Below are 114,909 nucleotides of genomic sequence, written 5' to 3'. Positions count from 1 at the left end.
TCTGCTCATCGGCGGCAACCACGACGGTCGTGAGCGGCTGGCCATGAACGGCGGTATCCTTGAAAAGCAGGGGCTTCATATCGCGGGCAATTATCTGCCCGGGCAGGAGCCTGTGACACTAAGCGATGAGTGGGGCGAGGTCTGTTTTTGGACAGTGCCTTTTATCAAGCCGGTGGAATACCGGAGCCTGATGAAGCTTGAAAAAACCATGGGCTATGATGAGATGTACCGGGAGATTACCGCTGAAATTACAGGGCGTATGGATACATCCAAACGTAACGTCATGGTCTCTCACGGATTGATTTTAGGCAATATGGCGGATATTCAGACCATTGACGATTCGGTCAGGCCCATTGAGATCGGCGGCATTGAGTACGCTTGCGCCGAGACCTTTGAAGCCTTTGATTACGTGGCTCTGGGGCATCTGCACAGGCCGCAGAAGGTACTGTGGGATAAGGTGCGCTACTCAGGGTCTCTGCTGAAATATTCCTTTTCGGAATGGAACCAGAAAAAATCCGTGACACTGGTGGAGCTTGGTGAAAAGGGTACGCTGAACCTGGAGCCGGCAAGCTTTAAGCCGCTGCGTGACCTGCGTGTCATCCACGGAAGGCTTGAAGAACTGACCGCCCTTGAAGCCTACGAGACCGAAGGCCGGGAAGATTACCTGAAGGTGATTCTGGAGGATCAGGAGCGGTTGGTAAACCCGATGGACAAGCTCCGCAGGGTTTACCCGAATGTGCTGGAAATGGCCTATGAAAAGCGGGAGAAAACCGAGGCTCAGAAAAGCAGCCGGCGTATCAAGGAGCGGATACAGGACCCGCTGAAGCTGTTCGAGGATTTTTACACTTTTGTCAACGGCGAGGCCATGCAGGCGGACGAGCAGGCAGTGATCACGGAGCTGCTTGAGACCACCATGGAGGAAGAAAGATGAAACCCATTGCCCTTTACATGCACCATTTTGGCCCTTTTATGGAAGAGCAGATTGATTTTACAAGGCTGGACAAGGAGCTTTTTTTGATTACCGGCCCCACCGGCAGTGGGAAAACCACCATTTTTGACGGGCTGTGTTATGCGCTGTACGGCGAGGGCAGCAACACTTTCCGGCAGTCAAGAGAAATGAAAAGCCAGTTTGGCGACCCGCTGGAAATGATGTGGGTGGACTTCACCTTTGAGCTGCGGGAAAAGACCTACCGGATCAGGCGAATCCCTGAGCAGGATCGGAAAAAAGAGCGCGGACAGGGCATTGCCCGGCAAAAGCACGAGGCGGCGCTGTACGAGATAACGGGCGGTGAGGAAAAACTAATTTCCGCCTCAGTGGCTGAGGTGGGAGAAAAGATCCAGGAAATCCTCGGCATCAATGCCAACCAGTTCCGTCAGATTGTCATGCTGCCCCAGGGCGAGTTCAGCCGTCTTCTGAAAGCGAAGGAAGAGGAGCGGGTTGAGCTCTTGAAAAGTATTTTTCGGATGGATTTGTACAATAACCTTAAGGATAAGGTGGCCTCAGGCCTGCGGGAAATCCGGGGGCGCCACAATGACTTAAGTGTTGAGATGGAGACAGAGCGCCAGCATATTAAATGCAGCGGAAACTCAGTTCTGGCGGACACTCTGGCACAGAATGATAAAACCATGGATTACGTGCTGGATTTAACCCGGAAAGAAATCGAGGCTGACACGGCTAAAATCAGGGCTCTGGCAGAACAGGAGAAAGAGGCTGTCCAGTCACTGGAGCAGCTGCGCATCACTCTGGTTGCCGGCGAGCAGATTAACAGCCGGTTTGAACAGCTGGAGAATCAGAAGAAACGCCTGAAGGCGCTGGAGGATGAGCAGGCTGTTATCCGGGAAAGAGAAAAGGCCCTGGCCCTTTCAAAGAAGGCACTGTCGGTCAAACCCTATGAGGAAGCCTGGAACCGGGCCTACCGCAAGAAGGAAGGGGCTGCGGCAGAGCTTGAAATGATTAAAGAGCGGCTGGAGGATTGCCAGAAAGACCTTGAAAAATCAAAAGCAGAATATGAGGCAGTCAGTGCACCCGAATACAGCGCGGTTGTTGAGCAGCTTCAGGAAAAGCTCGACATTGAAAAGAGGCTGTCCGAAAGCCTGCGTGCCTTTGAGGAAAAGCATACCGGATTACAAGAACGAAGCGGGGAGCTGGCACAGCTCGAGGAAAAAGGGAAACGCCAGCAGGAAGACAGTGAGTCCTTAAAAAAGCTGGAGCATGAGAGCTACACGCTGGATAAGGAAATATTCGAGCTGGAAAAAGCTTTTCAGCGAAGCGGCCACGAGCTTGAAAATCTGACAAGCCGGCAGAAGCGGGTGGAGGAGGCGCTGGAAATTTACAGTGTCATCGAAAACCGTGAGCGCCGGATTACAGTCCTGAGAAAGGAATGGAAGGAAAACCAGAACCGCATCAAGGCACAGGAGGCCGTTTATCAGGCTTTAATTGAGAAGCAGCGGCAGCAAACCGCCGCGGGACTGGCCGCAGGGCTTGAGGAGGGACAGCCCTGTCCGGTGTGCGGCAGCGTCCATCATCCCCAGAAGGCCGAGTCCCGGGAGTCTGTCGATGCGTCGGCCCTCGCAGAGACGACAGAGGCTTTGAATACACTCAAAATTAAAAGCGGCTCCCTGAAGAATGAAGGTACCCTGCAGCGAAAAGAAATCGAGACACGCCAGAAAGAGCTCTCAGGCCGCCTTGCGGAAATGATGGATACCGTGGATAATGTGCTTCCAGATAAAGCGGAAGTGACCATGCTGCAAAAGCATCTGGAGGAGAGCTTTGAGGTTCTGCACGCCAGGTGTCAGAATGCTGAGAAGGAGCTCAAGGCCAGGCAGAAGGAAAAAGGCGGTCTGGAATCTGTGGCAAAGAAACTGAAAACGCAGCTGGAAAGCTACGGGGCATTGGAGGGACAGCTGAGGGAAGCCCGGGAAGAAACTGGGCTGCTGCGCGGGCAGCTCTCCCAGATGGAGGAACAGATAACCAATCTGGCGGAGGCTTTAAGATTTCCGCCCGAAATAGAAAACCCAAAGGCGTTTTTAAAAAAAGTTGAAAGCTTTGAGCGCAATACCAGCGCGTTAATCGCTGAAAAGAAGGGGTATAAAGATAACATTCAGGAGAATCACCAGAAGCTGCTGCAGGAGGAAGCCGTACAGACAGCTAACTTCAAAAATGGCAGTCAGGCTTTGGAAAAGGCAGCCGAGGAAGAAATCAAGCTGAATGAAGACTACAGGGGAGCCCTCAGAGATGCGGGGCTTACACCGGAAATCTATGCGGGCTGCCATAACATGAGTGATGAAGCGATCCAGGCAATGGAAGCCGGGCTGGAGCAGTACCGGTTTAACCTCAAAAGCACTGCCGAAAGGGTGCAGGAGCTTGAGGACGGGCTCAGGGATAAGAAACCCGTTGAGCTTACGCGTTACCGTGAAGACCAGCAGGCACTGGAAGCGCAGATCGAAGGCTGCCGCCGGGATATAACGATTCTGAATGAAAAGATCGCCCAGAACCGTCAGCAGATCGGGAAAATAGAGGGTTTGGTACAGGAACTGAAAGAGGTCGAGCGCCTTCAGGGAGTTTATACCCATCTGGACCAGACCATCAAAGGCACTCTGGCCGGAAAACCAAAGATCAGCTTTGAGCGGTATATCCTGTCTGCATATTTGCAGGATATTCTGGAAAGCGCCAATGTTTTTCTCGAAAGAATGTCCTCAGGACGTTACCGTCTGGAGGTCATGGGTGACTTCAGGCAATCCGGCAACCGCGGCCTTGAAATCGAGGTGGTTGACGCCTATACCGGGCTGCGCCGCAGCGCGAACACCCTGTCGGGCGGGGAAACCTTTATGGCGGCACTGTCCATGGCCCTCGGACTTTCAGATATTGTCCAGTCCTACGCAGGCGGCATCTCACTGGATACTATTTTTATTGATGAAGGTTTTGCCACCCTGGACCCAGAGGCCCTTGATAATGCCATCAGCTGTCTGCTGGCCATCAAAAATGACGGCCGTACAGTGGGCATTATCTCTCATGTCGAAGAGCTCAAGGACCGGATTGATACCAAAATTATTGTGGAAAAAACCGAAACGGGAAGTCATATTGACATTTCCTGTTAAAGGGTTTAGGATAGAGTTACCAACAGGACGAGGAGAAAAGAATGAAGATTACCGCGATTATGGGAAGCCATCGGAATAATGGCCACACCAATAAAATACTGAATTATTTTCTGGAACAGATCCGGGAGAATAACGAGCTTCGCCTCATCAATGTAAACAAGGTGCACGTGGAGCACTGCAAGGGCTGTGATTACTGCATTCCCCATCAGGGAGAGTGCGTGATCAAAGACGATGATATGACATGGATCTATGACGATTTTATGGACTGTGATCTGCTGGTCATTGCGAGCCCTGTGTACTTTACCGCCTTTCCTTCCAAGCTGAAAACCGTTATTGACAGGACCCAGATGATCTATAATCTGGAAGATCATTCCCATATTCCGAATAAGAAAATCATTTTTATCGGAGTGGGCGGCGCCCCGGCCTACGGACACCAGTTCAAGGGCATGGAGTACACGCTGGAATGGTATTTGAAAAATCTGAACGCCGTACCCATGGGCTTTGTGGAGATTTCCCACACCGATGAGACGCCGGCACTTGAAAATAAAAAAGCTGTCGCAGAGCTGGATGCGCTGGCACAGCAGATTAAAAATTTATAGGAGGCATTAAAATGGCAAAGAAAGTAAATTCAAGCGAGTTTAAGAGCGAAGTTTTAGAGCATAAAGGCGTTGTCCTGGTCGACTTTTTCGCGACCTGGTGCGGCCCCTGTAAGGCTTTAACACCCATTGTAGATAAGCTGTCTGAGGAAATGAGCGGCAAAGTGAAGATCGTCAAGGTTGATATTGACGAAAACAGCGCCCTGGCCACAGAATACCGCGTCATGAGTGTCCCGACCATGAAGCTGTTCAAGGACGGTGAGGTTGTGGAAACCCTGGTTGGTCTGAGACCAGAGTCCGAGCTCAGAGATAAACTGAATTACTATTCAGCGGAATAAAGTAAAAAAACAGAGGCCCCGGTCAAGGCTGCCAAGGACAGTCTTGACCGGGGCTTTTTCATACCATGGATTTTCCCTTAACAAAAACCTTCACAACATTCAGGCTTTTATCAAGCAACACCACATTGGCGAGCTTGCCAGGCTCCAGGCTGCCCAGACGGTCGGACTCACCGATGACGTGCGCCGGATTGACAGCCGCCGCCTGGACCGCTTCTGCCAGAGGAATACCAAAGGCCACGGCGTTTCTCAGACAGTCCATGAGATTGATGACTGAGCCCGCCAAAGTGCCGTCCGCAAGGGTTGCCCGGTTTCCGCGGACATGTACAGCCTGTCCGCCGAGAGTATAGTCGCCGTCGCCTAGTCCTGTGGCCCGCATGCTGTCGCTGATGAGAACAATGCGTTCGGCGGAGAAAAGCCTGAAAGCTGCCCGGACCATAGCCGGAGCGACGTGAACACCATCGCAGATGAGTTCAACCGTAACGCCGGGATGGTCAAAGGCCGCGCCGACGAGGCCTGGCTCCCGGTGGTTAAAGAGCTGCATGGCGTTAAACAGATGTGTTACATGGGAAGCGCCCAGCTCAAAGGCTTTGGAGGCTGTCTCGAAACCGGCCTCGGTGTGGCCGAGTGAGATGATGGTTTCATCTTTCAGGGCAGTGATAAACTCAGAAGCGCCGGGAAGTTCAGGCGCCAGGGTGACCAGCTTGATACGGCCGCCTGAAATGGCGTTCAGCCGGCGGAACATCGGGATATCTGGCGGCATAAGATAACAGGCGTTTTGTGCGCCTTTCTTTTTTTCGGCGAGAAAAGGCCCTTCCAGATTGACGCCCAAAAGCATGGCGCCAGTTTCCTGCGTCCGGCGGGCGGCGTTTTCGAAAATGCCGGACAGCCTTTTCTCAGAAAAGGTCATGGAGGCAGGGACAAAGCCTGTCACGCCGCTGTGGGCCTGATAAGCCACTATGGACTTAAGGGTATCCGCCGCGGCGTCACAGAAATCATGCCCCATACAGCCGTGGAGGTGGATATCGGTGAGCCCGGGAATGGCGTAGAGGCCGGAGGCGTCCATTTCAGCCGGATCAGCAGTCCGGCTGCCGATACAGAGTCCGTCAAAAATAAGGTCTTTTTTTAAAAAGCGGTGGTCTGGCGTGTAGACCCATGCATTTCGAATAATCATTTTAACTTCTGCCTTTCTGTTTTTATTATAGAGGCAAGTGAAGTGAAGCGCAAGCCTTTGAGCTGGGATGTTTATTATTGTTCCGGGAGGGTAAAAAATTTAAAGCTTGACAAAAGACGCAGGCAAGCTTATAATACGAAACATAATAAAAAATAAACCTGTGATTAAGAGTAAGTAAACAGGCATGTCATCTGGATAGAGAGCCGCGGACGGTGGAAAAGCGGTGAGGTGCGGTCCGTTGAATGGGCTTATGAGGGCAGAGCAAAAGGACAGTGGTCCGAGTATCTCTGACGGGATCTCCACCCGTTATAAAGGGAGCGTGTATGTTAGTATACGGACTTAAGTGGGCGATTTATCGTCAATTTGGGTGGTACCGCAGGCTTATGGAGCTTGTCCCTTGTGTAAGGGGCAGGCTTTTTTTGATGTTTTGTCCAAATTCCATGGGAATTTGGCAGTGAGTAAGGAGTTGATGCCATATGGTTGGCTGGTGGAAAATCAATATAAAATACGGTAAAGATAAAAAACGGAAAAAAGAGAATTAAAACAGAAAGAGGAAAATGAAATGAATAAATTATTTAAAAAAGTAATGGTTGGTGTGGTAAGTATTGCGATGGTAGCAGGCTTTACAGCAGGATGCAGCAGTAACGGCGGCAGCGCGTCAGACGACGGCAAGGTCACCGTTGGGGTCATCCAGTACGCCACACACCCGTCCCTTGATAATTGCTATGAGGGCTTTAAGCAGGGCCTGGAAGCAGGCGGCTTTAAGGAAGGCGAGAACCTCACCATCGAGTTCCAGAATGCTCAGGGTGACGTCGCCAATGCCGACATGGCCGCGAAGAATATGGTGTCTAAAAAGTATAACCTGATCGCCGGTATCGCCACACCAGCAGCAATGTCTGCCTATGCTGCAACAAAGGGCGGCGATATTCCAGTGGTCTTTACCGCAGTATCGGATCCGGTATCTGCCAAGATCGTCCAGTCCATGGAAAAACCAGGCGACAACTGCACTGGTACAGCCGATGTACTGCCTCTGGAAGCCCAGATTAAAATGATCCGCTCTTTCCTGCCAGACGCCAAGAAAATCGGTATCCTGTACACCACCAGCGAGCCGAACTCCGTATCGCATTTGGAAAAATTCAAACAGATTGCCCCGAACTACGGTTTTGAGGTAGAGGCTGTGGGCGTGACCAACGCTTCAGAGGTTGCTGCGGCTGCACAGACACTGGTATCAAAGGGTGTCAACTGTATTAACAACTTTACCGATAACAATGTTGTCGATAATCTGAGCACTGTGTTAAAAGCGGCTAACGACGCGAAAATCCCGGTTTTTGGCTCAGAGGAAGAACAGGTTAAAAACGGCTGTCTGGCTTCTCAGAGCATCGACTATGTCGCTCTTGGAAAACAGACCGGGGAAATGGCCGCTAAAATCTTAAAGGGTGAAGAAAAAGCTTCTGATATGGCAGTTCAGGAAGTGACTGAAAGCTCACCGGTTTATAACAAAGAAGTGCTGGAAACCCTCGGCTTAACACTGCCACAGGATTTAAGCACAGCGACCGCTGTTTCCAAATAAGGAAGAATAAAATCAGGTTTACAGATAAAATCAGGCAGAGGCGCCCTGGCGGCAGCCTCTGTTTTGTACGTTTTATTTAATCAACGAAAGGACTATATTAAATGGATATTATAGGTGGCTTGGTAATCAATGTCCTCGAGGAAGGCTTTATCTACGGGATTATGGCCGTCGGGGTGTACATTACCTATTCAGTTCTGGATTTTCCCGACCTTTCAGTCGACGGAACCTTCCCGATGGGGATGTGTCTCACCGCCATGCTGATTACCGCCGGGGTCAATCCGTGGCTCGCGTGTGTCGCGGCCTTTGTTGTGGGAGCGGCGGCTGGCTGTATTACGGGTTTTCTTCATGTGAAGCTCGGCATCACTGACCTGCTCTCCGGGATTCTTGTGATGACGGGGCTTTACAGTATCAACCTGGCCCTGACCGGCGGCAGCGCAGTGCTGCCCTTTTACAATATGCCGACCATTTTCAACACCGGGCTGGCAGCCGTTCTGCCCTCAGGCTACGGTCTTGTCATCATGGTGGCAGTGATCTGTATTGTGGTCAAGCTGCTCATTGATCTGTATTTAAAAACCCAGTCCGGAATGCTGCTCCGGGCGTCCGGGGATAACCCTCAGTATGTTGTCTCACAGGGACGCGATCCCGGAAAGATGAAAATCATCGGTCTGGCCATCGGTAACGGCTGCACTGCCCTGTCCGGCTGTATTCTGGCACAGCAGACCGAATCCGCCAATGTGGCTGTGGGGACAGGGATGGTCGTTATGGCGCTGGCATCAGTCATCATTGGGATGAACCTGTTCAAGCGGATATCCTTTGTAAAACCGACCCTTGCAGTGATCTTCGGAGCCATCATCTACAAGGCTTGCCTGGCCATTGCCATGCAGATCGGTCTGCCGACCAACTACCTCAAGCTGCTCATGGCCATCATCTTTACCATCGCTCTGGTAGGCGGCAAGCTTTTCCCGGAAAGGAGAAAGAAAAACCATGCAGAATAATGAACCTCTTGTCCGTATGGAACATATTTACAAAACCTTCAATCCGGATTCTGTCAACGAAGTGGTATTGTTTGAGGATTTTAATCTGAACATTAAAAAAGGCCGCTTTGTCTCCGTCATCGGGAGCAACGGCTCTGGAAAAACGACCATTTTAAACCTGCTCTGCGGCAGCCTGCCTGTGGATCAGGGAAAGATTTATGTCGGCGGCAAGGATATTACCGGGCTTAAGGAATACCAGCACTCCGCCTTTATCGGCCGTGTGTTTCAGGACCCGTCCCTTGGTACCTGCCCCAGCATGACTATCCTTGAAAATATGGCGCTGGCAGACCGGAAGGGCAAGCCCTATGGACTGGGCATTGGCGTTAATAAAAAGCGCATTGATTTTTATAAAAGCCAGCTGGAGCTTTTAAAGCTGGGGCTGGAGGATAAAATTGATCTGCAGGTCGGCAGCCTGTCCGGCGGTCAGCGTCAGGCGCTGGCGCTGCTCATCTCCACCATGACGCCCATTGACCTGCTGATTCTGGACGAGCACACTGCCGCCCTTGATCCAAAGTCCAGCGAGAACGTCATGGAGCTCACCGAAAAGCTGGTGCGCGAAAAACATCTGACCACCCTTATGGTGACGCATAACCTCAAGTTTGCCATCAACTACGGCGACCGGCTGGTCATGATGCACCGCGGTAACATCGTGATTGATAAATCCGACGATATGAAGGACGCCCTGATAGTCAGAGACCTGACCGATAAATTTAATGAAATCAGTATTGAGGATGGCAATTCGTTATAAAAAGAAAGGGATCTGCGAAAGCAGGTCTTTTTTTAATCGGTCTGATTTTTCTTTAAGCGAAGAGGGGTATAATCATTGTATTAACACCGGGAGGAAATTATGAAGAAGGATTATAAAATTACTAAACTCAACACACTGGAGTCCGGCTTCCGGCAGCAGGCTGTCCGTCTGTTCGTCGAGGGCTTTTACGATATGATCAAGTCCATTTCAGCCGATAAGGATGTGCTGTTTCAGCTTTTTGAGCCAGCGCTGCGAAATGATATGGCCTATGTCTGTCTTGAAGGCGAAAAGGTTGTGGGCCTGCTGGCTTACTCCGACAATAAACGCCGTGCCTTTGATATGGAAAGAAGCGGGGTGTCCCGGGTGTTTGGGTCTGTAAAAAGCCGAGTCATCAAGACACAGCTTATGTTTATCATTGGAAAGCCCGCTGTGAAAAGGGACGACGAGGGCTACATTGATTTTCTGGCCACCGACCCGGCCTGCAGAGGACAGGGCATTGCCACAAAAATGATCAATTATGTGGCTGAAAATGCCGGAATTGCCAGCCTGAGCCTGGATGTGATCGGCGACAATGGAAATGCCATACGCCTGTACCACCATCTGGGCTTTAAGACCACAGAAATACAGGACAACCTGCTGCTGCGCATAGCCGGCATCCGTAAGCTGCTGATTATGAAAAAAGAGTTATACGAATAAAAAACCCGGAGGATACATTGGTATTCTCCGTTTTTTTTATCTTAACACCATATCCTCTGTTTTGTCTGTCTTAATACAGCCGCGGCGTTTCTTTTTTTACCCAAAGATGATACAATAAATTATCAATATATTTAAACACGAGAAAGAGGAACCAATGAAAAAAGGCGATATTATCGATATTAGAATAGAAGGCATTGAATTTCCGGGGAAATCCTGGGGAATGGTGGAGGAAGAGAGCGGCGCAAAAAAGGTTGTGATTAAAAACGGTATTCCTGGACAGCTCATCAAAACCCGAATTACCAAAAAACGCAGTAAAAAAATCGTAGGGCAGCCCCTGGAAATTCTGGAGGTCTCCCCCTTGGAAATTCCAGCAGAATGCCCGGCCTTTGGCAAATGCGGCGGCTGTACCTACCAGAGCCTGCCCTACGAAAAACAGCTTGAGCTAAAGGCCGATTACGTTTTAAACCTGCTGGGTAAAGCTGGAACCGACGGCTTCGAGTTTGGAGGGATTATCCCCAGCCCGGAGGTGTTTGAGTACCGTAATAAAATGGAATACTCCTTTGGCGACGACGTGAAGGACGGCCCCTTGCTTTTGGGCATGCACGAGCGCGGCAGCTTTTACAACATTGTCAAAACCGACTGCTGCCGCCTGACCGATGAGGATTTTAACATTATCCAGAGAGCTGTCCTCCGTTATTTTGAAGGAAAGAGCGTGACCTATTTTCACAAACGCAGCCACGAGGGTTTCCTGCGCCATCTGGTTATCCGGAAAGGCAAGCAGACCGGAGAAATCCTCGTCAATCTGGTCACCACCTCCCAGGCAGAACTGGACAGCGAGGATTTTACCGAACTGTTCCTGAAGCTTGAGTTGTCCGGCGAAATTAAGGGTATCCTCCACACCATCAACGATGGAGTGGCCGATGTGGTGAAAAAAGATGACCTGCATATCCTGTACGGCGAGGACTGTATCCACGATAAAATCCTCGGCCTGGAATTTGAAATCTCGACCTTCTCTTTTTTCCAGACCAATACACTGGGCGCAGAAAAGCTGTACTCCGTTGTCCGCGATTACGTTGGAGACCGCCAGGATAAGACCATCTTTGACCTGTACTGCGGCACCGGCACCATCGCCCAGATCCTGGCCCCGGTGGCGAAAAAAGTCATCGGTATCGAGCTCATCGAGGAAGCCGTCGAAGCCGCCAGGATCAACGCCGAAGCCAACGGCCTGCACAACTGCGCGTTTATCGCCGGCGACGTCATGGAAAAGGTAGCCGAGCTGCCCGACAATCCTGATATCATCATCCTCGACCCCCCGAGAGACGGTATCCACCCAAAAGCGATTTTTAAAATTATCGACTTCAAACCCGATACCTTTATCTATGTGTCCTGCAAAGCCACCTCCCTGGCGAGGGACCTGCCTTTTTTTAAGGAAGCGGGGTATGCGGTGGAGAAGGTCTGTTGTGTGGATATGTTTCCGCATGGGGGGCATGTAGAGACAGTGGTTAAACTTTCCAGGTAAATAGTGTTTTTAGCTGTATATATTAATAAAAAATGGGCCTGAGCCCACTGTTTATCCACCCAAATTTAACGGGTGGACAAAAGGGAGGACTCAGGCCCGCAGCTTAGTAAATCCTTTTTTCTCCAAATTTATTAAACATAGGCGCTTTTAATATTAATTCCCAAGCACTGCGCATAAACACGCCTTACCCTAATAGGAAAAGGTTTTTATTCACCGATAACCAGCCGCAGATTCATTCAAATGGATAGTCCATGTAAATCACGCCTGTCCCAATTCGAGAAAGCCAGATAGGCTGAAACGCGATCAGCTTGACGTCCGTATATTGATGAACTGAAAAAGATTGTATCCATGAAAACAGAGTTCATGCTTCTGAACGCTTTTTGTGTTTTTTATAAGCCCCTCGACAGCTTCTTTTTGGCGGCACATTACCACTACCTATATTTTTTAGGGATGTAATTTTTATTTAAAGCCTTTATAATTCTTTCCTGCTGTTCTATTTCCTGGAGCAGCAGTTCTATTGTCGCTGGATTCATAGCTTCGCCATCAAACAGCAAGTCTGTTTCGTTCATGAGTTGCTTTTTCATTTTATCCATTATTTTTGCGATGTCTTTTTCGTTTGATGAATGATCTCTGCCTAACAAATAATCAATAGAAACGTTAAAATAATCGGCAACTTTAACCAAATTTTCTGTGTTGGGTGCGCTTTTGTTCCATTTATAAATGGTTCCGCGTCCAATCCCCAAATTTTCTTCTAAAAAGCCAACGCTTATACCATTTTCTTTACTGAGTTTTTGGATTCTTTCTAATACATTCACAATTTCAATCTCCTTTTTGAATTAAATCTAAAAATATGAAAAAAATCAAAAAGAATATATTGACAATTAGAGTTAAATCGAATATAATGAAAATAAAGCTGAAGTAAATCAAATAATCTTTTTGATTAAGAGCTATTTTTAGATAATACTCTAATTATTTGTGTGGTTTAGTTGAATCTATAATAGATTATTTTCAGCAATCTGTCAAGGGAATGTTTAGATTTATTTCGAAAATATTAAATTGAGAGGAAAAATGTTCTGTTGATTTATAAAAAAATAAACGAGCTGTCTGTTCAAAAAGGGATTTCGGTAAAAGCGTTGGAGAAAAAGCTGCATTTTGGCAATGGTACGATTTCCCGGTGGAAAACCGCAGAGCCCGGGGCAGATAAGCTAAGAAAAGTGGCAAATTACCTGGGTGTGAGCGTGGACTACTTATTATCGAATAACCCAACAGAGTTATCACCAACAGCTTATCTCGTTGCAAAATACTATGACCAATTGGATGAAAAACAGAAAGAAATCGTCAATGTTGTTTTGAATGGATTTGAAGATCACTCCGAATAAAATGAAGACCGATGTGGAGATGGAAAAGAGAAAATAAAAGAGATAGCATTTTAAATTTTGCTGATTTTATATAAAATTCAACATCTTTTTAATATTATTTGGAGTAAATATAAGTATTTATCGTTATCGTTTTAGTTCTCTGGTTGCCGCTATTGTTGGATTTATGCCAGAAGCCTTCTTTTAGTTATTGTATTAATTACGGCATACTCCGAAGGAAGAAGGGAGATTCTTTAGAGAGGAAGATGAGAATATTGCAAAATAAGCGAAAAAACAATAAAATGATTTCTTTGTGTGTCGTGTTTGTAATGATGTCTCTTGCAGTATTTACAGTAATTTCACCAACATCGATTATAGCGGCGGGTACACAGAGCAGCGGATACGAATTTAATGTAGAGAAGAGCGAAGACGGTATGGAGGCGGACATCGTAGGCCGGTTGTCGAAGGACACTTCCGCAGGGGAGGTAAAAGAAATTATCGGCCCGAATGGGGAGTCGTTCAATCCAGATAAGGTTTCCTATCATGTAACGCAAAACGGTATATATGATTTCAAAGTGAATTATGCATCCGAAACCGGAAAAAAGCAAGAGAAAATTTCAGTAAGCGTAGAGAATTTGCTGCCGCCGAAAAAGCAGAGAATGATCATGGATCTGAAGGCAATGCAGGGGAGGGCCGCAGCCTCAATTGATATTCCCATGTATATTAAAGGGGAAACAAATCCAAGGGGAATGTATTCTTTTGCTGGAGGGGATATTAAGGGAATCCCGAATCAGACATGGGAGCAGCGTCCCTATAAGTTTGACCACGCGGAAATTCAGATTAAAGAGGGAGCAACGGTGAAAACCTATCCCATCAGCTACTACGATGAAATTGATGGAGTATTTTATTACGCGATAGCAAAAGACGGGGCGCCGGCCCAGGATTTTGATGTGGCTTACGAGGCGCCGTCAGGTTCCCAGGTGGCCTTTGTGTATAGCCTAAACACCAACGAATACGCTGTGACCCTTGTGAACGATAAAAAAACCGAAGGCTTTAGTGTGGAAGTTCTCAGCGGTATAAAAACGGACAAGGATGGAAGTTTTTACGCTAACTCAACGGCACCGGTAAAAGTACAGCTAACCTATCCTGTGGGGTACTACATAAAGAATGCGCCGGAAGGCCAAGACGCGGTTGGCATCAGCTTTAATTTTGACGATCCGGCGCTGAAACCAGAGGTGAGCAGTGACCCCAAAAAGCGGACCATCACCTACGCTTTCAACTATCCGGACCAGCCAGTGACCATGACCGTTGTGGGAGATAAGGACACCGGCAGCCTGACTTATGGCCTCTATGATGGAAGCTCCAGCTTACAGAGATATGACGATGTAGGCAAAACCACATGGGCAGCAACGGATGCAGCCGGAGATTATACAGCAGGAGACGCCCGCTATGGGGCATACAATAACAACACCGATGGATTTGAGTTGGATATGAAGGTTCTTGGAGGTGATTCAACGCCAGTCGCCGTAAAAGCAGGTGTCACGAAAAATATAGCCACTGGTACGTTTAACAGTGACCAGGCATTAGATTTTGAATACGTGAGCGGCCGTTATAAGACAGGGCAGGGGGTTTACTTTATGTGGCCTGCGCCGACGTTGAATCTCTGCTATTTTCCAAATGGCGAAGATTATTCTACTGGCGCTCCGATTACCGAAACGATTCAGCTTTGGGATCCGGGCTGGAAGGTGGATCCAGATGATCCGAGTGGCTTTCCACCCATAACACCAGAACCATATACGGCGGCCAATGGGGCGAAAATCACAATAACCGTTAAGGAATCTGTAGTTACCACTAAGCCTCTTAAGACGGGATTTAATCCAACAACTTCATATCCCAGTTATAAAGTACATGTGAAGATCGAAAATATGAAAAACAGCTTTTACCTGAAAACCCAATCATCGAGCAGTGTACAGGGGCCACATTACTTCCGTCATCTCGAAAATATTTCGCTTGATTCAGTAAATGGAGTGTATGATTCTTACTATGTGGACTCTGATACAACGGCAAACAATGGCGATGGTGGGGAAGACGGTAAAATCAGCAAAAAAAACATTTCTCCTGGGAGTGTGTTTTTAGACAAGCTGGCGGTGTTTAACAAAAATATGCCGGATGGCAGCAGGGTGCCGTGGGCAGGTGATACGGACGCGTTTTTAAAATTTGGAATTACGCCAAAATGGGGGTATACAAACCCAAGAATAGAAAGCTATGGAGTAGATCCAACGCCGATTATGACAAATGTACCGATTGAAATTGAAAATAAGAGAGACAATCATAATGCAAGTCTTCCATTGGGAAGTTACTCGTGGTTTAATCCCAATCAGAATCGAAAAGATGTCAGTTCATTCCAATATACAATGTTTATGCCGGTTAGCAGTTTGACAGACCGCCATGATCTGCGGGCCATTGATGTGAAGACAGATAAGATTACCGTAGATATAACAAATAACGGAACAGTAACCAACAATATTGTGGAGCCAGGAAGTAACGGAACAACCTTTGACTTGCTGGAAAATGATAAAATCATATTCAACCCGGATTACAAGGCTTCAAAAGAGGAGGGCAAAACCTTTGTCGGGTTTATTGGAGAGATCACAGCGCCGGATAATGAATTATTACCTTCGGACTATAAACTGCTTTTGGCTAAGTCGCTTGATAATACGGTATATTTCAGGCCGGGCGATGTCGTCAGCCTCTCGGATTATTTCCGCCGGGATGCGGCCGTTTTACTGGACTCCTGGAATAACAACAAGACGTTAAGCCCAGAAGAACAGGAACGCTTAAATTTGCTGATGTATTCCGGAAACCTTAAGGTAAAATTCAACCTGATTTATAAGGATGGAACAAGCAGCGAGGGAGAAATGTTAACCGGCAAAGTGAACAAATATCTTCAGGATGTGAACGCCACCGATACACAGTATAATACAACAGCCTTTGACACGAAAGACGTGGATATTATTGCCGGTTCCAAGATCACCTTTACTAACTTCGCGGAAACCCTTGAAAATACAGCGGATCATTATACATACTACCATAATACACAGACATCGACCGCTAAGCATGAAATCACTACTCAGGGTGAGGAACTGGCATCAGTAAAGCATGACCGGGGACTGACAGTCAGTTACCTAAACGACAATAAAGCGCCGTTTGAAGGTATCAGTGATACAAATGTCTACCGGACCTATGACGGAAGCAATAAGGCAGCCATAAAATTCCCAACCGTGGCCCAGTATCCGCCGGGAAAGGCCTTTGACCACTGGACGGTTGAGGAGCTTGAGGACAACGGTCAATGGACCCAGAAGCAGGATTTGAAGCTTTCAGAAGGAGAATCCCCAACGGTGTATGACTTTTCCTCTGGTACGGGCGCCAATAATAAAAGTATCCGCTTAACCGCAGTATGGAAGGATATTACGCCGGAATATTTTGTTTCCATCCCGATGAATATTGTCCTGACAGAAAATAATACAAATCTCAACGATCCGGCTCAGAAACATGCCGGTTCAGGCGTGACGATTTCATATCAGCAGGTTTATGGAAATGATAAAACCGTAAATGTGGATGTGTTAAAATCCTTTAACCTGACGTCTGTGAATGACGCCAGCAAGACGGTTGCGGTTTCACCATGTAATGCGGATGGAAGTTCGCTGAGCAACACGGCAGAAAACAAGTATGCGAATGTGGCTCTGCTTGGTCCGTCAGGCGCTTCTGGCGCTGTTCAGACTAAGAAGCTTTGGTTTAATACGGTATCACAGAGTGGAAATGAGGTTTACAAGGGAACCTTCAACGCAGGCTCCAGTTTGGCGGCTGGGGAGACGCCGCTCTTTTATATCTCCCCAGGGCCATAAGGAGGCGCAAAATAATGAAAAAAATATTTTATATTTTCTTGCTTTTATTGTTTATGGCGTGCTTTTGCAGCCCCGTTTTCGCAAAAGAGGATGGACAACAGGGCAATATAGTAATTCATTATACGGCGGAGAAAAAAACGCCGGCGCAGGAAGTCTCAAAAGGAGATGGAAACCGGGTAGCCGCGCCTGCTACAGGCAATAACGGTTTGTCGAACCTGCTCACGTTATTGGTAGTTGCATCAGTAGGAGACACACTGATGTTGATTATATTTAAAATAAAAAGGAGGAAAGCACAATGAAGTGTACAATGAAAAAGATTGCGGGTGTTATCGCTTTAACCGCAATGCTCAGCACCGTGGCGTTACCAGTTTTCGCCGCAGAAAGCGCAACCGGAGGAATCAACGTTACGTACAAAGCTAATTCAGCAACAACGGATAAGGCTGACTGGCTGGTTTCCTATCCGAAAACAGTTACGGTATCCGACTATAACAATTCCATTCCAAATGGTGTATCACTGGATTTTAAGTTGTTGGATAAAGTTTCCGCTACTGATTCTTATACAGGAACAAGGAAAGTTTCTGTAGCCATTGATCAGTATAACGAAAGTACTGGTATCAACATGACTGGCGGAAGCGGAACTGCGGCTCTGGGTATGGCTGCTAGTGGCACTGAATTAACCACCTCGAACAAGAAAATTGCGGATTTATCACAAGGCACAGCTTCAGGTACCGCGACAGCATTCTTAAAGAGTACCGATAAGGCAGAGGGCGCATTCAATGCTAATGTGAGCTTTACTTTCACAGATGACAGCACTAATTAAACATTCATAGAACACGATGGAGTCAGTCCTTTCATACGGCTGGCTCTCTTTTCAAGTTAGGGTAAGGGAGGAATGACTTATCAGGTATAAAGCGTGTTCCGGCTCTGCCGCAGGGCGTGAGTACAAAGATAAAAGCGGCGCTGTATGGCATTGTATCAGTGAGAAGGAGCTGCAGACGCTGTTCCCCAATGGGGGTTTTAAGATTTTTTCTGATCTGGATCAAGGGGACAGCCGGACAGCGGGAGATCTGCTGGAGGCGGAAGGGAGCCGGGCTTGCCTGAGTCCATATAAAAAAGGGCACTCCTGGCTGAAAACCGTGGTTGGATATGTGCCGGTGGTAGATGAAGCTGGGGAAGAGGGCTTTGTCCGCATCATCGGCAGGGCGTGGTACAAACTGTTATTTATTGTGTTAGCGGTGCTTGTCTGTATTACGGTCTTTGTGGCGGGCATCTGGTTCGCCAGACAGGATGAAGTGCCGGGATTGGACAAGACGGCGGTTTCCTATCATATTGATGGTGTGAAGAATACCGACAGTGAGTCCATCCTGCTGCCGGGGCTGGATGTGCTGAAGGCTCAAGCGGGAGATCCTCATGTGAAGGAGGCGCTTATCAATCCAGATGGGAATGAATGTTACTTTACCTATAGCATCAAGCTCGCGGATACTGATGAGGTGTTGTACCGCTCTGGCCTGATCCCCCCGGGAAAGGCGGTTATGGAGTTTGATTTGAACCGTGCCCTGAGTGCCGGGGAGTATTCCATTGAGGTCATTGTTAGAACACGGGACCTAAAGGATCTGAATATTGAATATAATGCCGGGAATATTGACACGCGTTTAGAAGTAGCAGAGTAGGAAAAAGGAGAGGTCTATGGAGTATCAGTATAAAAAAATGAAAGGTATGTCCAATACGCTGAAATCGCAGGACGGCGGCGGATGGGATTATCTGACACATAAAGCATTTCTGGAGAAAGGGCTGGAGAAGAAGTGTGTCATTTTTGGTGATGTCACAGGAAAAAGTGGCAGTGAGGCTTCTGAGCGGATATGCACGCAGCAGGAGGGCTGCACAAAAACCATGCGGATGTATCCTTATAGCGGGCGTTTGTCTTTTTTTGATAAAGTTCTCGGCTACATGGCGGCCGCTTCGCCAACAGGTAAGATGGGGCTTGTAAGGATTCGAAAAAAGAACCCCCTGAAGCTTGCTCTTGTCATAGGGCTTTTGCTTGTGCTGCTAATTGGGGGAATTACCTTCGCGTTCTGGAACAGGGGGCCGTCTTTGGATAAAAACGCCATTGCGTATCAATTACCAGGTCAGGTGAAAAATACGGACCCTGACTCGATTTTGCTGCCGGGATATGATGTGCTGGAAATGAACGAGGCAACGCAAACGGCGGATGCGGCGCTTTTAAACCCTGATGGAAATGAGTGTTACTTTAAATATATCATTACACTTAAGGAGAGCGGGGAGGAGCTTTACAGGACAGGACTTATCAAACCCGGCACGGCTGTGGTAGGCTTTAAGTCTGTGAAGAAACTGGAAAAAGGGTCATATCCTATTGTTATCAAGGTAGAGGCTGCGGATTTAAAGGATACGGAACACTTATATAACGGAGGCGCCATTGAAGCTGATTTAGAGGTGAAATAAAGCGATGAAAAAACTACTGTGTTTGTGTTTGTTCTTGCTCGCGCTTTTGCTGGTGGGAGGCTGTGGTATGAAGGTGACAGCGGATCATGAATCGAACGCAGGGGCGGGTATGAAACTGCAGATGAACGCAATTACCTTTACGGCGAATAAAGCTGAGAAGCTTAAGGAGGTAAAGCCCGCGAACCCGAATGGATATTATAACTATTATGAGGAACAGGAAGGATATACGTACTTTGTAGTGACTGGAAAGGCTGAAAATGAGGGCTCAAGGGCGCTTGATACAGATAATATCCTTGTGCGTGGCACGCGTGGTAACATAGCGTATAAAGGAAAGCTTTTATTCTCGAATACGGAAGAAAGTGATCTGGTCAATAAAATGGAAAAAGATATGGAGCAGACATTTTATTTTATTCTGCTGGTAAAGGATGGACAGGAGCCGCCTGATACTATAGAAGTTTTTTATAATAACGACTTCGGAAAATCACAAAAGACAGAGCATTATGATTATTCTATACGCTGGTCAGTGGATGGCCTGGATTTAGAATAATTTAAAAAAAGCAGGCGTTTCCTCGAGAAACGCCTGCTTTTTTCATATCCCCAACAGCGCCAGAGCAGTTTCTTCATCGGTAAACAGCGCATTTACCAGCTTTAATGAGAGCACGGCGTGGATAATATCCTTTTTATAAACACCTTCGGCAATGCCGATGCTGGTCCGGGCGTTGGCGCTGGCCTTGAAGATATTTGCCCGGATCAGCCTCCGGGTAAAATCTGTATCGATAGGGTTCCCGTTGACATCGAGGTATTGGAGGGCAATATCGCCCATGACCTGTTTGGCGTTAAGCTCGGTGATGTCGTCGGGTTTAAAAATTCCAAACTGTGGCTGAGAGGAAATTTCAAAGGTACCCATGCCCAGAAGCAGGATGTCGGCATGTTCGCCCATGTACAGGAGCTTTTGCGTCTGGTCGTTGTTCATCAGGGCTTCGTATTCCTCCTGAGAGCTGCACACAGCTGGAGCGTGGATAACTTCAGCGACGCCGTTGATGGTCTTGGCCAGGCGGATGCTGCTCAGATTGGGAAAAAGGTCCATGGTATTGCCGAAGCTGCCGGCCAGAGGAACAACCTTTACCTTTGGAAAACACAGGGATTCGGTGGCGGAGATGAGCCTTGAGACGCTGGTGCCCCAGCCGACGCCAACAACGTCTTCTGGCCGCAGCTCTGAAATAAAATAGTTGGCGGCGGCGAGAGCCAGGTCGTCTCTGGTGGTATTTTCGCTTTTGATGACGCCGACATGCTTGATGTAATACTTATGCATGAGCGCGCTTTCCAGGGCTGCGTTTTCGGTAAAGGGCGTCATGACTTCAATTTTTACAATACCGCTTTCCTCTGCGCGGGCGAGGAGTTTTGAAACCCACGGCCTTGAAATATTCAGTTTTTTTGCAATTTCCTGCTGTGACAATTTTTCTTTATAGTACAGATTTGCGATGAGGATCATTTTATTAAACATGGAATCTGATGATTCGATTTTATTCATTTTTGTCTTCCTTTTCTCAGTGGCTTAGGGCTCTATCATAACAGAGGCACATTTGTTACTAAATCTAGTTTGATTATACGTTAAGCATTGTTAAAAAGTCAAGAAATATAAAGGTTTCGGTTTAAAAAACAAAAAAATATTGACACACATATGTTATTGTTGTATGATGTTGGTATCAAAAGTTACAATTAGGAACGAATGTATCTCATGGGGGAGAATACAATCCTGATTGTACAAAAATTTAAGGGGGTAATACAATGAAACAGTTGGATTGCGTATTAGGGATTGATATGGGCACCGGTGGTGCGCGTGTAGGTATCTTTGATTTAAAGGGGACGCCGATTGTATTCTGTGAGGAGCCTTATCCGCTGTATACGCCGGCATCCGGGCGTGCGGAGCAGAACCCGGACGAATGGTGGGCAGCAATCTGTAAGGCATCACGCAAGGCCATCGAGGAGAGCGGTATTGATCCATCCTGTATCAAAGGGATGAGCGTGGACACCACCTGCTGTACGGTGCTGCTGTCTGGAGATGATATGGTGCCCTTAAGGCCTGCGATTATGTGGATGGATATCCGTGCTTCAGAGCAGGCGAAGCGTATGTACGAAACCGGTCATGATGCGCTGAAATACAATGGATACGGCATGGTTTCGGCAGAGTGCCTGCCGGCAAAAGCCCTCTGGCTGAAGGAAAACGAGCCGGAGCTGTACCACAAAGCTACGCGCTTCTATGAATGTACAGACTGGCTCACCTACCGTTTAACAGGCGAGTATACCGCCAGTATCAACTGTGCTTCCAGCCGTTGGTATTACAATTCGGAGGAGGGCGGCTATCCGGTTGATTTTTACAGCACGATTGGACTGGAGGATCTGGTGGAAAAACTGCCGCCGCGTGTTCTCGCAATGGGTGATCTGGTCGGCGGGCTGACCGCAGCCGCAGCCGAGGAGCTTGGCCTGGTGGCTGGCATTCCGGTAGGAGAAGGCGGCGCAGATGCCTTCGTCGGCGTCATCGGCCTCAATGCGGTTCAGCCTGGAAAGCTTACACTCATCACAGGCTCGTCGCACCTGCACATTGCCCAGGTGAAGGAAGCCATCCACAGCAAGGGTGTCTGGGGCTCCTATCCGGACGCCATCGTCAAGGGGCTGCAGATGGTTGAAGGGGGACAGACATCGACGGGTTCCATTGTCAACTGGCTTAAAGAGCAGCTCTGCGGCAATCTGAAGGTACAGGCTGCCAAAGAAGGGTGCAGCGTTTATGATATTCTGAACCGTGAGGCGGAAGCTCTGCCCATTGGCGCGGATGGTATTATCGCGTTGGATTTCTTCCAGGGGAACCGCACACCGTATGTTGATCCGGATGTCCGCGGTATGTTTTACGGACTGTCTCTGGGGCATACACCAGCGCATATGTACCGCGCGGTCATTGAGAGCATTTGCTACGGTACGGAAACCATCATTGATTCCTTCCGTCAGGCAGGCTTTTCACCGGACGGCATTGTGGTTTCCGGCGGCGCGGTCAAGAGCCGGTTCTGGCTCCAGACCCACGCGGATGTCTGCAATGTGCCGATTATTGTTACAAAGGTAACAGAAGGACCATGCCTTGGCTCAGCGATTCTCGGCGCTGTTGCCGGCGGCGTTTATCCAGATATCCAGACTGCCGCCGAGTCCATGACGACGGTTGACTATACCGTAGAGCCAGACCAGCAGCGCCATGACGCTTATATGTTCTATTATGAAAAATATAAGGAATTTTATGCACTGGCCAAAGACTGGATGCACTCAGTCACCACACACAAATAAGATAATTGACAGAAAAAGGAGGATACTATGGCATTAGTATCAGCTTCAATCCTGGCCTGTGACCAGACAAGGATTGGAGAACAGATCATCAAGGCTGAGGCGGCCGGCATTGACTACATACACGTCGACATCATGGACGGCGTGTATGTGGAGAACATGACCTACGGCCCCCAGCTGGTCAGGGATTTAAAAAAGATCAGCGGACTGCCTGTATCCGTGCATTTTGAGGTCTGCCATCCGGAAACTTTTTTTCCAATCTTCGCGGACTGCGGAGCAGATATCGTGACCTTTCAGCTGGATGCCTGCGCCAACCCGCTGCATCTGATCCAGGAGATAAGGAAAAGGGGAATAAAAGCGGGTATCGGAATTGGGCCGACCTACGGCACAGAGCGGCTTGCCTATCTTTTGCCCTATATTGACTGGCTGATTATGATGAGCGCAGAGCCGGGCTATGGCGGGCAGCCGCTGAACCCAAGCATCTATGAAAAGCTGCGAGAGGCTCAGGAAATCATGGTGAAAACAGGAAGCCGCGTCCCGGTAAGCGTGGACGGCGGTGTAAATGGCAGCAACGGCCTGGGGCTGGTTGAGGCTGGCGCCGACGTACTGATTGCCGGCAGCTATGTATTCCAGGATGACGCGATGGCAGAGCGGGTGCAAAACCTGAAAAATTTATAACAGCAGGAGGATGCAATGTTAGTCACATCAAAAGAAATGTTTGAAAAAGCGCGGGAAGGCGGATACGCCATACCAGCTCCGAATTTTATTGATCTGGAATCTCTGCGCTGGCATGTGGAGACAGCTGAAAAGCTGAATGTTCCGTTGATTCTGCCGCTGGCAGAGGCGCATATCGGGGAAAACATCACCCTTGAGGATGCAGCGCTTGTGGGGAAAAAATATGCGGCAGCGGCAAAGGTGCCGGTTGCGCTGCACCTGGATCATGGGACCGATCCCGAGATCATTAAAAAGGCTGTGGATCTTGGATTCACCTCAGTAATGATCGATGCATCCATGGAATCCTTTGAGGAAAATGTCCGCAGAACAAAGGAAATTATCGCCTATGCCCACGTGCGGAGCGCTGTGGTTGAGGCGGAGATCGGCCATGTGGGCGCTGGTGAGAATTACGAAAATCACGATGAGTCCGATTCACAGTACACCACTGTGGAGGAAGCCAGACGCTTTGTTGAGGAAACCGGCGTGGATTCGCTGGCCATCTCCATCGGGACAGCCCATGGTATGTACAAGGGCATTCCGGAAATCAATTTTGACCGCTTAAAAGAAATTGCCGCGGCCATCGACACACCGCTGGTGCTGCACGGAGGCTCTTCCTCGGGAGATGAAAACCTCAAAAAGTGTGCGGTGAATGGTATTTCCAAGATCAATATTTTTTCGGATCTGCTGGCTGCGGCCATGAAAGCACTGGAAGAAGCCCCGCCGAAAACCTACCTTGATGTGAAGGAATTGTCAAAGAAGGGCATGCAGGACTGCCTGGAGCACTACTATTCTGTCTTTGAGACTAAACCAATCGACTGACAGACCAATCTGGAGGATAAAATGACTGTATATAAAGAACAAATTAGCGTAGAATCCCATGGAAATACCCCAACCTATATTAACATTACCCCGCAGGTCCGCGAGGCCATTGCTAAAAGCGGCATTAAAAACGGCACCTGTAGCGTGATCTCACCCCACACCACCTGTGCGGTTTTCTTTGAAGAGTTTGTGCACGATTATACCGAGGATGGGGACGAGTATCTTCAGGCTGATCTCAATGATGTTCTGGAAAAAATTATTCCAAATCAGGTAAGCTGGGACCAGTACCGCTATCCCGGTGAAAAGCATTTTGAAGCGGTTGAAAAATGGCCAAACATCGAGTCCTACCTCCCGGGCGGTGACCGGACTGCCATCTGGAACTGCGACGCCCACATTAAAGCCACTTTGATCGGCGCAAGCGAGGTGTTCGACGTGGATGACGGAGCGCTGGGCGTTGGAAAAACAGGCTATATCTATTTTGCGGATTTTGACCGTGCCCGCCCGCGGGTACGCCAGTGTAAAATTGTGGTGATGGGGGAATAAAAATGAAAAGAAAAATACGCGCACCCTTTTTAATCGTTAATCCCAAGGCGTATATTTACGGAGAAGAATCTGTGAAGCTGGCAAAGGTCTGCGATCAGCTCTCTGAAGAATATGATCTGGACATTCTTTTTACCGCCCAGCATGTGGATATTCAGAAAGTCGCCGACGCCACAGAGCATATCGTCGTGACCGCCCAGCACATGGATGGCATTGTGCCAGGCCGGGGGATGGGTCACATTTTACCCGAAGGGCTTAAGGCTGCCGGCGCTCAGGCCGTTGTCTTAAATCATGCTGAGCACCCTGTAACCACCGCACAGCTTGACAAAATTATCAAGCGCGCCGATGCGCTCGACATCGTCACCATTGTGTGTGCTGATTCACCAGAGGAATCCAAAGCTGTCGCGCAGTTGAAGCCAGATATGATGATCTGTGAGCCGACCAGCCTGATTGGGACAGGCAGCACGAGCAGCGAGGATTATATTAAGGCGACAAATGACGCGGTGAAGTCCATTGACGATACAATTCTGATCGTTCAGGCTGCCGGAGTCAGCACCGGCGATGATGTTTACCGGGTAGTCATGGAAGGCGCCCATGGAAGCGGCGGCACCAGCGGTATTCTAAACGCGCCGAGCCGAAAAGGAAAGATCGTTGAGATGCTGGACGCTTTAAAAAAAGCACAGAACGAACTGAATAAAAAATAACCAGGTTTTTTACCGCCGGCACATCAGTGTCCGGCGGTTTTTTATATGTGCGTCGGGATTAAGAGAAGTTGAAAGCAGATCAGGATAATGTTAACATAAGGAAAAGACAGATTATCAGAAATATAATTTGATGAAAGAAGAAAAGGAGTACGATTTAGTGAAAGATAAAGTAACGTCACTTTGGCTAAAAAAATTTACGGATGAGGACATTCCGCTGTTGGCTAAATGGCTGGATACGGAGCATATAAAGCCCTGGTTCACTGATCCGCAGGCATGGCTTGACGAGGTGAGAGAGCGAGAAGGAGAGTATAGCTGGATACGTCACTATATCATCTGTAAAAACAGCGAGACCATGGGCTTTTGTCAGTATTATCCTTATTGGAAAAGCGGAGAGGACTGGCATGGAAATATTCCGGCAGAGGGCACTTATAGCATTGATTATCTTATTGGTGAGGTGGAAAATCTGCAAAAAGGTTATGCCGGCGCGGCTGTGCGGCTGATGGGGAAGCTTATCGCAGAGGAAAAGGACGCTAAAAGAATCATCGTCCAGCCCGAGACCGACAACCATGCCTCCCGGAATACGCTGCTGTCCGCCGGGTACAGCTATGATATGGCGAACGGGCTGTTTTTACTGGAGATTTAGGGAGAAATTAAAATAAGGGGAGATAACTCTGATGATTTTGGCGGATGTCGTCGGAAAATGCACCCAAAACAAAAATGCTGCTACAAAAGAAGAAAAAAATGTATTATAATGAAGGCAGATGAGAGGACGATAAAAATCAGATTTTGGAAAAGAGAGGGAACGTATGCTCATTGATATTATAAGCACGACGCTCCGGGTGGTCGTCTGTTGTATTGTCTTCGCCTACTGCCTGTTTACGCCCTTCAAAAGCCGGTTTCGTTACAATAATTTTGTGACGGCGGCTTTAGCCGCTCTGCTGACAGCCGTTACGGTCGTGGTCATTGTTTTGTTTTTAACATCCGGGAAGTTTTTAGTAGAGTACAGCAGCTTTGGGATCGTGCTGTGGATTCTCACGGCGGTGGCAATTTTCCGCATTGCCATAAAGGGCAGTTTTTTTGAGATTTTATTCATTGTTTTGATGGTTTTAAACCTTTATGTCAATATTGTCGCCATTGCCAAGGTGATTGTCAATTCCCTGAGTCTGAACCTGCCGTTTTCGCTGGTGTATGCTCTTGTGGTGGTCGGTGTGCTCATCGTGTGTATTCCGCTGCTCTGGATTTTGATGGTTCGCCTGTATAAGCAGGTGGTTGAGTTTGAGGGGAATTTCAGTTTTTGGAAGTATATCTGGGTGATCCCGGCGCTGATTTATATGATCTTCTTTGTAAAGATTGTCGGAGATTACTGGAAAGCCCATGTGCCGACCAATGGCGTGGATATTACATTTACGGTTCTATGGGCTGTTACCACCTACACTTTCTTTCTGGTGACCCTCCTGATGCTGATTCAGACCTACAGGGGAATAACGGCCGCGCAGCAGACAAAGCTTATATCATCCCAGCTGAGGATGCAGAAGGACCAGTATCAGCGAGTGATTGAAAATGTAGAAAACAACGCTCGGCTCCGGCATGACTGGCGGCATCATCTGCTGTCCATTGACAGCTTTCTGGACAATAAGGATATGGAGGGTCTGCGGAATTATATGAAGGCCCTTGCCCCGGAGTATTTAGCTGGAGAGGACATTTCCTTTTGCCAGAATCCGGTGGTCAATGCGATATTGCTGCACTACTACACTATGGCAAAAGCAGAAGGGATCGGGGTGACGGTAAAAGCCCATGTGCGGGAGTCACTCGATATCCCGGATACGGATTTGTGTATTGTCTTTGGAAATCTTGTGGAGAACGCTGTGGAGGCCTGCGCCGCCCGTGAAAAAAATCCCAGGACGATTGAGATCAAGGCGGATGTAGAGGGAAGACAGCTGGTGCTGGCCATTCGGAACACCTACCAGAAGGCAGTGATTTTCAGAGATAAGCAGTATTATTCCACAAAGCACGAGGGCGAGGGTATGGGCATCGCCTCGGTAAAAAGGATTGTGGAAAAAAACAAGGGAATGATGGAAATCCATTATGATGAAAACAACTTTACGGTACAGGTTATGCTGAAGGTGATTCAAGGAGATGATGAGGTGCGTAAATGCAGATAGGTATTACCATCCCGCTTCAGAAATTTTTAAAAACATCCAGTCCGCCCTATGGGCCGCCAGAAAACCTTTTTTACTGCTGGGAGGCACATGTCATATTTTTTCAGGGAAAGGAAACACTGGTCGCTGTGAATGCGAGCAGTCGTTTTGCGGTTGTCCTCTGGGGAATGACTGCTGTGGACTGGGCCGGTTATCCTGAGCTGCTGAAAGAAGGGATTGCCCTTGGGCTCAGCGGCGAAGGTTATACGGGCGAGCAGGTTCAGGATTATTTTGAAAGGGCAGGCAGACTCAGTGTCACAAAGACCCACGGCCGCCGCCCGGTAGCCGGACTCAACCGGGCAGTGGAGCGTTTGTTTGGCCTGACGGCTGATGTGGATAAAACACGAAAATATCAGGCGCTGCACAGCCGTTTTGCCAATGAGGAGCGGTGCAGTGTGGCGGGCTTTCCGAATAAAGGCTGCCCGCGGGGTTTTTTAGAGGAAGATATGAAGCGGGCTGGTATATTAAAGCAGAAAGAAATCTGAAGGGCGGAGTTTCCGCCCTTTTTTAATAAAGTCTTTAGTCTTCTTTTTGCAGCGCAAAAAGAGAGGAAGGCTTTAAGATAGTGTGCTATGATACAAAAGAAAGGAAATGAGGATGGACTGGACAGAACGTTTAAACAAGATCATTGATTATATTGAGAGCAGTCTGCAGCTGGGCCATGAGGAGATCGACAGGCAAAGAATCGAGCAGCTGGCCGGTTGTTCTTATTCGCTGTTTCAGCGGATTTTCAGCTATATGAACAGCGTCACCCTGGCGGAATATATCCGTAACCGGAAGCTTACCCTGGCAGGCTATGATTTTAAAAGCACAGAGATCAAGGTGCTGGACGCCAGCGTAAAATACGGCTATGATTCGCCGACAGCCTTTACCCGGGCATTTCAGGCCTTTCACGGTATGACGCCCACAGAGGCCAAAAAGAAGACCTCTGTTTTAAAGGTGTATCCACGGATGAATTTTACCGAAGATAATGATATTAAATGGCGGGTCGAGCACAAAGAAGGCTTTCGTCTTCTGGGTGTTAAGCGGTCCATCAGCTGCCTGAATGGCGAAAATTTCAGGGCGATTCCGGCTTTTGGAATGAGGTTATGCAAAACGGCAGGCTGGCGCAGATTATTTCTTATACTGAAGCTCATAAACCTTCAGGCACCTTTGGTGTATTTGGAAATTACCAGGATGGGTTGATGGATTACTATATCGCCGGGATTACCGACCGGCCTGCGGGAAAAGGGCTTGAGGCCATTGAGATTCCGCCGGCGGACTGGGCTGTTTTTGAGTGTGCCGGCCCGATGCCGGGCGCAATCCAGAAGGGCTGGAGGTTTTTGAATGAGGAGTGGGTCATCAAGTATCCCTTTGACCACGCGGACTGCCCGGAAATGGAGTGGTATTCAGCGGGCAACAGCTTTGCGGAGGATTATAAAAGTGAGATATGGATACCAATTTTATAGAAACAGGAGGCAGCAATGGAGCATTTAGTTTATTGTGATGACAAGGAAAAAGTATTGGAAAAAATTATGGACGGTACGAAGACCATGATTGTGAGAGGTGCGGCGGGCAGGAAGATTCCCCACAGCCGGGTCTTTGAGGGTGAGAAACTTTATTTCATGAAAAAGGGCAGCAAAGCCATTTCGGCCAGGGCGGCGGTAAAAAGTGTCCAGAATTATGTCAAGCTTTCAGAGGAAGCCATTGATGAAGCCCTTGAATCGAATCAGGATAGGCTTAATTTATCCGAAAAACAGAAAAAACGCTGGCATAAGAAATGCCTCTGCCTAGTAGAATTTGAAAATGTGGAGGCTATTGAGCCATTGGCGTTTGACCATCAGGGCAATATGGACGACTGGCTGATCCTTGAAAAGATTGAGGACGTGGTGGTGGGGAGCAGTATTCCCTACAATTATGAGAAATCAAAATTCAAGTAATACTTGAGATGCTTCAGTGTGAAGCATCTTTTTTAGTGTGCCCGCTTAAAACTTCTTTACGTCAAAGTACAATCATCATATAATAAGCTTAAGGAAGTGGAGGTGAAACCATGAAAGCAGACGGTAAAACAATGAAGATCGTGGTTGGTATAGTGGCATTGGTGGTCATTATCGCGGCGCTGGCCCTTGCGGCTTATCATTCAGTCAACACGCCGGAACGGGCTCTTGAGCGCTATTTTGGCGCAGTGGGTGAGCGGGATTACGATAAAATGTATCTGCTCATCAGTGATGATTCTAAAAAGACCATCAGCCGGGAGGATTTTATCACACGGAATAAAAATATCTATGAGGGTATTGAAGCCAGGGATCTGAAGCTGGAGGTCATGAGTGTTGAAAAAATTGATTCAAAACAACAGCAGGCCTATTATAACCTGAGAATGGAAACAGTGGCCGGTGTGCTTGCCAATCCTGGTAATGTGAGGCTGCGGAAGGACAGCTTTTTCGGAGAATACCGGCTTGTCTGGAATTCCGCGGTCATTTTGCCCGGACTCAGCGAAACCGCCAAAGTCAGTGTCACCACAACTGCGGCAGATCGGGGAAGCATTCTGGACAAGGACGGCAATATGCTGGCAGGACCAGGTACGGCCCCCTCGGTCGGCTTTGTTCCAGGAAAAATAAGCGCAGATACCCGGGCTGTCGATCTGGCCACAGCCGCCGGGCTCTTGGGGATTACCACCGAAGAGATTGAAGACGCGCTGTCCGCCTCTTGGGTGACAGCGGAGATTTATGTTCCAGTCAAAACACTGCCCGAAATTGACGCAGGACTGGAGACTGCGCTTTTGCAGATACCTGGTGTGATGATCGGAGAAGCAGAGGTGCGCAGCTACCCTTATGGAGAAAAAGCCGCGCACCTGACAGGCTATATCGGCGCCATCACGGCTGAGGAGCTGGAATCGCTTAAGAATGAAGGCGATTACCGGGATACGAGTGTTGTAGGCAAAGGTGGGCTGGAAAAGGTTTTTGACCGTCAGCTGAGAGGAAAGGACGGAGGCACCATCACCGTCAGTGATACCAGCAGTGATGGGATTAAAACAAGCCGTGTTCTGTGTGAAAGCTCCCCGGTAAAAGGTTTTGATGTTCAGACAACCATCGACACCGGGCTTCAGACAGCCCTTTACGATCAGCTTGCCGGGGATAAAAGCGCCGCGGCAGCCATTAATCCGAAAACCGGCGCTGTGCTGGCTCTGGTCAGTGCGCCGTCCTACAATCCCAACATTTTTATTCTGGGTATGAGTGACGCCGAGAGGGACAGCCTGAATAAGAATCCGGGCAATCCGCTGCTTAACCGGTTCGAGAAAGCCTATGCGCCCGGAGAGCTCATTCAGCCTGTAACCATCGGCGCTGGTGTGGAAACCAGCGAGGCGTATGCCGAACAGCTTAAAAAGCTTGGCTTTGGAGAGTCGCTGCCCTTTGATTTCAGTATGGAGGCCTCCAGAATTTCAGAGAGCGGTACCGTTAACGGTGACCTGGCGGCAGCGGGCAGCAGCACGACGGGCATGGCCGCCAGCCCTCTGCATCTGGCGTTGATTTATTCTGCCCTTGTGAATGACGGTAATATGGTGGAACCCTATATCAAATATGATGCCAACCCGATGGTGAAGTACTGGAAAAAGGATGTGATTTCCCAGGAAAAGGCCGCGGACATCAGAGAAAGCCTTTTACAGGAGGCAAAGAGCCAAAAGGGAAGAGTGCTTGCGGCAAAAACAGGGACAGCGGCCCAGAAAAGTTCAGAAGATACAGCTCTGTGCGTCCTTTTTTATGCGGACCAGACAGATGAAAGCCCTCTGATGGTGGCTGCCGTGGCAGAGGGCGCTGGGGATAAGGGGGGCGCCGGCTATCTGGAAGAGAAGATACGCGCGGTTTTCTGAAAAGGACCTGATTAAAGAAAAGAACCGCTTATTCGGATTTGAGCTTTTTTAACATGAAAATACAGAACAGGACCGCTGCTGTGAGGATAGCGGTCAGGGGCAGCAGGCTGTCAGCATTAAAGCCGTTATTGAGCAGTAACTTGTATCCCCAGGCAGCCGGGAATAATTTTCCGGCTGCCGCCAGTGAACCGGGAAGCAGATCGGCAGAAAACATAATCCCGGAGAGCATAATGGACGGCAGAAAGATAAGCTGGGAAATCATGGTGAGCTTTGCCTGGTTTTTGAGGGAAAGCCCCAGGACGCAGCCCACAGAAAGGGACACCGTAGTGAAAATTGCGAGTGAGCTAAAATATAAGGGCGGGTTTGACGGGACAGACGCGTCGAAAATAACCGGAGCAGCGAGATAAATAATAGCTGACATGATTGACAGGTGTATAAAAGCGGACAAAAATATGGAAAACATACCCAGGTACAGAGGTACGCCGTTGGCCCTGTAGACCTTTTTTATATCACTTCCGTATATTTCCAGCAGAGATGGCGGCAGACCTATGAGGGCGCCCGTTGATACGCCCATGACAGTCATGGACGGTATCAGGGTTTCCCGGGACTCGGGAATAATGGCAGTGAAGATGCCGCCCATGACCATAAAGAACAGAAGCGGCACAATATAACAGGTGATCAGCAGTGACCGGCTGCGGATATCCAGTTTCCACTGCAAAACTACGCCGTATAAAAAAGCACTCATTTGATATTCCCCCTCGCGATGTTCATAAAATGCTGCTCAAGGTTTCCCTGGTCTATTTTAATATCCAGCACCTCAATGTTTCTCAGCCTGAAATCCTCGAGCAGAGCCAACATGGTTTCTGCGATGTTGTCTGATACAAAGCTTTTATCCCCTTGGGCAGTTTTAATGTGAATAGTGTAGCGTTTTCCCAGCTTAGCGGACAATTCTGCAACGCTCCCCAGAAAGAAAAGAGTCCCATCGTTTAAAATTGCAATGCGGTCACACAGGCTTTCCACCTCAGCCATATCATGGCTGGCTAAAATAATGGTTTTGCCCTGAGCTTTCAGCTCGCGGATCTGACCGTGGAGCGATACCCTGCCCTCCACGTCAAGGTCGGCGGTCGGCTCGTCCAAAAATACAATGTCCGGATCGCTGATCAGGGCAAGGGCGAGGTGCAGACGCCGCTTCTGGCCTGTTGACAGCGCAGCGTACTGTTTCTCCGAAAACTCACTGATCCCCAGAGAAGCAAGCATGGCGGGATTGGCCTGGGTTTTATTCCATTTGGCAAATAGCCGCACAGCCTCCAAAGGTCTGATGTTGGCTGGCAGAGAGGAGGATTGAAGCTGAATGCCCATTTTTCCATTTATCACGATGCTGCCGCTGTCATATTTTCTGAGACCTTCAATGCACTCAAGAGCAGTGGTTTTTCCCACGCCGTTTACGCCAAGCAGCGCAAAGATTTCGCCCTTTAGAATATTGAAGCTCAGACCTTTAAGGACAGTGTGCCGGCCATAGCTTTTCTTTAATCCTTTTACCTCGATGGCAGCGCTCATTGGGGCACCGTCTCAAAGGGATTAAATCCCAGATTGGTAAAATAGATGTCCAGAGCAGGTTCGATAAAAGCATTGGCAGCTGCCTGATTTTGTTTCCATTCACTGTCCGGCCCGTCAATGTCGGCTATTTCCATGAGCTGTGGCAGCATGCTCATATCACCGCCTGTAAAATCCATGACCATAGTCCAAAAGGATTCCGCCAGCTTCTGACCTTCCGCACTTTCGGGCAGGACGCCGATCTTTTGAAAGCGCACAGCCTGGCTGTTCAGCCGTGTGAAGGTTTCCAGCATTGCAAGGCCGCTGTCTTTATCGAAGTGGTTTCTGAAGTGGTCGAGGGTTTTGTCGTCAAAATGCTTGATCAGCCAGTAAAATTTATTTTTCATCTGCAGGTTTATGATGATATCTGCATATTTTTTAAAATCTACAGACTGCATCTGCAGGACTTCTTCCTTTAATGCCTCGACCGATGCCAGAGCCTCTTTTAGGCTGTTGATCTTTCCCCGGATGGCAGCAGCCTGCTCAGTGAGCACGTCCGCAATGGCCTCGGGGCTTTCGAGGGAAACCAGACGGTTTTTAATATCATCCAGTGAAAATCCCAGGGACTTTAAAGATAAAATCTGGTGCAGCTTAACCATATCCTTGTCGGTATAAAGCCTGCGGCCGCCTTCACTTTCTGATGACGGCGAGAGCAGGCCCTCATTGTCGTAATACTGCAGGGTACGAACCGTAGTGCCCATCTTTTTGGCGAGCTCGCCGACGGTCATGTAGCCTTTTGGAATTGCTCTGTTTTTGTTCATGCCAGATACCTCCTGTATATGTTTGTATTATAGCATGCTACGTTACGTCACAAGCAAGCCCGTGTCCTAAAAAGATAAAACGCCATGTGAAAGCAGATGCTTCACATGGCGTTAATGTTATAGGTGTGTACAGCCGAGGCAAAACAGCCTACTCATTGGCCGGCGCCGCTTTCTTTTTAAAGGTGAGGGACAGCAGAATTCCCAGAACAATGCCGATGGCCGCGGGAATCAGCCATCCCAGGCCAATGCTGTAAAGAGGAATTTTGGACGTCATGCTGGTCAGCCAGGGGATGGTCAGGCTTTTTTGATCCAGAGCGTAAATAACGCTGACCACGCCGGTAAACAGGATGGCTGTGGGGTAGACGCGGGAAAAGCTGCCAATCCATTTTTGCAGAAAAGCCAGCAGAATCAGCACAATAGCCACTGGATAAAGGCAGTTGAGCACTGGTATGGATATTTCCAGAATTTTGTTCAGCCCCGCGTTTGAAATAACCATACTGATAAAGGCAAAAAAGACAGCCCACTTCTTATAAGAGAACCGCGGAAAAATTCCGCTGAAATATTCGCTGCAGCAGCTGATCAGTCCAACGCAGGTGTTCAGGCAGGCAATGAGGAAGATCAAAGCCAGAATGATGAGCCCGGCCTGTCCGAAAAGGTGCATGACAATCTGGGTCAGCGTCTGCGCACCGTTGGCAGTAGCGCCAAAGCTGCCGCCGGATAAAGCGCCTACATGGGTCAGAGCCGCATAGACTGCCAGCAAAAGCCCGCCGGCAATCCAGCCAGCCTTGATGGTTTCGCGCACGACCAGTCTATCCTCACCAACGCCAAAAGCCCTTATGTTTAAAGCGATAATAATACCGAAGTTAAGCGCCGCGATAGTATCCATTGTCTGATAGCCGTCAAGAAAGCCCTGGACAAAGGAGTTAGAGGTGTAACTGCCAGTGGCAGCGCCATAACTGCCCGGCGGAAAAACCACGCAGGCAGCAAAGATAATGAAAATCAAGGCAAGCAGACAGGGAGTCAGCTTTTTGCCGAGCCGGTCTGTGAGCTTATCGGGTTTTAGGGCCAGCAGCAGCGCCACAGCAAAAAAGACAATGGAGTAGAGCAGCAGTATAAGACTGCCGCCGCTGCCCTCAGGCAAAAACGGCAGTACTGCCATTTCGAAGGAAGTGCTGGCCGTACGCGGAATGGCGAGACAGGGGCCGATGGACAGGTAAATTAAAAAGGTGAATACTGCCGCGAAAGCAGGGTGCACCCGTCCGGCCAGTGCGTCCAGCCCGCCGGATTTCGCCACAGCTGCTACCCCCAGTATGGGCAGGCCAATGGCACTGATGGCAAAGCCCGCAAAAGCGATCCAGGTCAGGCTTCCGGCCTGTTCCCCCAGAAAGGGCGGAAAAATTAAATTTCCCGCGCCAAAAAACATCGAGAAAAGCGTAATCCCGATGAGAAAAGTGTTTTTTCGTGATAATTTCTGCATAATATCTCCTGTAAATACAATCAATAGGTGCATTATAGCATAAAATTAAAGGAAATAGTTGTATTATGACAAGTATACATTGAAGGAGGAAAAGATGAAATTACTATTCAAGCAGCGGCTGTTCTCTTGGTTTGACAGCTACGATATTTATGATGAGGCGGGAGAAACGGTTTTTATGGTTAAGGGCCGTCTGTCCTGGGGACACTGCCTTGAGATTTATGACCGCTTCGGCGAGCGTGTGGGGACTGTAAAAGAGGAGGTGCTCACCCTGCTGCCGCGGTTCGCTCTGTACCAGAATGGCCGGGAAATTGGAGAGATTCAGAAAAAATTTACTTTTTTCAGATCAGCCTTCACGCTGAACTGCAACGACTGGAGCGTGGAGGGGGATCTCTTTGAGTGGGAGTACGAGGTGGTGGACGGCCAAGGACGCATGGTCATGCAGGCGTCCAAGCAGCTGTTTAATTTTACCGATACCTATGTGATCGACATCGCAGATCCACAGGACATGCTCCTGTCCCTGATGATTGTTCTGGCCATTGACGCGGCCAAATGCTCGCAGAGAGATTGATTATTTTATCATTTCCTCATAAATGCCGATCTTGGCATCGAGGTTTTCGAGATATTCATCCCATTTGCGGCGCTGTTCCTCGACGTATTCCCGGTGCTTTCTGAGAATTTCCAGGCGCCTGGCGGCAGTATGGTCGCCCTCATAACGGAGGTCTGCGTAAATTTTTATATCCTTTAGCAGCATGCCGGTATCCTTCAGGCGTTTGATGAAGCGCACCCACTCAATATCCTTTTCCCTGTAAAAACGGCGGCCTTGTCCATCCCGCGGGACCCGGATAAGGCCTTTTTTTTCGTAGAAACGCAGGGTATGTTCGCCGATGCCTGTCTTTTTAGTAAGTTCACCGATGGTCATTTTTAAGACTCCTTAATCTTCCTCTTGACTTTGACTATAGTCTAAGGACTACACTTTTATTATAAAAGAAACAGGAGGTAAGATCAAATGGATGACAAAAGGTTTGACAAAGGATTGGAAATGCTGCGCCGGATTGACGGCGGTGCGGGTGAGGGTGTGATAGCGTCTCTGGAGGACATTGCGCCGGATCTGGGAAGGTATATCGTGGAGTTTGCTTTTGGGGATATTTACCCCAGGGACGGGCTTACACTAGAGGAGCGGGAGACCATCACCATCGCCAGTCTGCTGACCTCAGGCAGCTGTGAGGCACAGCTGAAGGTTCACATTAACGGTTCCTTAAATGTGGGGCTTTCCCCGGAAAAAATCATTGAGGTTTTCATCCAGTGTATTCCATATGTGGGTTTTCCCAGAGTTTTAAACGGGGTGGCTGTGGCAAAGGCGGTTTTTAAGGAGCACCGCCTGGAAGGCTGAATTGAGCCTGTGCGCTTGACAGGGTTCTCCAAATGGCATATAGTGGACGAAAACAGAAGCGAAGCCATAAAAAGGAGGCGGCCATGGAAAGCGTTTATGACAAAAGAATTTTACTGGTCGATGATGAACCAGACATCACCGGTTTGGTGGAAACAGCCCTCATAAAAGAGGGATTCCGCTGTGTTGACAAGGCGTTCACAGGAAGTGAAGCCCTCGCGGCCTGTAAGAAAAATGCGCCAGATGTGGTGATTCTCGACATCATGCTGCCAGATATGGACGGAATCGAGGTTTGCCGGGCGATCCGTGAATTTTCCTACTGCCCGGTACTTTTTTTATCCGCGAGAAACGATGATGTGGATAAAATTCTCGGGCTCAGCAGCGGCGGGGATGACTATATTACCAAACCCTTCAGCCCAAAGGAACTGGTCTTTCGTATCAAGGCCCAGCTCCGGCGGCTGGAATACAATAAAACGTCTGAGGCTGCCGCCAGTCGGCGCATAAGCGTCGGCGGGCTGGAGATTGATGTGGACGGCAGCCGTGTTTATCAGGATGGGCGGGAGCTTGGGCTGACTGCCCGGGAGTTTGGTATTCTTTTGTATCTGGCCGAAAACGCAGGGAAGATCATCAGCAAGGACCGGCTTTATGAGCAGGTCTGGGGAGAGATGAGCGCAGTGTGTGACAATACCATCATGGTTCATATCCGTCATCTCCGGGAGAAGATTGAGAAGGATCCTTCAAGGCCAGAACTTATCCTGACCGTTAAGGGACTGGGCTATCGGCTGGCTGTGGGGACAGGGCAATGAAACAGTCCGGCTATAAATCTGCTTTTCACATCTACGGCTTATTTTTAATCCTCATGATGCTTATTCTGGCCGCCGGAGCAGGTATGGTGGTCTACGCCGTGACCGTCCAGAAGCCAAATGGAGAAATTGTCCGGAGCGACTGGCCCGCTGAGTTTACCGGGGCTTTTTCGGAGGAAATTATTTTTCAGGAGGGGGAGCCAGTGATCACTCAGAAGGGATTTGAAATGCTGGAGAATAATGGACTCTGGCTCCAGATTCTGGACGGTGCCGGCCATGTAGTTAAAGGCGTCTCTGTGCCGGAGGGGCAGCCAGAGGAGTATTCGCCGGACAGGCTGCTCAGTACGCTGGACAGCAGTGGAGACAAAGCTGTTTTTTCGGGTGTGTCAGAGGATAATGGCCGGAGCTGGACCTATCTCATCGGTTTTCCCATGGATATTGCCAAGATCACGATGAATGTGAACGCCGGTCATTTTCCCTCGGGCAAGTCGTATGTGCTGTTTGGCGCAGGCGCAGTGCTTTTTCTGACAGCAGGTCTTGGGCTGGCCTATGGCTTTGCGGTTACCCGCAGGCTTTCAAAAATGACCAGGGCAGTGGAGGAGATCGCTGGCCGCCGTTATATGAAGACTCACGAAAGAGGCGCTTTCCAGGATGTTTATGCCAGCCTGAACACATTGGATCAAGCACTCCAGGAGGCAGAGGAAGCCCGAAAGAAAGACGCGCGGATGAGGGAGGAGTGGATCGCCAATATTACGCACGACCTTAAAACGCCGCTGTCGCCCATACGGGGATATGCCGAGCTGCTGGCCAATTCGGATGATACGCCGGATGCTGGGGAGCTTCAAAAATACAGCGCTGCGATTCTAAAAAATACCGCCTATGCCGAGACGCTCATCAATGACCTGAAACTTACCTACCAGCTGGAAAATGGCATGGTGCCCCTTAATCTGAAAGCCCTGGATATCATCCGGTTTGTTCGGGAGCTGGTCATCGACTGTCTGAACGATCCCCGACATGCCGGACGTGCTGTAGAATTTGAGGCAGAGGGCTGCCAGATTTTGAATTTTGATCCGGGACTTATGAAGCGGGCCTTAAATAATCTGTTCATCAATACACTTCTGCACAGCGGCAGTGACGCGAGAATCGGGGTGGAAATTATTTCAGGGATTCCCTGTCAAATCCGGATCTGGGACGAGGGCGGGGGAATGTCTGAAACGCAGTTAAACCGGATTTTTGACCGTTACTACCGGGGCGCTCCAGCTGCCACAGACAGCGGAGGGACCGGTCTTGGCATGGCCATTGCCCGCGAAATTATCTCGCTGCATGGCGGAAAGATATCGGTGGACAGCTGTCTGGGGGGCGGGACAGCGTTCAGGATCACGCTTCCTCAAAATTAAGATTAAAATAAGGTTTGTTGAAAGCAGGCGTAAGGCCGGCGGTTTATTCTTAGAGTAAGCCGCCGGTTTTTTCGTGCGGCAAAACTCAGGAAAGCAGGTGAGCTTTTGAAAATTATATTCAGGTATATTTTAAACAATATCCGTGAGCGAAAGCTGCGGACAGCGGTAATGCTGCTGTCCATTGTACTCTCTGCTGTGCTGCTTTTTGTCTCGCTGTGCATTGGCGATTCCTATGAAGCCGCTCAGCGTAAAATGGCAAAAGGAATGGCTGGAAGTGCGACTGTGGTTGTAACGGCCCAGGCAGGTGAGGATGGCAGAACGGCAAAGATAAGGAAGGAAGCGGTTCCCGATTTACCGGAGATCGGCTGGGCTGTGGGGATACTTGAGACAAAAGGACTTTACAGCGAGGAGGGCTACTATGAGAATTTTGATCTGCTTGCCGCAGATTTAGAGGAATTGTCTGCCATCAATGAGCCGCGCCTGTTAAGTGGCGAAAAGCTCAGCCCACTTAAGGAAGATGAAATTGTTTTGCCGGAAAAATTTACCTCAAAATATCCGATGAAGGCCGGCGATGCCTTAAGTCTTGAGATTGACGGGGAAAAAAGAACGTTTCGCGTCGCGGCTGTCGCGGCCTATGACACGGTGTTTTTAAGAAATACACGGGGTTTTAACGCCCTCGTCTCCGAGGAATGTCTGAGAGGACTGGACGGAGTGGCAGCAGGTTACAGCCGGATACTGGTGGCCCCTGCGGAGGGTGTGTCAGCAGAACAGCTAATGGATTCGCTCTCCGCGGCCCTGCCCGGTGCACAGTACACGGTTGAAAAAACCTATGATGAAGCCCAGGTACAGGCCGACGCCCGGCAAAAATCCATGCCATTTTTCCTGATCAGCTTTTTTTCCCTGGTCATGAGCGTGTTTATTATTTTCAGCAGTTATCAGGTGATTACCCTGGAGCGGCTTCCAGTCATTGGAACCTTCAGGAGTATCGGCGCCACGAGGCGGGCAGTCACAGGGATATTGCTGATGGAAAGCATGGTCTATAGCATTTTGAGTGTTGTTATTGCGATTCCGGTGGGGACAGCGGTATTGGGACTGCTGCTCCAGGGCCTGGGGGACTCCCTTTCCCAGGGGATCGCCATTCCCATGGTGGTGTCGCCGCTCAATGTGTTGCTGTCCTCTGCTGTGGCAGTGCTGGTGTCCCTGCTCAGCGCATACATTCCTGTGCGCCGCGCCAGCAGGCTGCCGGTTAAGGAGGTCGTGCTCGGAAGCGTGGCACAGAAGCGGGTGTCAACAAAGGCACGGCTGGCGGCTGGCACAGTGCTGCTGGTGCTTTCCATTGCCGCGCCTCGGCTGCTGTCCCTTGAGGATAACGCGCTGTTTCTTGTCGGGGGACTCTCTCTGCTGGGCATTCTTGCCGCGGCGATTTTGATGATCCCGCCAGTGGCGGACGGGGCCGCCTGGGTTATGGAGAAGATATATGCCTGCTGCTTTGGAAATGAGGGAATGCTGGCAGCCCGAAACCTGCGGAATAACCGCAACGTCCATCAGAATATTACCCTGCTATTTATCAGTCTTTCGGCCGTCATCGCCATCAGTGTGGTGGGGAGCTTTGTGAACCAGTATATCAGCGATGTGTTTAACGGTGCAGCACTCGACGGCTTTGCCGACGCTCAGATGGCACCAGAATTTGTGGGAGAGGTACAGGAGATTGACGGAGTCCGGGAGGTTATGCCCATGTATGTTATGAATGGAGCGGTCGAAAGCGGCGGTGTTCTCTTTGACCGCCTGGAGGCTGTGGAGGATCTGGAGCAGTATAATGCCATGCTTGCTGTCAGGTACCCTGACGCGGCGGCAGAGAATTCCGCCTTGTCTGAATTTGGAATGGGCAGGGTGATTCTTTTAAAGACAGACACCATGAAGCAGCGAGGCCTTGGGGTTGGCGACACCATTGAGCTGTCGATGAATGGACAGGCTTTTGATTACAGGGTGATTGGCAGCATGGAGTCCCGGGCGGATGACGCCCAGGCAGTGATTCCGGCGGCCTGCGCCGTGTCGGATTTCGGCCAGTCAGAATATGGCTTTCTGGCTTACACCGCCGACGATCCCGATGCGGTGATGATCCGTATCCGTAACCTTTTCGGCGAAAAGGAAAACTGGAGCCGGACAGTTGAGGAGTTTAACCAGGACGCCATGGGTGTGGTCGGCGCTTTTCTCTCACCCATGCACAAGCTGACGTATTTTATTCTGTTTCTGGCAGGCGCAGGGGTGATCAATAATCTGCTCATCAATTATCTGCAGAGGCGGCGCACCATTGCCATGTACAAATCTGTTGGAATGAGCAATAGACAGAATATTAAAATGACGCTTCTGGAAGGTTTTTCCTCGGGCATCATCGGGGCGTTTATCGGAGTGATGGTGTCATGGCTGTTGATCCAGACCATCTTTCTGGTGGCGGGGCCGCAGATTGCCATGACACCAACCCTGGATATAAAGGTATTTCTGGCGGCCGGACTGGCGGGAGTCCTTATCAATTTAGCCGGGGCAGTGGTTCCGGTGATTAAAGGGTCAAAGATGGATCTGGTTGAAGAAATTAAATGCGAGTAAAGGAGAAAAAATGAAGCATATGAAAAAAACAGCAGTGGAAGCCCGCAATATCATTAAGGATTACCAGATGGGTGAAGTGACGGCTTCGGTTCTGAAAAATATTTCCCTGGAAATATATCAGGGCGAATTTGTATCCATCATGGGGCCATCCGGCTCTGGAAAAAGCACACTGCTCTATATTTTGGGAGGGCTTGATGAGCCCACAGACGGCAGTGTTATCCTGCAGGGGCAAGATATTTCACAGTGGGATGACAAGCGGAAAAGCCTGATGCGCCGCAGAGATATTGGTTTTGTCTTTCAGTTTTATAATTTGATACCAAATCTGACGGTTGAGGAAAATATTCTGCTGTCTGTGCTTTTGGATGGCAAGAGCCGCTGTGACTTACAGCCCCGGCTTGACGATCTTCTGGAAATCGTGGGGCTTACGGACCGCAGAAAGCACACACCGCGTGAGCTTTCCGGCGGTCAGCAGCAGCGTGTCGCCATTGCCCGTGCTTTGGTCAACGATCCGGAGATTCTGTTTGCCGATGAGCCTACCGGCAACCTTGACAGCAAGACCGGCTGGGAGATCATGACGCTTTTGCAGCGCATCAACCGGGAAAGGGGCGTGACGATCCTTATGGTCACGCACTCTGCCGATTCGGCTGAGTGCGGCAGCCGGACAGTGGTGGTAAAGGACGGGCGAATTGTGTGAAATGATGTGAAACCAAAATTCAGGGTATATACCTTTTAAAAAAGGAGCGATACCATGAACGATACACATCATACAATGGAGCATAACCACAGTATGGAGGGGATGGGCGAAATGGACCACTCGTCTGTGCAGATGGGCGGCATGGATCACCACGCCATGATGGTTCAGGATTTCAAGAGACGGTTCTGGGTGTCCCTGACTGTGATGATTCCCATCATGGTTCTTTCACCCATGATACAGATGTTTTTAGGCGTTGACTGGCGTTTTCCAGGGGATTCTTATGTTCTGCTGGCCCTGTCAACGTTTTTGTTTTTTTACGGCGGCTGGCCTTTTCTCAAGGGTGCCAGGGATGAACTGAAACAAAGATCTCCGGCCATGATGACCTTGATTGCCCTGGCGATCATTGTCGCCTATGTCTACAGTGCGGCGACGGTATTTGGTGTACAGGGATCAGACTTTTTCTGGGAGCTGGCGAGCCTGATCGTCATTATGCTGCTCGGCCACTGGATTGAAATGCGCTCGGTGATGGGCGCGTCTAAGGCTTTGGAGGAGCTTGCCAGGCTCATGCCTGAAAACGCCCATATGATTATGGATAACGGCGAGACCATGGATATGCCGGTCAGTAGCCTGAAAACCGGACAGGCAGTCCTCGTGAAGCCCGGGGAGAAAATCCCTATTGACGGCGTTGTGTATGAAGGAGGCTCAGAGGTCAATGAGGCCATGATCACCGGAGAAGCTGTACCTGTTGAAAAAGGGAAGGGTGATGATGTGATTGGCGGTTCTGTCAATGGCGACGGGATTTTAAAATTTAAGGTGAGCCATGTCGGGGATGAAACCTTTTTATCTCAGGTGATCCGTTTGGTTCGGGATGCCCAGGCCTCTAAATCCAATACGCAGCGGCTGGCGGACAGGGCGGCTAAATGGCTCTTCTATATCGCGCTGGTCACTGGTATTATCACCTTTGTTTCATGGATGGCCATTGAGGGAAACCTGAACTTTGCCGTTACCCGGGCAGTGACGGTTATTATTATCTGCTGTCCTCATGCCCTTGGCCTTGCCATGCCGCTTGTAACCTCAGTATCGACCAGCCTTGCGGCAAAAAACGGACTGCTGATCCGCAACCGTGCCGCCTTTGAAAATGCCCGAAATCTGGATGCGGTGGTGTTCGACAAAACCGGCACACTGACAGAAGGCAGTTTTGGCGTAACAGATATACAGGCCGACTGCGTTTCACAGGATGAACTTCTGGCCATTGCCGCTTCGGTAGAGGCAAATTCGGAGCACCCCATTGCCAGAGGGATTGTGGAAGCAGGAAAAGACAGGAAGCTGGCATCGCTCAGGGTCACAGATTATCAGAACCTGACTGGCGAAGGGTTGCGGGCCACCGTGGATGGACAGCCTGTCAAGATTGTCAGCCCAGGCTATCTGAAGCGCGAGGGTGTCGCGTTTGATGAGAAAGCCTATAGCAGCCTTGCCAAAGAAGGAAAAACCGTTGTGTTTATTCTCCGAGACAACAAGCTGCTGGGCTTCATCGCTTTATCCGACGTGGTGCGCCCCACAGCGAAGGAAGCTGTAGATGAGCTGAAGCAGATGGATGTCACTTCCATTATGCTTACCGGAGACAACCAGAGGGCAGCAGACTACGCGGCGCGGCAGCTGGACATCAGCAAGGTGTTTGCAGAGGTGCTTCCGGGTGACAAGGCGTCAAAGATTGATGCGCTTCACCGCGACGGGCGCAGGGTTGCCATGACCGGCGACGGGGTCAATGACGCGCCTTCTCTGGCGAAGGCAGATCTCGGCATTGCCATCGGCGCCGGAACCAGCGTGGCCATTGAAACCGCGGATGTTATTCTGGTCAAGAGCAATCCTCTGGATGTGGTCAGCATTCTAAAGCTCTCGCGGGCGACTTTTAAGAAAATGGTGCAAAATCTGATCTGGGCCACAGCCTATAATGTGGTGGCTCTGCCGTTGGCCGCGGGTGTGCTCTATTACCAGGGCGTGGTCATCAGCCCGGCGGCAGGGGCAGTGCTGATGTCGCTGAGCACTATCATTGTCGCCATTAACGCGCGTCTGTTGAAATTGCCGAAAAAATAAGTCGAAAACTTAACAATAGACAAAGACCGGGGTTCATACTATAATGGAAATAAGATGTCCTCGTAAAGGCACAGTGCTGAGCGGAGGGCAAATTTACTGACGAAGGGAGCAACACAAATGAAACTGAAAGCCGGAGATAAAGTTGGCATCGTGGCCTGTTCTAACGCGCAGCCCGCCGCCAACCGGACCCATGTGGAAAAACTACTTGAAACCCTGAGACAGGCAGGCCTGGACCCCGTCTGCAGTCCTTATATTTTTGAAAAATCACGTTTCTTCAGCGGAACAGCCCAGGAAAAGGCCAGAGCGCTGATGGATTTTTACAGTGACAATACGATTAAAGCGATTTTTGATCTGTCAGGCGGTGACCTCGCCAATGAGGTGCTGGAATATCTGGACTACCAGGTGCTTAAGGACAATGCTAAGCCCTTCTTTGGCTACAGCGATGTGACGGCCGTGATCAACGCCATCTATAAGGAAACCGGCCATCCGGGCACTCTCTACCAGATCAGAAACCTGATCTATGACTTCCGGATCGAACAGTTCAGCCGCTTTAAGGACTCCCTTTTCCAGGGCGGGCGGGCCCTGTTCGATTTTGACTATGCGTTTCTGCAGGGCAGCCATATGGAGGGGGTGGTGGTCGGCGGCAATATCCGCTGCTTCCTGAAGCTGGCAGGAACGCCCTATTTGCCGGATTTTTCAGAAAAGCTGCTTTTCCTGGAGAGCTACAGCGGCGGCGCAGACCGGATGGTTTCACTGCTCAACCAGTACCGCCAGATGGGCGTTTTTGACAAGATAAACGGAATTATTCTGGGAAGCTTCACCAAGATGGAGGAGGCGGAGGAAAAACCTGAGATCGGAGACCTTGTAAAAGAGGTTGTCCGAAACGATGCAATGCCCATTGTCAAAACAAGACAAATTGGTCACGGACCGGATTCCAGAGCCATTGTGATCGGTATGCCGCTGACGCTTGAAGCAAATTAAAGATTTTCGCAAATGCGGTCAAGAATCTCCTGAGAAACAGGTCTATACTGGTAAAACGGAGGTGAGCTGATGAAACGGGAAGAAAAAATACTGGCAGTCCAGAGGATGCAGGATTACATCAAAAATCATATGACAGAAACCATCACACTGAAGGAGTTGGCCGATTGTGCGGGCTACTCACCCTTCCACTGCTCCAGGATTTTTAAAGAGCTGACGGGTAAATCACCCTTTGACTATATCCGGGCCCTGCGCCTGAGCAAGGCAGCCCTTAAGCTGCGGGACGAAGAAAAGGTGAAGGTGGTGGATGTGGCTCTGGATTTTGTCTTTGACAGCCATGAAGGGTTTACCCGGGCCTTTTCAAAGGCCTTTGGCATTACACCCCACCGCTACAGCAAAAATCCTCCGCCGATCAAGCTGTTTATGCCAGATCCGGTAAAGGACTGGTATCTCACCATGAAGGAGGGAGAAGAACGCATGAAAATTTATGAAAAACAGATCGACACGGTTTTTGTCCAGGTTATTGAAAGGCCTGCCCGTAAGCTGATGGTTAAATGGGCAAAATCGGCCGGAGAGTACTTTGCTTATTGCGAGGAGGTCGGCTGCGATATCTGGGGCGTGCTGTGCAGTGTCAAGGAGGCCTTATACGAGCCGGTGGGACTGTGGATGCCTGAGCGCTTCCGCCCTGCGCATGCCGGGCGTTATGCACAGGGGGTAGAGCTTCCTGTGGATTATGACGGGCCGGTGGCCGAGGGATTCGATTTAATTGAACTGCCCCCCTGTAAAATGATGGTCTTTCAGGGAGAACCCTTTGAGGATGAAAAGTTTTATCAGGCGGTCAAGGATATCGAGGCGGTAATCGACAGCTATGAGCCTGAGCTCTACGGTTTCGAGTGGGCAGATAATGATGGCCCGCGTTTTCAGCTGGAGCCCCAGGGATACCGTGGATATATTGAGGCCCGTCCGGTAAGGGGAAAAATGGAAAATTGAGAATGGAAAATTATACTACAAATTTGATGAAATGCGGTCTCTGACCGCTTCAGACTGCCAAAAAAGTGTCATAGTCCGAGACTGCGCCTTTTATCCAGATAAGAAAAAAGGTCCAGGCGCTGTGGATAACGGCCAGGAGTTGTGTCGCACTACCGGCACAGCCGGACATTGGCGAGATAAAGCGTCTACTTTGAGAAGAAGATACTGTTGTAGGGGTAATGCCCGCAGGACACTTTTTTCTTCCTTAGGTAAAAGGCTTCGTCTCCCAGGTTTTTGGATACTCTGAAGCGGCTTTGGCCGTTTTTTATTGGGAAAAATTGTGGATATGTGGAGGATTTTCGGGGTATCTGTGGATAAATTTTATTTTAGCAAGGGTGGTCAAGCACCTTTTTCTGCGGCGGGGTATAATCTCCTGGCAGAGATAAAAAGGAGGTGCAAAAATGGAAAAGGTTTTACAGGTACAGAACCTGAGTAAAAACTATGGCAGTGTGACGGCAGTAAGCGGCCTGAGCCTGAGCGTAGCCCGGGGGGAAGTCTTTGGACTCCTCGGCCCAAACGGTGCGGGGAAGAGCACCAGTATTGAGTGTATGCTGGGCGTGAAGAAAGCAAGCGCCGGAACTGTGGAAATTTTGGGGATAAACCCGTCTGAAGGGAGAAAAACACTTTTTGAACGTGTCGGCGTCCAGTTTCAGGAGACAGGCTATCAGGATAAAATCCGGGTGGGAGAGGTCTGCCGGATGACAGCTGCTCTTTACAGACAACCCGCAGACTGGCAGAGACTGCTCGCGGTATTTGACATACAGGGGCTTGAAAAACAGGAGGTAAGCCAGCTGTCCGGCGGAGAACGCCAGCGTCTCTCCGTTCTGCTGGCATTGATCCCCAACCCTGAGCTGGTATTTCTGGACGAGCTGACTACCGGGCTGGACACCCGGGCACGCCGGGAGGTCTGGCAGTATCTGAAGGAATTGAAAAAGGGTGGTCTGACCATTGTGCTGACCTCTCATTTTATGGATGAAGTGGAGGTTTTGTGTGACCGGGCGTTAATTCTGAAAAAGGGAGAGCCCCAGATCTGCGGAACCATAGGAGAGATAACAGAGGGAAGCCCTTGCAGCTGCTTTGAGGAGGCTTATCTCTGGTATACGGGAGGTGACGATGATGCGCGCGTTTAAAAGTTTATTCTGGATCGAGTTCAAGCTTTCCGTCAGGGCCATGAACCTGGTTCTTTTCGGCCTTTTTTCGCCGGCTGTTGTGGCTGTGATTATCGGTGTTATCTATGGAGCAAAGCCCGCATTTGACGGAGCGGGTTATTCGTTTATGGCCCAATCCTTCGGGGCGCTCTCAGGCATTGGTATCTGCGCCACAGGCCTGATGGGGCTGCCCCTGGCTCTGGCAGATTACCGACACCGAAAAATACTCAAACGCTTTGAGGTAACGCCTGTTAGTCCGGGAATGCTGCTCTTTGTGCAGATGGTTGTCAATTTTGTTTACGCCCTCGCGGCTATGGCAATGGTTTATGGAATTTGCCGGATGTTTGGCGGTGGATGGGAGGGAGGCTCCTTCCTTTATTTTGGTTTGTCCTTTCTGCTCGTCACAGTTTCCATCTACAGCCTGGGAATGCTGGTGGCGAGCGTGGCTGGAAATATCAAGACAGCTAACCTGCTGTGCACGGTTCTTTATTTTCCGATGCTGATTTTTTCTGGCGCAACGCTGCCCTATGAGGTTATGCCCCCGGCTCTGCAGCATGTGGCGGATATTATGCCCCTGACGCAGGGCGTGAAGCTCATGAAAAACGCCGCGCTGGGACTGCCCATCGAAAACGCCGCAGTGCCGGTTGCGGTGATGGTTATCCTGGCAGTCATCTGCGTTGTTGTATCCATCCGTTTTTTCAGATGGGAATAAAATTCCTTAAGGTTTGTTGACAAACTAACGATCGTTCGCATATAATAAAAACTAACGATCGTTAGTTTTTTTATTGAGGAGAATGATTATGAACACCAGGGAAAGGATCGCCTGCGAAGCGCTGACATTGTTCAGCGCAAAGGGCTACAGCGCCGTATCGGTTCGGGACATTGCCAGAGCCACCGGCATCAAGGAAAGCTCCATTTACAATCATTATAAGGGTAAGCAGGCTATTTTTGACGAGCTTGTAGAGACCTATGATACCCGGGCAGACGCCTTTTTCAGCCATTTTGCTTCACCGAAGCATCTTGAGGGAAACATCATTGAGAATATGGCCTATATGAAGACCATTGACAGTCTGGTTGAAATGGTACTGGCATCGGTAGAGCATTATCTCTCTGATGATTACTTTTTTAAGTTTTTCAGGATGCTGTCCATTGAGCGTTTTAACAATGAGAAGGTTCAGGCCATTTACCAGAAAATGTTTGTTGACGGCGCCCTCGATTATCAGGCGCAGCTCTTTGGCTGGATGATTGATAATGGCTATTTTGTCAGGGCAGACCCCAAAATGGCTGCGCTGCAGTTCTACAGCCCCATTTACATGCTTTTCAACCAGTATGAGCCTGGGGTTACAGATATGAAAGCAGTGCTGCAGACTCTGGAGAGACATGTCCGGCAGTTTGCAGCACTCTATGATGTGCGGGTGAAGCGTCATGAAGCAGAATAGTGAGCTTACCCGATATATGAACCGTGCCATTGAGAAACTGGCGGCCGGTGTTGTGAGAGGAACCCTTAAAAATCCGAAGGAGACAGCTTTTATTTTTAAGCTTCGGGACAGGCTTGTGCGGGCCATGAAGAAGCGTGAGGCTGCTGAAAAACAGGGGCGCCATATTCCGCCGTTTTTGATCTCAAGCATTGCCACAGAGTGTAACCTTCACTGCAAGGGCTGTTATGCACGGGCAAACGGTATCTGCAGCGCGAGCGAAGAAAAAGCGCTGACCGCTGAAGAATGGCAGAAAATATTTGAGGAAGCCGCTGGGCTCGGTGTTTCTTTTAATCTTCTGGCAGGAGGCGAGCCGCTCATGCGGTGGGATGTGCTGGAAGCGGCTGCCTGTGTAAAGGAGATGGTCTTTCCGGTTTTTACCAATGGTCTGTTGATTGACGAAGACACAGCGGATTTTTTTGAAAAGAACCGGCATCTGATACCAGTTATCAGTATTGAGGGCGACAAGGTACAGACCGATGACCGCCGCGGTGAGGGAACACACAGGGCAGTTCAGGAGGTTATGGAGCGCCTCAGCCAAAGAGGGGTCCTCTTTGGCGTGTCCATCACGGTCACCACTGAAAATCTCCATACAGTTGCTGGCGACGCTTTTATTAAAAAGCTTGACAGCCAGGGCTGCCGTCTTGTTTTCTTTGTGGAATATGTGCCAGTAGAGGAGAGCAGTGAGCCGCTGGCGCCTTCAGAAGCTGAGCGGGCTGTTTTAGAGCGGCGGCAGGCCGCGCTGAGGGAAGCCTTCCCGGGGATGATCTTTCTCTCATTTCCTGGTGACGAAAAGCATATGGGCGGCTGTCTGGCAGCCGGTCGGGGATTTTTTCATATCAATGCATATGGCGCGGCAGAGGCCTGCCCATTTTCACCCTATTCGGACAGAAGTCTGAGGGATTACACACTACTGGAGGTTCTGGATTCACCGTTTTTTACCCGTCTGCAACAGGAATCGCTGGTAGGCGGTGAGCATGACGGCGGCTGCGCGCTCTTCCAGAAGCGGGCTCAGGTGCAGGCTCTTTTAAAGTGAGATTAGAAGAAAGCAGCGGTTTCGTGGAGATTCGCTGTTTTTTTATTTTTTTGTCATGTTAAGAAAGCGTTGAATGCTTGTCAATTCTTGATAATATGCGTATAATAAATCATAATAAGTATAAAATTTTTAAAAAAGCCGATGCCGTTAAAAAGGAGGGGAGCAGTATGACACAAAATACCATTGAATCCATTCTTAATAACCTGAGTGGAACAGCGATCTATGTGATTCGTCAGGATGATCATCGAATATTATATTTTAATGACCGGGTAAAAGAAGTTACACCAGACGCCAGAATTGGATCAGTCTGCCATGAGCTGTGGGCTGGTACCTGCGCAAACTGTCCGCTCCCGGGACTTGAAGGCAAAGAACAGCACAGCACGATCAATTACAATGACCCTTTTGGCGAGGTGGTGGACATCTCTGCTTCAAAAATGATGTGGGAGGATAAAATACCAGCTGTATTGATCTCTGTAACACCACATATTTTAACTGAAACAGAGCGAAAGGCAGAGGAGAGAAGAGATTATCTTGCAGCGGCGGCGCTCAAGGTTTATGGACTGATTATTTCTGTGGATTTATGCCGGAATACCTATGAGATCATCGGCTGTGATGAGAGCAACTGGTTTCCCGAGGGCGAGTACGGCTGTTATGATGATCTGCTGGAGCAGGGAATCCGATCTACCCACCCTTCCTACAGCAGCGCTTTGAGAGAAACCTTTGGCCGTCAAAATGTCCTTAAAGCTTTTGAGAATGGAAAACGGGAACTGCAGCTTGATTTCAGGCAAAAGGATGAGGACGGCACATATCACTGGATGAATACATTGCTGCTCCGTGTCGGCAGCGCTGCAGAAAAAGGGAAGGCAATTTTGATGCTTTCCCAGGTAGACAGCCGGAAACGTCTGGAGCAGGAATGGGAAGCCTTTAATGCGGGTGTCACCACGCTTTTTGGGGAGTGCATGCTCCTCAATCTGGGGGACGGTACCTACACAACCGCAAAATTTGACAATTCCTTTCCGGAGTTCCCGGTACAGGGGGATTTTGAATCCCAGAATATTGAGTATTGCAATGCCCTGATACATCCCGATGACCGTGAAATGTTCCGGAAGGCTTTTTCGCTCGAAAGTATTAGAGAAAGCGTAGCGGCCGGGGAAAAAGTGATTGTCCGGGAATTGAGGAGACTGGCGCCGGATGGGATTTACCGCTGGACTGAAATGATTGGTGTTTTGGTAATAAGCGCGGCGGTGGAAGAAAAAACGGTGGTGCTGACCTTTAGGGATGTGGACGATATCCGAAAAGAAGAGGAACGGAAACGCGCCGCTCTTTTGGACGCTTTGAATCTGGCTGAGCAGGCTAACAACGCAAAATCGGACTTTTTGTCCAGAATGTCCCATGATATCCGGACACCAATGAACGCCATTATCGGCATGGCCTCTATTGCCGAGGCCAATATCCATGATATTGTCAGAACAGAGGACTGTATACATAAAATTCAGGCTTCAGCCAATTTCTTGCTGGCTCTGATCAATGATATTTTGGATATGTCGAAGATTGAAAGCGGAAAAATGACCATCAACCGGGAGCCCTTTGACCTGTGTGCCCTTCTGCGGGAGCTGGAAGCTATTATTGATGCACAGGCCAGAGAAAAAAGGCAGCAGTTCAGTGTGCTTATGCCCGAGCATATGGAGGCAGAGTACTACGGTGACAGCCTGCGCCTTAATCAGATTTTGATGAACCTGCTCAGCAACGCGGTCAAATACACGCCTGACGGCGGTAAGATTACCCTTCGGGTTAATGAAGAACGCAAGAAAGGCAAGAAGAGCGTGATGCGGTTTGAGGTCGAGGATAATGGTATCGGTATGTCTGAGGAATTTCTGAAGCATATATATGAACCCTTTAAACAGGATGGAAGTAAGGAAGGAAAAAGACAGGAAGGAACAGGTCTGGGGCTTTCTATTACCCGGAACCTTGTGCACCTGATGGGCGGAAGTATTTCCATCTCCAGCGAACAGGGAAAGGGAAGCTGCTTTATGGTTGAACTGCCCTTTGTGCAGGAAGAAGGGAACTGGCCGGAGGCTTCCTCAGAAAATAAAAGGACCGATGAACCGGAAAAAACAAAAGGTGGGTTTGAAGGGAAACGTCTTTTGATCGTAGAGGATAATCCGCTGAATCTGGAAATTGCTGAAATACTTTTCGGAATGGAGGGCTTTGATATTGAAACTGAGGAGGATGGAGCAAGCGCAGTCCGCTGTTTTTTAAATTCACCTGAGGGCTATTATGATATGATCCTGATGGATGTGCGGATGCCGGTGATGGACGGGCTGGAGGCCACAAAAGCTATCCGGAAGCTGGATCGGCCGGACGCGGCCACAATCCCAATTTTAGCTATGACCGCCAACGCCTTTACGGAAGACGTTAAGGCGACCCGGGAAGCAGGAATGAACAGCCACTTGGCAAAGCCTCTGGAAATGGAAGTCGTACTCAGGGAAATACGGAAATTTATATAAGATCTTAAAAAACCGCTGCCTGCAAAGCTGCGTTTTTTTGCTTAAACATTAATTTAATAATTCTTAAGAAATTGAGTAGGCCTTTCTTTATTTTTAGCGCGTACAATAAAGCTATAAAACAAGGGAGGCCAAGACAATTGATCCAGACACTAAAAAGAACCTTTAAATATTGGACAGTTTCGGAAGAAACGGATAAGAGCAGCTTTGCGCGGGGATTATGTTTTTACAAGCTGTTCTGGATTTTTCTGCTGGGCTGTGTTTTGGGTGTTGTTGTGGAAACCCTCTGGTGTTACTGGACACGCTCCTGTATCGAAAGCCGCAGCGGCGTTCTCTACGGGCCTTTCAATCCTGTATATGGCTTTGGAGCTGTGGCGCTGACACTGGGGCTTCAGCGGATTTCTAAAAAAGGTCGCCTGTGGATTTTTTTAGGCAGTATGCTGCTGGGCGGCGGGGTTGAATACCTCTGCAGCCTGGTACAGGAGATGAGCTTTGGCACATTATCCTGGGAATACAGCGGGACTTTTATGAATCTTAACGGCAGAACAAATCTTATGTTTGCCTTTTTCTGGGGAGCCCTTGGGCTTCTGTGGATACAGTTTTTTTATCCACTGCTGTCAAAAGGGGTTGAGCGGATTCCTAAAAAAACCGGGATCCGTCTGACTTGGATACTGGTTATCTTTATGATCGTCAATATGGCAGTTTCCGGCCTGGCAGTGGCGAGATGGTCCGAAAGAACAAGAGGAGTACCTGCGTCAAATGCCGCAGCAGTTCTGATTGATCAGAAATACCCCGATCCGCTCATGAAGCGGGTTTATCCCAATATGACTTTTCCGGCAGGTTTTCAGGAGGATGCCTCCGCAGAAAGCACCCCATCCAGATAACCGCAATAAGTATCGGAAAGCCCTTCCAGCAGATTCATGCGGTATACGGGAGCAGCCCTGTTAAAGCGGTTTCGGATTTCGTCGGAAAAGCGTATCATCTCAGGAGTAGCGGCGTCAATTTTATTTTGGACGATGCCTTCTGCCAGAGGAAGGGATTCCTCAAGGAGCGGCTCCAGTATAGAGAGAAACATTTCTGTCCGCAGAGGATCGAGGATAGAAATGTGATGGATGGAATCTCCACCATAGCCGGCCTGGCACAGTGGCTTATAGAGGGCTTTTGGGCTGGCAGTGCCAGAGGGCTCCATGAGAATGGCGTCGAGGCTGTAGCGCTCATTTAATTCAAGAACCATTTCCTTAAGATTTTGGGCCAGAGTACAGCAGATGCAGCCGCCAAAGAGTTCTCTGACCGCATAACCTTTTTTCTTCATATACAGGTTATCAACGCCGGTTTCTCCAGCCTCGTTGATGATCATGGCAATTTTATATCCTTTTTCCGTCAGATAACGGGCCGTAAGGTTAAGCAGAGTCGTTTTTCCTGAGCCCAGAAAGCCTGAAAAAAGGAAAAGCTTCGGTAAAGTATTCATGGTATTCTCCTTTTCTTTGTGCTTAGAATAGCATATTTTGAAAATGAATAAAAGACTTAAGTAAAATCGGTTAAAAGAGTGCAAAAAAGCATAAAAGATTACCAAAATTGTGTTTTTTCTGAAAAGAATAGGCTGAGTGGATGTCTGAAATCGCTTGCTTTTTTACAAAAATACCGATTTAAAAACAATACTAAAAAAAGCGTCGGGATTATAATAGTCTCATAAAGACCAGAGCTTTTATTTCTAAAAAAGAACAAGGAGAAATGTGAGAATGAATTCAAGAGAAAGAATGACGCTGACTCTTCAGCACAAGGAAGCGGACCATGTGCCGGTCTACCCGCTTATCAACAGCGCGTCGCGGCAGACCATTGGCTGTAACTACGAAGAATGGACAAAGGATGCGGATAAGTGCGCGGAATCCATTATCAAAGCGACTGATCTGCTGGATGTGGACTGCATCTGTACGCTGGTAGACCTGTCTGTGGAGGCAGCAGACTGGGGTATGAAGATGATCTATTACGAAGATCAGGCAGCCTGCCCGGACCACAATGATTTCTTTTTGAAATCAGAAAATGATTATGAAACACTGCCAGTGATCAACCCCAGGGAGACGCCGCGCATGAGTGAAATGATCCGGATGACTAAAAAGCTTGTGGATGCCAGAGGAGAAACCAAGCCGATTGTGGCCTTTGTTTTTGGCCCGCTGGGTATTCTCGGTATGCTTCGGGGACATGATTATATGTTTATGGATTTGATTATGTACCCTGAAAAAGTGCACAAAGCGCTCAGAACCATTACGGATACCCTCAAAGAATATTGCAGGGCATTAATTGAAGCCGGGGCAGACGCAATTATGTTTGACACCCTTTTTTCTTCTAAAACCATCATGCGCAAGGAAATGTGGGATGATTTTGAAGGGCCGTACATTGAAGAACTGGCGCAGCTGGTTCACGATGCGGGAAAGATGGTCATGATCCACAATTGCGGTGACGGCATTTATTTTGACGTTCAGATCAAGCGGATGCACCCCGAACTGATCTCCTTCCTGTATCTGCCGGATGACTGCGAAAGCATGGAAGAGCTCAAGGAAAAATATGGTCACCAGACCACACTGCTGGGGCATATTGATCCTGGAGAGCTGATGGTCACCAGCAAGGAAGATCTGGTTAAACAGTGCAGGGAACAGATTGATGTTTATAAGAAGGACGGTGGTTTCGTACTGGCAACCGGCTGTGAATATCCGGCACAGATGGATTTTGAGCACGCGAAAACCATGGTTGAGGTCGCAAAGACATATGGTAGATATGAATAAAAACTAAAAGCGGGCATTGTGCCTGCTTTTTATATTTAGAGTAAATAGTCAAACAAAGCAACAAAGTGGCATAATGAAAATCAAATTTTTTGAATATAATATTGCAGTTTTTAGAAAAATTGTTTATAATATAAAGAAAAGAAGTAAGTAAAACTATGTATAAATCAACAAAGTGGGTTGAAATGAGTACCTGGTGGAGCAGATGTACTCTTTTTGATAGAGAGATTGGATATCTAATAAAAAGCGGCGGCTGAGGAGGCAGTCGTTTTTTATTTTCTGAAAATAAAACAGAAGAAATCTGTATTAAATAAAAGTATGATAAATAATAAACGCTTGCAAACGATCCGGTGAGAGTATATAATGATTTATAGGGAAAATTAAAAATTAAGGGAGAGGAATCATATGAATGAAATCAATCATAAAGAGATCGGCCAACGGATTCGGAAGCAGCGTACTTTTTTAAATATGTCACGTGATGAGCTGGCCCGTAAAATTGGAATTACGCCGACTTTTTTGGCGGATATTGAACTCGGAACAAAGGGATTTTCGCTGAAAAGCCTGAACCGCTTCTGTAATGTTTTAAAAATGTCTTCGGACGCTATTTTGTACGGTCCCAAAGAATATAAAGGTGTCAAATATACAGAGCTTCTGGAGCTTCTGGAACGCTGCTCGCCTGAAAAAGCCAAGTTTGCTCAGGAAATTTTAACAATATACCTCTTGAGCCATGACCCTGTTGAATAAAATCGTGCCGGCGCAGCTGACCACGCCGGCATTTTTTTATTTTTTGGTTCCTGAAAGAATATAAAAAGCCGTGGTATCAACGGCAATGTCTACATTGAAAGCAGAAGAAAAAATCTGCCCTTCAGACTGTGCGTCTCTGAGGCCGGTCGAAACCTTGCGGACCTCCTGGCCGGAATGCCGGCCGTTTATAGTTTCCCTGCTCTCGCTGTGGGCGACCATAAACCGGCCGCCAGGTTTCAGGCAGGCTGAAAGCTGGTCGCAGAAAAGGGACTTATTCTCAAAGTGCGGGTAAGCGCTGTAGGCCACCGCAAAATCAAAGCTGCCCTCCTCAAAGCAATAGAAATCCGCAGTCTGGAAATGGACTCGTGAGTCGGGATGTTTTTTTCTGGCCATTGCAAGCATCTGATCTGAGAGATCAATGGCGACGATTTCCAGGGGATTTGTATCCAGCAGGCGGGGGATCAATACCCCTGTCCCCGTGGCGATATCCAGAATCCGTCTGTTCTCCGGCAGCTGGGCAAGGCTGACGATTGTATCAATTTTTTTCATGTCATGATGACACAGGTTATCCCAGTTTTCAGCAAGATTATCAAAATAGATTTTTGTCGATTTAATATTCATGACAGACCTACACTTTCGAAATTGTGGGTTTGGATATGACCATGGCTTTTTCCAACCCGATAACAAGAAGCGGAACAATCAGGATCTGAAGGATAATTCCAGGGAGTCCTGTGACAAAAGCGCCGGTCAGAAAGATCTGAAAACCGTAGGCCTTGCCCGCTACGCCGTAAAAAACCGCGGAGACGAGTCCGGAGACCACGCGTCCGCCAACCATGGCGGCAATGAGCGAAATGTAAATATTTTGCCGGAGATTTCGATACATAAGACCGGATAAGGCGCCATAGGCGGACAGCTCAAAAATCATGGCGGTACCGGTGGGGAAAAGGGGCGGCATGCCGGTCATAACAGAGGACAGAAGCGGTGTGACAGCGCCGCAGACCAGGCCAAAGGGCCAGCCGAAGCACAGGCCGCAAAGCAGCACAGGGATGTGCATGGGGAGAAAAACAGGTCCTGCGCCGATGAGATGGAAAACCTGAGGAAGTATAAGCCCAAGTGCAATGCAGAGGGCTGTGCCGACAAGATTTTTGGTTTGTGAGTGGTTCATAATATTACCTCCTGAAGAAACAAAAAACCGGTAAAACAGAGATTTCCTTCAGGAAACCACCACCTTACCGGCTTGTTGTTCACTTTATTTCTTTTCATTCTATTATAAAAATGAAAAGAATGCAAGGAGAAAAATAAAAAACACAGCTTGACAATTAACTGACAATCCTGTATGATTTAAGTAAATGGATTACATGTATATACAAGACTGGATGAACCAGTCTGAACATAGCGGAAAGCTCTGTGAGCTTTCCGTTTTTTGTTTTTTGAAGCGGGCATTCTGGAGAATGATGTGATTCATAAGTCCATGGCAGCGTTTGATGCGCGCATTTATACAGAATCATAAAAACTGGAGGAAGAAATGAATCAAGAATTGTGGGAAAAAGCAGTGGCGTTTCACGGGCACGCCTGCCCGGGACTGGCCATTGGCGTAAAAACGAGTGAAGCAGCTGTTTTAAAGCTTGGGATCGGCCAGTCTGAGGATGAAGAAATTGTCTGTGTAACTGAGAATGACGCCTGCGGCGTCGATGCGGTTCAGGCCATTCTCAGCTGCACGATGGGAAAAGGGAATCTTTTATACCGCGGAACTGGAAAGCAGGCCTTTTCGTTTTTTAACCGGACGACCGGGGAAAAGATACGGATGTGTATGAAGCCTAAAAACCATGAGATGGACAGAGAAACTTACATGCACTATCTTCTGGATGCGCCTGTGGAGGAAATTTTTGAGTTTTCGGTGCCGGATTTTGATTTGCCAGAAAAAGCACGTATTTTTAATACCATATACTGCGAACTCTGCGGCGAGGGCGCGCCAGAGCACAAAATGCATTTGCAGGAAGGCAAAAAAGTCTGTGAGGACTGTTTTAAGCCCTATAACAGAGGCTGGTAGACAGGAGGAAAGCAATGAAAATGAAAAAGAGACTGGGACAGGCGGTAACCGGTGTTTTACTGGCGGCACTGCTTTTAGCGGGATGCAGCGGCGGAAACACCGAGAGCGGCGCCGCAGAGGGCACGCGGGAAATTACCGACGCCGCAGGGCGTGTGGTGACGATTCCCTCCGAGGTCAAAAAAGTGGCGCCTCTTGGGGTGGGCGCGCTGCGTTATATTTTGTATGACGGCGGCGTGGAGCAGCTGGCAGGCGTGGAGCAGAATGACCTGGATGTGCCGGTAACCAAGGCAGCCAGCTACGCTTACCAGGAGGAACTTAAAAAGCTGCCGGTCATTGGAGACAGCGGAACGCCTTACGAGGAAGAGCTCATGAAAGCTGCGCCGGATGTGATCATCACCTCCAATGACGGCAAGGCCGCTGACGACCTTCAAAATAAAACAGGAATACCGGTTGTGACCATGCCGATCACCGATAAGGTTTTTGACGATGAGATTTATAACGCGCTGAATTTGGTGGGCGATGTCCTGGGAAAACAGGAGCGCAGCCAGGAGGTTGTGGATTATATGAAATCGGTGGCTGAAGATTTAAAGAGCCGCACTGGAGATATCCCGCAGGATAAAATACCGACAGCCTACTGCGGCGCTGTGTCCTTCAAGGGCGCGCATGGCATTGAGGGGACCGAGGCGGGCTACCCGCCGTTTTCAGCGCTCGGTATTACAAATGTAGCGGATGAAACGGGTAAGAAGGGCGCTTTTGACGTCGATCTTGAGCAGATTCTCAAGTGGAACGCTGACTATCTGTTTTTAGATGCTGGCAATCTGAAGCTGGTCAAGGATGATTACGCGGTGAGGCCAGACTTTTATAACGAGCTGAAGGCAGTGCAGGATAAAAAGGTATATTCTCAGGTAGCCTACCGTTTTAACGGAACTAATACCGAGCTGGCTCTGGCCAACGCCTATTATGTGGGATGCGTAGTCTATCCAGAAGCCTTTGCGGACGTGGACATTGCGAAAAAAACCGATGAGATCACAGAAAAAATGCTGGGCGTGCCCTACAGCCAGAAGCTTAAGGATGCGGGACTTAACTTCAGACCAATTACACTGGGAGAATAGTTGAAATGACCGGAGCGGAGAAATCTGAGATTAAAGATTATCAGGCGCTTAAAAAAAGGAATATTGTGGTTTTAGTTCTGCTGGGAATTATTCTGACGCTAGCGATGCTGTTTTCGCTGAGAGCAGGTTCCTCAGATTTAAACATGGGCGATATTTTAAAAGCCATTGGTGGTCAGTCGACAAAGCAGAATAATATGGTCATGTGGAATATCCGGCTGCCTCGAATCATGACAGCCGTGCTGAGCGGTGTGGGCCTCGGTGTAACCGGAGCGGTACTTCAGGGTATACTCAAGAACCCTCTGGCAGACACTACGACCCTTGGTATTTCCCAGGGCGCGGGCTTCGGGGCTGCCTTTGCCATCATCGTCCTGGGCGCCGGTGTGCAGGGGAGCAGCGCAGCTAACATGAGCTTTAATAATCCCTATCTCATCACCATCTGCGCTTTTGGAGGCAGTATCAGCGCTTCGGTTATGATCCTGGTGCTCTCCCGGTTCCGCAGGATTACGCCGGAAGCCATGGTGCTCTGCGGTGTGGCGCTCAGTGCCATGTTTACCGGAGCGACGACGCTGCTCCAGTATTTTGCCGATGATGTCCAGCTGGCCTCTGTGGTTTTCTGGACCTTTGGCGATCTTGGGCGCACGGGCTGGAAGGAAGTACAGATTATCGCGGTAGTGGTGGTCATTACACTGGCTTATTTTCTGCTTAACCGCTGGCATTACAACGCCATGGAGAGCGGGGAACAAACAGCCGCCAGCCTTGGCGTCAATGTGGCGCGGTCCAGGATTATCAACATGCTGGTCTGTGCCCTGACCGCGGCGGTGATCGTGTCTTTTATCGGGATCATCAATTTTATCGGGCTGGTTGCACCACATATTATGCGGCGGTTTTTGGGCAATAATTACTGCTGGCTGCTGCCAGCCTCCGCCATGGCCGGGGCTGTTCTGCTGCTTCTGGGCGACGTGCTGGCAAGAGTGATTATCGCACCGGTCATTTTGCCCATCGGCGCCATCACCTCATTTCTTGGCGCGCCGCTGTTTCTGTATCTTTTATTCAAAGGAGGCACAAAGCGATGATACAGGTCAGGGATCTTGTTTTTGGTTATAATACCAGCCGGAAAATTATCGATCAAATCTCATTTGATGTGGAGGACGGACATTGTATCGCCATTCTCGGCAATAACGGCGCGGGAAAGAGCACGATGCTGAAATGTCTGAACCGCATCCTCTCGCCGGGCAGAGGCGTGGTGCGTGTTGACGGGCTGGAAATCACAGCGATGAAACAGGGGGAGATCGCCAGGCATATGGCCTTTGTGGCTCAGAAAAATGACAATAACCGGATCACTGTTTTTGAGGCGGTAATGCTGGGAAGGATTCCCTTTATCAAATGGGGTGTCACTCAGGAGGATGAGAAGATCGTATCCAGTGTGATCAGTCAGATGCACCTTGAGAAATTTGCTGTCCGTTATCTGGATGAGTTGAGCGGCGGGGAGCTGCAGAAGGTGATGATCGCCCGGGCGCTGGCCCAGGAACCCAGGGTTCTGCTTCTTGATGAGCCAACCAGCAGCCTGGATTTAAAAAATCAGCTGGAGGTGCTGGGGCTGGTCCGGAAAATCTGCCATTCCAGAAACATTGCGGTGATCATCGTCATCCACGATCTGAACATGGCGCTCAGATACTGCGACCGTTTCCTGTTTTTAAAGGACGGCAGCGTTCACGCCTACGGCGGTCAGGAAGTTATGACCTGTGAATGCATCGGTGAGGTTTACCAGATGCCTGTGTGCATCGGTACTATTAACGGCTATAAAATGGTCGTACCGGAATAAAGCTTGTATCATCCCCTGTGGGATTTTATATAGAAGCCGCAGCGCCGAAACACCAATATTTTCTCTGAAATCCTCTCAAATCCTTCTGAAAAATACGGCGCGGCGGCAATTTAAGAGGACGTTTTCAAAAAAAGAGGCATAGCCTGTATATACTTGTTGACACCAAATGTTTTTCATGGTATATTAACCGTGCAAATCAATTAATAGAGATAACAGAGCCATGAAGGTTCGTTTTGCGCTGAAGGCGCGGACGGATTTCATGGCTTTTTTGCTGCCTTTATATGGAGTAGAACGGGGGAGAACAGGTATTGGAGTGCGATTAAGAAATAATCTGGTTTATTTTCTGAAAAAAATACTGCAGTTTATGCTGGTAATATTTTTACTGTCATTGATTGTGTTTTATATGGCAAGACTGTCGCCAGGAGACCCGCTTCGGGCATATTACGGCGAGAGTGTTGAGCGCATGAGTGTTGAGCAGCAGGAAAAGGCCAGGGAAAAACTAGGGTTAAATGAGCCGATATGGGTTCAGTATGGTATCTGGGTTGGAGAGGCTTTTCATGGTGATTTTGGCATATCCTTTAAGTATAAGCAGGATGTCATGGGAGTCATTGAGGGTGTCTGGGCAAATACGCTGATTTTGGGCGGCTTGTCTTATATTCTGACCTTCGCGTTTGCGCTGGTACTGGGAGTTTTCTGTTCCATGCACGAGGACTCGCCTGTGGACCGGGTAATCTGCAAAGTCGGGACGATTACCAACTGCATTCCTTCTTTCTGGGTGGCGCTGGTTCTCATACTGGTATTCAGCATTAATCTGGAGCTTTTACCCTCCAGCGGGGCTTACGCCATGGGGCAGGCAGACAATATTGCCAGCCGGGCTGCCCACCTGATCCTGCCGCTGACTGTTATGGTTTTAGGACACCTCTGGTACTATACCTACATGGTCCGCAACCGGATGCTGGAGGAGATACGCAAGGATTATGTGCTGCTCTGTAAGACCAAGGGAATGACCCGGCGGCAGATTGTATGGCGGCACTGTCTGCGCAACATTATGCCGACATTTATCAGCATTATGGCCATCTCAGTGCCGCATATCATTGGGGGAACCTACGTGGTCGAAAAGGTCTTTTCTTATCCGGGGCTGGGAACGCTGAGTTTTGAAAGCGCAAAGTATCACGACTACAATATGCTCATGGTGCTGTGTCTGCTGACCGGTATTGTGGTGGTGTTTTCAAATATGGTCGCTCAGATCATCAATGATAAGATTGACCCGCGCATGAAGCACGAAAGGGGTGAGCTCCTGTGAAAAACGAAGCCTTTGAAGTGGTTGGGCCAGACTACAAGTCGATGGAGCAGGCGGTAGTACCTCCTGCCAAAGGACGTCTGGAACGCCTGAAGGGCATGCCCTTTGCGGCAGTTACGCTCCTGGCCGCCATTGTTCTGGGATGTGTATTCTGTGAGGCAGTCATAAACCATGACCCGACCTATATGGATCTGGCAAACCGGGCAGTACCGCCAGGCAGTCAGTTTTATTTTGGCACAGATATGATGGGGCGGGATATTTTTTCCATGATCTGGTACGGCGGGCGCATTTCCCTGTTTATCGGTCTGGCGGCCACAGCGCTTTCAACGCTGATCGCTGTTGTTTACGGCAGTATCAGCGGCCTTTCAAGTGAGTGGGTCGATGATGGAATGATGCGGTTCACGGAAATTATTTTGAGTATCCCGTCCATTTTGATCGTCATTTTTATCCAGGCCATCATCGGACAGACAGGCCCCCTGACCATTGCTTTTGTCATTGGCATTACCAGTTGGATGAACATTTCAAAAATTGTGCGCAGCGAGGTCAGGCAGATCCGCAATGCGGATTATATTCTGGCAGCAAAAACAATGGACGGAGACTTCTTCTATATTTTGAGGCGGCATCTGCTGCCAAACTTTGTATCGTCCATTATGTTCATGGTCGTCACAAATATTGGCGCGGCGATCGGGACAGAGGCGACGCTGAGCTTTTTGGGCATTGGGCTTCCCGTTGAAATTATTTCCTGGGGGAGCATGCTGTCAAACGCCGATCAGGCGCTTTTATCAAATGACTGGTGGATTATTCTGATACCGGGGCTTTTCCTGGTGGTGACACTGGTCAGTATTACGGATATCGGAAATTATATCCGTAAACGCAATAACCGCGGTATGCGGGAAATTTAGTTTAAAACAGCGGAGGCTGTTATGAAAATAAAAGGAGAAAGAAATGAAGAAAATGAAAAAGCTGCTGGCGCTGGGCATCGCTCTGGTGATGACAGCAACAGTATTTGCAGGCTGTGGCAGTAAGACAGCCGGCACAGACACGAAGGATGGCAATACGCTGGTATATGGCAGCCAGGATTATACAGCGATCAATCCAGCGCTGTATGAGCACGGAGAAATCAACTTGCTTCTGTTTGCAGGCCTGACCGCCCACGATGAAAATGACAAGGTCATTCCGGGAATGGCAGAGAGCTGGGATTGGAACGCGGCGGATAATACCTACACTTTCCACATCCGGGAGGGTATTACCTGGCAGGACGGGGAGAAGTTTACCGCCAATGATGTCAAGTTTACCCTCGAAGCGATTATGAATCCGGATAATGCTTCGGAAATTGCTTCAAACTATGAGGACATCACAAAAATTGAAGTGCCGGATGATCAAACCGTCAAAATTTCCCTTAAAGCGCCAAACATTGCGATGCTGGATTACCTGACCATCGGTATTTTGCCGGCACACCTGCTGGAGGGCAAGGATCTGGCAACGGATGATTTTAACCGTAACCCCATTGGCACTGGCCCTTACAAGCTGGTATCCTGGGATGAAGGCCAGAGCATTACCATGGAAAAATTTGACAACTACTATGGGGGCGCGCCAAAAATCGACAAGGTTATCTTCAAAATTGTCGAGGACACCAAAGCCCGTGCCATGCAGCTGAAATCCGGGGAACTGGACATGGCGCAGGTACCGCCGAACGACGCCAGGCAGTTTGAGGGCAACGATGAATTTAAAATTTACGATATGAAGACAGCCGACTACCGTGGGATTTTATATAATTTTAACAATGACCTGTTTAAAAACAACCGCGAGCTTCCAAACGCGCTGAGCTATGCCATTGACCGCCAGGCTATCATTGATTCTGTACTGCTGGGTGAGGGACAGCTCGCTTACTCACCGCTTCAGGCAGGGCCTTACAATAACCCAGACATCGAAAAATTTGATTATAACCCGGCAAAAGCCCAGGAAATGCTGGAGGCTGCCGGATGGAAAAAAGGCAGCGACGGCGTTTATGCGAAAAACGGAACACGTCTGGCGTTTAAAATCAACATTGCAGAAGGCGATCAGGTGCGTGTGGATATTGCCAATGTCGCAGCCCAGAATCTGAAGGATATCGGGGTGGACGCCACAGTTTCCGTCAACGCTGAGACCGACTGGGCCGGTCAGGAAACCTATCTCATCGGCTGGGGAAGCCCCTTTGACCCGGACGATCACACCTACAAGGTTTTCGGGACAGACAAGGGCTCAAATTACAGCGGATACTCCAATCCCAAGGTGGACGAGCTGCTCCAGAAGGCCCGCGAAACAGACAATGACGCGCAGAGAATGGAATACTACAAGGCTTTCCAGGAAGAGCTGACAAAGGATATGCCTTATACTTTCATCGCCTATGTAGACGCCATCTATGTGGCCAAGGCCAATATTCAGGGGATTACCCCGGATACCATTTTAGGCCATCACGGCGTTGGTATTTTCTGGAATATTGCGGACTGGACTTTAAATTAAAGTGAAACCGAAGCATTGAGGGCATTACTGCAATGTTTCTCAGGCTGTCAAAGAAGTGCCGAGGTCCAAGACTGCGCCTTTTATCCAGATAAGAAAAAAGGTCCAAGCGCTGCGAATAATGGCCGGAAATTGTGCTGAACGACCGGTATAGCCGGACACTGGCGAGCTAAAGAATCAACTTTAGTGAGGCAGATACCAGTGTGAGGGCAGTACCCGCAGGACGCTTTTTCTTCCTTAGGTAAAAGGCTTCGTCTCTCAGGTTTTTTTATACACTGTGGAGCATTGAGGGAATTGCCTCAATGCTCCCTTCACCATTTTTTGTTGAGGAGAATACATCATGACAACATTACTGGAGATTAAAAATCTGTCTGTCAATATCGCCACAGACCAGGGCGATGTTCACGCAGTGCGGGACGTGAGCCTGTCACTGGAGCCCGGGGAAACGCTGGCCATTGTGGGCGAATCAGGCTGTGGAAAGTCTGTGTTCTGCAAAAGTATTCTGGGGATTCTGCCGGCAAGGGCAGGGATAGCTGGCGGTGAAATTCTTTTTAAAGGCAGGGATCTCACAGGGCTTTCAGAGAAAGAGCTGGAAGCGGTTCGGGGAGAAGAAATCTCTATGATTTTCCAGGATCCTGTATCCTCCTTAAACCCGACCATGTCTATTGGCAGCCAGATTGTGGAGGCGGTAAGGGCACACCAGAAAATTGGCCGGGCTGAGGCGAGAAAGCTGGCAGTTTCGCTGATGAAGCAGGTTGGCATTGACGCGGCGGAAAAACGTTTTGATCAGTATCCCCATCATTTTTCCGGAGGCATGCTTCAAAGAAGTGTCATTGCCATGGCGTTGGCCTGCGGCCCGGATGTTTTGATTGCCGATGAGCCGACAACCGCGCTGGACGTCACCATCCAGTCCCAGATACTGGAGCTGCTTAAAGAAATACAGAAGCGGACAGGCGTGGCAATCCTGTTTATCACCCATGACCTGGGAGTGGTGGCAAGGATGGCAGACCGGGTAGCAGTGATGTATGCCGGCAAGCTGGCAGAGCTGGGGACTGCCGACGATGTTTTTTATGACCCGCGTCACCCATATACCTGGGGGCTGCTGTCATCGCTGCCTTCCACTGATGGTGGTGAGGAAACCCTGAACCCAATCCCCGGTACGCCGCCGGATTTGATCCATCCGCCCAGAGGTGACGCTTTTGCGCCGCGAAACCCCTATGCGCTGGCCATTGACTATGAGGAAGCGCCGCCTATGTTTAAAATATCCGATACGCACTACGCAGCAACCTGGCTGCTGGACCCGCGGGCACCCAGGATCGAGCCGCCTGTGCGGGTGGAGAACGGCCGGGTCATCAAGCGACAGGAGGCCTTTTGATGAATGAGAATAAGCTGGTTGAAGTCCGGGAGCTTAAAAAATATTACATGCTGGACAAGCATACCACCGTCAAGGCAGTGGACGATGTTTCTTTTGATATACTCAAAGGCGAAATTTTTGGGCTGGTGGGCGAGAGCGGCTCAGGAAAATCGACAACAGGTAAGGCGCTGATGCACCTTTTTGAGCCGACCGGTGGCTCCGTCTGTTTTGACGGCATGGAAATTTCAGATAAATCTGTCTACAGGAAAAACCGCCGGCGCATTACCGGAGAAATGCAGATGATTTTTCAAGACGCGGCGTCAGCGGTCAATACCCGTATGACTATTGGTGAGATCATCGCCGAGCCTTTTAGAATACGCAGCAGAAAAGCAGGAAAAAGAGAGCTTCGGGAAAAAGCGGCCGAGCTCATGGCACTCACTGGTCTCAGCAGCAGTGTGATGGACCGCTATCCCTCGGAGTTTTCCGGCGGCCAGCTTCAGCGGGCCTGCATCGCCCGGGCGCTGGCCTTAAATCCAAAGCTGATCATCGCCGACGAGCCCATCGCTTCTCTCGATGTTTCCATTCAGGCACAGATTGTGAACCTTTTTAAAAAGCTGCAGGAGGAATGCCGCCTGACCTTTCTGTTTATCGCCCATGACCTGGCAATGGTGCGCTATATCAGTGACCGTATCGGCGTAATGCACCGCGGCAGGCTGGTGGAGCTGGCGCCAGGAAAGGAACTGTTCAGCTATCCGGTACACCCCTACACCCAAAGCCTGATCGAGGCCATTCCCGTTCCGGACCCCGGAGCAGCTAAAAACCACAGACACGCCGGGTATCAGCCTGAGAGGGGCGGGGGACAGCCGGTCTGGCATGAGGTGTCACCGGGACACTTTGTTTTTGCAGCCGGGTGAGACGGACAATAAGACTGGTCAGACCATTGATTTTTAAAGCGTTTAGGGGTACACTATGGGTAATAATTGATCCAGAAAGAAGGAATTACCATGAACATTGTATTATTAGAATCCCTGGCAGTTGACAGTGAAACGCTGGAAGCGCTGGTAAAGCCCCTGACAGAAGCGGGCCATAGCTTTAAAGCCTATGAGCGAAATGACGATCCGCAGGTCCTGATTGAAGAGGCAAAGGACGCCGATATCCTGATGCTTGCCAATATGCCGTTGAAGGGTGAAGTAATCGAAGCCTGTGACCATCTTAAATATATTGATGTTGCCTTTACCGGGGTAGACCATGTGGATCTGGAAGCCGCTAAAAGAAAGGGCGTGGCAGTCAGCAACGCCTCAGGCTACTCCAACGAGTCTGTCGCTGAACTGGCCATCGAAATGATGCTTTCCCTGCTGCGCAATGTCCCTCAGATGGATGCCCGGGCCCGTGATGGGAAAACCAAGGATGGCCTGGTGGGCAGTGAGCTCAAGGGAAAAACCGTTGGTATTATCGGTACTGGAGCTATTGGGAGCCGCACTGCTGAGCTGTGCCGTGCCTTTGGCTGCAGGGTCGTTGCCTACAATGGCTTTGGCAGCGGTAAAAACAAGCCGGATTATATCACCTACATGCCTTTAAAGGAAATGCTTGAGCAGTCCGATATTGTCACACTCCATTGCCCGCTGACAGAGCAGTCGCGGGGGATGATCAACGCTGAAACCATCGCTTACATGAAACCTACCGCTTACCTGATTAATGCTGCAAGAGGGCCGGTTGTCGATTCACAGGCACTGGCCGACGCGCTGAACAGTGATAAAATTGCCGGAGCTGGCATTGACGTTCTGGAAATGGAACCGCCATTTCCGTCAGAGCATCCGCTGCTTAAGGCAAAACACACCATCATTACGCCGCATATTGCTTTTGCCAGCAAAGAGTCGATGAAGATCCGGGCGGATATTGTCTTCAAAAATATCGAAACCTGGATGGCAGGGGAACAGCAGAATATTATTCTGTAAAACAAAAACACCGAGCCGCTGTTTTGCGGTTCGGTGTTTTTTTATCCGGGCATGAGCTGCCTGTGCCGGAATCGCCAGTAGAGAAGCCCTGTAATATCGGCTAAAAACCAGCCGATGGGAATGGCCCACCAGATTCCCAGGAGGCCGACGGCGGGAAGCGGAGCCAGAAGGTAGGCCAGCGCCACCCGTGTGCCGAGGGAGATCACTGTGAGCACCACGGAAATACCAGGACGGCCAATACCCCGGTAAAGGCCGTAGAGCAGGAAAAGACAGCCGATGCCGCAGTAGCAGGCCCCCTCGATTTTTAAATAGCCAGTACCGATGGCGATGATTTCTGCTTCCTCTGGTCTTACAAAGATCAGCATCAGAGCGCTGCCGAAAAAGAAGACAATAACAGAGATAAAGAGGCAGAATACAAGCGCTGTCAGTATTGCGCAGCGGATACCTTTCTGGATGCGGTCAGCCTTTCCCGCGCCGTAGTTCTGGGCAATATAGGTGGAAAAGGCATTGCCAAAGTCCTGTACCGGCATGTAGGCAAAGGAATCGATCTTTACCGCCGCGGCAAAAGCCGCCATAACCGATACGCCAAAGCTGTTGACCAGCCCTTGGATCATGAGAATGCCGAAGTTCATGATGGACTGCTGGACACAAGTCAGCAGGGAGTACTGCACAACATCCTGGACAATGGCCCGGTTAAACCGGAGATGTGCGCGTTTCAGCCGGAGCGCTGGAATTTTCAGAAAGCTGTAGATACCAATGGAAACCGCCGAGACGCCCTGGGCTGTAATGGTGGCCAGGGCAGCGCCAGAGACGCCCATATTAAAGCGCAGGATCAGAGCAAGATCAAGCACAATGTTTAAAAGAGCTGAAACGGCCAGAAAGACCAGCGGCACCACAGAGTTGCCGATACCCCGGAGCAGGGAGGCAAAGTAATTATAGATAAAGGTAAAGCCAATGCCGCCGAAAATAATGAGCAGGTAAGCCCGGGTGTCTTCCAGGATAGCAGAGGGGATTTGCAGTGCCTGCAGCAAAGGATCAATAAAGGCAAAGGCCAGAGTGTTGATCATAAGAGTAACTGCGGCGATGAACACAAAGGCAATAAAAAAACTGGTTTTCAGGTCATCTTCGCGCCTTGCGCCATAGAGCATGGAAAAAACAACGCTGCTGCCCATGCACAGCCCCAGAATAATGGAGGTTAAAAATACCATAAGGGTAAAGGAGGAGCCGACCGCCGCCAGTGGACCTGCCCCGAGGAACTGGCCGACGATAAGGGTATCCGCCACATTATAGAGCTGCTGAAGCAGGTTGCCGAGAATCATGGGGCCGGCGAACAACAGCATGCCCTTTGTGACGCTTCCGGCAGTCAAATCTCTTTGCATAACAATCTTGTCCTTTCGATTCGAAACATAAAACTTACTATTTGTAGATATTATATTTCTTAAATATCAAAAAGTCAAAGAAAATCTTACAGAAAGAAAGGGTTGCCTTTTGTTATGAAACGCGGTAAGATAAAATAAACATTTCGAGAGGGAGAAACAGCATGTTTTTAAGCGGATTAGATGAAACAGACCAGAAGATTGTAAATTTGCTCATTAAGAACGCGCGGATGTCCTATTCGGATATCGGAGAGGCCGTTGGGCTGTCCCGGGTAGCAGTTAAGGCCAGGATCAGCGCGCTTGAAGACCGGGGAATTATCGAAGAATATACGACCATTATAAACCCTCAGAAGATCAGCGGAGCCATCTCTTGTTATTTTGAGCTGGAAATGGAGCCTCCCCGATTTGCGGAGGTGGTGGATATTCTGAACCAGAATGATCTGGTCACCCAGATTTATCAGGTGTCTGGCAGGAGCAAACTCCATGTCCACGCTGTGGCCGCGGGCAATGAGGAGATGGAAGATTTTTTAAACCGCGTGATCTATACCCTGCCAGGCGTCCGGGAGATGAGCTGTAATGTCATTTTATCACGCATTAAGGATATAAAAGGGCTGCGTTTGTAGCCAAAGGCAGATACCCGAACAGGGAATCTGCTTTTTTTATTGGCGGTAATCATGTATAATTAGAAAAAAGGATGATGTAAAGGAGAAGCAATATGAAAAAAGGAATCGCTTTCGCTCTGTCGGCTGTGATAATGCTTGGGATATTTACAGCCTGTACGGCAAAGGATAATAGGAAAAAAGACGCAGGGAAGGTGACGCCGAGTGCAGCGCCGACGCCTGTTTCTACACCGGAGCCTACGCCCGGTATGCTGATCAGCAGCGGTGAAGGGTACAGCAACTTTGCAGCGGGACTTTACGCAAAAAGCGCTGAAGCCCGGGAAGGCAATTTTCTGATCTCTCCAGCGTCAGCCTATTTCGCGCTGGCCATGACGGCAAACGGCTCGGACGCCGAGACACAGAAGGCTCTTGAACTGGTGCTCGGTATGCCGGTAGACCAGATGAATGCTGCCTGCGCACAGCTGATCCCAGAGCTCAGAATGCGTTCGGAGGATGGGGGAAGACTGGATATTGCCAACTCTATCTGGCTCAATGAGACATTGGAGGCCAGGGATGATTTTATCAATACGGCCAAAGAAATTTATGAAGCGGAAATATTTGAAGCGGCTCTCAGTGAATCCGCAGATGATGTCAACAACTGGGTATCGGAGAAAACCAATGGAATGATTCCGCAGATGCTGGATGAGGAGCCTGGGAGCGATGCCGCCATGCTTTTGCTCAATGCCTTGTATTTTAGCGGTGTCTGGGATACGCCCTTTGAGGAGAGCCTTACAGAGGACCGTGTATTCTACAGAGAAGACGGAACAACTGTGGAGCACCCCTTTATGAACAAGTATGAGGACAGGATGCAGTACATTAAGACAGAGAACGCCGAGGGGATCAAACTCCCTTACAATAATTACAGGCAGTCCTTTATTGCGCTTCGGCCAACAGATGGCAGAAATATCCATGAGTTTGCCGCAGCTTTTGAGAAGGATACGCTGAAAGATGCGCTGTCCAGGTCCGAGTCACGGGCAGTGAACCTTTATATGCCAAAATTTGAGCAGGATTATAAAATTGACATGAGTGATCTGCTCAGGGATATGGGGCTCGAGATAATTTTTGACTGGAATCAGGCGGATTTTTCTAAAATGGGAACGATGAACGGTTATCCTTTATTTGTCTCAAAGGTTATCCAGAAATCCGCTGTCAGGGTGGATGAGCGCGGAACAGAGGCCGCCGCAGCCACAGAGGTGGAAATGGATGTGGCGGCCCTGCCGATGGAAGACCAGAAGGGACCAGTAGAGCTGGTTCTGGATTCACCCTACGCTTACTTCATCATGGACAGCGAAAGCGGCATCCCGCTTTTTATGGGGGTCATGGGTGACCCTTCATAAAGCGGGAAGGCGCAGCCTTAATTTGGATAACAGTGAATGACCATAACGCTTATGGTAAATGCCAGACACCTGTTCTACGGCATATCCATGCTTGAAAAATATAAAAACTGCGGCGGGAAAAGTTATATCTAATCTTTGGGATGTGCGATGAGTCCTTAACGTTATATCTGGAACAATATTAACCCGTACCCTTCTTTGCTTTCCCTGACGGTAAAACACCGCTGGCTTATATCCGGTATCTGGGGTCTGTTCTTTTTTACGCGGTACAGCTCTTCACAAATGGAAGAAAAATACGCTTCTGAGCATTGGCGCAGGAACAGTAATCTATATGTTTCTGATACAGGTTTTATTTTAGTCTCTGTTTACAGCGCAGACACTGGAAATTATACACACAGCAGTCCCCGGAACCCTCTTGCAGCATAATAGGATTCTGCACCGTTGTGGTAAACAAAAACATGGTTATAGCGCCGGTCACAAAAAAGAGCGCCGCCCCGGTTTCTTATGTCTGGCGGTGTTAGAACCCAGCTGGAGGTTTTAGTGTCAAAATCCCCCTTTTGCTGTAACGCACGGTATTGCGCTTCTGTCAACAGCTCAATACCCATGGCAGACGCGGCGGCTAAAGCGCTGCCTTCCGGCTTGTTTGCCTTTCTGTTTTCCAGCGCTTCCTGATCATAGCATAGCTTTCTGCGGCCCAACGGGCTTTCTTTTGAGCAGTCGTAAAAAATGAAGCGGTCCGTTTCAACATCGTATTCAATGACATCCGGCTCACCGCCGCTTTCCTCCATGGCGTTAAGAGACCACATTTTTTCCGGATGTTCTTCCAGCTTTATGCGCAGCTTCTCCCATTCAAGATTTTCATGACGGTCCATATTTTTTATAAAACGTTCCTGTAGTATTTTAAATAGCGCTTCTGCCTGCTCAGGCATAAGCGTTTTTTTAAAATTTGCCATTGCGTGCACCTCCTGGTAGATATTGGCTTTTATACCTATGAATTATAGCACCCGCAGGGTATTGCCACAATGAAATTTCTTAAAGGCGCTCCGGGCTTCAGCTTTGTTACAGCATTGAAAAGAAAATACTTTTATGCGATAATGAACCATAAACTTTGCGAGGGGAAAAGGAATGGGAGAAGATAGAAGGTCAGATATTATCCAGGGCGGAGACGCGGTCCGGATCGTGAGAAAAACCCTTGGACTGGTGGATGAGCGGTTGGTGAACCATGGAGAACGGGTCGGCTATATGCTGTATCAGATGCTCAGGGACAGTGAACGCTACAGCGAAAAGGAAGCGCTTGAAATCTTTAATCTCGGTGTTTTCCATGACATCGGTGCGTATAAAACTGACGAGATTGACAAAATGGTCAAGTTTGAGGCAGACAATGTATGGGAACACTCAATTTACGGCTACCTGTTTTTAAAATATCTGTCGCCGTTGAAGGAGCAGGCAGAGGCAATTCTGTTCCATCATCTGAATTATGACCGCTATGATAAAGTGGAAAGTGATTTTAAGGATATTGCTCTGATGATCAAGCTGACAGACCGCGTAGACATCAGTATGCAGAGCCACGGCGGGGCTTTTGATTTAGCGGAAATTACAGATGGGGCAGGCAGCCGGTTTGCTCCGGAGCATGTGGAGCTGTTTTTAAAGACCAACGCGAAATTCCAGATTATTGAAAGTTTAAACAGCGGCGCCTATGAACAGGAAATAGAGGAGATTCAGAAAAAGCTGGTACTGTCACCAGCGGATATCGACCTTTATCTGCAGATGCTGGCGTATTCCATCGACTTCAGAAGTGAGTACACGGTTACCCATACGGTAACCACTGTGGGAATCAGCGTTGAAATTGCCCGCCTTCTGAACTATTCCGCCGAGGACAAGCAAAGAATTTATTATGGCGCGCTGCTTCACGATGTGGGTAAAATCGCCATTCCCCTTGAAATATTGGAGTATCCCGGAAAGCTGAGTCCCCAGGCCATGAAGATTATGAAGACCCATGTACAGATTTCAGAGGATATCCTGCGGGGAGCTGTAGCTGACGATGTCTGTGAGATCGCGATACGGCACCATGAAAAGCTCGACGGCTTGGGCTATCACAGGGGGCTGTCCGCAGCGGAATTGACAGAAGGTCAGCGGATCGTAGCCGTTGCCGATGTGCTCAGCGCGCTGCGGCAGCGCAGGAGCTACAAGGAAGCCTTTCCAAAAGAAAAGATCATCGAGGTATTAAAAGAGCAGAGCGAAAAAGGCAAGCTCTGCCCGGCAATCTGTGATCTGGTGATCGGCCATTACGATGTGGTGATGGCAAACGCGGACAGCAGCTGTGAGGCTTTCTTAAGCGTATATGATAATCTGATGCTTGAATATGAGCGGATCTACAATCTGGTCAGTAAGCTATAAAAAAACAGGAGGCGGCCTTGTGCCGCCACCTGTTTTTTTATTATGCCTGCTTCTTGAGCCAGTCCTGGATTTCCTGAAGGAAGTCTTCGCCGTAGCGCTCAAGCTTGGCCTTGCCCACGCCAGAAACTTCAAGGAATTCACTGTTGTTTTTGGGCAGACGGCGGCACATATCTGTGAGGGCAGCGTTTGAAAAGACAACATAAGCCGGGACGTTCTGTTCTGCGGCGAGCTTTCCGCGCAGATTGCGCAGCCGGTCGAAAAGCCCGGGATTTTCCAGAGCTCCGGCGGCAGGCTTTGCCTTTTCTTTGGCGGCCTTTGGCGCAGGCTCTTTTTCCTTTGGCAGCTTCATCTCAATGCGCTCTCCGCCAAAAAGCACATCGCGTGCCCGGGGACCGAAGCGCATAACCGGGTACTCATCATCGGTGATGTGAATGAAGCCCTCCAGAGTCAGATAATGGATCATATCCCGGATACGCTTTTCGCTGATGTCTGCCATGATATTATAGGTCGAGAGCTTGTCAAAGCCAAGACTGAGAATACGTTGGTTTTTGCTGCCGCGCAGGGTATCCACGACCACCTTAATGCCAAAGCGCTGCCCGGTCCGCTTGATACAGGACAGGATCTTCTGGGCTTCGATGGTGATGTCCAGAATTTCAAACTGGGTCTGGCAATTTCCGCAGTGGTCACAGCAGACAGGTGCGTCCTCGCCGAAATACTTCAGCATATAGCCTCTCAGACAATCGTTAGTATGACAGTAAAAGGTCATGTCCTTCAGACGCTGCCGGTCACGCTGTTTCAAAAGCGCGTCCGTCTCGGGGTCACTGCTTTCCCGGTCAGCGTTCTCAATAAAGAATTGCTGAGTCCGTACATCCTGGCCGCTGTACAGCAGGATGCAGTCCGCGGGCTCGCCATCGCGACCCGCCCGGCCAGCCTCCTGATAATAACTTTCCATATCCCCGGGCATGTTGTAATGCACAACAAAGGAGACATTGGATTTGTCAATGCCCATACCAAAGGCGTTTGTGGCGACCACGATGGGCTTTTCGTCAAAGATGAACAGATCCTGATTTTTCTTCCGCACTGCGTCGGGAAGCCCTGCGTGATAGCAGACTGCCGGGTAACCTGCGGCACAGATTTTTTCACAGACATCCTCCACGCTTTTTCGGGTCGCGCAGTAGATAATCCCGCTTTTATCCCGGTGGTCAGCCAGAATCGCCAGAAGAGCATCCAGTTTTTTAGCGGGTTTCTGCACCTCAAAGTAAAGGTTTTTCCGGTCAAAGCCGGTCACCAGCACCTCGGGCTCCTTTAAATCCAGAAGTCCTACAATATCGCGGCGCACCTGCTCGGTGGCGGTAGCAGTAAAGGCGGAGAGGATGGGGCGGCTGTCCAGGCTTTTGACAAAACGGTCAATTTCGAGATAAGATGGTCGGAAATCCTGCCCCCACTGGGATACGCAGTGAGCCTCATCAACGGTAACCATTGCGATATCCTGCTCCTGGATAAAGTTGAGAAAGCCCTCAGCTAAAAGGCGTTCTGGGGCAATGTAAAGAATTTTGCACTTGCCCTGGCGGATATTTGAGAGCACCTCCCGGTATTCGGCGCTGCTCAGGGAGCTGTTGATAAAAGCAGCCGGGACGCCGGCCTGGGTAAGGGCCCCGACCTGATCCTTCATGAGGGAGATTAGTGGAGAGACTACCAGCGTTATGCCGTTCATCAGCAGGGCAGGCACCTGGAAGCAGATAGATTTTCCCGCGCCTGTCGGCATGACGCCCACCGCGTCCCGTCCAGACAAGATTGTGTCAATGAGAAATTCCTGGCCTTCCCGGAAGGTGTCGTAGCCAAAGTATTGTTTTAAAACGGTGTGCTTGCTGCCTTGATCCATAAAGTTACCTCCAAACAAAAGTGATTTTATTATACCACAACCAAAAAATTTATTCCGTAATTTGCTTTTGGGTATATAATAATAAAAAGAAATTTTTTGTAGCGAGGAGAAAACAATGCTGAAAATTGCCGCCTTTGAAGTGCGAAAGGATGAAATAAAGGACTTTAAAAAAGCTGCCGAAAAATATAATGTAGAGTTGATTTTTACGGGTAAACCGCTGAGTGTGGAGACCTTTGATTTTGCCGAGGGCTGCGGCGCAGTGACAAGCCTTGGGCATAGCCGTATTGACCGCGTGATTTTAAACCTTATGCGGGACGCGGGTATCCGTTTTTACTGTACCCGCACAGTGGGCTATAATCATATTAATCTGGAGTATGCCAGGGAGCTGGGCATTCGTATCTGCAATGTCAGTTATCCTCCGAACGGAGTGGCGGAATATACGGTTATGCTGATGCTCATGTCTTTAAGAAAGTATAAGCAGGCTATGTTCCGGGGAAACGTCAATGATTACTCGCTGGAAGGTCTGGAGGGCCGTGAGCTTAGAAATATGACTGTTGGAGTTGTGGGGACCGGGCGTATTGGCCGAACAGTTATTGAGATTCTGCAGGGCTTCGGCTGTCGAATCCTTGCCTATGACGCTTATCCAAATGGCTCGGTTGCGGACATGGCAAAATATGTGGAGTTGGACACTCTTTACGCTGAAAGTGATGTCATAACTCTGCACACGCCGCTGCTTGAGAGCACTTACCATATGATCAACAGGGAAAGCATTGCGAAAATGAAGGACGGCGTGGTGCTCATCAATTGCGCAAGGGGCTCTCTGATGGATGTGAGCGATGTGATCGACGGCATTGAGAAGCAGAAGTTCGGCGCCCTTGGACTGGATGTTATTGAGCATGAGGATGGTATTTACCATGTCAATCACACGGTGGATATTATCAGCAACCGGGATATGGCATACATAAGACAATTTCCCCATGTCACGATGACCCAGCATATGGCCTTTTACACCGAGGAGGCTGTGCGCAGCATGGTCTATGGTGCCGTCAAAAACCTGAGAGATCTGAATAAAACAGGAAGCAGCGCTTTTGAGCTGTTTTAATAAAGAAAGCCCAGCGGCATTAAGAAACTTCTTAATGCCGCTGGGCTTTCTTATTTTGTGCTAGCGATTCAGTGGTTCAACCTTAAAATAATCGACATGCTTCAGCTTGATCTGAGGGCCAAGCTCCTGAGCTTTTTGAATGATCCGCTCGATTTCCTGATGGTTGATATTCATCTGAGCATAGGTCAGCTCGATATCATAATCAATGATCTGTTGTTCCGGCAGCATAAGGTAGCCAGAGCAGTAATTAACGATCAGGGCCTGTTCCATACCAAGGTTTGTGGCAGCGATTATCTTGACATAATCTCTGTCAATAGGCAGTTTAAAGGCTTCGACGTGGAGCTGAAAAAAATTTTCCATGATGTTTAAGGCGTACTCAAGCGGAATGTTATCACTGTATAGATCATAAAAAAAAGTTTTCACATGATCATCAGAAAAAAATAAGTTCATGTAGTTTGTAATTTCCAGAGCTGTACAGAGCTTGAGATCATTTTCGTATTTTGAGGAAATGAGCTTTCCGGTTTCCTCCTTAATGTTGAACATAAAATTATTATAGATGATGCCGGCAACTTTCCGTTTTGTCTGGAAATGGTAATGGAAGGTTCCGGTGTTGACATTGGCTTTTTCACAGATATCATTGTAGGTCGTGTTCTTATACCCTTTTTCATAGAAAAGCTCGCGGGCAGCCTCCATAATATTTTCTTTTGTTTCCCGTCCGGTTTTATATTTTTTCATAATTGTCCTTTATCTAGTTTGTACTAACGTAAGTATAGCATATTTCTCAAAAGACGACAATAAGTGGCGGATTATCTGATATTCTGCAATATTTAATATAAAAAAACATAAAAAGAGAATATGAAAACAATTAGATAAATAACTTTTTATATTTTACGAAAAATGGTTGACAAATATAAATTTTAAAGTATACTTAATATTAAGTGCACTTTTAAAAATGGACGTTCAAAAATTATGAGGTGAAAAATTATGTCCGATAAAAGAAAAGAATATAATGAACGGATGGAAATGCTGGAGACAACACTTAAAATCCAGGAACCAAAACGTGTGCCAGTGAACTGTCCAGCAGAAATTTCCTATGCAATTGAATACGCGGGCCTGCCGTACCGCCAGGCTTCATGGACACCGGAACAATGCCAGGTTGCTTTTAAAAAGGTGTTCGATGATTTTCATTGGGATTGCTTTGAAAGTCTTTTTACAAGGCCGCCGATGTTCTATCGTCTGCTGAACGCAAAAAATTTCACGGAGAGTGAAAGGGGATTTGTGCAGCATCCGGAAATCAGCGCTATGAACCCAGATGAATATGACGAATTAATTGAAGATCCCTATAAAATGATCGTATCAAAGCTGCTGCCGCGTTTATATCCGGCTTTGGACCAGCCAGCGCCATATAATGCTTATGCTATGACAAAGGCTGCATTGGAGTTTGGCTCTTATATGGGCGCTTTAGAAGAAATTACCGCGTCTCTCGCCCATGATTATGGAGTGCCGGCATTAGGGTCAAACCTTACCGTTGCGCCGTTCGATTATCTGGCAGATCAGTTCAGAGGTTTTACGGGAATCTGCAGAGATGTGCGAAAGTCTCCGGATAAGGTTAAAGAAGCGCTGGATGCGGTGACACCCATTCTTGTTAAGGGTGCGACAGCCTGTTATCCGGGAGAAAAGGGCGCAACCTTTCCATACGTGTTCATCCCGCTGCACATGGCGCCTTATATCAACAAAAAAATGTTTGAAGAGTTTTACTGGCCGTCATTTTTAAAATTTATCGACATTCTGGTTAATCAAAAAGGACTGACACTGTCGATTTTCTTTGAAGGTGACTGGGAACGATTCTACCCGTATATGCAGGATATTCCAAAATCTGATAAGATCATTGCCATTATGGAATACGGTGATATGAAAAAAGCTAAAAATACAATCGGGAAAAATCTGTGTCTCCAGGGCTTCTATCCGATTTCGTTACTGGGCTACGGCACAAAGCAGGAATGTATTGATAAAGCCAAAGAGGTCATTGACATTATGGCGCCGGGCGGCGGCTATATTTTCTCCCTGGACAAATATATTCTGAATGCAAGCGACGTTAACCCTGAAAATATGAGAGCTGTCAATGAATTTGTAAGAGATTACGGTGTGTATAAGTAAATATTTACAGAAAGGATACGAACATGGAAAATAAATTACTCTATCCGTTTGATGAATATCAACAGGATTTGAAGGAAGAATACCTGACGGATGAAGACAAAGCCGTGATGAAAGCCCGCTGGGATGACCTGGATGAGCTGATGTTTTCACTGGTTTTCTTTATGACTGTGTAAGGAGCAGGGAAAATGAATGATAAAGGAATATTTAAAAAGGGGTTTACGCTGGCTGTTTTGTCCGCTGCACTGTGGGGGCTTTTCGGGCCATTCCTGAGACTGATGGCGGAAAATGGTATCAGTGATATTACAGTAACCACACTGGCGCCGACAATTATGTTTCTTTTCTTTGGCGGCTGGATTTTGATAAAAGACCGCAGCATGTTTAAAGTCAGCTGGAAAGTTCTGATCGTATTGATGATCCATGGCTTTGTTCTGATGAACGGCATGAATTTTGCCTATGTGCAGGCTGTCTCAAGAATTCCGGTTGGGATAGTATCCCTGCTGGCCTTCTGCAATGTGATTATTCTGATGATTATGGAACGTATTTTCAAAGGGATAAAGCTGACAAAGGTTAAGATCATCGCCTGCAGCATTGCCGTTGTCGGTGTTGCGCTGGTGCTGCAGATTTTTAATCTGGGAACCTCCAGTCTGGATATAATGGGGATTATCTGGGCATTGGCCAATTCTTTGATTTTGGCAAGCGCTTACTTTCTGATTTCGCATGTATATTATCCAAATGATGTGAGCTGGCAGGCACAGCTTTTTTATCCTAATCTGTTTGGAGCGCTGTTTCTCTATGTTACCGCCTGCCCGCCATGGCAGATGATCAGCGATATTGCAGGAGCTGCAGCGCAGAACGGAGCCATTGTCTGGATTATCGTTTTGGGATTTGCGGCGCTGCCACAGGTCTTATCTTTTTCGTGGATACAGATGGCCTTTGGCATGATCGACGCGCCCTATGTATCGATGGCCTACTGCCTTGAGCCGGTGGTCGCACTGATTGCAGGATTTTTCATGTTTGGGGAATCCATGACCATCGTACAGATTATCGGTATTATTCTGACGATTGTTTGTATTTTTTATACCTATTATGCTGAATCAAAAGAACCGCTTCCAGAAAATTAATAAAAGGGCAGAAGTCCCCATTATACTTGCACTATAATGGGGGCTTTCTTTTAATTCAGCATGTGCCTATTATACATAAGAAATGAAAAAGGGTCAATTATTCATTGAGATGTCCTCGAAATAAGGACAACCGCCAATCGTTGAAAGATAAATGTAACAAATCGGTTTCAACCTTGTAAAACAGTTATTTTTTAGGGGAAACTTTATTACAGCGCATTGATTTTTAAGGTGGGTGGCGTTATGATGTGTCCATAAAGTAAATACATTTTTTGTAGAGGGGTTAAAATGCAAGAAAGAATCGAACATGATTCGATTGGAGCACTTCCTGTTCCAGTCGATGCCTATTACGGCGTACAAACCTTAAGGGCAAAACAGAATTTTTATATCACCGGAAAGCAGCTCCATCCCGATCTGATTGTCAGTCTGGTGCAGGTTAAAAAGGCTGCGGCTATGACTAATTTTGAAACCGGTGAGTTAAATAAAGAAATCGCTGACGCTATCATTGCAGCGTGCAACGATGTGATTTCAGGAAAATACCACGATCAGTTCATCGTTGATCCCATCCAGGGAGGCGCGGGAACCTCCTCCAATATGAACGCCAACGAGGTAGTGGCAAACATTGCCATTGAAAAGCTTGGCGGTATAAAGGGCGATTACAGCATTGTCCACCCCAATGACCATGTGAACATGTCTCAGTCAACCAATGATGTGTACCCGACCGCGGGCAAGATTACTGCGCTTAAGCTTACCCAGAAGCTGCTGTTCCAGATGGAACGCCTGGGCGAGGCATTAAAGCAGAAATCCATTGAGTTTGACAATATTATAAAAGTAGGGCGCACCCAGCTTCAAGATGCGGTGCCCATGCGTCTGGGCCAGGCCTTCAACGCTTACCGCTCCGCCATTGACCGGGATACCCTCCGGCTGAAGAAAACCCAGAATGAGCTTTGTATTGTGAATATGGGCGGTACAGCCATCGGTACAGCCATCAATGCCAATCCGGAATATCTGAAACGGATTCCTGTGAACCTGAAAAAGACCACAAGCTTTAACATGGTGCTGGCTGAGGATTTGATTGACGCGACTCAGAATCTCGACGCCTTTGTGTCGGTTTCTGGCGCGTTAAAGGCAGCGGCGGTCACTTTGTCCAAAATGGCCAATGACTTCCGGCTGCTGTCCAGCGGCCCCAAAACCGGCTTTGCGGAAATTAATCTGCCGCCTAAGCAGAATGGCTCATCCATTATGCCGGGCAAGATCAATCCGGTTATCCCCGAGGTTGTCTCTCAGGTGGCCTTCAATGTTATTGGCAATGACCTGACCATCACCATGGCGGCCGAAGCCGGACAGCTTGAGCTCAATGCCTTTGAGCCAGTGCTGTTTTATAATCTGTTTGAATCCATCGAAACCCTGACCAACGGGATTTCTACCTTTATCGACAACTGCATTACAGGGATTACGGCCAATGAAGACCGGTGTGAGGAACTGTTGGAACACAGCATTGTTACGGTTACAGCGCTTTGTCCGTATATTGGCTATAAGGAAGCCTCCGACATTGCCAAGGAATCCATTTTAAGCGGCAAGCTGGTTTCTCAGATTGTCAGAGAAAAGGGTCTGCTGAGCCAGGAAGAGCTGGAAACGATCCTTGACCCGTCACTGATGACTGAGCCCATGGAGGAACAGCAGATTTCCTGAGAAGAAAGATACTGGCGCAGTTCGAAATTGCCTCTCTCACATGCAATTGCCAGCCTCGATAAAGCCTGCGCGATTGCATCGAGAGCGCCACTCGATTAAGACGTCATTAACCTATAAATTTTATGAAGCTGCCCTCGGGCAGTTTTTTTAATTTGTACGTCCAAAGCCCCAGTGATATAATAGACCCACACTAAAGCAGATTTTACAGGAGATTTTATGAAGCTTGTACTAGGAATTCTGGCCCATGTAGATGCCGGAAAAACGACTTTTTCAGAACAGCTGCTGTACCATACCCGTGCCATCAGAAAACTTGGGCGTGTGGACCATCAGGACGCTTTTATGGACCATCACCCTATTGAACGAGAACGGGGGATTACCATTTTTTCGGATCAGGCAGTTTTTGAAATCGGGGGAGATACCTGTTATCTGGTGGATACCCCGGGACATGTGGATTTTTCATCGGAAACCGAGCGGGCCATTCAGGTGATGGATGCGGCTGTAATCGTAGTATCGGGTGTTGAGGGGATTCAGAGCCATACCGAAACGCTGTGGAAGCTCTTGCGGCGCTACGATGTGCCGACGTTGATTTTTATCAATAAAACAGACCGGGAAGGCGCAGATATTCCCGGAGTCATAAAAGCGCTGAAAACAAAATGCAGTTCGGATTGCCTGATGTTTACCGGGCACTATGAGGAGGGCATCATGGACACAATGCTGGCGGAGGCTGTGGCGGAAAGGAATGAAGCACTGCTCGAGGCCTACCTGGATGAGGGATACAAGCCAGAAGCATGGCAGAGTGCTCTGGGGCAGATGTTTAAAAAGGCAGAAGTTTTTCCGGCTTTTGCAGGCTCGGCATTAAACGATACAGGAATTGACGCTTTTATCAAAGCGATGACAATGCTTCTCCATGACAAGGAAAGCCCGGCAGAGGAGCCTTTCAGCGGCCATGTGTACAAGATACTCCACGACAGCGCGGGCAGCCGCCTGAGCTTTGTCAAGGTGACTGCGGGAAAACTGAGGGTTAAAGACGAGGTAGTGACCGGAAAGGACAGTGAAGGCAGACTCGTCCGGCAGAAAGTAAACGAGATTCGGATTTACAGCGGCGGACGGTATACTACGGTGCCGGAAGCAGCGCCCGGGGATCTCTGTGCTGTGACGGGCATGGACGCCACCCGGCCTGGGGATGGTATTGGAGAAAACCTGTACCATGCCGACTACGCGACTGTGCCGCTGCTGACCGCCAGCGTCATCTATGATGAAAGCCTGAACGTAAGAACCGTGCTTGAGGCTTTTAAGGAGCTTGAGGACGAGGACCCTATGCTGGAGATCGTCTGGAATGAGAGCCTGCAGGAAATGCAGCTCCACATTATGGGTGCGATTCAGTTGGAGGTGCTTGAGGAGATTGTCAGAGAGCGTTTTGGTCTGGAAGTCCGCTTCGGCGACTGTGAGATTCTCTATAAGGAGACCATCGCGTCTCCAGTGACTGGCTACGGCCATTTTGAACCTCTGCGGCATTACGCAGAGGTACATCTCAGGCTGGAGCCCGCCGCGCCGGGCACAGGCATTGCCTTTGACAGTGTGTGTTCTGTGGATATTCTGGATACCAATTATCAGAATCTAATAAAGACCCATGTGTTTGAACGTGAGCACAGGGGTGTGCTGACCGGGTCGCCCATCACCGATATGCGCATCGTTCTGGTCAACGGACGGGCACATCTTAAGCATACCGAAGGCGGCGACTTCAGGCAGGCGGTTTACCGGGCGATTCGTCAGGGACTGGAGCAGGCAGAGTCCGTTTTACTTGAGCCGGTCTACCGATTTGAGATCGAGGTTCCCTCAGAGGCGATGGGGCGTGTCATGTCGGATATCCAGAAAATGGCCGGGCGTTTTGAAGCCCCCGAGCTCAGCGAGGACCAGGCAGTGATTTCTGGCTTTTGTCCGGTGGCTACGATGATGAATTACAGTCAGGAAATCCTGTCCTTCACCAAAGGCCGAGGGATGCTCAGAGCAACCTTTTCCGGTTATGAGCCCTGCCACAACGCAGAGGCGGTCACCCTGCGCATCGGTTATGATAAAAAACATGATGTGGAAAACACTTCGGATTCAGTTTTCTGTTCTCATGGTGCTGGCTTTAACGTTCCATGGGATCAGGTGGCGGAATATATTCATTGTAAGTAAAGGCGGTGTAAAGAATGGAGCAGACGAAAATTTTAGTCGTTGAGGATGACCGGGAGATTAACAGCATGCTGTGTGAAATGCTGGATGAAAATGGCTATGCGGCAGAGGGTGCTTTTACAGGTATGGAGGGGCTGTCCAGACTGAGAAGCGGAAGCTATGATCTGTTGATACTGGATTTGATGCTGCCCTATAAAAGCGGCGACGCAGTGCTGCAGGAGCTCAGGAGCTTTTCCAGCTTACCGGCCATTGTTATTTCAGCCAAGGATACCGTACAGAACAAGCTTGACCTTTTCCATCTGGGCGCGGACGACTATCTGACAAAACCCTTTGATCTGGATGAAGTGCTGGTACGGGTCGAGGCTGTCCTCAGGCGCTGCGGCAGCAGCAAAACCCAGAGAGCTCCGGAAATTTTACAGGCTGGAAAGCTGGCGGTGGACACAGAGTCAAAGACAGCCAGCGTGGATGGGCAGGAGCTGGAACTGACTGCCAAGGAATACGGTATCCTGGAGCTTTTGATGCGCTACCCCCACAAGGTTTTTTCAAAGGCTAACCTTTTTGAAAGTATCTGGAACGAGGAATACGCCTGTGAGGATAATACCCTGAATGTGCATATGAGCAACCTCAGGAATAAGCTGAAGGCAGCAGACCCGGAGACAGAGTATATCAAAACGGTCTGGGGTATGGGGTATCGGATGAATTAATTTAAGGTTTTCTTTAGAACTGGGTTAAGAACTTCTTTATTCCTGCGGCGTAGAATGAAAGCATCAAGGAAAAGGAGACACTAAAATGGACGAAGTTGTATTAAAAGCGACGGATTTGTGTAAAAATTATGGAAGCTTTAAAGCCCTTGACCATTTGAGCCTGACCATTGAGAAGGGGAAAACCTATGGCTTGATTGGCCAGAACGGCGCAGGGAAGACGACCTTTATAAGACAGGTTTGCGGGCTTTCCTATCCGTCTGGCGGGGAGCTGGCGCTCTTTGGTAAAGGCGATGAGAAAGGAATGCGTGAGGGAAGAAAGCGCATGGGCTGCCTGGTGGAGACGCCGGCGCTGTACCAGGGCATGACAGCAAAGCAAAATATGGAGGCCCAGCGGATTCAGAGAGGAATCCCGGATAAGAAAGCCGCAGAGAGAACCCTGGAGCTGGTGGGGCTTACGGATACGGGGCGGAAGACAGTAAAGCATTTTTCGCTTGGGATGAAACAGCGGCTGGGTATTGCCATGGCTCTTATCAGCGATCCGGAATTTCTGGTCCTCGATGAGCCCATCAATGGGCTGGACCCGGTGGGGATTGTGGAAATCCGTGAGCTTTTAAAGCGGTTAAACACAGAGCGCGGTACCACACTGCTGATTTCAAGCCATATCCTCAGTGAGCTCTATCAGACGGTGGATCATTTTATTATTATCGACAGGGGGCATATCGTTGAATCGCTGACCCAGGAAGAACTGGATGAGCGCTGCCGCCGCCACATCGCCATTGAGGTGGATGATGCGGCCAGAGCAGCCGCAGTCATTGAGGAAGCTCTTCACACCGATAATTACAGAGTTATGCCTGACGGTACCATTAAGCTTTACGACCATCTGGAGGAGATACGCACAGTATCGGCAGCTTTATCTCAGAGTGGGTTGCTCCTGACAGGCATCAGCGTCCGGGGTGACAGTCTGGAGGACTACTTCCTGCAAAGCATCGGAGGCCGGAAAAATGGGTAATCTGCTTCGGCTGGAATGGTACAAGCTCTGGAGGGATAAGACTTTTTACGCCGTGTTTGGCGTGACGGTGCTTCTGGGAATCTGTATCAGCTTTGACGGTCACAGCGTGACCGGGCTGCAGGTTATGGAGGCGTCGCTTCATACCGCCAATCTGCTGATTCTGCCAGTCTGTGTGTTTCCTGGGCTGTTCATCGGCCGCGAGTTTGACGAAGGCACTATTTATCACGGAATTGAGAGCGGCCACAGCCGGTTTCAGGTATTTCTGGCTAAATCAGTGGTATTTTTTATCGGGTGCGAGGTGCTTATGATGGCCTTTCCGGCTGTCAATGTGTTTTTTCACAGCCTGGCGTTTGGCTTTGGTGAGCCCATGTCTGCTGAGATTGCCCTGTACCTGATAAAGGTGACCGGAGTTGTGGTGGTGCTCAACGCAGCTTCAATGGCAACAGGCCTTCTTTTGGGGTTTTTATGCCGGGATGTCGCAAAGACGATTGGTATCAGCCTGTTTATTTTTGGGATTTTGACCTTCATATTAAATCTTTACGGCGCAAAACTGAGTTTTTTGAGTTTCCTGATTCCCATGGCCGCTGAACGTCTGCTCATGACTGAGATACTCCCAGCAGCGTCGCTGTGGTTAATTTTAGGATCAGGCGCAGCATGGATTGCAGTGCTGGGGGCAGGGGCGTTTTTCTGCTTTGTCAGATGTGCTCTGCAGTAGAGGTGTACCATGATTAACTTGTTGAAGATGGAATGGTACAGGCTCAGGCACAGCAGGCTTTTCTGGGGACTGCTGTTGGGTATTTTTATTGCTGGATTGTTCATCGGCGTGTCCGAAACAGAGGGACAGGCTGTAGCAAGCGCTGCCGCCAATGGAAATGGAGGTGTGCAGCTGATCCTGCAGATGATGTCGGAAGCGGTTCCGATGGGTTTTCTTGCTTCGATTTTTGGCGTTATTTATCTGGGACAGGGATTTGCAGAACGCACACCTAATCTTGCAGTTGAGAGCGGTAGTGGCAGGCTCACTGTTTTTTTGAGTAAAATACTGATTTACCTCATGGTTATTTCGTTGGCTATGATGGTTTACATATTGGCGGGCGTGATGGTCGCAGCTGTTACCCTGAACTTCACCGGGGAGCTTTCAAGGTTTAAGGGACTTCAAATAGCCGTAACTTTTTTTATGACAGGTTATGCAATGTGTGGAATGGTGCCGCTGTTTCTGGCAATATTCAGAGACGCGGCAAAAACAACACTGTTTTCAATTCTGGCGTTGATGCTGCACATTTTTCTGGCAGTATCCGGCAATGTATTAAAAGGAGTGCAGTGGTGTATGCCTTTAAATCAAATGCAGGCTTCAGGACTGGGGATGGCAGAGTGGCTGACAGCCATAGGGATCGATTTTGCTTTTTTGGTGATTCCTTCTTTCCTGGGCTGTCTGATTTTTTCAAAGCGTGAGTTGAAGTAGAGGAGATGACGAAATGCTTGCTTTAATCAAAATGGAGTTTTATCAGCTTGTCCGTAACAGGTTGTTTTATCTGATGGCTGGAATCAGTATTATTTTCGGGGCCTTGATGAGTTCGGGATATATTGGAGATACAAATCCCTTTGGTGTCCCGATGGCCGATGGATTATCTGTATTTGGAGGAATGGTCTATGATTCCACCATGTGGCTCATTGTCATTGGGGCGATGAGCGCTCTGATGCTCGGGCAGAGCGCCTCGGATAAAACGCTGGCGCTGGCTGTATCCGCGGGGCACAGCCGCGCTTCTGTTTATTTTTGCAAGGCGCTTGTGTTTTTGCTGGCTGTCAATATCGTGATGTTTCTTTATCCTTTCGCGGGACTCATTGTCACTGGTGCGGCGCACGGGTTTGACAAAGGCATTATTACAGAGCCTTTTGCCCAGTATCTTCTCAGAGTTACCGGTATGGTTTTTCTGGCAAACTGCGCGGTTTTCAGCATTTCAATCCTGTTAATGGCCGTTTTTCAGGATGCGGCCAAGACAACGGCCTGCGCAACGCTGGCCATTATTCTGGAATCCTTTGGGATGATATTTTTTCTGTCAAGGAGGATGTCACCACTTTGGCTTCCGCCTTATATGGCGAGGGCAGCGGTTTTTACACCTTTGAATATATCCCAGGTTATCCTGATTCTGACAGCATGTCTTGGTTTTACGGCTTTACTCCTGGGCGCTGGATATTTTGTGTTCAGGAAGAGAGAGATAAAATAAAACAAAACAGAAAGCGTGGGGTCAATGTTTGGAATTATCGTGGTTTTAGCTGTGGCTGTGGCGGTATTAGCGGTTCGGACAGTGGTTATGCGGCGGGAGATAAGGAGTATGAGCCGCCAGCTGGAGGACTTATCCGCCGGACGGTCTGAGAAGAAGATCAGTCTGACCTTAGTGGATGCCCGGCTAAACGAGCTGGCGACTCAGATCAACGAGAATATGGAGATCCAGAAGCAGCTGCGCATTGACACGCGAAAGAGCGAACAGCGCCTAAAGGATTCCATCGCGGGTGTTTCCCACGATTTGCGGACACCATTGACAGCGATCATCGGTTACGTTCAGATGCTTGAGCGCAGCGGACTGAGCGGGGAGCAGCAGGAAAAAGCTGCGGTGATTTTAAAAAAAGCCGACGCCATGCGGGAGCTGGTTGAAAGCTTTTTTGAACTCTCTGTCATGGAATCGGGTCAGTCGGAGCTCGCGGAAGAACCGGTTAATTTTACCAATATTGTCTCAGAGGCGGTGGTGGATTTTATTCCGCGGTTTGAAGCGGCAGAGCTTGAGCCTAATGTTGACCTTGGGGATAAAAGCCTGTATATGGCGGGAGACAGAACCGCTCTGCGGCGCATTGTCCAGAACCTTTTGTCCAACGCCCTTAAATACACCGCAGGCAGGGTAAAGGTCACCCTCGAGGAAAGCGCTGGAAAAATAATCCTGTCGGTTGCCAACGAGGTGAGGCCTGACACCTCTCCGGATATGGAAAGGCTTTTTGAGCGCTTTTACACAGCGGATGATTCCAGAAACAGCGGAAGTGCCGGACTGGGGCTGTATATTGTGAAATTGTTGGCGGAAAAAATGCAGGGTGCGGTGAGTGCCTCTTTTGTGAATAAAACACTGTCGATTTATGTTGTATTCCAAGAGGAAAAAAACAAACAGGCTTGAAGCGGTTGTCTTCAAGCCTGTTTGTTATATCTGCCCATAATACAGAATCTGGTTTCTGGCATAGTCAAAGTATTCATCCAGCAGCCGGTCAGTGTGGTCGTAGGCCTCGTCAGTGATGGACTGGTTGAGCTGATGAATAAAGCCGACGGTAGTCTGTGTTTTCTTCGGGATAGCTGTGGGATGTGTCATTTTGTTGTAAACAGATGTGCTGATTACGCGTTCCCAGGAGGTGTTATAGACAACGGTCAGCTGACTGTTGCCTGCGCTGGCGATAAAGCAGCTGTTGTACTGATGGGTTTTTTCAATATAGGACGCGTACTGGCGTTCATTCCGCAGGACCTGGGCCTCATCGCCGAGGCGCTTTAAGGCGGCAATATCAAAAATGGTTTCGCCGTTTTTGACTTTTTTGACAGCGCTGTGCTCAAACAGGATCATCATTTCCAGAATACCCACCATTTCGCGGCTGGAGGTTTCCCGGATGGAGATGCCCCGGTTTTTATGATAGGTAATAAAACCTTCGTACTCCAGCTGTTTCAGGGCATAGCGCACCGGCGTGCGGCTCATGCCGAGCCCCTGGGACAGGGAGGCCTCGGATAAAATATCCCCTGGGATCAGCACGCCGGCCAGGATTTTTTCCTTGAGCTGTCTGTAGGCGTCTTCTTCTCTGTTTTGAATTTTCATAGTCCTTTTCTCCATTAACCGATTATTAACGTTAAATTAACGGGTTTGTGATATTTCATATCGAATACGAGTAGTATACTACAGGTGTCCGACACGGTGAGTTTGGTATTATCATATAATAATTACGGTAGAAAAACAAGTATTCAAATCGATAAATATCTGAAAAGGAGAAAATGATGAAGACAATCACTTTCGCACATCTTTCCGATCTGCACATTCTAAAGGACTATGGCAACTCGATGTTTAAGGACATGGTGGGCCATATGGAAAAAAAGCCCTGCGAGGTTCTTGAAGGAATTTCCGGCTGGCTCAGGGAAAACGCCGGAAAACTGGACTTTGTTCTCTTGACAGGCGACCTGGTTCATGAGGGCGGAGCAGATGAATACCGTTACCTGAAAATGCTCCTGGAAGAATATTTCGACGGCACGCCGGTCTGTCCGGTTCTTGGAAATCATGACAGAGTGGCAGCTTTCCATGAGGGCTATGAAAACAGTGAGCCGGGCACAGAACCTGTATACTACGCGAGAGAATTTGACGGGCTCCAGCTCATCGTACTGGACTCCAGCGTTGGCTGTGATGCCACGCATCATTCCGGGCGCTTTGACGAGGCGCAGTTTGTATTCCTTGAAAAGGCACTGGAAAAGAAGATGCCCCGCGGGCATATTGTCGCTTTTCACCACCCGGCCTTTGACGAGTGGGCAGATGAACGGGTCAGCGCCTTTGGTGTGGAAGGCTCCGAACGGCTTGGAGAGATTATCAGCGGAAAAAATGTCCTGGCGCTGCTGAGCGGACACACGCATGAGAATATCAATACCACCTTTTACGGCGTACCAGCCTATACAGCTGAGAGCACTGCTTTTGGTGTGGCCATCAATGAAAAGGGGATGTACATGACCCCGGCAGCAGGCTTTAATCTCTGCACGGTAACAGACCGTACGCTTCGGGTTGAGACCCTGTCTTATCCGCCGAATGACCAGCCTATTACAGAGCCTATCCCTCTGGAAGCGCTTGGACAGATGATGAAAAACGCGTAAGCGGCATAAAGAAAAGGAGCAATGAAATGAATAAATTTGTTAAGGGCATTTTAGGCGTTATTTTGTCGGCAACGGTCGCAGGCACAACTCTGGCAGGCTGCAGCAGTACAGGCACTGGAGGAGCCGGCAGCGATTCAGCGGTCAACGCGTCATCAGGAAAGCTTGATCCTGATAATCCCACCGAGATTACCTTTTATTCTTACAGCCTGGGATACCCAACCATGAAGTCTGGCATGGAGCATTTGATCAGCAGCTTTAATGAGACAGTCGGTAAGGAAAAGGGGGTTGTTGTTAAGGGCGTTGTGGACAACAACATGAGCCAGAACAGCGCGGATATCGCCGCGGGTATGGAGGTGGATATTGTCCAGCACGCTTTTGGAATGCTGGACGCTTCCCGGCTGAACCTTGGCTTTAAATCCTATGAAGAGTTGTTTCCTGCGGATGAGCTGACAGAGCATACAGGTCAGATGATTCCAAATGCTCTGGAACTCGGGAAAATTGACGGGCAGATGTACGGGCTGGCCTTTACCTTCAGCACACCGATCCTCTACATCAACAAAGGGCTTTTTGAACAGGCAGGCCTGGATACAACAAATCTGCCAAAGACTTGGGATGACGTCTACAAAGCAGCGGTACAGATCAAGGAAAAAACCGGTAAAGATGGCTTTGGCCTCGCGCCGGATAATGGCTGGATCAGCGAGGGACTGATCTTTTCAAACGGTGGCGAGGTGCTGAGCAGCGATAAAACCGAGGCGAAGTTTGACAGCCCAGAAGCTGTTGAGGCTTATGAAATGTGGAATAAGCTCTACAGCAGCGGCGCAGCGGTAAAAGGCAGCGACAAGGATGTCATGGATGCTTTTATGGCTGGCAACGTGGCCATGAATCTCCAGTCCACTTCTCTGCTCAGCGGTTATCAGAGCGCGGCAAAGGCCGGCGGCTGGGAGCTGTTAGGCGCAGAAATGCCGCAGTTTGGTGATAAAGCCTCTGTTCCGGTAAATTCCGGGAGTTGCCTGGCCGTCCGTTCAGATGATCCGACCAAGTCTGCGGCCGAATGGGAGTTTATCAAGTACGCTACCGGAAAGGAAGGATACACCATCATCACTTCTGAAATCGGCTATCTGCCGCTGAGAATGGATATTACCGAAGATCCGGCTTATCTCAAGGATTTTGTGGACGCGAACCCCATTGTCAAAACAAACCTGAAGCAGCTTGAAAGAATCAAACCAGTGACCATCTGGCCAGGAACTGGAGCAAAGGAAGAGTATCAGGTATTCCTTGACGCTACTGTCAAGTCCATCACTGAAGGCAATGTTCAGACTGTTTTATCGGACGCGGCTAAGCAGATGAATGACCTTCTAAAGAACAATTAACAATAAGGTGATGAACAGATGAAAAATTTTTTAAAGCTTCCGGCCCAGGTTTATACCCTGGCGCCGGATATTGAAAGGGCAGGGGAGCGGATAAAGCCAAGGCCAAAATTTAAGTTTAACTATAAACCCTGGCTGTTTTTGCTGCCCGCTCTTGTGCTCATTGCCTTCTGGCTCTACAGGCCTCTGGCAGAGACTGTCTATTACGCCTTTCACAGCTGGGGCATGGTGCCGGGAACCATGCCGAGGTTTGTAGGTATCTCCAATTTTACCAAGCTGCTGACCAGCAAGGATTTCTTTACCTCCATTGGAAACACTGTCTTTTATATCGTTGGCCTGCTGCCTTTCTCAGTGATTATTCCGCTGTTTCTGGCGTCTGCCACCAATGACCTTCCTTCAAAAGCCAAGAATTTTTACCGCGCCCTGTTCTTTATTCCCATGATTATGGCGCCGGTTGCCACAGCCACCATCTGGCGCTGGCTGCTGAACCCCAGCAGCGGACTCATCAATCAGCTCATCGTGGGTCTGGGAATCAGTGATACCAACATCTCCTTTTTCCTGACAGAAGGCGTGGCGCGCATGACGATTCTGCTCATCACAGGCTGGAAAATGATTGGTTTCAGCACCTTGATGTTTTCGGCGGCACTGACAGGGATTAACCGGGATTACTTTGAGGCGGCCCGTCTTGACGGAGCCTCCAAGCTGCGCCAGTTTACGACTATTACCCTGCCGCTGATCTCGCCCACTGTCATTTTTATGCTGATGATGAGTATTCTCTTTGCCAGCCAGTGGACCTTCGCCTACATCGATCTGCTGACGCAGGGAGGCCCGTACGGTACCACCACCAATATTTACTATGAGATGTACAAGTATGGCTTTTCATCCCTGAATGTGGGCATGAGCTCAGCCTCGGCGGTAATCTTCTTTATTATTTTCGGGATCATCGCCCTGCTGTTAAACCGGCTTTCGGCCAGGTTTGTATTTTATGATAATTAGGAGGCATCTATGAAAGCAACAACCATAAAAGCCAGCCGCAAGGCCTCGGCCGGAGTAAAGCACGCGCTGCTGATCCTGCTCAGCTTTATCGCGGTGTTTCCCCTGTACTGGATGATTGTCTCCTCCTTTAAAAATGAAGCGGAGATTTTTGGCTCGGCACTGCTGCCCGCAGCGCCGACCTTCAATAATTATATCTATGCCTTTCAGAGTATGCCTATCTGGCGGATGCTTGGCAATTCGATTGTCATGTCGGTCTTGATGACGACGCTACAGCTGTGCACTAGCCTGCTGGCGGCCTATGCGCTGACACGTTGGGATTTCAAAGGTAAAAAGCTGATCTACGGGCTGCTGAGCCTATGCTGGCTCATACCTGTTCAGGCCATCATGATTCCCAACTATGTGACCATTGTCAATATGGGGCTGAAGGAAAACCTGCTGGGAATTGTGCTGCCGACAGCGGCCACAGCCTTTGCGATTCTGAATCTCTTTCAGGTTTTTGAGGCCTTTCCCAAAGCGCTCATCGACGCAGCCCGCATGGACGGCGACAGTGAGTGGGGAATTCTGAGCCGCGTTATCCTGCCAAATATTAAGGCTTCTGTAGCCTCCCTGGGAATTTTACTGTTTATCAATTCCTGGAACGATTATATGTGGCCTATGCTCATTACATCAAAGCTGGAGAATGCCCCAATACAGATTGGCCTGCGGACTTTTGTCAGCTCAGACACCAATATGTGGGGGGCTTTGATGGCAGCCACTACAATTTCATGTATTCCCATTCTGCTGCTCTATCTTTTTATGCAGCGGCAGATTGTCGACTCTTTTGTGAAATGGGGGATTAAGTAAACAATGCTTGACTATAAAGAATACCAGATCGAATTGGATGGATGTCATAATTTTCGAGATCTCGGCGGTTTTCCAGGGACAGACGGCGCTACCTGTTATGAGGTAGCCTACCGGGCGGACGCTCTGGGTGAGCTGTCTGAGCGGGATGTTACCTGCATGAAGGATTTGGGAATATCCACAATCATTGACCTGAGAACGCCAGAGGAGCGGAGCGCAGTGCCGGACGTGATAGCTTCAGATGCGGATTTTGACTATATTACACTGTCCCTTATGAACCAGAGCGCGGCTGATTTAGAGGATATCACACAACTGCCAACACTGACGGAATTATACATTGACCTGCTGGAAAACCAGCCCGCTGGATTTAAAAAAATTGGTCAGATTATTTTAAATGCGCCCGGCGGCGTGGTGTTCCACTGCACTGCGGGTAAAGACCGAACCGGAGTGACCGCAGCGCTGCTGCTGGGACTTGCGGGCGTAGACCGGCGGCTCATAGTGGACAGCTACGCTAAAAGTGCAGAGCTCATGCGTGAAAAATTTCGGCGGATGCAGCCTCCGGGGCTCCAGAAAAGTGAGGCGATGGACCTGGTGGCAGCGCGGCTTTTGGGTTCAGAACCCGAATATATGGAAAAAACGCTGGACTATCTGGAACGGTATTTCAAAAGCGCGAGACAGTATTTTCTGGAAGCCGGCCTTTCTGCCGGAGAGACAGAAGACCTGAAGGAAAGGCTTGTGAGAGGAGTATAAAGCATGGGAAAAATAGCGATAGAGCATCTCGTGAAGGATTTTAACAAAACCAAGGTATTAAAGGATATCTCTCTGGAAATTGAGGATGGCTCCTTTACAATTCTGTTGGGGCCATCGGGCTGCGGAAAATCAACGCTGCTCCGGATTATCGCAGGTCTTGAGACGCCTACCTCCGGCGGGCTTTTCATCGACGATAAAGATGTGACCGACAGCGAGCCGAAGGACCGGGAGATCGCCATGGTTTTTCAGAATTATGCCCTTTATCCCCATATGAGCGTTTTTAAAAATGTGGAGTATGGACTGAAGATTAAGAAAATCCCAAAGGAGGAACGCCGAAAAATGGTGGACGACGTCTTGAAGATGGTTGATCTGTCGGACCAGGCAGAAAAACTGCCTGCCCAGATGTCCGGCGGACAGCGGCAGCGTGTGGCGCTGGCCCGGGCCATTGTCAAAGACCCGCGGGTTTTTCTCATGGATGAGCCTTTGTCCAATCTGGACGCTAAGCTAAGAACTCAGATGCGCTTTGAGCTCATCGAAATGTATAAAAAGGTCAAAAACACCTTTTTATACGTCACTCATGACCAGGTTGAGGCAATGTCCATGGGTACTTATATCGTGGTCATGAACCAGGGGGAGATTATGCAGAAGGGAACCCCGAAGGAGATATACACCAACCCTGCCAATCTCTTTGTGGCGCAGTTTATCGGCGCGCCGCCCACCAATATCATTGACATGAATCACTTTTATCTTGGTGTACGTCCGGAAAATATTAAAATCGGAAGTGCCGGAAGGAAGGATGCCTTCCGGCTGCCAGCCTCTGTCCTGTCAAAAGAAGAGCTGGGCGGAGAGTCCATCTATCATCTTGAGACGCGCTTTGGCAAGGTTAATGTCAAGACGCCGACCTGCTGGAATACCCTGCCGCCACAGGTGGAACTGGCCTTTGATCGCAGTGACGCCATGCTGTTCGGAAAAGACGGCAGCCGCATGGGCGTGACGGGTGACGAGGTACAGGCGCTTGAGAATATGCTGGCGTCTTAGTAAAAAAGCTTAACACACATTTCTTTTCCTTATTTCAAGAGGCAGTCCCGGTGAACCGGCGGCGGCCTCTTATTTTTGTATTAAATTTTTTAAGAAAAACCATTTATAGAAGGCGTAAAAAGTCCTCAATATTTGTATATTTTTTCAAATTATGGTAAACTTATAAAGATTTCTAAGGAAATTTAAAGGTGAGAGAAGTGTTTAAGCCTGTTGAGAACAGCACAGAAAATTTAATAGCCCATACGCGTAATATGAAATACCTCTTGGCTATGGAGGGGATATTTGTCGGTATGATCGCAGGCGGTATCGCGATTATCTACCGGCTGGCCCTGAACTTTTCAGAGAAGAACATGAGCTTTATTTTATCCTACGCGGGTGAACACCACTGGGCCATTGCGGCATGGTTTGCCGCCCTTATCGTTATGGCGGTAATTGTCGGGAGAATGGTCAAGTGGGAGCCGATGATCTCAGGAAGCGGTATTCCCCAGGTAGAAGGGGAGCTTCAGGGATATTTTGAAGAGCCCTGGCTCAAAGTTATCATCGGAAAATTAGTAGGGGGGATTCTCTGCATTATTGGGGGGTTATCCCTGGGGCGTGAAGGCCCGTCTGTGCAGCTTGGCGCCATGGGTGGCAAGGGCTTTTCGAGGATTTTTAAACGCCTTAACATTGAAGAACGCTACCTGATGACCTGCGGGGCAAGCGCAGGGCTGGCAGCGGCATTTAACGCGCCGCTGGCAGGCATTATGTTTGCTCTGGAGGAGGTTCACAAAAACTTCTCAGCAACCGTACTTTTTTCTGCCATGACGGCTTCCGTCACTGCAGACTTTGTTTCAAAATATGTTTTTGGCCTGGGTTCGGTATTTCAGTTTCGGGTAGACTCCTCGATTCCGCTGAAATACTATGGCTTTATCATTCTTTTGGGAATTATTCTGGGAGCAGGCGGCGCTTTTTACAATAAGGTGCTGGCAGGTACCCAGGATTTATACGCCAGGATGACCTTTTTAAAAGCTGAATTCCGTCCGGTTATCCCATTTTTAATGGCTGGGATTCTGGGCCTTACGCTGCCCCAGGTATTGGGCGGCGGACACATGATGATCGAGCTTCTGGCGCCGGGTAATCTGCCCCTGACCATGATCCTGCTGCTGCTGGTGGTGAAGTTTATTTTTTCCATGTTCAGCTTTGGTTCCGGTGCGCCGGGCGGTATCTTTTTTCCTCTTTTAGTTTTGGGCGCGTACATCGGTGGATTTTATGGCATGGTCGTTGTCCGGGGAATGGGGATGGACCCGCAGCTCATCAATAATTTTATCATTCTGGCAATGGCCGGTTACTTTACTGCCATTGTCCGCGCGCCTATTACAGGAATCGTCCTGATTTCTGAGATGACTGGCTCCTTTACCCATCTGCTGTCTTTGTCGGTTGTCGCCATCACTGCTGAGATCACTGCGGCAGCGCTTAAATCTGAACCGGTCTATGAAATGCTGCTTGACCGTATTGTCGCGAGACGCGGTGAAGAGCCAGTTCCGGAAACCAGCAACAAAACGCTGATCGCTGTCTCTGTACACCACAGCTGCGGTCTGGTCGGAAAGCGTATCTGGGAAATTCAATGGCCGGAGAATTGCCTGCTGGTGGCTATCCGAAGGGGAGAAAAAGAACTGATCCCCAAGGGTGACACTAAAATAAGGCCAAGCGACACCATTGTGGCTCTGGCAAATGAGACAGACCTGAACAGGGTAAATACAGAGCTGCACGCTCTATGTGAGGAAGCGCCTGCCGCCGGCAACGGCTGATTTTCAAGCGGGTGTTACATATACAAGTAGAACATTGATATCAATATTATCGGAAGTGATTGAGGAGGTAAACTATGAACAAATCAGCAAAGGTTCTCGCAGTGGCTGCGGGCCTGGCGCTTGTGCTTATCATTATGGTCAGCGTGGCTCTGGCGTATGCCGGAAGAGACATTACGCTGCTGCAGGACAGAATTGTTCACATCAGCGTGAACGGCTATGCGGTGGAGATTCCGCTTAATGAGGACGGGGCAACCTATGATATTCCCAGCCTTACAACGGAACGTGAAAATGAGTTTATTCTGATGAACGATGCCGGAGCATCCATTGAGGTCAATGAGGCAAAGCTCCAGACCAATAAAAAAGCAAAGGTAACCGTCAAGAAAATCGACAGCAATGAAGTGCTGGAGATGGTCGTAACCAACGGTAAAGATACCCGCACGATTTACTTGAGAACCCTTTCCAAGCAGCTGCCGGAAATGCTGGCGACTGGCCAGAGCCCTTACGAAGGCGATTTTTATGTGACAGACACCGAAAAAGCCGCCATGTATAAGCTGGACCAGAACGGCAATGTTACCTGGTATGTGGCCCTGACCCCAGAACAGGCTGACGGTAAAATCTTCACAGATTTCAGACAGCATAAGCTGGAAAACGGCGATATCCGCTACAGCTACCAGATCGTTGACCCGGACGTCAGCACAATGGGTCTGACAGATTATCTGCCGGGAACACGTGTGGTTCTTGATGAAAAATACAAGGAAGTTAAACGTGACGGCGCCCGTATCTCTTTGCTGGACCCGAATGAAACCAATCACGATAAAAAGGTTATGGGTGACCCGGTCGATGGGCATGACTTTGTTCTTCTTGGGGATAAAAACTGGATTACGGAATCCTATGTGGCAGAAACTGTGGATAATATTCCAGCGGAATTAAATCCCAATCCTCTTGGCTCAAAGGTAGTGGCAGCGGTTATTCAGGAAGTCAAGGACGGGAAACCGGTCTTTACCTGGAAATCCACTGATCATCCGGAGTTGTACGCGCTCAGCGAAAAGGGCAATGATTTTGCGAACAGCAATATGAAACCTCAGGACTATCTGCATATCAATGCCATGATACTGGACCCGTCAGACAATAATCTGATCGTATCTTTTAAAAACGCCAATACCATTGCGAAAATCGACCGCAGCACCGGGGACATTCTCTGGAAGCTCTCGGGCAAGGGTGATGAATTTGGCCTGGCCGATCATCAGAAAACCTCTGGCCAGAGCAGTCTCTCCTTAACCGACGATGGCTATTTGGTTGTCTTTGACAATGGCCAGAGCACTGGAAAAACCCGTGTGCTCAAATATAAGCTTGATGAAACCAACAAAAAAGTTATTGATTTTAAAGAATACAGCATGGATGGATACACTTCCTCCGAATTTGGAAGCGCCCAGAAGGTTGACAACGAGAAGGATGCTTATGTCATTGGATGGGGGGTCAACGGAGCGAACCAGCCCGTACTTACCGAAATGAATTTTACCGACAATAAAAAGCTTTTGGAAGTCGTGTTCCCAAACGGCGAACATACCTTCAAGGTTCAGAAATTTGACAAAGTAGAAAACTGATAAAAAGCAGGCTGACGCCTGCTTTTTTTAATGTCTGTTTGTCTATTTCCATTTGTTGTGAAAAGGTTTGATGTAAACTGGCAACGGTTTTCAGCCGTTTTTTAACAAAAATCGGCTTCTTATTATCAGGGAAAAGTGATAGAATCATGGTGGAATAAAAATCAAGGAGAACAAAGCGATGGGAATTAAATTAGTAGCATTGGATATGGATGGCACCACGCTTCAGAGTGATATTACACTGGCGCGCGAGACAATCGTAACCATTGAAAAGGCCGTCAGCCAGGGAATCATTGTCGTGCCGACAACCGGACGAGTGTTTGGAGAGCTGCCTGAAGAGATTACAGACATCGATGGGGTCTCCTACGCCATTACATCAAACGGTGCGCAGGTAACAGACTTGAACCGTAAGAGGACTCTTTATGAAAATCCCCTGACAAAGCAGGATTTAGATACAGTGCTGAAGGTGCTCAGGCAATATGATCTGATGATCGAGGCCTATGTGGGCGGAAGAACCATTGTGATCGAGGACTGCATGAAAGATCTCAGCAGGTTTCATGTACCCGAGGCCTATTGGGATTTCTTCAGGGAAACCCGTCACACCATAGCTGATCCCGAAGACTATTTTGATTTTTTATACAGCCATTCTGTTGAAAAGTTCAACATCTTTTTCAGCCATATGGAAAACCGGAGTGAGCTTAAAGCTGTTCTTGAGAATACCACGGATCTGACCATCACATCAGCTGTGGAAAACAATCTGGAAATCAACAACCCGACAGCCAATAAATGGGACGGATTAAAGCATTTGTGCCGCCACCTGAATATTAAAAGTACCGAGGTCATGGCCATGGGCGACAGCAACAATGACTATGAAATGCTCAAGCATGCCGGGTTGGCCGTAGCCATGGAGAATGGCATTGACCGTGTTAAGGAAATTTCAGATTTTATTACAAAAACCAATGACGAGCACGGCGTAGCCTATGCGCTGGAAAAGTTTATTCTTAACCCCAAAGCAGATAAACGTCAGGAACTGGCAAGCTGAAGTTGACAAAAATCTGAATTGGGAGTATAATCAATACCGTTCGATTTTAGCGAAGGAAATTTTTATCATGACACTTACAATTGCAAAGGCTCCGAACAAATGGATAACGATGAGACATTGTGCGGAGCTTAATCCGGAGGCATAGCCTCCATCAGTTCATCGGTCAAAAGTGCTATCAGGCGGCCCCGGGCAGCTTTGTTTTGTGCGCACTTTTTACCGGAGGGCAGCAATTTAGGATAACGGGCTGTGGATGATGTTTTCATCCGCAGCCTTTTTGTTTGGAGCGGGAGAAAACCCCTCAGGCAGAGAGCGCTGTGCGCTCTCTTTTTTATTGGAATTTTTATATTTGAAAGGAATGATCACAATGAGTTTACTGGAAGTAAAAAATCTGTCTCACAGCTATGGAGACAAGGTATTATATCACGACGCCTCCTTTGAGTTGTACAATGGAGAGCATATGGGGCTGGTCGGGCAAAATGGTGCGGGAAAGAGTACTCTGATCAAAACCCTGATTGGGGAAGTCATCCCGGATGACGGCCTGATCAAATGGTTCCCAAAGGCCTCTGTAGGGCATCTGGACCAGTATGCCCAGGTAGATGCGGGCATTACAGTCTTTGAGTATCTGAAACAGGCCTACGCCGATTTATACAGGATGGAGGAGCGGTTAAACGGCCTGTACGAAAAAATGGTGGAGGATACCAGCGAAAAGCTGATCAACCAGGCGGCCAATTTGCAGGAAACCCTGGAGGACCGGGATTTCTATGCCATTGAAAGCCATATTTACCGTGTGGCGGCGGGGCTTGGCATTACGGCCATCGGTATGGATAAAATTCTTGAAAAGCTGAGCGGCGGGCAGCGCGCAAAAGTCATTCTGGCAAAGCTGCTTCTCGAGAAGCCAGAAGTGCTGCTTCTGGATGAGCCCACCAACTTTTTGGATAAAGAGCATGTAGAATGGCTGGCGAAATATCTCACGAGCTTTGAAGGCGCTTTTATTCTTGTATCCCATGATTTTGATTTTCTGGATCAGGTAACCACCTGTATCGGGGATATCGAGTTTGGCACCATTACCAAGTACCAGGGTAACTACAGCGCCTTTCTGAAACAGAAGGGACAGAAACGGGAAGAATATATCAGGCAGTATGAAAGCCAGAAAAAACTCATCGAACGGACTGAGGAATATATTGCAAAGAATAAAGTGCGGGCCTCCACCGCGGCCATGGCCAAAAGCCGCCAGAAAAAACTGGATAAAATCGAACGTATGGCACCGCCGACCGGCCTCACCAAGCCGGTGATCCGTTTTAAATCCACTGGAATCACCGCGCAGCGGATTCTGGAGGTTAAGGATCTGGAAGTGGGGTATTACTATCCCTTACTGCCAAAACTGCACTTTGTGCTGGAGCAGAACCAGCGGGTGGTCATTACCGGCTTTAATGGTATCGGCAAATCGACGCTGCTGAAAACCCTGATTGGTGAAATTTCGCCCATCTCTGGAAGTTTTGAGTTTGCGAGAAATGTGGTCATTGGCTATTATGAACAGGATTTGAAATGGGATAGAGAGGGGCAGACGCCGTTGGAAATCATTACGGAAGCGTTTCCGAAGCTGTCGCAGAAGCAGACACGCTCTGCCCTGTCGCGCTGTGGCGTCAAGGCCGAGCATGTTCTCCAGCCCATCACCACCCTGAGCGGCGGTGAGCAGTCCCGGGTAAAGCTCTGCAAGCTTACCCTGTCGCCCTGCAACCTGTTGATTCTTGACGAACCCACCAACCATTTGGATTATCTGGCAAAGGAAAGCCTTCAGGAAGCATTGCAGGATTTTGACGGCACCGTTATTTTGGTATCTCACGAAGCCGCCTTTTATCGGGATTGGGCCGATAAGGTGGTAGAGATTGAGAAGATGGGTTTTTAAGAAACTTGACAAATTCTAAATTGTGCGTATAATTGGAAGTAGTAAATTACTAAATTTAGTAATTTACTAAATAAAATTTAAGGATAAACAGTATGAAGATACCAACACATTTAAAACATAAGCCTGTTATTGAGGTTGAAAACTATGAGGAAATTGATGGAAGAAAGGCCTATGACAGTGATGCCAAAGGCCTTTCACTGGGGCTGGCCCAGTGGAATGACCGGGGACGAGTGGACGCTTCCGCCAAGGTATGGCGTTACACCGGAGAAAAATGGTCACGGCAGTCTGAGGAACTGCCCCTGCACCGGGTTATCGATCTGGCCATACTGATCTGCCGGACAGAACAGTATTTCAGAGAAGATTCCTACCGCCACGATAAGCTTTATGATCCGGAAAATCCGGTGATCGACCGAGTAGGACTTCAGGGAGACGCCATGACCATCGCAGTCGATACAGACAATGAAATGATTGATGCGGACATTAAGCTTTTTGCGCAGGCATTGGCGGAAGACGGCGAGCTTTTAGGTGAGCGGCTGACAACGCTGTCGCGCATTTTAAAAGAAATGGGGTATTAAAATGAATATGGACCGTAAAAAGGAACTGAAAGAAGAATATAAAAATTACCGTCCGGAAATGGGGCTGTTTGTTATCCGTCATATTGAAACAGGCAAAGCATTTTTAGAGGCGACAAACAATATTAAAGGAAAGATCAACAGTGATGTTTTTCAGCTGAATATGGAAACCTTTATGCGTAATCGTGACCTGAACAAGGACTGGAAACGCTTTGGAAAGGACGCCTTTGAAGTGGTGGTCCTAGAAAAGCTGGAATATGATGAGGATGATCAGGGCGGTAAAGACTACAGCGACGAGCTGGAAATGCTCTATGGCGAGTGGCAGCGCAAGCTTCGCTCAGAGGGAACGGAGCTGTACTGAAATGATCCGCAAAATGACTGAAGCAGACCTTGAACGGGTCATGGAAATCTGGCTGGACGCCTGTATTAAAGGGCAGTCTTTTATTCCGGAGGATTACTGGAGACGTCACGCCGAAGTGGTGGAAAAGGATTATATTCCCCAGTCCGAAGTTTATGTGAATGAACAGGATAATGCGGTCAACGGTTTTATCGCTGTGGTTGGAGGCCGTCATATTGGTGCTCTGTTTGTCGATCCAGACTGCTGGCATCAGGGCATTGGCCGTGGGCTGATGGAATACGCCCTCGAGCATTACAAAGGAATGATCACACTGGCCGCCTATGCGAAAAATAGCCGGGCAGTCAATTTTTACAGGCAGATGGGTTTTGAAGTAAAGGAAGAAGAAATTGAAGTCGAGAGTGGCTGCCGTGAGTATATAATGCAAGGAGAAAGTAAATGAAACCTATTTTTTTATGTTACCCTAAATGCTCAACCTGTCAGAAAGCTAAACGATTTTTAGAAGCCCAAGGGGTGGATTATGAGCTGCGGGATATTGTGGAGGAAAATCCTACAAAAGAGGAATTGCTGAAGTGGATGGAGCTTTACAGCGGAGAACCAAAAAAATTTTTTAACGTAAGCGGCATGGCCTACCGGGAGCTGGCGCTGAAGGACAAGGTGAAAACCATGACCCGGGAAGAAATGGCGAAGGTACTGTCCACCAACGGTATGCTTGTTAAAAGGCCAGAGCTGATCTTTGAAGATAAAGTGCTTGTAGGCTTTAAAGAAGAAGAATGGGCTGCTGCGCTGGGGCTTTAAAATGAAGTTTGAGGAACGCTACAGCCGGCTGCCTGAAGACGCCCTGCCCCAGGAGATCGTTCTGCTCATGGGCCGGGGGTGCTTCTGGAAAAAGTGCAGCTTCTGTGACTACCATATGGACAGCGGGCCGGATTCGGAATCTGTTTCATTGAACGGCCGCGTATTAGAACAGGTTACAGGTGAGTTTAGCCGTCTTGTGGTGCTTAATTCAGGCTCATACTTTGAACTGCCAGAGGCAACCCAAAAAAGGGTGCTTGAGATCTGCCGTCAAAGGAAAATCCGGCATCTGCATATGGAAAGCCACTGGCTCCTTCATGAAAAAACACGAGTCTTAAAGGATGAACTGGCCAAAGAGGGCATTTTACTTCATCCGCGCATTGGCATTGAGACTTTTGACGAACAATACCGGGAAGCGGTTATGCACAAGGGGATAGGCTATAACCGGGCACCTTCCGCCATTGCGGAAATTTATGATGAATGCTGCCTGCTTTTCGGCATGGCCGGCCAGTCGCCAGAACAGTTTGAGGAAGATATTGCCATCGCTGTAAAGTATTTTTCACGCGTCTATGTCAATATTTTTAATGATAACAGCACTGCTGTAAAGGCCGACTCGGAGCTGATCCGCTGGTTTACCGGATACAGCCTGCCCAAACTGAAAAAAGACCCCAAAATCTGTGTGTTGATGAATAACACCGATCTTGGGGTGGGTGATTAAATTATTCCTGAATCAGCTCAACAGGTGCCACAAAGGTCATCAGCATCCGTTTAAAAACGGCGTCGTCTTCCGGCGTCCGTTTTTTTATTTTGGCAGCGTGTCCTGCCTGGCGCTGTTTTTGATTTAAAAAGCGCTGATAAAGCAGCTCGTCAATATTTGCAGTGCTGTACACAAAGCCGGAAGGGCTGAGCACCGCCGTGACCTTTTCAAGAACAAGGGCAGCCAAGCCATAGTCGTGGGTTATGATAATGTCCTGTGGTTCAGCCATACCGGCAATTTTATAGTCGCTGGCGTCCCGGCCCTGATCTACCCGGATAACCTCACAGTCGTCGTCGCCCTCAAGGTCGTGGGATGTGTCGGCGACCATCAACAGCGGAATTTGATAAGAGACAGCGGTCTCTTCGCAGATCGTCCGGACGCCTTTAGGACAGGCGTCACCATCAATAATTATGCGCATATTTCATTCCTCCTTTTGGTTAAACGCAGCCAGCTCTACAGATAAATCCGATGGGGAGCGCGTTTTGAAGTTCCAGATATTCATACTGAAGTAATAATAATTAACGTATTCGGCGATTGAGAAAAACAACAGGATCAGCCCAAAAAGGTTAAAGGGAACAAATAATGCGCTCCGGTCTGCGAACAGCAGCACCAATAAAAACAAGGGATAAAGCCCTATCACAACGGGTGTAACCCGTTTGAGCAGGGAAAAAATCCGAAGAACAGCTGTCCGGTTGACCGATTTGCCAGAGGCAGCCTGGTCACGGTACAGCCAGTAGCCACAGCCCTGGAGTAAAGTAAAAATTAAGACGGCCCCCGGCAAAATGAGACGGATATCAAGGCCGCCCTCCAAAGTGGTGGAGAGAAGGTATACCAGATAGCCGCAGACCACCATGGTTGCCAGTTCACTGAGGAACAGCCGGTGACACTGTTTGGCGTCTTTATTGTCCATATTTAAGAAGGATCTCCTTTGTGTTTTTTACTGTTTTCAAGATAGTTCTCCATTCGTTTTTTGTTAAAAATCAACACGCCGGCAAAAATACCGTACAGCCCGAGGACAACAACCAGACGAACCGGGTTATCCTGCATGATACCTGCTCCCATAAGAGTTGTCATCAAAAATCCTGGGGTACGCCCCAGCAGGGCAATCAGTATGAAGCTTTTAAAATTCATTTTGGTAAGACCGGCCAGATAACAGAAAATATCATCAGGAAAGCCGGGAAACAGAAAGATTAAAAACAAAACCATGTTCAGCCGGGAGTCACGGATGCTGTCCAGCTTATCTGTCCATTTGGATGGAACACATTTTAAAATAACCGGGCGTCCCAGCTTTTTCGCAATGCCAAAGGCAGCGGCGGTTCCGATCATAATACCTGCTTCACTGAGCAGAAAGCCCTTTATCCAGCCGAAAAGCGCGCCACCCACCAAAGTAGTCGTGCCGCCAGGGATCGGCGCAATAATGACCTGGAGAATCTGAAATAAAAAATAAATAAACGGTGTCCAGCCGCCAAAGCTGAGCAGCCACTGCTTGACAGCATCCACCGACTCTAAGTATTCGAGCATTTCACTGTCCTTTAATTGTATTTTACCATAATTATCCGCCTGCTGTCTTTATTTAATCTAAATTTGTCGGCTGCGAACCATTTTTGAAAAAATTAGAGAAATAAGGATTGACAAATGCATGCTTTGCCATTATAATTATTAAATGTGCTTACAATAAAATAGCGTCTCAAAAAAGAGAGCAGCTGCATCTGCGGACAGGTGTCTGAGCTGGTTGAAGGAGCACGCCTGGAAAGCGTGTGTACGTGAATAGCGTACCGAGGGTTCGAATCCCTCCCTGTCCGCCATAATTTGAAAACAAGAGCGAGAGCTCTTTTTTTTATTTTTTGTAAAGATAATCAGCTTCATTCAGCAAATGAGGATAAGTTTCAAATAACTGTTTTGTGGCTTGATCGGATTTGTGGATCAAGGTATCAACCATATCTTGTGTAACCGGAAGACGCAAAGCGAACAGCAGAATCTCAATCATATACCGAAAGTACTCATCATAGCTAAGTTCTATACTTTCATTGATTAACCGCTGGATGGTACGCTGTGTGCCATATACCGTCGCTAAAACCAGCTTTAACTGAGTTGCCAGGTTTTTTGAAGAACAGTTGCTCTTTTTTAAAAGTTTCAAATACTCTGCTTTTTGATTAATGAAGGCAAACTCTTCAAGAAGATCCTCTTGCATGACATCAGAAATAAAACGCCGGGCTTTGGGGTCATGTTTTCTAATTTGGAAGGTGACGTTCATAAAGGTGACAATATAAATCAAAGGATCATCCTCAGGCGTGATAAAATATTTTAAATAGCCAGAAAGAATATAGTAGTCTTCTGTTAATACAGCAAGAGCTATATTTTTTTTGCTTTTAAAATAATAGGTGATCAGGCCCTGGTTAATACCGGACTCCTCTGAGAGACGTTTGTTGGAAATATTAAAATACCCATGCTCAATGTAGAGACGTTTTGCAGTTTCGTAAATTTTTTGTTTAGTATTGCCGTTTTCCTTGCGTTTCAATGTATTTTACCTCCGACTAATTACTTAAATATTAAAACATAATTTTGAACATGTTGCAAATTATTATTGACAACTTTTTAAAATTCTGATATATTTACTCACAGGTAATTACTTGCAAGTAAATATAAAAATTAAGGGGAAATATATGAATAGTCGAAAAATAACAGCAGAAAAAAATCAGCTGTTTGAAGATGTTTTTGATGGAAAAATGCCAGAGCGAGTTCCGATTCTCAGTTCAGGAGATAATTCTTTTTGTTTGGGCTATGTCGGATTTGATTTAAGAAGAGAACAGTATAGTATTGAAAAAAATTTGGAGGCTATAGAAAAGACAACAAAAGATTTTGATACAGACTCAATTTTTGCAACGATGGTGCGTATCCCACAGATGTATAAAGTACTGGGAGCAAAAAATTTTGTCATGGGAGGAGATGGATTTTTGCAGCACCCGGAGGTGACAAGTCTGAATGAAAATGACTATGATGATTTAATTAAAGATCCATTCAAAACGATTTGTGATAAAGCGTTGCCGCAAATTTACAATGAGTTTGGTAAAGAAGGTTTTGAAGGAAAATCTGCCTTTGCGAAGGGGATGTTTACCTTTTATTCAGTTATGGATCACCTTGATAAAGGATATCTGGAAATTGCGGAAAAGCATGGAAAGGCCATTTATAATATGGCCTGCACAGCCGCCTGCACACCTTTTGATGTTTTGTCTGATCAGCTTCGTTCTTTTACTGGTATCAGCAAAGATATGAGACGCTGCCCAGATAAGGTAGAGGCTGCCTGTGAAGCGCTACTGCCGTGTATGGTGAAAGCAGGAATCAAGCCAAATTCAAGTCGTTATCAGAGAACGTTTATACCTTTGCATATGGCACCATATATGCGCACAAAAGATTTTGAACGCTTCTATTGGCCGACCTTTAAAAAATATGTAGAAGCATTGGACGAAGCAGGAGTGGGCGCGACGATCTTTGTTGAGCAAGACTGGTCCCGTTATTATGATTATCTCTTTGATCTGCCGGAAAACACAATGATGATTTTTGAAGAGGGTGACCCATCAGAGATTAAGAAAAAGCTTGGAAAAAAACATATTTTAGCGGGCTTTTACCCTATGAGTGTGCTGAAAACAGGAACGGAGAAAGATTGTCTGGATAAAGCTAAGGAAATTGTGGATGTTCTGGCTCCGGGTGGGAAATACATTTTCACACTGGACAAAAATTTATTAACGGTTCGGGATATTAATCCTGAAAATTTAAAAGCAGTGCTCCGCTTTGTCAAAGAGTACGCTGTTTATGCATAGGGGGAGATCAGATGAAATCAGAATACTACAGAAATCCTGCGGATACGCTTGAAAAATATGAAATACCGGAAGTGGCTGCAGAGTATGCCATGGATAGTCTGCAGGGAATGGAAGAGCTTGTTTATAGCTATGTATTTTTTTTAATTAGCTAGGGGGAAAAATAATGAATGAAAATACCAGCTATTTGCTGAAAATGAGCTTAGTGTCGGGAGTGTTGGCCGGACTGGTTCTGGGAATTTATCAAATAGGGCCTTTTGGAAATCTTATGTGGCCTATTTTTATCGGATTGGGGGTTACTTTTGCATCCGGAGCAGAGCTTAAAAAAACGCCAAATTATTTATGCTGTATGATATGCGGGGTTATATGGGCCTTGCTTTATCTGCAAATGGATGGTCTTATGAGGAACGCTGGTTTAAATATTGGTGTGGTAACAGGTGTGTGCACTCTGGTTATTACTTTTGTGGTTTGTGCTGTGCACATGATCCCGCTGGCAAAGACCTGGCTCAACGTAGTTCCGCTTGTCTTTGCTGGTTTGACAGTCACTTTTTCTCAAGGGGGGCAGAATCTGATTGGTGTGATTTTGGGATTGACTTGTGGTATCCTGGTTGCTGTGGCCATTGAGCCCGTTACAGGAATATTTATGAAAAAAGAAAATGTAGAAAAAAAGAGAGACAAAGCGTTTTTAGAAGAGAGAATATGAAAAAGAAAGCTCTGGATTTCGGGATTTTGTATGTGCAAACACCTATGTGATTTTATATAATTGAAAGGCACATGGGAAGTGCATACTGACTGTGACGTTGGTATTGATGGGAATGCAATAATGATGAAACAGAAAAGGTAGTAAAGTTTGGTTAGCCCAAACCGTCAGTGGAACACCAGCGGTTTGGGCAATTCTTGTTTCTGCTTAAAGCCCTTGACAGTAAAGAGGTTGTTCTGTATAATATGAAATATTGTAGATTCACTGCGTATTCGCAGTAAACATACTTAATCACACTAGGCGGGGAACTAGCGGTGCCCTGTAACCTGCAATCCGCTACAGCAGGGCTGAATTCCCCAAAGAGGTGCCAGAATTTGGAGTCTGCCGCGGATAAGCGGTGTTGACGGTTGGACCCTTCGCAATATGAACTTATGAACCCTGTCAGGTCCGGAAGGAAGCAGCAGTAAGTAAGATCTCGTATGTGCCGGAGGACTCTCTGACAAGAGCTGGCTGTCCGCGTAACGTTTGGAGACTGGTTATCAATGCGGGGTGTGTGATTAAGTATGTTTTAATTTTTTGATAAAAGCTGAAAAAGAGGCCAGGCGGCCTCTTTTTTAATCCAGTTCAAACTGTCCGGTATAGAGCTGGTAATATTTTCCTTTTTGTTTTAGTAATTCTTCGTGGTCACCGCGTTCGATGATCCGGCCATGCTCCAGCACCATGATGGCGTCAGCGTTTCGGACGGTGGACAGGCGGTGGGCGATGACGAAAACAGTACGGCCTTCCATGAGCTGATCCATACCGCGTTCAATGAGGGCTTCGGTACGGGTGTCGATAGAGCTGGTGGCCTCATCGAGGATGAGTACCGGCGGATTGGCGACAGCGGCCCGTGCGATGGCCAGAAGCTGGCGCTGTCCCTGGCTCAGGTTTGCTCCGTCGGATGTCAGCATCGTGTCATAGCCCTGAGGGAGATGACGGATAAAGAAGTCGGCGTTGGCCAGCTCAGCGGCGGCGTGGACTTCCTCGTCGGTGGCGTTGAGACGGCCGTAACGGATATTATCGGCTACAGTACCAGTGAACAGGTGGGTATCCTGAAGGACCATTGCGAGGGAATGCCGCAGATCGACTTTCCGGATTTTTTTAATGTTGATACCATCATAGGTGATCTTACCTTCCTGAACCTCGTAAAATCGGTTGATGAGGTTGGTGATGGTGGTTTTGCCTGCGCCAGTTGAGCCCACAAATGCGATCTTCTGGCCGGGCTTGGCAAAGAGCGATACATTGTGCAGCACCATTTTGTCATCGCTGTAGCCAAAGGTAACATCGTGGAAACGTACATCGCCCCGTAGCTTTTCATAGGTCAGGGTGCCGTCGTGATGCGGATGCTTCCAGGCCCAGGTATTGGTGACTTCCTTACACTCGGTCAGTGCGCCGTCAGCGGATTCACAGACGTTGACAAGGGTCGCGTAGCCATCGTCTTTTTCAGGCTCAGCGTCAATGACTTCAAAGATCCGTTCAGCTCCGGCCAGAGCGGTCAGCAGCGCGTTAAACTGCTGGGAAATCTGGGTGATAGGCTGTGAGAAGGAGCGTGTGTACTGTAAAAACGAAGCGATGGAGCCTAAGTCCATGCTGCCGAAGATAACGAGTACCGCACCGAAAGCGGCTGTCAAAGCGTACTGCACATAGGAGAGGTTCCCCATGATGGGCATGAGTACATTAGCGTAGGTATGGGCCTGAGTAGAAGCGCCTCTCAGCTTGTCATTGAGCTCAGCAAAATCATTTTTGACAATGTCCTCGTGGCAGAAAACCTTGATAACTTTTTGGCCCTCGATCATTTCCTCGATATAGCCATTGGTTTCACCAAGCGCTTTCTGCTGTGCTTTGAAGCCCCTTGCGCTTCGGCTGCCCACGATTTTTATCACAAAGTACATGATCACAAGCATGCCGATGACGATGAGGGTCAGCAGGGGGCTCAGGATCAGCATCATGATAAAGGTTCCCGCCACTGTGACAGTGGCGGTCAGCATTTGCGGAAGACTCATGGCGATGGCCTCGCGCAGGGTGTCGACATCATTGGTATAACGGCTCATGAGCTCGCCGTGGGTATGGGTGTCAAAATATTTGATGGGCAGGTCCTCCATGCTGTTAAAAAGGTCTCGCCGCACAGCGTTGAGGGTTCCGTTGGAGATGACGATCATCATCCGGTTATAGGCATAGGCACAGGCCGCGCCGGCCAGATAGATACCACCCATTAACAGCAGCATCTGGATAAAAGGCAAGAGTGCCCCAGGCGTAAGAGGTTTTCCGATAAGCGGCACAATGCCCTGATTGATGATGGGCTTTAAGAAATATGTGCCGGCCACGGTGGCGCCTGAGCTGATAAAGACAAAGAGTATGACAAGGATCAGCAGCAGCCTGCGTTTTGCCATGTAGCTGAAAATACGCAGCAGTGTTTTTTTGATGTTTTTGGGTTTTTGAACGCTTTTTTTCTTTGGCATTATTCCTCAACTCCTTTCTGCTGTGAATGAAATACCTCGCGGTAAATGGCATTGTTTTCCAAGAGGTTTTCGTGGGTATCGATGGCGTCGATACGGCCCTCGTCCAGCACGATGATTTTATCTGCATCGCTGACGGAAGATATACGCTGGGCGATAATGATGGCGGTGGTATCCTTCAGATTTTGACGGAAGCCCTCACGTATGGCCGCGTCGGTAGCGGTGTCTACCGCGCTGGTGCTGTCATCCAGAATGATGATTTTGGGCTTTTTCAGGAGTGCTCTGGCAATGCAGAGACGTTGCTTCTGGCCGCCGGATACATTGACGCCGCCCTGTCCCAGGTAGGTGTCGTAGCCCTCTGGGAAGGACATGATAAAGTCATGGGCACAGGCAGCTTTGGCAGCGGCGATGACTTCTTCGTCTGTGGCATTCTCATCGCCCCATTTCAGATTGTCCCTGATCGTGCCTGAGAACAGAACGTTTTTCTGGAGCACCATAGCGACTACGGATCGCAGGTGGTCCAGGGTGTAATCCCGGACGTCATGGCCGCCGACCAGCACCTGTCCGTCCGTTACGTCGTAAAGCCTTGGAATGAGCTGAACCAGCGTGGTTTTTGCCGAGCCAGTTCCGCCGATAATCCCAACAGTCTCGCCCGAGGCAATGGAGAAATTGATGCCTGTCAGGATACTTTCGGCTGCGTTCTCCTGGTATTTAAAGGAAACGTTCCGGTATTCAATGCTGCCATCCTCAGCAGTAAGAGACGGAGAGGCTGTTTCATCCGTGATGCTGATGGGTTCTTCCAGCACTTCGACAATGCGGGCAACAGAGGAACGGGAGAGGACGATCATAATAAAAACCTGAGCGATCATCATCAAAGACATGAGAATCTGGGTCACATAGGAAATAAAGCTGATGAGTTCTCCCGTCAGCAGCGTACCGCCGATGATCATGTTGCCCCCAAACCATAAGATGGCGATAATGGTGGTGTACATGGTCAGCATCATGATAGGCATGCCGAGAATAATAATTTTTTCGGCGGCAAGAGATGCCCGCATGAGACTGTCATTGGCTTCAGCAAATTTTTTCTTCTCATACCGGGCCCGCACAAAGGCTTTGACAACGCGGATGGCAATGAGGTTCTCCTGAACCTGGGCGTTCAGGCCATCATATTTTTTCAGCATGGCATTGAAACGCGGAAAGGCCAGGGTGGACATCGTGGCCAGGGCAATGGCCAGTATGGGAATAACAATGAGAAAAACACGGACAAGATCACCGTTAATGGCTGCCGCCATGATGGTAGCGCTGACCAGCATAACAGGCGCGCGCACCAGTACACGGATGACCATCATGTAGGCCATTTGAGTATTGGTAATATCAGTGGTCAGGCGTGTGACCAGTGACGGGGTGCTGAAACGGTCAATGTTCGCAAAGGAAAATTCCTGGATTTTGTCAAAAACGGCTTTGCGGATCTCACTGCCAAAGCCCATGGCACCCTTGGCGGCAAAACGCCCGGAAAGAACGCCGAAAAGCAATGAACAGAGGGCCACCAGCACCATGATGGCACCAATTTGAAAAACGTAGCTCAGGTCACGCGTTGTGATACCCTGATCCACGATTTTAGCCATTAAAAAAGGAATCTGGATTTCCAGAAGAACCTCAACGATAACCGTAAGGGGCGCCAGTAATGACGGAAGGCGGTATTTTGCGAGGTAGGGCTTTAGGTGTTTAATCATGGGATGCTCCTTCTTTTCAGTAGTATTTATGCATGATACATACCCTTATTTTCTCTTTTTTCAAATAGAAAATAAGGGTAATCCCAGTGTATCGGAACGGAAAATTAATGTCAAGTAAAACCAAAATGGTTTTCAGGATAAAAGCTTAAAGAAAAAGCTTTGTTAAACTTTTATGGGACAGATACATACTGGTTCATTTACAACAAAATTTTGCTATTGCCTTTCCGCTCATCAAAAAACTTGATATAATACAAATTGACAAATTATGCAAACTATTGAGCGAATATACTAAGGAGGGTAATATGAGCAAATTGAACGATATACGGTTTTTTCAGGTAAAACCGGCAATTTACTATGGCATTGGCGCCATAGAACAGGTTGGAAATCATGATTTTAAACAGGTCTGCATTGTAACGGATGAAGGGATGGTCAAATTTGGCCTTCTGAAAATGCTGACAGACGTTTTGGACAAACATAATATTAAGTACCACGTTTTTTCTGATGTTGAACCAGACCCGTCCACAGAAATTGTTGAAAAGGGGCTGACACACATCCTGATGGAAAAACCGGATGCTTTGATTGCCCTTGGCGGTGGATCTGCCATCGATTCGGCAAAAGCCATCATCTATTACTGTTACAATTTCAAAAAAATGTTCTTCGAGGAAGACTACATTAAAAAACCATATTTTATCGCCATGCCGACAACTGCGGGTACAGGTTCTGAAGTAACGGAATACGCAGTTATTACCGACAAGAAAAACAATACCAAGATACCGCTTACCGACATTCTCATGATGCCGGACGCCGCAATTCTTGAACCAAAATTAATCGAGAGCGTTCCGCCAGCATCGACAGCGGCTACAGGAATGGACGTTTTAACCCATGCGGTGGAAGCCTATGTTTCCACCAACAACAACCCGTTTTCACGCTGCTATGCGGCCAAAGCGGCAGAACTGGTTTTCAAGAGCCTGTATGAATGCTATGTAAATGGCGGCAATCTGGAAGCTAAAGCCAGTATGCAGATCGCGTCCTGTATGGCTGGGATTGCCTTCAACAGCGCTGGTCTGGGCATCACCCACAGTATCGCCCATGCGGTCGGTGCGCAGTGGCATTTACCTCATGGTTTGGCCAATGCCATCGGCTTGCCATATGTTGTCCGTTTTAACGGACAGTGCGGTAGAGCTCAGCATCTTTATAACCGTCTCCTGAGCGCTATTGGTATTCCAAATGTCAGCGGAGACGCTGCGGAAATGCTGTACAACAGCATTATTACCCTCTGTAAAGAAATCAATATTCCGACATCCCTTAAAGAGCAGGGCATCGATGAAGCAGATTTTAAAGCCAGCAAGGATATTATTATCGGAAAAGCCATGAAGGATGTCTGCACCCAGACCAATCCGCTGTCACCGACCAAAGAACAGTTCAGTGAGCTTCTGGATCAGATTTATTACGGCGCATAATCCACAGCAGTTATTTAAGAGCACCCATGAAAGGGTGCTTTTTTAGTACACAAAAATACGCTTGCGCTTTTAGATTTAAAAGATTAAAATAAAGGAAATAGTGCATTTGTTGAGAAAATAAAAAGTAAAAATGACTTAAATGGAGAATATGCCATCATTTTGTTTTAAAAATACCATTTAGTGTATATAA

General features: G+C 48.5%; 112 protein-coding genes, 1 tRNA gene, 1 other RNA gene and 1 pseudogene (1 of these 115 cut by a window edge). 92 read left to right on the top strand and 23 right to left on the bottom strand.

Annotation, left to right across the window (positions count from 1 at the left end; genetic code table 11):
- The 4 genes in view from B2M23_RS02895 to trxA are tightly spaced (at most 41 nt apart) and all read left to right on the top strand, a layout consistent with a single transcriptional unit that may run on beyond the window.
- Positions 1–931: the 3' portion of an exonuclease SbcCD subunit D gene (locus B2M23_RS02895; RefSeq protein ID WP_038353272.1), read on the top strand. The gene continues 233 nt to the left of window position 1, outside the view; only the last 931 of its 1,164 coding nucleotides appear in the window; its start codon lies off the left edge, out of view; the stop codon is at positions 929–931.
- Positions 928–4,098: an AAA family ATPase gene (locus tag B2M23_RS02890; RefSeq protein WP_038353271.1), complete on the top strand. Its 3,171-nt coding sequence runs from the start codon at positions 928–930 to the stop codon at positions 4,096–4,098. Before B2M23_RS02895 ends, B2M23_RS02890 begins: the two co-directional genes overlap by 4 nt.
- A 41-nt stretch (positions 4,099–4,139) precedes the next feature.
- Entirely contained in the window at positions 4,140–4,697 is a 558-nt protein-coding gene (locus tag B2M23_RS02885; RefSeq protein ID WP_038353270.1) for a flavodoxin family protein, read from the top strand.
- An 11-nt stretch (positions 4,698–4,708) separates the two neighbouring features.
- Entirely contained in the window at positions 4,709–5,032 is a 324-nt protein-coding gene (gene trxA / locus B2M23_RS02880) for a thioredoxin (RefSeq protein WP_038353269.1), read from the top strand.
- 58 nt (positions 5,033–5,090) lie between these two features.
- Here trxA and nagA read toward each other — a convergent pair whose 3' ends face one another.
- Complete coding sequence (nagA, locus tag B2M23_RS02875; protein WP_038353268.1) at positions 5,091–6,203, bottom strand: N-acetylglucosamine-6-phosphate deacetylase; 1,113 nt, start codon at positions 6,201–6,203, stop codon at positions 5,091–5,093.
- Between the two features lie 562 nt (positions 6,204–6,765).
- Here nagA and B2M23_RS02870 point away from each other — a divergent pair.
- The 5 genes from B2M23_RS02870 to rlmD all read left to right on the top strand — a co-directional run bounded on the left by B2M23_RS02870 (position 6,766) and on the right by rlmD (position 11,770).
- Positions 6,766–7,773, top strand: a complete 1,008-nt coding sequence (locus tag B2M23_RS02870; protein ID WP_038353267.1) for an ABC transporter substrate-binding protein — start codon at positions 6,766–6,768, stop codon at positions 7,771–7,773.
- Positions 7,774–7,874: 101 nt separating this feature from the next.
- The gene (locus B2M23_RS02865) at positions 7,875–8,768 is read left to right on the top strand and encodes an ABC transporter permease (protein WP_038353266.1); all 894 of its coding nucleotides are present in this window, start codon (positions 7,875–7,877) and stop codon (positions 8,766–8,768) included.
- On the top strand, positions 8,758–9,555 hold the full coding sequence (locus B2M23_RS02860; protein ID WP_038353265.1) for an ABC transporter ATP-binding protein: 798 nt from the start codon (positions 8,758–8,760) through the stop codon (positions 9,553–9,555). Before B2M23_RS02865 ends, B2M23_RS02860 begins: the two co-directional genes overlap by 11 nt.
- A gap of 99 nt (positions 9,556–9,654) precedes the next feature.
- Complete coding sequence (locus B2M23_RS02855) at positions 9,655–10,251, top strand: GNAT family N-acetyltransferase (protein ID WP_038353264.1); 597 nt, start codon at positions 9,655–9,657, stop codon at positions 10,249–10,251.
- 154 nt (positions 10,252–10,405) lie between these two features.
- On the top strand, positions 10,406–11,770 hold the full coding sequence (gene rlmD / locus B2M23_RS02850) for a 23S rRNA (uracil(1939)-C(5))-methyltransferase RlmD (RefSeq protein ID WP_038353263.1): 1,365 nt from the start codon (positions 10,406–10,408) through the stop codon (positions 11,768–11,770).
- A 431-nt stretch (positions 11,771–12,201) separates the two neighbouring features.
- On the opposite strand, the gene B2M23_RS02845 is transcribed toward rlmD, so the two are convergent.
- A complete protein-coding gene (locus B2M23_RS02845) occupies positions 12,202–12,585 on the bottom strand; it encodes a helix-turn-helix domain-containing protein (RefSeq protein WP_038353262.1) in 384 nt (127 codons plus the stop codon).
- 261 nt (positions 12,586–12,846) lie between these two features.
- Between B2M23_RS02845 and B2M23_RS02840 the strand changes: the two genes are divergently transcribed.
- The 7 genes from B2M23_RS02840 (at position 12,847) to B2M23_RS02810 (ending at position 20,037) form a co-directional block, all read left to right on the top strand.
- The gene (locus B2M23_RS02840) at positions 12,847–13,149 is read left to right on the top strand and encodes a helix-turn-helix domain-containing protein (protein ID WP_052237365.1); all 303 of its coding nucleotides are present in this window, start codon (positions 12,847–12,849) and stop codon (positions 13,147–13,149) included.
- 251 nt (positions 13,150–13,400) lie between these two features.
- Positions 13,401–17,030 carry a hypothetical protein gene (locus B2M23_RS02835; RefSeq protein ID WP_038353261.1) on the top strand — a complete coding sequence of 1,210 codons (3,630 nt, stop codon included), beginning with the start codon at positions 13,401–13,403 and terminating at the stop codon, positions 17,028–17,030.
- A 14-nt stretch (positions 17,031–17,044) separates the two neighbouring features.
- Positions 17,045–17,329: a hypothetical protein gene (locus tag B2M23_RS02830; RefSeq protein WP_038353260.1), complete on the top strand. Its 285-nt coding sequence runs from the start codon at positions 17,045–17,047 to the stop codon at positions 17,327–17,329.
- Positions 17,326–17,850 (top strand): hypothetical protein, encoded by a 525-nt coding sequence (locus B2M23_RS02825; protein WP_038353259.1) that lies wholly within the window; start codon positions 17,326–17,328, stop codon positions 17,848–17,850. Before B2M23_RS02830 ends, B2M23_RS02825 begins: the two co-directional genes overlap by 4 nt.
- Positions 17,851–18,184: 334 nt before the next feature.
- Positions 18,185–18,700: a hypothetical protein gene (locus tag B2M23_RS02820; protein ID WP_146209120.1), complete on the top strand. Its 516-nt coding sequence runs from the start codon at positions 18,185–18,187 to the stop codon at positions 18,698–18,700.
- 16 nt (positions 18,701–18,716) lie between these two features.
- Positions 18,717–19,490 (top strand): hypothetical protein, encoded by a 774-nt coding sequence (locus B2M23_RS02815; protein ID WP_052237364.1) that lies wholly within the window; start codon positions 18,717–18,719, stop codon positions 19,488–19,490.
- Positions 19,491–19,557: 67 nt separating this feature from the next.
- Positions 19,558–20,037, top strand: coding sequence for a hypothetical protein (locus B2M23_RS02810; RefSeq protein ID WP_038353257.1), 480 nt, complete (start codon positions 19,558–19,560; stop codon positions 20,035–20,037).
- 42 nt (positions 20,038–20,079) lie between these two features.
- Here the strand turns inward: B2M23_RS02810 and B2M23_RS02805 are convergent, their stop codons facing one another.
- The gene (locus B2M23_RS02805; RefSeq protein ID WP_038353256.1) at positions 20,080–21,021 is read right to left on the bottom strand and encodes a sugar-binding transcriptional regulator; all 942 of its coding nucleotides are present in this window, start codon (positions 21,019–21,021) and stop codon (positions 20,080–20,082) included.
- A gap of 257 nt (positions 21,022–21,278) precedes the next feature.
- Between B2M23_RS02805 and B2M23_RS02800 the strand changes: the two genes are divergently transcribed.
- From B2M23_RS02800 to B2M23_RS02750, 12 genes are all read left to right on the top strand, one after another.
- Positions 21,279–22,820, top strand: a complete 1,542-nt coding sequence (locus B2M23_RS02800; RefSeq protein WP_038353255.1) for an FGGY-family carbohydrate kinase — start codon at positions 21,279–21,281, stop codon at positions 22,818–22,820.
- 27 nt (positions 22,821–22,847) lie between these two features.
- A complete protein-coding gene (locus tag B2M23_RS02795) occupies positions 22,848–23,495 on the top strand; it encodes a ribulose-phosphate 3-epimerase (protein WP_038353254.1) in 648 nt (215 codons plus the stop codon).
- A gap of 15 nt (positions 23,496–23,510) precedes the next feature.
- On the top strand, positions 23,511–24,350 hold the full coding sequence (locus B2M23_RS02790; protein ID WP_038353253.1) for a class II fructose-bisphosphate aldolase: 840 nt from the start codon (positions 23,511–23,513) through the stop codon (positions 24,348–24,350).
- A gap of 21 nt (positions 24,351–24,371) precedes the next feature.
- A complete protein-coding gene (locus tag B2M23_RS02785; protein ID WP_038353252.1) occupies positions 24,372–24,893 on the top strand; it encodes a YjbQ family protein in 522 nt (173 codons plus the stop codon).
- Between the two features lie 2 nt (positions 24,894–24,895).
- The gene (locus tag B2M23_RS02780) at positions 24,896–25,594 is read left to right on the top strand and encodes a triose-phosphate isomerase (RefSeq protein ID WP_038353251.1); all 699 of its coding nucleotides are present in this window, start codon (positions 24,896–24,898) and stop codon (positions 25,592–25,594) included.
- A 157-nt stretch (positions 25,595–25,751) separates the two neighbouring features.
- On the top strand, positions 25,752–26,237 hold the full coding sequence (locus tag B2M23_RS02775) for a GNAT family N-acetyltransferase (protein ID WP_038353476.1): 486 nt from the start codon (positions 25,752–25,754) through the stop codon (positions 26,235–26,237).
- A gap of 163 nt (positions 26,238–26,400) precedes the next feature.
- The gene (locus tag B2M23_RS02770; RefSeq protein ID WP_038353250.1) at positions 26,401–27,756 is read left to right on the top strand and encodes a sensor histidine kinase; all 1,356 of its coding nucleotides are present in this window, start codon (positions 26,401–26,403) and stop codon (positions 27,754–27,756) included.
- Positions 27,747–28,277: a DUF6933 domain-containing protein gene (locus B2M23_RS02765; RefSeq protein WP_038353249.1), complete on the top strand. Its 531-nt coding sequence runs from the start codon at positions 27,747–27,749 to the stop codon at positions 28,275–28,277. The genes B2M23_RS02770 and B2M23_RS02765 overlap by 10 nt, the downstream gene beginning before the upstream one ends.
- 112 nt (positions 28,278–28,389) lie before the next feature.
- Positions 28,390–28,977: a helix-turn-helix domain-containing protein gene (locus tag B2M23_RS02760; protein WP_242945868.1), complete on the top strand. Its 588-nt coding sequence runs from the start codon at positions 28,390–28,392 to the stop codon at positions 28,975–28,977.
- Entirely contained in the window at positions 28,881–29,240 is a 360-nt protein-coding gene (locus B2M23_RS21500; protein WP_242945867.1) for a GyrI-like domain-containing protein, read from the top strand. The genes B2M23_RS02760 and B2M23_RS21500 overlap by 97 nt, the downstream gene beginning before the upstream one ends.
- A gap of 15 nt (positions 29,241–29,255) precedes the next feature.
- Positions 29,256–29,711, top strand: coding sequence for a hypothetical protein (locus tag B2M23_RS02755; RefSeq protein ID WP_038353248.1), 456 nt, complete (start codon positions 29,256–29,258; stop codon positions 29,709–29,711).
- A gap of 110 nt (positions 29,712–29,821) precedes the next feature.
- A complete protein-coding gene (locus tag B2M23_RS02750) occupies positions 29,822–31,639 on the top strand; it encodes a penicillin-binding transpeptidase domain-containing protein (RefSeq protein WP_052237363.1) in 1,818 nt (605 codons plus the stop codon).
- A gap of 28 nt (positions 31,640–31,667) precedes the next feature.
- Here B2M23_RS02750 and B2M23_RS02745 read toward each other — a convergent pair whose 3' ends face one another.
- The 4 genes from B2M23_RS02745 to brnQ all read right to left on the bottom strand — a co-directional run bounded on the left by B2M23_RS02745 (position 31,668) and on the right by brnQ (position 35,470).
- Positions 31,668–32,384: an ABC transporter permease gene (locus B2M23_RS02745; protein ID WP_038353247.1), complete on the bottom strand. Its 717-nt coding sequence runs from the start codon at positions 32,382–32,384 to the stop codon at positions 31,668–31,670.
- Entirely contained in the window at positions 32,381–33,196 is an 816-nt protein-coding gene (locus B2M23_RS02740; protein WP_038353246.1) for an ABC transporter ATP-binding protein, read from the bottom strand. Before B2M23_RS02740 ends, B2M23_RS02745 begins: the two co-directional genes overlap by 4 nt.
- The gene (locus B2M23_RS02735) at positions 33,193–33,993 is read right to left on the bottom strand and encodes a MerR family transcriptional regulator (RefSeq protein WP_038353245.1); all 801 of its coding nucleotides are present in this window, start codon (positions 33,991–33,993) and stop codon (positions 33,193–33,195) included. The genes B2M23_RS02740 and B2M23_RS02735 overlap by 4 nt, the downstream gene beginning before the upstream one ends.
- A 148-nt stretch (positions 33,994–34,141) precedes the next feature.
- Positions 34,142–35,470 (bottom strand): branched-chain amino acid transport system II carrier protein, encoded by a 1,329-nt coding sequence (brnQ, locus tag B2M23_RS02730; RefSeq protein ID WP_172611275.1) that lies wholly within the window; start codon positions 35,468–35,470, stop codon positions 34,142–34,144.
- 94 nt (positions 35,471–35,564) lie between these two features.
- On the opposite strand from brnQ, the gene B2M23_RS02725 reads away from it, so the two are divergent.
- The gene (locus B2M23_RS02725; protein ID WP_038353244.1) at positions 35,565–36,038 is read left to right on the top strand and encodes an LURP-one-related/scramblase family protein; all 474 of its coding nucleotides are present in this window, start codon (positions 35,565–35,567) and stop codon (positions 36,036–36,038) included.
- On the opposite strand, the gene B2M23_RS02720 is transcribed toward B2M23_RS02725, so the two are convergent.
- Positions 36,039–36,389: a MerR family transcriptional regulator gene (locus B2M23_RS02720; RefSeq protein WP_038353243.1), complete on the bottom strand. Its 351-nt coding sequence runs from the start codon at positions 36,387–36,389 to the stop codon at positions 36,039–36,041.
- 87 nt (positions 36,390–36,476) lie between these two features.
- Here B2M23_RS02720 and B2M23_RS02715 point away from each other — a divergent pair, with 87 nt between their 5' ends.
- The 14 genes from B2M23_RS02715 to B2M23_RS02650 all read left to right on the top strand — a co-directional run bounded on the left by B2M23_RS02715 (position 36,477) and on the right by B2M23_RS02650 (position 53,503).
- On the top strand, positions 36,477–36,860 hold the full coding sequence (locus B2M23_RS02715; RefSeq protein WP_038353242.1) for a carboxymuconolactone decarboxylase family protein: 384 nt from the start codon (positions 36,477–36,479) through the stop codon (positions 36,858–36,860).
- A gap of 83 nt (positions 36,861–36,943) precedes the next feature.
- Positions 36,944–37,663: a response regulator transcription factor gene (locus B2M23_RS02710; protein WP_038353241.1), complete on the top strand. Its 720-nt coding sequence runs from the start codon at positions 36,944–36,946 to the stop codon at positions 37,661–37,663.
- The gene (locus B2M23_RS02705) at positions 37,660–39,057 is read left to right on the top strand and encodes a sensor histidine kinase (protein ID WP_038353240.1); all 1,398 of its coding nucleotides are present in this window, start codon (positions 37,660–37,662) and stop codon (positions 39,055–39,057) included. Before B2M23_RS02710 ends, B2M23_RS02705 begins: the two co-directional genes overlap by 4 nt.
- 105 nt (positions 39,058–39,162) lie before the next feature.
- Positions 39,163–41,661 (top strand): ABC transporter permease, encoded by a 2,499-nt coding sequence (locus B2M23_RS02700; protein WP_081571080.1) that lies wholly within the window; start codon positions 39,163–39,165, stop codon positions 41,659–41,661.
- A gap of 10 nt (positions 41,662–41,671) precedes the next feature.
- Positions 41,672–42,355, top strand: a complete 684-nt coding sequence (locus B2M23_RS02695) for an ABC transporter ATP-binding protein (protein ID WP_038353239.1) — start codon at positions 41,672–41,674, stop codon at positions 42,353–42,355.
- A gap of 54 nt (positions 42,356–42,409) precedes the next feature.
- Positions 42,410–44,449 (top strand): copper-translocating P-type ATPase, encoded by a 2,040-nt coding sequence (locus B2M23_RS02690; RefSeq protein ID WP_038353238.1) that lies wholly within the window; start codon positions 42,410–42,412, stop codon positions 44,447–44,449.
- A 117-nt stretch (positions 44,450–44,566) separates the two neighbouring features.
- Entirely contained in the window at positions 44,567–45,430 is an 864-nt protein-coding gene (locus B2M23_RS02685) for a S66 family peptidase (RefSeq protein ID WP_038353237.1), read from the top strand.
- A 69-nt stretch (positions 45,431–45,499) separates the two neighbouring features.
- Positions 45,500–46,417 carry a helix-turn-helix transcriptional regulator gene (locus tag B2M23_RS02680; RefSeq protein ID WP_038353236.1) on the top strand — a complete coding sequence of 306 codons (918 nt, stop codon included), beginning with the start codon at positions 45,500–45,502 and terminating at the stop codon, positions 46,415–46,417.
- A gap of 440 nt (positions 46,418–46,857) precedes the next feature.
- Positions 46,858–47,586: an ABC transporter ATP-binding protein gene (locus tag B2M23_RS02675; RefSeq protein ID WP_038353235.1), complete on the top strand. Its 729-nt coding sequence runs from the start codon at positions 46,858–46,860 to the stop codon at positions 47,584–47,586.
- On the top strand, positions 47,573–48,316 hold the full coding sequence (locus B2M23_RS02670; RefSeq protein ID WP_038353472.1) for an ABC transporter permease: 744 nt from the start codon (positions 47,573–47,575) through the stop codon (positions 48,314–48,316). Before B2M23_RS02675 ends, B2M23_RS02670 begins: the two co-directional genes overlap by 14 nt.
- Positions 48,317–48,404: 88 nt before the next feature.
- Entirely contained in the window at positions 48,405–49,043 is a 639-nt protein-coding gene (locus B2M23_RS02665; protein WP_038353234.1) for a TetR/AcrR family transcriptional regulator, read from the top strand.
- A complete protein-coding gene (locus tag B2M23_RS02660; RefSeq protein ID WP_038353233.1) occupies positions 49,030–50,115 on the top strand; it encodes a radical SAM/SPASM domain-containing protein in 1,086 nt (361 codons plus the stop codon). Before B2M23_RS02665 ends, B2M23_RS02660 begins: the two co-directional genes overlap by 14 nt.
- 167 nt (positions 50,116–50,282) lie before the next feature.
- Entirely contained in the window at positions 50,283–52,622 is a 2,340-nt protein-coding gene (locus B2M23_RS02655; RefSeq protein WP_052237362.1) for an ATP-binding response regulator, read from the top strand.
- Positions 52,623–52,759: 137 nt separating this feature from the next.
- Positions 52,760–53,503 (top strand): putative ABC transporter permease, encoded by a 744-nt coding sequence (locus B2M23_RS02650; RefSeq protein ID WP_038353232.1) that lies wholly within the window; start codon positions 52,760–52,762, stop codon positions 53,501–53,503.
- Here the strand turns inward: B2M23_RS02650 and B2M23_RS02645 are convergent.
- Complete coding sequence (locus B2M23_RS02645) at positions 53,464–54,087, bottom strand: GTP-binding protein (RefSeq protein ID WP_038353231.1); 624 nt, start codon at positions 54,085–54,087, stop codon at positions 53,464–53,466. The two genes, B2M23_RS02650 and B2M23_RS02645, sit on opposite strands and share 40 nt — an antisense overlap.
- Positions 54,088–54,358: 271 nt before the next feature.
- Here B2M23_RS02645 and B2M23_RS02640 point away from each other — a divergent pair, with 271 nt between their 5' ends.
- Positions 54,359–55,399 (top strand): uroporphyrinogen decarboxylase family protein, encoded by a 1,041-nt coding sequence (locus B2M23_RS02640; RefSeq protein ID WP_038353230.1) that lies wholly within the window; start codon positions 54,359–54,361, stop codon positions 55,397–55,399.
- A 402-nt stretch (positions 55,400–55,801) separates the two neighbouring features.
- Positions 55,802–56,140: a helix-turn-helix domain-containing protein gene (locus tag B2M23_RS02635; protein WP_052237361.1), complete on the top strand. Its 339-nt coding sequence runs from the start codon at positions 55,802–55,804 to the stop codon at positions 56,138–56,140.
- Between the two features lie 36 nt (positions 56,141–56,176).
- On the opposite strand, the gene B2M23_RS02630 is transcribed toward B2M23_RS02635, so the two are convergent.
- Together B2M23_RS02630 and B2M23_RS02625 are read right to left on the bottom strand one after the other, a co-directional pair.
- Positions 56,177–56,761: a class I SAM-dependent methyltransferase gene (locus B2M23_RS02630; protein ID WP_038353229.1), complete on the bottom strand. Its 585-nt coding sequence runs from the start codon at positions 56,759–56,761 to the stop codon at positions 56,177–56,179.
- Positions 56,762–56,768: 7 nt separating this feature from the next.
- Positions 56,769–57,305 carry an ECF transporter S component gene (locus B2M23_RS02625; protein ID WP_038353228.1) on the bottom strand — a complete coding sequence of 179 codons (537 nt, stop codon included), beginning with the start codon at positions 57,303–57,305 and terminating at the stop codon, positions 56,769–56,771.
- Positions 57,306–57,665: 360 nt separating this feature from the next.
- Between B2M23_RS02625 and B2M23_RS02620 the strand changes: the two genes are divergently transcribed.
- The 10 genes from B2M23_RS02620 to B2M23_RS02575 all read left to right on the top strand — a co-directional run bounded on the left by B2M23_RS02620 (position 57,666) and on the right by B2M23_RS02575 (position 68,232).
- A complete protein-coding gene (locus tag B2M23_RS02620; protein ID WP_038353227.1) occupies positions 57,666–58,190 on the top strand; it encodes an FmdE family protein in 525 nt (174 codons plus the stop codon).
- A 14-nt stretch (positions 58,191–58,204) separates the two neighbouring features.
- Entirely contained in the window at positions 58,205–59,302 is a 1,098-nt protein-coding gene (locus B2M23_RS02615; protein ID WP_052237360.1) for an iron ABC transporter substrate-binding protein, read from the top strand.
- 5 nt (positions 59,303–59,307) lie between these two features.
- Positions 59,308–60,375: a FecCD family ABC transporter permease gene (locus tag B2M23_RS02610; RefSeq protein ID WP_038353226.1), complete on the top strand. Its 1,068-nt coding sequence runs from the start codon at positions 59,308–59,310 to the stop codon at positions 60,373–60,375.
- Positions 60,372–61,124: an ABC transporter ATP-binding protein gene (locus B2M23_RS02605; protein ID WP_038353225.1), complete on the top strand. Its 753-nt coding sequence runs from the start codon at positions 60,372–60,374 to the stop codon at positions 61,122–61,124. The genes B2M23_RS02610 and B2M23_RS02605 overlap by 4 nt, the downstream gene beginning before the upstream one ends.
- 220 nt (positions 61,125–61,344) lie before the next feature.
- On the top strand, positions 61,345–62,427 hold the full coding sequence (locus B2M23_RS02600; protein WP_110060304.1) for an ABC transporter permease: 1,083 nt from the start codon (positions 61,345–61,347) through the stop codon (positions 62,425–62,427).
- Complete coding sequence (locus B2M23_RS02595; RefSeq protein ID WP_038353224.1) at positions 62,424–63,326, top strand: ABC transporter permease; 903 nt, start codon at positions 62,424–62,426, stop codon at positions 63,324–63,326. Before B2M23_RS02600 ends, B2M23_RS02595 begins: the two co-directional genes overlap by 4 nt.
- 43 nt (positions 63,327–63,369) lie before the next feature.
- Entirely contained in the window at positions 63,370–64,926 is a 1,557-nt protein-coding gene (locus B2M23_RS02590) for an ABC transporter substrate-binding protein (protein ID WP_110060303.1), read from the top strand.
- 337 nt (positions 64,927–65,263) lie between these two features.
- A complete protein-coding gene (locus B2M23_RS02585; RefSeq protein ID WP_038353223.1) occupies positions 65,264–66,298 on the top strand; it encodes an ABC transporter ATP-binding protein in 1,035 nt (344 codons plus the stop codon).
- Positions 66,298–67,191: an ATP-binding cassette domain-containing protein gene (locus B2M23_RS02580; RefSeq protein ID WP_038353222.1), complete on the top strand. Its 894-nt coding sequence runs from the start codon at positions 66,298–66,300 to the stop codon at positions 67,189–67,191. The genes B2M23_RS02585 and B2M23_RS02580 overlap by 1 nt, the downstream gene beginning before the upstream one ends.
- Positions 67,192–67,281: 90 nt before the next feature.
- Positions 67,282–68,232: a 2-hydroxyacid dehydrogenase gene (locus B2M23_RS02575; protein ID WP_038353221.1), complete on the top strand. Its 951-nt coding sequence runs from the start codon at positions 67,282–67,284 to the stop codon at positions 68,230–68,232.
- A gap of 41 nt (positions 68,233–68,273) precedes the next feature.
- On the opposite strand, the gene B2M23_RS02570 is transcribed toward B2M23_RS02575, so the two are convergent.
- Positions 68,274–69,611, bottom strand: a complete 1,338-nt coding sequence (locus B2M23_RS02570) for an MATE family efflux transporter (protein WP_038353220.1) — start codon at positions 69,609–69,611, stop codon at positions 68,274–68,276.
- A 161-nt stretch (positions 69,612–69,772) separates the two neighbouring features.
- Between B2M23_RS02570 and B2M23_RS02565 the strand changes: the two genes are divergently transcribed.
- The 3 genes and pseudogenes from B2M23_RS02565 to B2M23_RS21495 all read left to right on the top strand — a co-directional run.
- The gene (locus B2M23_RS02565) at positions 69,773–70,231 is read left to right on the top strand and encodes an Lrp/AsnC family transcriptional regulator (protein ID WP_038353219.1); all 459 of its coding nucleotides are present in this window, start codon (positions 69,773–69,775) and stop codon (positions 70,229–70,231) included.
- Positions 70,232–70,323: 92 nt separating this feature from the next.
- Positions 70,324–71,604 (top strand): serpin family protein, encoded by a 1,281-nt coding sequence (locus tag B2M23_RS02560; RefSeq protein WP_038353218.1) that lies wholly within the window; start codon positions 70,324–70,326, stop codon positions 71,602–71,604.
- A 42-nt stretch (positions 71,605–71,646) separates the two neighbouring features.
- Positions 71,647–71,768: pseudogene (locus B2M23_RS21495) on the top strand (AzlC family ABC transporter permease); the annotation flags it as partial.
- Between the two features lie 219 nt (positions 71,769–71,987).
- On the opposite strand, the gene B2M23_RS02545 reads toward B2M23_RS21495, so the two are convergent.
- Positions 71,988–72,554, bottom strand: coding sequence for a DUF4256 domain-containing protein (locus tag B2M23_RS02545; RefSeq protein WP_038353217.1), 567 nt, complete (start codon positions 72,552–72,554; stop codon positions 71,988–71,990).
- Positions 72,555–72,726: 172 nt separating this feature from the next.
- Here B2M23_RS02545 and B2M23_RS02540 point away from each other — a divergent pair, with 172 nt between their 5' ends.
- Positions 72,727–73,998 carry an HD domain-containing phosphohydrolase gene (locus tag B2M23_RS02540; RefSeq protein WP_052237359.1) on the top strand — a complete coding sequence of 424 codons (1,272 nt, stop codon included), beginning with the start codon at positions 72,727–72,729 and terminating at the stop codon, positions 73,996–73,998.
- Between the two features lie 40 nt (positions 73,999–74,038).
- Here the strand turns inward: B2M23_RS02540 and recQ are convergent, their stop codons facing one another.
- Positions 74,039–75,880 (bottom strand): DNA helicase RecQ, encoded by a 1,842-nt coding sequence (gene recQ, locus B2M23_RS02535; protein ID WP_038353216.1) that lies wholly within the window; start codon positions 75,878–75,880, stop codon positions 74,039–74,041.
- A gap of 115 nt (positions 75,881–75,995) precedes the next feature.
- On the opposite strand from recQ, the gene B2M23_RS02530 reads away from it, so the two are divergent.
- Complete coding sequence (locus B2M23_RS02530; protein ID WP_013382682.1) at positions 75,996–76,982, top strand: D-isomer specific 2-hydroxyacid dehydrogenase family protein; 987 nt, start codon at positions 75,996–75,998, stop codon at positions 76,980–76,982.
- A 60-nt stretch (positions 76,983–77,042) separates the two neighbouring features.
- Here the strand turns inward: B2M23_RS02530 and B2M23_RS02525 are convergent, their stop codons facing one another.
- The gene (locus B2M23_RS02525) at positions 77,043–77,717 is read right to left on the bottom strand and encodes a TetR/AcrR family transcriptional regulator (RefSeq protein WP_052237358.1); all 675 of its coding nucleotides are present in this window, start codon (positions 77,715–77,717) and stop codon (positions 77,043–77,045) included.
- Between the two features lie 249 nt (positions 77,718–77,966).
- On the opposite strand from B2M23_RS02525, the gene B2M23_RS02520 reads away from it, so the two are divergent.
- From B2M23_RS02520 to B2M23_RS02475, 11 genes are all read left to right on the top strand, one after another.
- Positions 77,967–79,139, top strand: coding sequence for a uroporphyrinogen decarboxylase family protein (locus tag B2M23_RS02520; RefSeq protein ID WP_038353215.1), 1,173 nt, complete (start codon positions 77,967–77,969; stop codon positions 79,137–79,139).
- A 23-nt stretch (positions 79,140–79,162) separates the two neighbouring features.
- On the top strand, positions 79,163–79,312 hold the full coding sequence (locus tag B2M23_RS21075; protein ID WP_013382679.1) for a hypothetical protein: 150 nt from the start codon (positions 79,163–79,165) through the stop codon (positions 79,310–79,312).
- A gap of 12 nt (positions 79,313–79,324) precedes the next feature.
- A complete protein-coding gene (locus B2M23_RS02515; protein ID WP_013382678.1) occupies positions 79,325–80,260 on the top strand; it encodes an EamA family transporter in 936 nt (311 codons plus the stop codon).
- 285 nt (positions 80,261–80,545) lie between these two features.
- Positions 80,546–81,949: an aspartate ammonia-lyase gene (locus tag B2M23_RS02510; protein WP_038353214.1), complete on the top strand. Its 1,404-nt coding sequence runs from the start codon at positions 80,546–80,548 to the stop codon at positions 81,947–81,949.
- Between the two features lie 216 nt (positions 81,950–82,165).
- Positions 82,166–84,127, top strand: a complete 1,962-nt coding sequence (locus tag B2M23_RS02505) for an elongation factor G (RefSeq protein WP_038353213.1) — start codon at positions 82,166–82,168, stop codon at positions 84,125–84,127.
- Positions 84,128–84,141: 14 nt separating this feature from the next.
- Complete coding sequence (locus B2M23_RS02500; protein WP_038353212.1) at positions 84,142–84,828, top strand: response regulator transcription factor; 687 nt, start codon at positions 84,142–84,144, stop codon at positions 84,826–84,828.
- A gap of 85 nt (positions 84,829–84,913) precedes the next feature.
- Positions 84,914–85,837, top strand: a complete 924-nt coding sequence (locus B2M23_RS02495) for an ABC transporter ATP-binding protein (RefSeq protein ID WP_038353211.1) — start codon at positions 84,914–84,916, stop codon at positions 85,835–85,837.
- The gene (locus B2M23_RS02490) at positions 85,830–86,552 is read left to right on the top strand and encodes an ABC transporter permease (RefSeq protein WP_038353210.1); all 723 of its coding nucleotides are present in this window, start codon (positions 85,830–85,832) and stop codon (positions 86,550–86,552) included. Before B2M23_RS02495 ends, B2M23_RS02490 begins: the two co-directional genes overlap by 8 nt.
- Before the next feature lie 9 nt (positions 86,553–86,561).
- Positions 86,562–87,296 carry an ABC-2 transporter permease family protein gene (locus tag B2M23_RS02485; protein WP_038353209.1) on the top strand — a complete coding sequence of 245 codons (735 nt, stop codon included), beginning with the start codon at positions 86,562–86,564 and terminating at the stop codon, positions 87,294–87,296.
- A 13-nt stretch (positions 87,297–87,309) separates the two neighbouring features.
- The gene (locus tag B2M23_RS02480) at positions 87,310–88,059 is read left to right on the top strand and encodes an ABC transporter permease (protein ID WP_052237357.1); all 750 of its coding nucleotides are present in this window, start codon (positions 87,310–87,312) and stop codon (positions 88,057–88,059) included.
- A gap of 24 nt (positions 88,060–88,083) precedes the next feature.
- Positions 88,084–88,995 (top strand): sensor histidine kinase, encoded by a 912-nt coding sequence (locus tag B2M23_RS02475; RefSeq protein ID WP_081571077.1) that lies wholly within the window; start codon positions 88,084–88,086, stop codon positions 88,993–88,995.
- A gap of 24 nt (positions 88,996–89,019) precedes the next feature.
- Here the strand turns inward: B2M23_RS02475 and B2M23_RS02470 are convergent, their stop codons facing one another.
- Positions 89,020–89,676, bottom strand: a complete 657-nt coding sequence (locus B2M23_RS02470; protein WP_038353208.1) for a GntR family transcriptional regulator — start codon at positions 89,674–89,676, stop codon at positions 89,020–89,022.
- 173 nt (positions 89,677–89,849) lie between these two features.
- Between B2M23_RS02470 and B2M23_RS02465 the strand changes: the two genes are divergently transcribed.
- The 9 genes from B2M23_RS02465 to B2M23_RS02425 all read left to right on the top strand — a co-directional run bounded on the left by B2M23_RS02465 (position 89,850) and on the right by B2M23_RS02425 (position 100,131).
- Positions 89,850–90,710 carry a metallophosphoesterase family protein gene (locus B2M23_RS02465; protein ID WP_081571075.1) on the top strand — a complete coding sequence of 287 codons (861 nt, stop codon included), beginning with the start codon at positions 89,850–89,852 and terminating at the stop codon, positions 90,708–90,710.
- 26 nt (positions 90,711–90,736) lie between these two features.
- The gene (locus tag B2M23_RS02460; RefSeq protein WP_038353206.1) at positions 90,737–92,080 is read left to right on the top strand and encodes an ABC transporter substrate-binding protein; all 1,344 of its coding nucleotides are present in this window, start codon (positions 90,737–90,739) and stop codon (positions 92,078–92,080) included.
- An 18-nt stretch (positions 92,081–92,098) separates the two neighbouring features.
- Positions 92,099–93,073 carry a carbohydrate ABC transporter permease gene (locus B2M23_RS02455; RefSeq protein ID WP_038353205.1) on the top strand — a complete coding sequence of 325 codons (975 nt, stop codon included), beginning with the start codon at positions 92,099–92,101 and terminating at the stop codon, positions 93,071–93,073.
- A gap of 9 nt (positions 93,074–93,082) precedes the next feature.
- Positions 93,083–93,916 (top strand): carbohydrate ABC transporter permease, encoded by an 834-nt coding sequence (locus tag B2M23_RS02450; RefSeq protein ID WP_038353204.1) that lies wholly within the window; start codon positions 93,083–93,085, stop codon positions 93,914–93,916.
- Between the two features lie 3 nt (positions 93,917–93,919).
- A complete protein-coding gene (locus tag B2M23_RS02445) occupies positions 93,920–94,663 on the top strand; it encodes a tyrosine-protein phosphatase (protein WP_052237355.1) in 744 nt (247 codons plus the stop codon).
- 3 nt (positions 94,664–94,666) lie between these two features.
- Positions 94,667–95,701, top strand: a complete 1,035-nt coding sequence (locus tag B2M23_RS02440; RefSeq protein WP_038353203.1) for an ABC transporter ATP-binding protein — start codon at positions 94,667–94,669, stop codon at positions 95,699–95,701.
- Positions 95,702–95,889: 188 nt separating this feature from the next.
- Entirely contained in the window at positions 95,890–97,488 is a 1,599-nt protein-coding gene (locus B2M23_RS02435; RefSeq protein WP_081571074.1) for a ClC family H(+)/Cl(-) exchange transporter, read from the top strand.
- A 74-nt stretch (positions 97,489–97,562) separates the two neighbouring features.
- Positions 97,563–99,092, top strand: coding sequence for an aryl-sulfate sulfotransferase (locus B2M23_RS02430; RefSeq protein WP_038353202.1), 1,530 nt, complete (start codon positions 97,563–97,565; stop codon positions 99,090–99,092).
- 178 nt (positions 99,093–99,270) lie between these two features.
- Positions 99,271–100,131, top strand: a complete 861-nt coding sequence (locus B2M23_RS02425; protein WP_038353201.1) for a Cof-type HAD-IIB family hydrolase — start codon at positions 99,271–99,273, stop codon at positions 100,129–100,131.
- 128 nt (positions 100,132–100,259) lie between these two features.
- On the opposite strand, the gene B2M23_RS21655 is transcribed toward B2M23_RS02425, so the two are convergent.
- On the bottom strand, positions 100,260–100,394 hold the full coding sequence (locus B2M23_RS21655; RefSeq protein ID WP_278286445.1) for a hypothetical protein: 135 nt from the start codon (positions 100,392–100,394) through the stop codon (positions 100,260–100,262).
- 101 nt (positions 100,395–100,495) lie between these two features.
- On the opposite strand from B2M23_RS21655, the gene B2M23_RS02420 reads away from it, so the two are divergent.
- The 6 genes from B2M23_RS02420 to B2M23_RS02395 all read left to right on the top strand — a co-directional run bounded on the left by B2M23_RS02420 (position 100,496) and on the right by B2M23_RS02395 (position 104,477).
- The gene (locus B2M23_RS02420) at positions 100,496–102,037 is read left to right on the top strand and encodes an ABC-F family ATP-binding cassette domain-containing protein (RefSeq protein WP_038353459.1); all 1,542 of its coding nucleotides are present in this window, start codon (positions 100,496–100,498) and stop codon (positions 102,035–102,037) included.
- 92 nt (positions 102,038–102,129) lie between these two features.
- Entirely contained in the window at positions 102,130–102,612 is a 483-nt protein-coding gene (locus tag B2M23_RS02415; RefSeq protein ID WP_038353200.1) for a DUF6530 family protein, read from the top strand.
- Position 102,613: 1 nt separating this feature from the next.
- Positions 102,614–102,970: a GIY-YIG nuclease family protein gene (locus tag B2M23_RS02410; protein WP_013382656.1), complete on the top strand. Its 357-nt coding sequence runs from the start codon at positions 102,614–102,616 to the stop codon at positions 102,968–102,970.
- A 1-nt stretch (position 102,971) separates the two neighbouring features.
- Positions 102,972–103,406, top strand: a complete 435-nt coding sequence (locus B2M23_RS02405; protein WP_038353199.1) for an N-acetyltransferase — start codon at positions 102,972–102,974, stop codon at positions 103,404–103,406.
- Entirely contained in the window at positions 103,403–103,762 is a 360-nt protein-coding gene (locus tag B2M23_RS02400; protein WP_038353198.1) for an arsenate reductase family protein, read from the top strand. The genes B2M23_RS02405 and B2M23_RS02400 overlap by 4 nt, the downstream gene beginning before the upstream one ends.
- A 1-nt stretch (position 103,763) precedes the next feature.
- Complete coding sequence (locus tag B2M23_RS02395; protein WP_038353197.1) at positions 103,764–104,477, top strand: radical SAM protein; 714 nt, start codon at positions 103,764–103,766, stop codon at positions 104,475–104,477.
- A 1-nt stretch (position 104,478) separates the two neighbouring features.
- Here the strand turns inward: B2M23_RS02395 and B2M23_RS02390 are convergent, their stop codons facing one another.
- Genes B2M23_RS02390 through B2M23_RS02380 form a run of 3 tightly spaced genes read right to left on the bottom strand, consistent with a single transcriptional unit; the run spans position 104,479 to position 106,037 of the window.
- On the bottom strand, positions 104,479–104,934 hold the full coding sequence (locus B2M23_RS02390) for a YaiI/YqxD family protein (protein WP_038353196.1): 456 nt from the start codon (positions 104,932–104,934) through the stop codon (positions 104,479–104,481).
- Between the two features lie 3 nt (positions 104,935–104,937).
- On the bottom strand, positions 104,938–105,426 hold the full coding sequence (locus B2M23_RS02385) for a hypothetical protein (RefSeq protein ID WP_038353195.1): 489 nt from the start codon (positions 105,424–105,426) through the stop codon (positions 104,938–104,940).
- 2 nt (positions 105,427–105,428) lie between these two features.
- Entirely contained in the window at positions 105,429–106,037 is a 609-nt protein-coding gene (locus B2M23_RS02380; protein WP_038353194.1) for a TVP38/TMEM64 family protein, read from the bottom strand.
- Positions 106,038–106,229: 192 nt separating this feature from the next.
- Here B2M23_RS02380 and B2M23_RS02375 point away from each other — a divergent pair.
- Positions 106,230–106,321: transfer RNA gene (locus B2M23_RS02375), tRNA-Ser, on the top strand.
- 32 nt (positions 106,322–106,353) lie between these two features.
- Here the strand turns inward: B2M23_RS02375 and B2M23_RS02370 are convergent.
- Positions 106,354–107,034 carry a TetR/AcrR family transcriptional regulator gene (locus B2M23_RS02370; protein WP_038353193.1) on the bottom strand — a complete coding sequence of 227 codons (681 nt, stop codon included), beginning with the start codon at positions 107,032–107,034 and terminating at the stop codon, positions 106,354–106,356.
- 145 nt (positions 107,035–107,179) lie between these two features.
- Between B2M23_RS02370 and B2M23_RS02365 the strand changes: the two genes are divergently transcribed.
- From B2M23_RS02365 to ffs, 4 genes are all read left to right on the top strand, one after another.
- Positions 107,180–108,334, top strand: coding sequence for a uroporphyrinogen decarboxylase family protein (locus B2M23_RS02365; protein ID WP_038353192.1), 1,155 nt, complete (start codon positions 107,180–107,182; stop codon positions 108,332–108,334).
- An 11-nt stretch (positions 108,335–108,345) separates the two neighbouring features.
- Positions 108,346–108,486, top strand: coding sequence for a hypothetical protein (locus B2M23_RS21070; RefSeq protein WP_013382647.1), 141 nt, complete (start codon positions 108,346–108,348; stop codon positions 108,484–108,486).
- Between the two features lie 11 nt (positions 108,487–108,497).
- The gene (locus B2M23_RS02360; RefSeq protein ID WP_038353191.1) at positions 108,498–109,034 is read left to right on the top strand and encodes a DUF1097 domain-containing protein; all 537 of its coding nucleotides are present in this window, start codon (positions 108,498–108,500) and stop codon (positions 109,032–109,034) included.
- A gap of 288 nt (positions 109,035–109,322) precedes the next feature.
- An RNA gene (ffs, locus tag B2M23_RS02355) (signal recognition particle sRNA large type) lies at positions 109,323–109,588 on the top strand.
- Between the two features lie 57 nt (positions 109,589–109,645).
- Here ffs and B2M23_RS02350 read toward each other — a convergent pair.
- A complete protein-coding gene (locus B2M23_RS02350) occupies positions 109,646–111,529 on the bottom strand; it encodes an ABC transporter ATP-binding protein (protein ID WP_038353190.1) in 1,884 nt (627 codons plus the stop codon).
- Complete coding sequence (locus tag B2M23_RS02345) at positions 111,529–113,259, bottom strand: ABC transporter ATP-binding protein (protein ID WP_038353189.1); 1,731 nt, start codon at positions 113,257–113,259, stop codon at positions 111,529–111,531. Before B2M23_RS02345 ends, B2M23_RS02350 begins: the two co-directional genes overlap by 1 nt.
- 302 nt (positions 113,260–113,561) lie before the next feature.
- Here B2M23_RS02345 and B2M23_RS02340 point away from each other — a divergent pair, with 302 nt between their 5' ends.
- Entirely contained in the window at positions 113,562–114,719 is a 1,158-nt protein-coding gene (locus B2M23_RS02340; RefSeq protein ID WP_038353188.1) for a 1-propanol dehydrogenase PduQ, read from the top strand.
- Positions 114,720–114,909: the final 190 nt, after the last annotated feature.

Source organism: Eubacterium limosum, from assembly GCF_000807675.2.
Taxonomy (GTDB): Bacteria; Bacillota; Clostridia; order Eubacteriales; family Eubacteriaceae; genus Eubacterium; species Eubacterium limosum.
The sequence above is the reverse complement of the archived record's forward strand: the minus strand, read 5'-3'. Positions and strand labels throughout refer to the sequence as shown.

What these genes read in the sequence shown, in the direction of transcription:
- brnQ (WP_172611275.1), bottom strand. Translation starts at nt 35,470, where the DNA reads ATGCAGAAATTATCACGAAAAAACACTTTTCTCATCGGGATTACGCTT.
- B2M23_RS02825 (WP_038353259.1), top strand. Translation starts at nt 17,326, where the DNA reads ATGAAGTGTACAATGAAAAAGATTGCGGGTGTTATCGCTTTAACCGCA.
- B2M23_RS21655 (WP_278286445.1), bottom strand. Translation starts at nt 100,394, where the DNA reads ATGAAAACATCATCCACAGCCCGTTATCCTAAATTGCTGCCCTCCGGT.
- B2M23_RS02515 (WP_013382678.1), top strand. Translation starts at nt 79,325, where the DNA reads ATGAATGATAAAGGAATATTTAAAAAGGGGTTTACGCTGGCTGTTTTG.
- rlmD (WP_038353263.1), top strand. Translation starts at nt 10,406, where the DNA reads ATGAAAAAAGGCGATATTATCGATATTAGAATAGAAGGCATTGAATTT.
- B2M23_RS02390 (WP_038353196.1), bottom strand. Translation starts at nt 104,934, where the DNA reads ATGCGCATAATTATTGATGGTGACGCCTGTCCTAAAGGCGTCCGGACG.
- B2M23_RS02715 (WP_038353242.1), top strand. Translation starts at nt 36,477, where the DNA reads ATGGATGACAAAAGGTTTGACAAAGGATTGGAAATGCTGCGCCGGATT.
- B2M23_RS21500 (WP_242945867.1), top strand. Translation starts at nt 28,881, where the DNA reads ATGCAAAACGGCAGGCTGGCGCAGATTATTTCTTATACTGAAGCTCAT.
- B2M23_RS02745 (WP_038353247.1), bottom strand. Translation starts at nt 32,384, where the DNA reads ATGAGTGCTTTTTTATACGGCGTAGTTTTGCAGTGGAAACTGGATATC.
- B2M23_RS02500 (WP_038353212.1), top strand. Translation starts at nt 84,142, where the DNA reads ATGGAGCAGACGAAAATTTTAGTCGTTGAGGATGACCGGGAGATTAAC.
- B2M23_RS02520 (WP_038353215.1), top strand. Translation starts at nt 77,967, where the DNA reads ATGTCCGATAAAAGAAAAGAATATAATGAACGGATGGAAATGCTGGAG.
- B2M23_RS02385 (WP_038353195.1), bottom strand. Translation starts at nt 105,426, where the DNA reads ATGGACAATAAAGACGCCAAACAGTGTCACCGGCTGTTCCTCAGTGAA.
- B2M23_RS02465 (WP_081571075.1), top strand. Translation starts at nt 89,850, where the DNA reads ATGATGAAGACAATCACTTTCGCACATCTTTCCGATCTGCACATTCTA.
- B2M23_RS02560 (WP_038353218.1), top strand. Translation starts at nt 70,324, where the DNA reads ATGAAAAAAGGAATCGCTTTCGCTCTGTCGGCTGTGATAATGCTTGGG.
- B2M23_RS02870 (WP_038353267.1), top strand. Translation starts at nt 6,766, where the DNA reads ATGAATAAATTATTTAAAAAAGTAATGGTTGGTGTGGTAAGTATTGCG.
- B2M23_RS02665 (WP_038353234.1), top strand. Translation starts at nt 48,405, where the DNA reads ATGAACACCAGGGAAAGGATCGCCTGCGAAGCGCTGACATTGTTCAGC.
- B2M23_RS02710 (WP_038353241.1), top strand. Translation starts at nt 36,944, where the DNA reads ATGGAAAGCGTTTATGACAAAAGAATTTTACTGGTCGATGATGAACCA.
- B2M23_RS02750 (WP_052237363.1), top strand. Translation starts at nt 29,822, where the DNA reads ATGAAAGCAGACGGTAAAACAATGAAGATCGTGGTTGGTATAGTGGCA.
- B2M23_RS02785 (WP_038353252.1), top strand. Translation starts at nt 24,372, where the DNA reads ATGACTGTATATAAAGAACAAATTAGCGTAGAATCCCATGGAAATACC.
- B2M23_RS02735 (WP_038353245.1), bottom strand. Translation starts at nt 33,993, where the DNA reads ATGAACAAAAACAGAGCAATTCCAAAAGGCTACATGACCGTCGGCGAG.
- B2M23_RS02395 (WP_038353197.1), top strand. Translation starts at nt 103,764, where the DNA reads ATGAAGTTTGAGGAACGCTACAGCCGGCTGCCTGAAGACGCCCTGCCC.
- B2M23_RS02810 (WP_038353257.1), top strand. Translation starts at nt 19,558, where the DNA reads ATGAAGGTGACAGCGGATCATGAATCGAACGCAGGGGCGGGTATGAAA.
- B2M23_RS02490 (WP_038353210.1), top strand. Translation starts at nt 85,830, where the DNA reads ATGGGTAATCTGCTTCGGCTGGAATGGTACAAGCTCTGGAGGGATAAG.
- B2M23_RS02590 (WP_110060303.1), top strand. Translation starts at nt 63,370, where the DNA reads ATGAAGAAAATGAAAAAGCTGCTGGCGCTGGGCATCGCTCTGGTGATG.
- B2M23_RS02475 (WP_081571077.1), top strand. Translation starts at nt 88,084, where the DNA reads ATGTTTGGAATTATCGTGGTTTTAGCTGTGGCTGTGGCGGTATTAGCG.
- B2M23_RS02690 (WP_038353238.1), top strand. Translation starts at nt 42,410, where the DNA reads ATGAACGATACACATCATACAATGGAGCATAACCACAGTATGGAGGGG.
- B2M23_RS02480 (WP_052237357.1), top strand. Translation starts at nt 87,310, where the DNA reads ATGCTTGCTTTAATCAAAATGGAGTTTTATCAGCTTGTCCGTAACAGG.
- B2M23_RS02635 (WP_052237361.1), top strand. Translation starts at nt 55,802, where the DNA reads ATGAATGAAATCAATCATAAAGAGATCGGCCAACGGATTCGGAAGCAG.
- B2M23_RS21070 (WP_013382647.1), top strand. Translation starts at nt 108,346, where the DNA reads ATGAAATCAGAATACTACAGAAATCCTGCGGATACGCTTGAAAAATAT.
- B2M23_RS02510 (WP_038353214.1), top strand. Translation starts at nt 80,546, where the DNA reads ATGCAAGAAAGAATCGAACATGATTCGATTGGAGCACTTCCTGTTCCA.
- B2M23_RS02625 (WP_038353228.1), bottom strand. Translation starts at nt 57,305, where the DNA reads ATGAACCACTCACAAACCAAAAATCTTGTCGGCACAGCCCTCTGCATT.
- B2M23_RS02505 (WP_038353213.1), top strand. Translation starts at nt 82,166, where the DNA reads ATGAAGCTTGTACTAGGAATTCTGGCCCATGTAGATGCCGGAAAAACG.
- B2M23_RS02705 (WP_038353240.1), top strand. Translation starts at nt 37,660, where the DNA reads ATGAAACAGTCCGGCTATAAATCTGCTTTTCACATCTACGGCTTATTT.
- B2M23_RS02545 (WP_038353217.1), bottom strand. Translation starts at nt 72,554, where the DNA reads ATGGCAAATTTTAAAAAAACGCTTATGCCTGAGCAGGCAGAAGCGCTA.
- B2M23_RS02780 (WP_038353251.1), top strand. Translation starts at nt 24,896, where the DNA reads ATGAAAAGAAAAATACGCGCACCCTTTTTAATCGTTAATCCCAAGGCG.
- B2M23_RS02420 (WP_038353459.1), top strand. Translation starts at nt 100,496, where the DNA reads ATGAGTTTACTGGAAGTAAAAAATCTGTCTCACAGCTATGGAGACAAG.
- B2M23_RS02365 (WP_038353192.1), top strand. Translation starts at nt 107,180, where the DNA reads ATGAATAGTCGAAAAATAACAGCAGAAAAAAATCAGCTGTTTGAAGAT.
- B2M23_RS02455 (WP_038353205.1), top strand. Translation starts at nt 92,099, where the DNA reads ATGAAAAATTTTTTAAAGCTTCCGGCCCAGGTTTATACCCTGGCGCCG.
- B2M23_RS02865 (WP_038353266.1), top strand. Translation starts at nt 7,875, where the DNA reads ATGGATATTATAGGTGGCTTGGTAATCAATGTCCTCGAGGAAGGCTTT.
- B2M23_RS02530 (WP_013382682.1), top strand. Translation starts at nt 75,996, where the DNA reads ATGCTGAAAATTGCCGCCTTTGAAGTGCGAAAGGATGAAATAAAGGAC.
- B2M23_RS02800 (WP_038353255.1), top strand. Translation starts at nt 21,279, where the DNA reads ATGAAACAGTTGGATTGCGTATTAGGGATTGATATGGGCACCGGTGGT.
- B2M23_RS02345 (WP_038353189.1), bottom strand. Translation starts at nt 113,259, where the DNA reads ATGATTAAACACCTAAAGCCCTACCTCGCAAAATACCGCCTTCCGTCA.
- B2M23_RS02610 (WP_038353226.1), top strand. Translation starts at nt 59,308, where the DNA reads ATGACCGGAGCGGAGAAATCTGAGATTAAAGATTATCAGGCGCTTAAA.
- B2M23_RS02695 (WP_038353239.1), top strand. Translation starts at nt 41,672, where the DNA reads ATGAAGCATATGAAAAAAACAGCAGTGGAAGCCCGCAATATCATTAAG.
- B2M23_RS02885 (WP_038353270.1), top strand. Translation starts at nt 4,140, where the DNA reads ATGAAGATTACCGCGATTATGGGAAGCCATCGGAATAATGGCCACACC.
- B2M23_RS02460 (WP_038353206.1), top strand. Translation starts at nt 90,737, where the DNA reads ATGAATAAATTTGTTAAGGGCATTTTAGGCGTTATTTTGTCGGCAACG.
- B2M23_RS02640 (WP_038353230.1), top strand. Translation starts at nt 54,359, where the DNA reads ATGAATTCAAGAGAAAGAATGACGCTGACTCTTCAGCACAAGGAAGCG.
- B2M23_RS02360 (WP_038353191.1), top strand. Translation starts at nt 108,498, where the DNA reads ATGAATGAAAATACCAGCTATTTGCTGAAAATGAGCTTAGTGTCGGGA.
- B2M23_RS02815 (WP_052237364.1), top strand. Translation starts at nt 18,717, where the DNA reads ATGGAGTATCAGTATAAAAAAATGAAAGGTATGTCCAATACGCTGAAA.
- B2M23_RS02585 (WP_038353223.1), top strand. Translation starts at nt 65,264, where the DNA reads ATGACAACATTACTGGAGATTAAAAATCTGTCTGTCAATATCGCCACA.
- B2M23_RS02805 (WP_038353256.1), bottom strand. Translation starts at nt 21,021, where the DNA reads ATGAATAAAATCGAATCATCAGATTCCATGTTTAATAAAATGATCCTC.
- B2M23_RS02470 (WP_038353208.1), bottom strand. Translation starts at nt 89,676, where the DNA reads ATGAAAATTCAAAACAGAGAAGAAGACGCCTACAGACAGCTCAAGGAA.
- B2M23_RS02445 (WP_052237355.1), top strand. Translation starts at nt 93,920, where the DNA reads ATGCTTGACTATAAAGAATACCAGATCGAATTGGATGGATGTCATAAT.
- B2M23_RS02425 (WP_038353201.1), top strand. Translation starts at nt 99,271, where the DNA reads ATGGGAATTAAATTAGTAGCATTGGATATGGATGGCACCACGCTTCAG.
- B2M23_RS02575 (WP_038353221.1), top strand. Translation starts at nt 67,282, where the DNA reads ATGAACATTGTATTATTAGAATCCCTGGCAGTTGACAGTGAAACGCTG.
- B2M23_RS02570 (WP_038353220.1), bottom strand. Translation starts at nt 69,611, where the DNA reads ATGCAAAGAGATTTGACTGCCGGAAGCGTCACAAAGGGCATGCTGTTG.
- nagA (WP_038353268.1), bottom strand. Translation starts at nt 6,203, where the DNA reads ATGATTATTCGAAATGCATGGGTCTACACGCCAGACCACCGCTTTTTA.
- B2M23_RS02765 (WP_038353249.1), top strand. Translation starts at nt 27,747, where the DNA reads ATGCAGATAGGTATTACCATCCCGCTTCAGAAATTTTTAAAAACATCC.
- B2M23_RS02790 (WP_038353253.1), top strand. Translation starts at nt 23,511, where the DNA reads ATGTTAGTCACATCAAAAGAAATGTTTGAAAAAGCGCGGGAAGGCGGA.
- B2M23_RS02380 (WP_038353194.1), bottom strand. Translation starts at nt 106,037, where the DNA reads ATGCTCGAATACTTAGAGTCGGTGGATGCTGTCAAGCAGTGGCTGCTC.
- B2M23_RS02675 (WP_038353235.1), top strand. Translation starts at nt 46,858, where the DNA reads ATGGAAAAGGTTTTACAGGTACAGAACCTGAGTAAAAACTATGGCAGT.
- B2M23_RS02410 (WP_013382656.1), top strand. Translation starts at nt 102,614, where the DNA reads ATGAATATGGACCGTAAAAAGGAACTGAAAGAAGAATATAAAAATTAC.
- B2M23_RS02615 (WP_052237360.1), top strand. Translation starts at nt 58,205, where the DNA reads ATGAAAATGAAAAAGAGACTGGGACAGGCGGTAACCGGTGTTTTACTG.
- B2M23_RS02605 (WP_038353225.1), top strand. Translation starts at nt 60,372, where the DNA reads ATGATACAGGTCAGGGATCTTGTTTTTGGTTATAATACCAGCCGGAAA.
- B2M23_RS02450 (WP_038353204.1), top strand. Translation starts at nt 93,083, where the DNA reads ATGAAAGCAACAACCATAAAAGCCAGCCGCAAGGCCTCGGCCGGAGTA.
- B2M23_RS02620 (WP_038353227.1), top strand. Translation starts at nt 57,666, where the DNA reads ATGAATCAAGAATTGTGGGAAAAAGCAGTGGCGTTTCACGGGCACGCC.
- B2M23_RS02485 (WP_038353209.1), top strand. Translation starts at nt 86,562, where the DNA reads ATGATTAACTTGTTGAAGATGGAATGGTACAGGCTCAGGCACAGCAGG.
- B2M23_RS02350 (WP_038353190.1), bottom strand. Translation starts at nt 111,529, where the DNA reads ATGCCAAAGAAAAAAAGCGTTCAAAAACCCAAAAACATCAAAAAAACA.
- B2M23_RS02770 (WP_038353250.1), top strand. Translation starts at nt 26,401, where the DNA reads ATGCTCATTGATATTATAAGCACGACGCTCCGGGTGGTCGTCTGTTGT.
- B2M23_RS02430 (WP_038353202.1), top strand. Translation starts at nt 97,563, where the DNA reads ATGAACAAATCAGCAAAGGTTCTCGCAGTGGCTGCGGGCCTGGCGCTT.
- B2M23_RS02755 (WP_038353248.1), top strand. Translation starts at nt 29,256, where the DNA reads ATGGAGCATTTAGTTTATTGTGATGACAAGGAAAAAGTATTGGAAAAA.
- B2M23_RS02760 (WP_242945868.1), top strand. Translation starts at nt 28,390, where the DNA reads ATGGACTGGACAGAACGTTTAAACAAGATCATTGATTATATTGAGAGC.
- B2M23_RS02600 (WP_110060304.1), top strand. Translation starts at nt 61,345, where the DNA reads ATGAAGGTTCGTTTTGCGCTGAAGGCGCGGACGGATTTCATGGCTTTT.
- B2M23_RS02720 (WP_038353243.1), bottom strand. Translation starts at nt 36,389, where the DNA reads ATGACCATCGGTGAACTTACTAAAAAGACAGGCATCGGCGAACATACC.
- B2M23_RS02685 (WP_038353237.1), top strand. Translation starts at nt 44,567, where the DNA reads ATGAAACTGAAAGCCGGAGATAAAGTTGGCATCGTGGCCTGTTCTAAC.
- B2M23_RS02655 (WP_052237362.1), top strand. Translation starts at nt 50,283, where the DNA reads ATGACACAAAATACCATTGAATCCATTCTTAATAACCTGAGTGGAACA.
- B2M23_RS02860 (WP_038353265.1), top strand. Translation starts at nt 8,758, where the DNA reads ATGCAGAATAATGAACCTCTTGTCCGTATGGAACATATTTACAAAACC.
- B2M23_RS02645 (WP_038353231.1), bottom strand. Translation starts at nt 54,087, where the DNA reads ATGAATACTTTACCGAAGCTTTTCCTTTTTTCAGGCTTTCTGGGCTCA.
- recQ (WP_038353216.1), bottom strand. Translation starts at nt 75,880, where the DNA reads ATGGATCAAGGCAGCAAGCACACCGTTTTAAAACAATACTTTGGCTAC.
- B2M23_RS02725 (WP_038353244.1), top strand. Translation starts at nt 35,565, where the DNA reads ATGAAATTACTATTCAAGCAGCGGCTGTTCTCTTGGTTTGACAGCTAC.
- B2M23_RS02400 (WP_038353198.1), top strand. Translation starts at nt 103,403, where the DNA reads ATGAAACCTATTTTTTTATGTTACCCTAAATGCTCAACCTGTCAGAAA.
- B2M23_RS02495 (WP_038353211.1), top strand. Translation starts at nt 84,914, where the DNA reads ATGGACGAAGTTGTATTAAAAGCGACGGATTTGTGTAAAAATTATGGA.
- trxA (WP_038353269.1), top strand. Translation starts at nt 4,709, where the DNA reads ATGGCAAAGAAAGTAAATTCAAGCGAGTTTAAGAGCGAAGTTTTAGAG.
- B2M23_RS02340 (WP_038353188.1), top strand. Translation starts at nt 113,562, where the DNA reads ATGAGCAAATTGAACGATATACGGTTTTTTCAGGTAAAACCGGCAATT.
- B2M23_RS21075 (WP_013382679.1), top strand. Translation starts at nt 79,163, where the DNA reads ATGGAAAATAAATTACTCTATCCGTTTGATGAATATCAACAGGATTTG.
- B2M23_RS02680 (WP_038353236.1), top strand. Translation starts at nt 45,500, where the DNA reads ATGAAACGGGAAGAAAAAATACTGGCAGTCCAGAGGATGCAGGATTAC.
- B2M23_RS02855 (WP_038353264.1), top strand. Translation starts at nt 9,655, where the DNA reads ATGAAGAAGGATTATAAAATTACTAAACTCAACACACTGGAGTCCGGC.
- B2M23_RS02660 (WP_038353233.1), top strand. Translation starts at nt 49,030, where the DNA reads ATGAAGCAGAATAGTGAGCTTACCCGATATATGAACCGTGCCATTGAG.
- B2M23_RS02440 (WP_038353203.1), top strand. Translation starts at nt 94,667, where the DNA reads ATGGGAAAAATAGCGATAGAGCATCTCGTGAAGGATTTTAACAAAACC.
- B2M23_RS02795 (WP_038353254.1), top strand. Translation starts at nt 22,848, where the DNA reads ATGGCATTAGTATCAGCTTCAATCCTGGCCTGTGACCAGACAAGGATT.
- B2M23_RS02890 (WP_038353271.1), top strand. Translation starts at nt 928, where the DNA reads ATGAAACCCATTGCCCTTTACATGCACCATTTTGGCCCTTTTATGGAA.
- B2M23_RS02830 (WP_038353260.1), top strand. Translation starts at nt 17,045, where the DNA reads ATGAAAAAAATATTTTATATTTTCTTGCTTTTATTGTTTATGGCGTGC.
- B2M23_RS02630 (WP_038353229.1), bottom strand. Translation starts at nt 56,761, where the DNA reads ATGAATATTAAATCGACAAAAATCTATTTTGATAATCTTGCTGAAAAC.
- B2M23_RS02415 (WP_038353200.1), top strand. Translation starts at nt 102,130, where the DNA reads ATGAAGATACCAACACATTTAAAACATAAGCCTGTTATTGAGGTTGAA.
- B2M23_RS02540 (WP_052237359.1), top strand. Translation starts at nt 72,727, where the DNA reads ATGGGAGAAGATAGAAGGTCAGATATTATCCAGGGCGGAGACGCGGTC.
- B2M23_RS02405 (WP_038353199.1), top strand. Translation starts at nt 102,972, where the DNA reads ATGATCCGCAAAATGACTGAAGCAGACCTTGAACGGGTCATGGAAATC.
- B2M23_RS02525 (WP_052237358.1), bottom strand. Translation starts at nt 77,717, where the DNA reads ATGAAAAAATATAAAACCGGACGGGAAACAAAAGAAAATATTATGGAG.
- B2M23_RS02580 (WP_038353222.1), top strand. Translation starts at nt 66,298, where the DNA reads ATGAATGAGAATAAGCTGGTTGAAGTCCGGGAGCTTAAAAAATATTAC.
- B2M23_RS02740 (WP_038353246.1), bottom strand. Translation starts at nt 33,196, where the DNA reads ATGAGCGCTGCCATCGAGGTAAAAGGATTAAAGAAAAGCTATGGCCGG.
- B2M23_RS02565 (WP_038353219.1), top strand. Translation starts at nt 69,773, where the DNA reads ATGTTTTTAAGCGGATTAGATGAAACAGACCAGAAGATTGTAAATTTG.
- B2M23_RS02670 (WP_038353472.1), top strand. Translation starts at nt 47,573, where the DNA reads ATGCGCGCGTTTAAAAGTTTATTCTGGATCGAGTTCAAGCTTTCCGTC.